Origin of the sequence: Lacinutrix algicola, assembly GCF_001418085.1 — a bacterium.
Taxonomy (GTDB): domain Bacteria; phylum Bacteroidota; class Bacteroidia; order Flavobacteriales; family Flavobacteriaceae; genus Lacinutrix; species Lacinutrix algicola.
Genome location: NZ_LIQH01000040.1, coordinates 1 through 115,343, shown reverse-complemented (window position 1 = coordinate 115,343; position 115,343 = coordinate 1). Strand labels below are relative to the sequence as shown.

Here is a 115,343-nt window from a genome sequence, read left to right as displayed (position 1 = left end):
AGCCCACCAATTGGCTTTTAATATGATTGTGTTTTACACTGCAGGAGAGAGTAGGCAACTGGTAGATTTTATATGGCATGAGGTGAAAAGGAATACAATTATTCACCTATCTAAAGGCCAAATTAATGCGTTTCAATTTAACGAAGGTTTACAAGGTTACGTAATACTATTTACCGAAGATTATTTAAAAAAGCAAATAAATACATTGCCTAAAAATGAACTAATTAGATTATTTAATGCACATTTATTTTCTCCAATTATTCAAGCTTCTCAAGACTCTAATGTTTTAAATTATATAGAATTATTTTACAAGGAATATTCTAATATAGAAGAAGGCTATAATCAAGAAAATACATATAATGCTTTGTATTCTATTATCTTTTCAAAATTAGAACGCCTAAAACAATACCAAACCTTTCATTTAAAACGATCGGATAAATTAAACAGTTTCTTAGATTTTAAATCTCATTTAGAAACTCATTTTAATAGGAGCAGAAATGCCGATTTCTATGCCGAAAAGTTAAATATTACCTACAAACACTTGAATAGTATTTGTAAAGACATGGTTAGCGTTACAGCAAAGCAATTTATTGATGCTTTTGTAATTTTGGAAGCTAAACGTTTGCTTATAAATTCGGAAATAAAAAGTACAGAATTAGCGTATTCTTTGGGTTTTGAAGAGCCAACCAATTTTGTGAAATATTTCAAGAAACATACAGGATTTACCCCAAACACCTTTAAAAAAGACTACATATAATTTTTTAAGGTTCGATATTAACCATTTTTACAACCATTTTCACCTTTAGTAATCTGTATTGCTATAGTAATTTTGTACTCAGAATTTAACTATAAAAAACAAATAGCAATACATGAAACAAACACTTTTAGCAGTAACTCTAGTTTTAACATTAGGAGCATGTAAATCGGAAAAAGGAATAGAAAAGGAATCACAAGTAAGAAAAGAAGTAAAAATGGAATCATCGATTAAAGATAAAACAATAGCCGTACTAAAAAGTATAGAAACAGGAGACAAAGAAGCTGTAAGTTATATTAATCCAACAAACTATAAGCAACACAACCTTTCAGTAGGAGACGGACTAGCAGGTTTTGGAGCTTTGTTGGCTCTTGCTCCAGAAGATGGTTTTAAAGTAAATACAGTAAGAGCGTTTCAAGATGGAGATTATGGGTTTGCACAAACAGAATACGATTTTTTTGGCAAAAAAATAGGGTTCGATGTTTTTAGATTCGAAAATGGTCAAATAGTAGAGCATTGGGATAACTTAATTGAGAAAGCAGTACCAAATTCTAGTGGTCATACACAAACAGATGGTTCAACAATTATTACAGATTTAGATAAAACTGAAGCAAATAAAACATTGGTTTCTAATTTTATAAACGACATTTTAGTGAATGGTAAAATGGATAAAATTGCAAATTATTTTGATGGAGATAATTATATCCAACACAACCCGAATATTGCAGATGGTTTATCTGGATTAGGTAAAGCATTAGAAGCTATGGCAAAACAAGGTGTAAAAATGGAATTTGAAATAGTACATAAAGTGTTAGGACAAGGTAATTTTGTACTAGCTATAAGTGAAGGTAAATTTGCAGGACAACCAACATCTTATTATGATCTATTTAGAGTTGAAAATAATAAAATAGCAGAGCACTGGGATATTATGGAGACTATTGCACCAGAAGCAGATAGAAAAAATTCAAACGGAAAATTTAATTTCCCTAAGTAATTTTTTTAAACCATTTATTTTATTAATTAATAGCAGAAAAGGTTATCAAATCGGTAGCCTTTTTTTATATTATACAAATCATTTTAATTATTTATAAATATGTCAGACGTAAGAACATGCCCAACTTGTGGCGCAAAAGCAAAGTATAAAGTAAAAGAAAACATTGAAACATTTACAGCTGTGCAAGATGAAGATGCCTTTAAAAAAATTGGTCAGCTAAAAAAAGCAATGGACAAGTTTAAAACAAAAGCAGAGGCTTTAGAGAAAGAGTTGTTGGAGTTAAAATTAAAGCAATAAAATCATTTTGGAATCCCGATAAAAAAGAATTAGAATAGATCTATAAATAATAATAATATAATGAAAATAGCAGTCACATCAGTAAGTGGTAATTTAGGATCTGCAATAGCTAAGCAATTAATCCAAGAAGTTGGAAAAGACAATGTAATAGGTGTTGCAAGGACACCAGAAAAGGCTAAACATCTTGGCATAGAAATTAGAAAAGGCGACTATAATAGTAAAGAGCAGTTTAACAATGCTTTATTAGGAATAGAAAAATTAGTGATAATTTCGGGAATGGATGCTCCAGAAAAACGAATTCAACAGCATAGAAATATTATAGAAGCAGCAAAAGCAAATAGTGTAAAAAAGATAGTATATACGAGTATTGTTGGAGATGAAGAAAAAACGGCTTTTAGCCCAATTGTTAAAAGTAATCGTCAAACAGAAAAAGACATTCAAAATTCAGGATTAGATTGGGTAATTGGTAGAAATGGAATTTATATTGAACCAGATTTAGAGTATATTGAGACTTATAAAAAATTAGGAGAGATTAAAAACTGTGCCGGAGATGGTAAATGTACCTATACAAGCCGAAACGAATTAGGGTATGCTTATGCAAAAATGCTAATAGAAGAGAAGCATAGTAAAAAGGTTTATAACTTGGTTGGAGAACCTATTACTCAAGCAAAATTAGCAGATTATATTAATCAAGTATATAATACTAAACTTGTATTTAATTCTGTTTCTGTAGAAGACTATACAACTGAGAGAAAAGCAGAATTGGGAGATTTTATAGGAACAGTTATTGCTGGTATTTACGAAGGTATTTTAAATGGTGTTTATAATGTGAATTCAGATTATGAAAAGGCTGCAGGCCGTTTACATAAACCTACATTAAAGATTATAGAAGAAATAAAACAAGCTTAAAAAAGAATATATTTTGGATTTAGAACAAAACAAAGAAAACGCAATTGCATTTTATAAAACGGCCTATTTAGGGAATCCTAAAAAAGCAATGGAATTGTATGGAGGTGATAATTATAAACAACACAATCCTTTGGTTGCAGATGGAAAACAGGCATTTATAGATTATTTTGATCGTATGCATAAAGAATTTCCAGAAAAGTCTATCGATTTTGTAAGAATTATTGCTGAAAACGACCTAGTTTCTTTGCACACACATCAAATTTGGCCGGATAACGATCAATATGTTACAATGGATTTTTTTAAATTTGATGATAATGGTAAAATCATAGAACATTGGGATAGCATACAGCAAATTCCAGAAACGGCTATGCACAATAACACGATGTATTAAAATTATATGAGTATTATAACACATTTTAAACAGGTAAGAGCGCAAACGGTATCGTTTTGCAGTCATTTAAATGTCGAAGACTATTCAATTCAAGTGGTTGCTTTTGCAAGTCCAGCAAAATGGCATTTAGCACACACGACTTGGTTTTTTGAAGAGTTTATTTTAAAGCCTTTTCTACCCAATTACAAAGTGTTTAACGATACTTATGGCTTCTTATTTAATAGTTATTATAATACTTTAGGAACACGTGTTTTACAATCTAATCGTGGTAATATGTCTAGACCTGTTACTAACGAAATTTTAGATTACAGAAGTTATGTAGATGAAAATGTCTTAAAACTATTAGCTCAAAATTCTAGTAAAGAATTAACAGATTTAATTATTTTAGGATTAAATCACGAGCAGCAACATCAAGAATTATTGGTTACAGACGTTAAATATATGTTTGGTCATAATCCTTTGTTTCCTGTTTATAAAAAGGATGAAAACCTTTTAAAAAGTTATAATCAATCTAAAGAAACCATTCAAATAAAAGAAGGTGTTTACGACATTGGTTATAAAGGAAGCGACTTTTGTTACGATAATGAATTAGGAGTGCATAAGGTGTTTATCAACGATTTTGAAATAAATAATTTTTTAGTCACAAATGGCGATTTCATAGCATTTATGGAAGCTGGAGGATATTCAGATTTTAATCTTTGGTTAGATGAAGGTTGGTCTTGGGTAAACAAAAACAAAATAAACGCACCATTATATTGGTTTAAAATAGATAAAATTTGGCATTATTACACTTTGGCAGGTTTACAACCAGTAGATAAAAATGCTATTTTAGGTCACATTAATTTTTATGAAGCTAATGCTTACGCAGAATGGAAAGGGATGCGATTACCAACAGAATTTGAATGGGAAGTAGCATCCAAAACATTAAATTGGGGAAAACGATGGGAGTGGACAGCAAGTGCCTATTTACCTTATCCAAAGTTTGAAAAAGCTAATGGTGCAGTTGGCGAATACAACGGAAAGTTTATGAGCAACAAAATGGTATTACGTGGTGCATCTGTTGCAACATCTCAAAACCATATTAGAAACACATATAGAAATTTTTTCAGCCCTTTAGAGCGCTGGCAATACACAGGAATTAGATTAGTAAAATAATACATGATAGAACAATTTAAAGACGCTGTAAACAACGGTTTAAGCGCAAAACATAAAAATTTACCATCAAAATATTTTTACGATAAAAAAGGAGATTCCCTTTTTGTCGAAATTATGGGTTTACCAGAATATTATCTCACGAGAGCCGAGCATGATATTTTTAAAAACCAAACGTCTAATATTATTGGATCTTTAAAATTAGAGAAAGACACCTATTTTGAGTTGATAGAATTAGGTGCAGGAGATGGAACCAAAACCAAAGAATTACTTAAATTATTAAGTAAAGAAGGTTATGGTTTTGATTATCTGCCTGTTGATATTTCTCAAAATGCTTTAGATAACCTGGAAAGTAATCTAAAAACTGAATTGCCGTCGGTTTCAGTTAAAACAAAGCAAGGTGATTATTTTGAGGTTTTAGAGTCTTTAAAGCATAGTAAGCATCCTAAAGTAATACTATTTTTAGGTTCTAACATAGGTAACATGAATGATGCTATTGCATCAATATTTATGCAAAACCTAAGCGCTAATCTAAACTTAGGAGATAAACTGTTTTTAGGAGTAGATTTAATAAAACCCGAAGCCATCGTTTTACCAGCATATAATGATAGTAAAGGTGTAACTGCTGCTTTTAATTTAAATTTATTAGACAGAATTAATAAAGAATTGAATGCTGATTTTAATAGAAATAACTTCGCTCATACACCCGAATATAACGAGACAGAAGGTATTGCTAAAAGTTACATAACAAGTACCAAAAATCAGGAAGTGTATATTAAAGCGATAGATAAAACTTTCAGCTTTGCTATAGACGAAAAGATTCATTTAGAAATTTCAAGAAAATATAATAGTGAAATTCTAAATAAGATTATTTCCAACACACAATTCAGTATTAAAAATAAATTAAGTGACAGTAATAACTATTTTGCTAACTACATTTTAGAAATAGAATGAGTAAATTAGGATTATTAGGTCTTGGAAGTTTTTCAACGTTGTTTTATATAAAAGAACTTAATGCTTTGTATAATGCAAAACACGGTGGATTTAGTACTTGTCCTTTTAAAATGTTAAATGTAAATTTTGATACTATAAACAATCTATTGCCAAACACATCTAAAGCTTTAGATGCTATTGTAAAGGACAATTTAAATAAGCTGAAAGCTTTAGAAATAGATACAATTGTAGTACCAAATATAACTTTACATGAAACTATAGATAGGTTAAGTATTGAAGCCAATATAATTCATCCTATAGACGAAACTATTTCTAAAGTTAAAGAAAATAAGCATACTAATGTTACCATTTTTGGCACATTATATACCATGCAATCCAATTATATTACATCTAAATTTACAGCAGAAAATATTAATGTTTTACAAGCTTCAAAAGAAGATAAGCAACAAATAGATGATTTAAGAATAGCTGTATATAACGGTATAGAAACCCAAAAACAGTTAGAAATATTTAATGAGCTAATTAATAAACACACTAAAAATGGAGTAGTGGTTTTGGCTTGTACAGAATTATCGGTAGCTTATAATATTAAAAACAACCGAGTTTACGATATGGCTAGAATTCAAATGAGAAAATTTGTTAATCTATTGTAATTAATTACATTAACTTAGTTTATCTTTAGTATCACTTACATACTAATTAAATAATTTTTACTAAACATTTTATTGTAAATATCCATACTAAACATATAAAGTTGAGCAGGTTTTTTAGATACACCTACTTGTTTTTCGTCTAAAGCAATAATATATTTTTTGTTAATTAACTTGCGTCTAAAATTTCTATTGTCTATTTCTATTCCTAAAATAGATTGATACAAATCTTGCACTTCATTAATTGTAAACTTATCTGGAAGTAGTTTAAATATAATAGGTTCAGACAAACATTTTACTTTTAAATCCTCATAAGCTTCTAATATTATTTTCTCGTGGTCGAAACCGATTTCAGGTAATGCATTAATAGGAAACCATTTGGCATCAAACTTATTATCTTTTAAATCTACATCTTCAGTTTTTAATAAAAAATAGTAAGCTATTGTTACCGTTCTTAGGTTAAATTCTTCATTTTCAATCCAAATTAAGTCTTTAGGGTTCGTTAAACGATCCGGATTTCCGAAAGCCTTAAATTGTTTTTTGTATTGGTTCGTTAATCCTGTTAACTCCTTTAAAACGCGAGTTGCAGAATCGTCTAAAGTTTCATTATTATAAACATGATATCCAGTAAGAACATAATCATCGACTAAAATCTCTTTTTCAGATTCTAAAAAACGTTTTATTAATAAAACATTTAATGATTTGGTATTAGTATCATATCCAAAAACGACACAATCCACAGATAAATTCAATATTTTTTCAGATTTCATAAAGATATTTTCTATTAAATAGGTATTAATATTTTGAGAGGTCTAAATGTATGTAAAATTTATTAAACGTCAATAATACATTACAATTCATTGATTGTTATAAAGTATAATATATTCACATTAAGGGTAATATAGCATACATGAAAGTTAAAATAACATATTTTTTTAATAATTTATTAGGGTTTTATAATTTAAATATGATACATTTGAAAAAACAAACGTAATTATGACGTTTAAAATTATTTTATAATTTATAATTTTAATAATATGAACATGAGCAAACTAACGTTATTAGAAAATTCTTCTAAGTCAAAAAAAAGCACTACTCAAAAAGTATTTCAATTAACTCTTGGGTTTTTAATGCTTTGTTCATTTAATATAATGTCAGCACAAAAAGAAGAAAACAAAGTTGATGCTTACGAACCTTTTAGTATTGGTGCGCATTTAAAAAACATGCATACTTGGCATGGATTTGTTGTGCATCCTGGAGCATTGTTTGCCACTAATATAGAATACAATACAAAAAACAAGAAATTTACCTTCGGTTTTTGGGGAGGAGCAAGTTTTTCTTCTGTTGATGTAGAAAACATTAACACTGGAGAAAAAGAAAGTGCGTATTATAAAGAATTTTCAATTTATACAAAGTATCGTTTTTCTGATAAGTTTTTTATAGAAGCTGTATCGCACAACAATTATACTGGAGTAGAAGAAAGAGGAGATAAACTAAGCTATTGGAGTTACGATAAAACACAAGGTTATAATTTTGTAGATCTAAATTTTGGATACAATCTTACACCTAATACATTACTTTATTTTGCTACTATTATTAATGGAGGTTCTGGTGATTATGATATTAAAGAAAATGGAGATTTAGAAAACTCATGGACTCATTATTTTGAAGTTAGCAGTAAAGTATGGGAAAAGAACAACTCGAGTTTGTCTTTATTTGCAGGTGGCGCTTGGTCCTTTATAACAGATAAAACCTTTTATAATGAAGGTTCAGGGAATATTATAAATGTTGGTGCTACATTTAGTAAAAAACTAGCAATTAGTAATTATAACGTGCCAGTCGATGTTACTGCCATGTGGAATCCAGAACAAGAAAAAACAGTATTGCAATTAGATATTACTTTGTTTTAAATTACACATAAAACAGTAATAACTAACATATAACGATAAAGTATTAACTTACATAATAGAATAAAACCTTTAAGTAATATTTAAAATTATGAGAATAAAAAACTTAAAATTAGCACTAAAATTAATATGTATGCCAATGTTGGCAATCTTATTAAGTCTATCACTAAATAGCTGTGTAGAGCATTTAAATACTAGTAAAACCAATATAAATAGTGATGAAGACGAAGGTGAGCTTTTTACAAGTGCTATTGATCTTACTGGCAAGAAAATTGGGTATTGTACACCATCGTTAAATGCACCGTATTATCAAGCTTTATTGCAAAGTATAAAAGCTACGACCGAGAAAAATGGAATGATATTTTTATCTGCAGATGGTCAAGATGATATTACTAAGCAAATTTCGGCGGTAGAGGATTTAATAACTAAAGGTGTTGATGCTTTATTACTAAACCCAAAAGATCCGGATGCTTTAGTTGGTATAACGAAAGTTGCAAAAGCAGCTGGAATTCCTGTATTTATTATAGATAGTTCTATAAATCCTTCGGCAGATTTTGTTACAACAATACAATCTAATAATCTAGCAAATGGAGAGTTAGCAGGCGAGTGGCTAGTAAAAAAAATGGGTAAAACACCAATGAATATTGCTTTATTGAGTGGTAATGCAGGAAACCCGGTTGGTCGTACACGTAAACAAGGCTTATTACAAGGTATTACAGAAGAGCAATTACGTACCCAAGGAAAAATTGATCTTAATGTAAAAACGCAAGCGTATACAGAATGGTCTTATGCTGGTGGATTAAAAGCTATGGAGGATATTTTAGTAGCGCATCCAGATATTAATGTTGTGATTACAGAGTCTGATGTTTGCGTGTTAGGTGCTATTAAAGCTATTGCACAAGCAGGAAAAACGGATGATATTTTAATAGTTGCAGGAGCAGACGGACAAAAAGAAGCTATTAAATACATTATGGAAACCGAATTTTATGGTTGTACTGCAATGAATAGTCCAGTACAAATTGGAAAAAATGCTGTTAAATATGCAGTCGAATATATGAACGGAAAACGCGATTTTGATAAAAAATCGTATACAGCACCTTTATTAATTACAAAGGAAAATGCTGCTAAGTACTATAATCCTAATGCTTTATTTTAATAGTTAATATCCATTGATATGAAAAATTCAGAAAATGAATATCGTCTTGAAATGTCTGGAATATCCAAAAGTTTTGGTGTTGTTTCAGTACTTAAAGATGTGACTTTAAAAGTAAAGTCTGGAGAAATTCATGCTTTATTAGGTGAAAACGGAGCAGGAAAATCTACACTTATAAAAATATTAAGTGGTGTACACCATAAAGATTCTGGTACAGTACGTTTAAATGGTGAAGAAATTAATCCAAAAAACACGCACGAAGGTCAAGTTTTAGGAATTAGTGTAGTGTATCAAGAACTGTCTTTAGTAAATGATTTGTCTGTTGCCGAAAACATTTATTTACACAAATTAGGTGCAAGTAAATTTTGGATGAATTGGGACAAAATCACCAAAGATGCTCAAGAATTAATTGATTCTTTAGGATTTACAATTGATGCTTCTGCAAAAGTTAGAAATTTAAGTATTGTTCAAAAACAAGTGGTCGAAATTGCAAAAGCATTGTCTGAAGACACTAAAGTTTTAGTTTTAGATGAGCCTACAACTGTTTTTGATCCTACAGATACTAAAAAGTTGTTCGATAATCTTTTTAGATTACGAGATCAAGGAATTTCAATAATATACATTTCTCATCATTTAGACGAGATCATTAAAATAGCAGATTCTATTACAGTGCTTAGAGATGGAGTGGATACTGGAACCATGGCTGTAAAAGATACAGATACCGATGGCATTATACGTTTAATGATTGGTCGCGAATTAAAAGATTTGTTTCCTGCAAGAAATGTAGAAATTGGAGCAGAACCTATTTTTGAAGTTAAGAACCTAACAGCAAAAGATACTATAGTTCATGATGTTTCTTTTTCAGTACGCCCAGGCGAAGTGCTTGGTATTGCTGGATTAGGAGGAAGCGGAAGAACAGAAACTGCGAAACTTATTTTTGGAGCAGACAAAAAGAAATCTGGAACTTTAATTCTAAATGGAAAAGAAATTAAAACAAAATCTCCGGTAGATGCTGCTGCACATCAAATAGGCTTTGTGTCTGAAGATAGAAAGGAAGAAGGTGTGTTTTTACCATTATCTATTAGAAGAAATGTTAGTGTAACTAATTTTAAATCCATTTCAGGAAAACTAGGCTTTATTAATGTGGACAATGAGTATAAAAAAGTGTTGGGTTTAATTGATAAGTTAAACATAAAAACACCAAGTTCTGAGGTTGATGTTAAAAACCTAAGTGGTGGAAATCAGCAAAAAGTAGCCTTAGCCAAATGGTTAAGTATAGATAGTAAGGTCATTTTTATTGATGAGCCAACTAGAGGAGTAGATGTTGGTGCTAAAATAGAAATCTACAACCTAATAAATGAAGTCGCTAAAAAAGGTGTTGGTGTGGTTGTAATATCATCAGATATGCCAGAAATAATGGGTATTTCGGACCGTATTCTTGTAATGCATGAAGGTACTATTTATGGCGAATTACAAAAAGAACAATTTTCAGAAGAAAACATACTGCGTTACTCAATTGGTAAAGCATTAAAACAACACAATTAATATTAAAAATTTCACGTTATGGCTTTAACATTAAAACAACAACTTAGCAGCCCAGGTGGTATTCTTAAGTTTTTAGTAAAGTATAATACTATATTCATTTTTATTATACTAGTTATCTTTTCAGCATTAATATCCGATGTGTTTTTCACTTCAGTAAACCTTTCAAATTTATTAAAACAAGTTTCAGGTATAGGTATTATTAGTATTGGTATGCTGCTTGTAATTTTAACAGGAGGAATCGATCTATCGGTAGGTTCCATGGTAGCTTTGCTAGCGGTTACGTTCGCAATTCTAATAAACTTAGTCATATTACCATTGGCTATTGTGCTTACTATTGCTATTGGTTTTGGTTTAGGTAGTGTTTCTGGTTACCTCGTCGCTTATCAAAAAATGGCACCATTTGTCGCAACATTAGCATTAATGACTATTGCTAGAGGTTTAGGTTTTATATACGCAAAAGGATCTCCGGTAACGTTTAAAACTGCTGGCGGTGTGTTTATGTCAAACTTCGCAAATAATTCCACTTTAGGGATTCCTAATATTGCTATTGTATTTTTTATAATTGTAATCGCAACCATGGTTATGCTACGTTATAATGTGTTTGGAAGATTAATTATAGCTATTGGTAGTAATGAAGAAGCCTCACGCTTATCAGGAATAAAAGTTAATAAATATAAGTTTTTAGTGTACGCTATTTCAGGAGCTTTGGCTGCTACTGCGGCTATAATTGTAGCGTCTAGAACTAATTTAGGATCACCAAACATGGGTATGTCTTGGGAGCTAGATGCCATTGCAGCCGTTGTTATTGGTGGTGCTAGTCTAAATGGAGGTAGAGGAACAGCTATAAACACATTAATGGGCGTGCTTATTTTAGGATTAATAGGAAACATATTAAACTTATTAAATGTACCGTCATATCCACAACAAGTAGTAAAAGGAGCTATTATCATATTTGCCGTATTACTTCAAAGATTTGAAAGCAAATAATTAAATTATTAAGATGAAAAATTACAAATTAAATTCTGAAAATCTTTCTAGTATTTCTGAAAGAATTACAATACCTCAATACGATAGAACTAAAATTAAAACAGGTATTGTACATGTCGGTATTGGTGGTTTTCATAGATCGCACGAAGCTTTTTATACAGATCAATTATTGCACGATCAATCTATTACAGATTGGGGAATTTGTGGTATTGCATTATTAAATTTTGATGCCAGAATTTATAATACATTAAAAGAGCAAAATGGCTTGTATACTTTAATTGTAAAAGAATTAGATGGTACACATACTAATCGTGTTATTGGTTCTATAGTAGAGTATTTGTATGCTCCAGAAAATCCAATTGCTGTTGTTGAAAAAATGGCAAGTCCGGAAGTTAAAATTATATCACTAACCATTACAGAAGGTGGTTATAATTACAATGAGGCTACAAAAGCATTCGATTTTGGTAACTCTTTAATTCAACATGATTTAGAGCATCCTGAAGCGCCAAAAACGATTTTTGGTTATTTAACACAAGCGTTAAAATTAAGAAAAGAACGCGGTTTAAATGGTGTAACTATCCAATCTTGCGATAATATTCAGGGCAATGGACACATGACTAAAACAATGTTACTTAGTTATGTTGGTAAAGCAGAACCTAGTTTGGTAGTATGGATAGAATCTAATGTATCTTTTCCAAATGCAATGGTAGACAGAATTACGCCAGCAACAGCACCTAACGATATATTAAATTTAATTAAAACTACGGGAGTACATGATGCTTGGCCAGTAGTTTGCGAACCATTTAAACAATGGGTTATTGAAGATGATTTTATTGTAGGAAGACCGGCTTGGGAAACTGTTGGAGCTCAATTTGTTGAAAATGTAGAACCTTACGAGAAAATGAAGCTTAGTCTATTAAATGCAGGGCATTCTGTATTAGGTATTCTTGGAGCATTAGTAGGATATTCTACCATAGATGAGGCCGTTAATAATCCAAATATAAGTGCTTTTTTAAATAACTATATGGATACTGAAGTTACACCAACTTTAGGTGATTTAGATGGTATTAACTTAAAGGAGTACAAACATTCTTTATTAGAAAGATTTGGAAACATAAACATTAAAGACCAAATAGATCGTATTTGTTCAGAGAGTTCTGCTAAGTTCCCAATTTTTGTTTTACCAACTGTTAATGCACAATTAAAAGGTAATGGTACTTTAGAATTAGCTGCTTTTATAGTTGCTGCTTGGGCAATTTATAGTTTAGGAAACGATGAAAACGGTAGGCCTTTAATAATTAAAGATGCTATGGAATTGCAATTAAATGAAAAAGCAAAAATGGCAGTAAATAATCCAAAAGTATTTTTAGAAATCGAATCAGTTTTTGGTCAACTTAAAAACGAGAAAACTTTTTTAGAAGCATATACCAATGCATACAAAAATATTGTTGCTAATGGAGTTGAAAAATCTGTAATGGATATTAATAGTAATGTTTTAAACGAAATTTAAATGAAAAAGATAGTTTGCTTTGGCGAAGTACTATGGGATGTTTTTCCAACACATAAAAAAATAGGAGGTGCGCCTCTAAACGTTGCTTTAAGATTACAATCATTAAACAACAATGTCTCTATTATTAGTAGCATAGGAAATGACAAAAAAGGAAAGAAAATAGAAGCATATATTGAAGATCATGGTGTAAATATTGATAATTTACAAGTTGATAAAAAATTTAAAACAGGAAAAGTAAAAGTCATGCTTAATCAAAAAGGATCGGCTTCTTATGATATTAAATTTCCTTGTGCATGGGATAATATTCAAATAAATGAGAATACTAAAAAAGCAACAAATCAAGCAGATGCTTTTATCTACGGAAGTTTAATAGCAAGAGATGATACTTCAAGAGATACTTTATATGAACTTTTAAAACTAGCAAAATATAAAATATTCGATGTTAATTTAAGAGAGCCATATTATACTATAGATGTTTTAAATCACTTAATGAATGAGGCAAATTTCATTAAATTTAATGATGATGAGATTTTCGAAATAGGAGGAATGGTAAATTCTAAAACGCATTCTTTAGAGCAAAACATGAAGTTTATTGCAGAGTATACTAACACCGAAACTATTTGTGTTACAAAAGGAAGGCACGGAGCTATTTTACTGTATAAGGATACTTACTATTATAATAGTGGTTATCAAATTGAGGTTGTAGATACTGTTGGTGCTGGAGATTCGTTTTTAGCAACATTAATTAGTAAATTAATTAATGGAGATGATCCACAAGAAGCCATAAATTTCGCATGTGCTATTGGCGCTTTAGTTGCAGGTAGTGAAGGTGCAAACCCAGAAATTAAAACAGAAGATATTAATAATTTTATTTTTCCCTAGCTAATTTTAGTGCAATCTGTATAAAGATTGATAGCAAGTTTAAAGCTTTATGAAATTTTCATAAAGCTTTTTTCTTTTTAAGTAATTAAAGTGGTTTTCTAAAAGCCTACCAAAGTATTATGTTTGATAGGCTCTATAATATTAATGATCGTGATTAGAATGGTCTTCTACTTTCATTTCACTAGACTGATTCATTACCATATCGTGTTCATACTTACAACAATCAGGTAAACCTTTGTAAGCATCTTCACTAGCTAAAACCATATCTGTATCGTAACCAGAAGCAGCAATAGCATTGTGTATTGATATAGCGTCTGTTTTAGCATCATCAAAAGCGACATCAATTTTCTTTTTTTCAACATCCCAAACGGCATTTGCGACACCTTCTACTTTATTTGCAGCCTTTTCGATTGTGCTTTTACACATACCGCAATTTCCTCTTACACCAAAAGAAACATCTGCATTGGCCATATTTTTAGAGACTTCGGTTGTTGTTTCTGTTTCTTGTTTAGTTTCATTTTTACAACTTACTAAACCTAATGTAGTCATAATAGCTAGACTTAAAATTACTTTTTTCATTGTTTTAAATTTAATTGTTAATATTTATTCATTATTCAATTACTTGTCTTACTTCTCCACAAGTCAGCATTTTACCTCCAAAATAAGGATTAATCACATTTTCCTTTTTACTCAGCCAATACACACCTTTATTGTTGTCTCCCATTGGACAAAACTGGTGATATACTTTTTCGTTTATTCCAAAAACTTCAATTACCTCTGTTAATTTTGAAGACAGATCTTTAAAATGCCCTCTTAAATCTTCAATTTCAGAAGTGTTCGAAAGTAGCGTAGTAACAGATTTTAGTTCTTTTTCAAGTGACATCCATTGTTTATGAGCCTCTTGATTTGTTAGTAATGTCATGTCTACTTTAGGCAAATCATTCAATAGTTGTTTTGATTCTGCTTTAATAATGTTTATATCGTCTTTAAGTAAAGCCTCTTTCAATTGGATATAATCATTAAAGACGACTTTTAATTGATTCTGAAATTGTTTTGAAACGTCTATTCGTTCCGTATTAGCTCCTTTTTGACGCGTTGTATTTGTGGTAGTTTCCATTCCTAAATGGCCTTCATGTCCCGTCATAACTTTGCCTCCTTTTTTATTCATCATAGATTTTTTGCCTTGTAACTGTGCAGCAGCATCTACTGTAAAGGTTCCGTTGGTTACCACTTCATCACCAGCGTTTAAACCTTCTAAAACTTGATACTTATCACCAATTTGAGTACCTAATGTAATTTCTCGCATTTCAAAAACAGGTTCATTAGGTTTCGATTTAATATAGACTACAGAGCGTTTTCCTGTCCATAAAACGGCTGTTGTTGGTATAGATAAAGCATCGGATTTACTTGCGGTGATTCCTTTTATTTTCCCTTCTACAAATAGACCAGGTTTTAATATTTGGCCTTTGTTATTAAGTACTACTCGTAATTTTACAGTTCTAGTTCTAGTATCTAAAATAGGATCTATAAAATCTACAGTGCCTTTAAATACTTTATTCACGTAAGCATTAGTCACAACGTCAATATTTTGTCCTTTTTTGAATTGACTAATTTGATTTTCATACACATCAAAGTTCGCCCAAACTGTTGCTAAATTAGAAACTTTAAAAATGGGTTTTCCATCCATGATATGTGCACCATCACTCACTGCTATTTCTGTTACAACACCAGACACATGAGAATAGATTGTAAAACTTGTTTTTACTTGTCCCGTTTTTAAAACGTCGTCTAATTGAGAACCATGAATTTTCCAGTTTTTAAACTTGTTTTGTACTGCTTTGTATAACTGTGGCTGGGATGCTCTAATACTATACGTCGTTATCAATTCTTGCTGTGCTGCGATTAAAGCTGCCGAATAAATTTTAGCAATAGCTTGTCCTTTATTAACCTTTTCGCCTAAAGACTTGACATATAATTTTTCTATTCTTCCGTCAAAATGTGCAGGTTGTATGGCTGTATTGTCTTCATTTTCTACAATTTTACCTGATAGTGTTATAGCATTATCTTCCGTATTAGCATTACCAACTATTGACGTTTGAATATTGGCTAATGCCATAGCGTTTTCAGATAGTTTAAACTGGTCGGCTAATAACCCTTTAGCGCTACTTTCTGCAGGAATTAAATCCATACCGCAAATAGGGCATGGGCCAGATTCGGGTTGCATTATTTGTGGATGCATAGAACAGGTCCACATTTGGTTAGTTTCTGCTGCATTATCATGCTTATGTTCTGTTTCAGTATTAGAAGTACCTCCAAAAAGAAACCATCCCAGTAGTAATCCAACTGCTAATACTGCTGTGTAAATTATATATTTTTTCATTTGACTATATTTTAATATTTCTTAAACGTAACGCATTGGCTATTACTGATACCGAACTAAAACTCATTGCTAATGCTGCAATCATTGGAGATAATAACAATCCGAAAAATGGATATAATATTCCTGCTGCAATTGGTACACCGATAACATTATAAACAAAAGCAAAAAACAAGTTTTGTTGTATGTTTTTAACCACACCATGACTTAAGTTTTTAGCTTTTACAATGCCTTGTAAATCTCCTTTAACTAAAGTAATTGTAGCACTTTCAATAGCAACATCGGTTCCTGTTCCCATGGCAATACCAACGTCCGACTGTGCTAAAGCTGGTGCATCATTAATACCATCTCCCGCCATAGCAACTACTTTTCCTTGCTGTTGCAATTTTTTTATTTCATTTAGTTTATCTTCTGGCAGACATTCTGCTTTATAGTGTTTTAGTTTTAATTGTTCTGCGACTGCTTTAGCTGTGTTTTTATTGTCACCAGTAAGCATAATAACTTCAATACCATTGTCCTGAAGTTGTTTTATAGCCTCTTGACTTGTCTTTTTAATGGCATCAAAAATAGTAACATATCCTACAGCTTCATTTTCTACGGTGATGTAAGACACTGTTTTTCCTTGTTCTTGCTCTGTAATTACTTGACTAGCTAAACTTTCTGATATAGAAATAGAGTATTGCTCTAATAATTTAGCATTTCCTAAAGCTACTTTTTTATTATCAATAGTACCAATAACGCCTTTTCCTGCTACTGCTTCAAAATCGTTTACTTTGGTAATAGCGACCTGTTTTGATTTACCATAATTGACAATAGCTTCTGCTAAAGGATGCTCACTATATTGATTTAAAGAAGCAATGTAGTGGAGTAGTAGCTCTTGTTCAATATTAGTAACAGCAATCACTTTTTCAACAGATGGTTTTCCTTCTGTAATTGTTCCCGTTTTATCTACAATAAGGACATCTACTTTATTCATTGTCTCTAAAGCTTCTGCATTTTTAATTAATACACCAGATTGTGCACCTCTACCAACACCAACCATAACAGACATTGGTGTTGCTAACCCTAAAGCACAAGGACAGGCAATAATTAATACAGCAATGGCATTTACAAACGCAAATACATACGCTGGTTCTGGACCAAATACTGCCCAAAGAATAAAGGTAATTATAGAAACTAGTAATACGGTAGGTACAAAATACTTAGCAATTTTATCTGCCAGTTTCTGTATTGGTGCTTTAGAGCAACTGGCGTTATTAACCATATGAATGATTTGAGACAGTAATGTTTCCGAACCTACTTTTTCAACTTTCATTACAAACGACTTTGTGCCATTTATCGTTCCTGAGGTTACTTTATCGGCTACCACTTTATCAACAGGAATAGGTTCTCCGGTAATCATAGATTCGTCAATACTACTCTGTCCTTCAACAATACTACCATCTACAGGTATTTTCTCTCCTGGTTTTACACGTAATAAATTGCCATGTTCAATCTTATTAATTGCAATAACTTTGTCTTCACTTTCTGTTACCAATGTTGCGGTTGCGGGTACTAATTTTAGTAATTCCTTTATTGCTCCACTAGTTTGACTATGCGCTTTTGCTTCTAATAGTTGTCCTAATAATACTAAGGTTAGAATCACTGTTGCAGCTTCAAAATACACAAAAACATTGCCATCTTCGGTTTTAAAATCTATAGGAAATACGTCTGGAAATAACATAGCGAATACACTAAATAACCAGGCAATACCAGAACCTATTCCGATAAGCGTAAACATGTTAAAGTTTCTTGTTTTAATTGAAGTCCAAGCACGTGTAAAGAACATCCATGTGGCATAAAACACAACAGGAATAGACAATACAAACTGGATCCAATGCCAGGTTTTTTGCTCTAAAACAGTATACAACGGATTATTGCTGAGCATTTCTGACATGGCTATTAAAAATATGGGCACAGTAAAAGTGACTGCAATCCAAAACTTTTTTAATAGTTTATTATAGGTTTTATCTTCTGCTGAAGCATCTGCTTCCAATGGTACTAAATCCATTCCGCAAATGGGACAAGCTCCAGGTTCATCTTTAATAACTTCAGGATGCATTGGGCACGTCCATTGCGTTGTTGTGGTATTTGATAGGTTTTGTTCTTCCACTAAATCCATTCCGCATACTGGGCAATCGCCAGATTTGTCATAGGTTTTATCGCCTTCGCAATGCATAGGACAGTAAAAAGTACCTGTACCTTGTCCTTTGTTTATGTCTACGGACGTGGTACTATTTTCCTTAGCATGATTATGGTCTCCTAAATTATGTATGCTGTATCGACCACCATCGTTTTTTAAAGCCTCCTGAAAGATTTCTAAGGCGATATGTGAATCCATTTCTATCGTAGCTTCGGCCTGATCTAAATCAACTGAAACTTTTAAAACACCTTTTACTTTTGAAAGGGTGTCTTCCACATGACTGCGACATCCGTTGCAAGTCATTCCGTGTATGTGATATGTATGTTTCATTATTGCTGAGTTAAGTAGTTAATAATTATGGTTTGTAAATAGTAGGCTTTAACGGATTCGATTTGGTTCATTTGAAACTTCAATTGCAATTCTTGAATATCTAAAACATCATTAAAATCAATAGTTCCTGTTTCGTAACTTCTTACTAAAATCGATTCGGCATCCTTAGCTTGTTTTAAGTTTTTAGCTTGTGTATTGTAACTTATTCTAGCTGATTTCCTATCGTTTATTGCTTTGTCTAAAAGTGTTTCTAACGTGTTTAAGCGATCTTGTTTCTGAAATTCAATTTCTTGTTGTTGCAATTTGTTTTGTTTGGTTTGTGATTTGTATTTCTTATTGAATATTGGGATTGAAACCGAAACCATTGGCATAACTATATCCTTTCCGTTATCACTAAAATTCATATTCGGTCTTTCGGAAACAGCGATATAATCTAAACCAAAACCAATCATTGGATTGCTTTCTTTCTGATTTACTAGTTCTGATTTTTCTACGGAAGCAAACAGTTTATCATACTTCAACAATTCTGGATGTAATACTAAATTTTCCAAATTTATTTCAAAATCTTCTGAAGGCATATGCAATGCATTTACAACATTTACAGCAATAGTTTTATCCCGATTTAGTAGCTTATTAAAATTAGTTTGCTCTGCTAAAAATTGTTGACTTAAGATGTCTAATAATTGTTGCATTTCATTCTGACGCATTTGCAATCGTAATACATCTACTGCAGATGCTTTACCAACTTCAACAGAGGTTAAAGCTAATGTTTCGTAGGTGTCTAATAATTTAATATTCTCGTTTAAAACTTCTTGTTTTGCTTTATTAGCGTAAAGAGTATAATACGATTGCGACACCGAAGCAACAAGCTTTCGTTTAGCAATTACAATGTCTTCATATTTTGCATCAGCCAATGCGCTTACATAATTTTCGCGTGAAGTAATAGTCCCAAACCAAGGCAACATTTGCTTTGCCGACACTTTAAAACGTTGTGCTCCTGTGCGTGTTTCTGGTTCACTTACAAAATAGCCAGCACTAAAATCGGTGTTTGGAAGCGTGTTAACTTCATTCACTTTTTCTGTAGCAATGGCGTATTGTAATTCAAATTTCTGAATCTCAGGATTATTTTCCAAAGCAGTAGCAATGTATGTTTCTAGTTCTTGTGAATTACCTTGTATAACAAAGAATAAAGAACAAAGAAGCAAGACTACTTTATGTTTGATATGATTTTTATTGTATTTCATTTTATGTTTTTTAGTCTACGCTATATTTTCTTTTTTCTGAAGCCTTTTCACTTTAATCTCTTCTCTCCAGCTATATAAAACCGGAACAATAAAGTAGGAGGTAATGTCAATAACCATCCCTCCAAATATTGGAATTGCCATCGGAATCATAATATCACTTCCTTTACCTGTGGATGTCAAAACGGGTAACAACGCTAAAATGGTGGTTACTGTAGTCATTAAACACGGACGAATTCGTTTTTCGGCAGCATGTAAAGCAGCAGCTCTAATACTTTTTTTATCAGCAGGTTTTTCGCGATCAAAAGTTTGTGTTAGGTAGGTGGCCATAACCACACCATCATCGGTAGCAATACCAAATAGCGCAATAAAACCAACCCAAACGGCGACACTTAAATTAATGGTTTTCATGTTAAAGAGGTCTCGCATATTCTCGCCAAACAAGCTAAAGTTGAAAAACCAATCTTGACCATATAACCAAATCATGATAAAACCACCAGCAAACGCCACCGTAATTCCGGTAAATACCATTAACGATGTAGTTACGGATTTAAACTGAAAATAAAGTATTAAAAAGATGATAGCCAATGCTAACGGAACAACCACAGACAAAGTTTTTTCTGCACGTAATTGATTCTCATAAGTACCTGTAAATTTATAACTGATTCCTTTTGGAACAATTAGATCTCCAGACTCTATTTTTTGTTGAAACAAGGCTTGTGCATTTTCGACAACATCAACCTCTGCAAAACCATCCAATTTATCAAACAAGACATAACCAACTAAAAAGGTGTCTTCACTTTTTATTACTTGTGGACCTTGTTCGTATTTAATGGTTGCCAATTCACTTAACGGAACAGGACTACCCGTTTCTACAGGAATATAAATGTCTTTTAAATCTTCCGGATTACCACGTAACTCTCTTGGATAACGCACTCTTACAGCATAACGTTCTCGTCCTTCAACGGTTTGTGTTAATGCCATACCACCAATAGCAACTTTTAAAACACTTTGTACATCTGCTATTGAAATACCATAACGTGCTATTTTTTCTCTGTCGATATCAATTAGCAAGTAAGGTTTACCAACAATTCTATCTGCAAAAACAGCTTCTATTTTAACGCCTTCCGCTTGTTTTAGTAGTCGTTCCAATTCCAAGCCAAACGCTTCAATTTGTTTTAAATCTTGACCTTTTACTTTAATTCCCATTGGCGCACGCATACCGGTTTGTAGCATGACCAATCGGGTTTCAATAGGTTGTAATTTTGGTGCAGACGTCACGCCTGGTAATTTGGTGACGCGTACAATTTCGTTCCAAATATCATCAGGACTTTTAATTTCTGGTCGCCAGTTTCTGTAATATTCACCGTTGTTATCTTCGATAAGTTGATCTGCTTTAATAGATGTTCCAGAAGTAATAAAACGTACTTTTTTGTCATTCTGAACAGCGTGAAGAATCTCTTGATGAGATTCCTCGTCACTCGTGTCTCGCTCTGTCTGAATGACATTATCTTTCAACTCAAACAACCCATCAGCATTCACTTTATAACGCTGTCTTTTTCCTTCGGAATTGCGCATGTATTCCGATTTATATTGAATCATGTTTTCATACATGGATAAAGGTGCAGGATCTAAAGGCGAATCTGTTCTACCAGCTTTTCCCACTACAGTTTCAATTTCTGGAATAGTCGCAACCGCCATGTCTAATTGCTGAAGCACACGTTTGTTTTCTTCAACACCAGCATGAGGCAAGGAGGTTGGCATTAATAAAAACGACCCTTCATTTAAGGAAGGCATAAACTCTTTTCCTGTATTTTTCATAATCCAAAATCCAGATACAAGAACAGTCGCAGGAATTATTAAAAACAACACTTTGTTGGCTAAAGCCCAGTTTAAAATCTGACTATAATACCTTCTAAAAACAGAAAACACACCTAAAATTCCGAAGCAAATAATAGCAACAAAAATAAGATTGACAATGATACTTCGGTTAAAACCTAATGGTCTCCAATATTCGGCAAGTAGACATACAATTGCAATCGAGGAAATAATAATATTTATTAGATTTATTTTCTTCTCATCTAATCTCTCTAAAACACCTAGTAAACCAGTGATACCAAAAGCAACTAAGAGTAATCCTAACCAAAAGCCGTAAATAATAATTGCAATTCCCGTAAGTATTAAAACGCCATTTAAAAAATATCTAAAGGAATTTTTTAATGTTGTTTTTCTGAATAAATACGCTGCAAAAGGTGGAATTAAAAACAAGGCGATCACCAAAGAGGCTGATAATGCCATCGTTTTTGTAAAGGCTAAAGGTCTAAACAATTTCCCTTCTGCACCAATCATAGTAAATACGGGTACAAAACTGATAATAGTAGTTAAAACGGCAGTTAAAATAGCACCGGACACTTCCGCAGTAGCGTTGTATATGATTTCGTTTATTGATAATTCAGTATTTTCAACAGCATTGTGATTATTTTGAAGAGATTCCTCGTCGCTCCTGCCTCGCTCTGTCGGAATGACATTTTCATTGTCGTCCAAATGTCGAATCATGTTTTCGGCGAGTATGACGCCAACATCAACCATAGTTCCAATAGCAATAGCAATACCCGAAAGCGCAACAATATTAGCATCTATGTTAAACAGTTTCATGGCAACAAAAACCATTAAAACAGCAACTGGTAATAATCCTGAAATTAAAATGGAAGCTCTTAAATTAAAAACCATTATTATAATCACCAAAATGGTAATTAATATTTCTAATGTCAATGCTTCGTTAAGCGTATCTAAAGTTTCTACAATCAGTTCTGTACGATCGTAAAAAGGAACCACTGTTAATTGAGAGATGCGTCCGTCTGCTAATACTTTAGATGGCAAACCACCTTTAAGCTCGTTAATTTTTGCTTTTACATTGGTAATGACTTCCATCGGATTGGCACCATATCTTGCCACTACAACACCACCAACAACTTCGGCACCTTCTTTGTCTAAAATCCCTCTTCGTGCAGCAGGACCTAACGTAACCTTACCAATATCTTTAATTTTAATGGAAGTAAAGTCGGCGGAAGTCACTACAGCGTTTTCAATATCTTCAACAGATTTTACATAGCCTAAACCACGCACTAAATATTCCGCTTGATTAATTTCTAAGGTCTGTGCACCAATGTCTTGATTACTATTTTTAACTGCTTTTACAACTTGATTTAAACCAATATTGTATTGGCGCATTAATTCAGGGTCAACATCGACTTGATATTCTTGAACATAACCACCAATAGAAGCGACTTCGGCAACACCACTAGCAGAAGATAAGCCGTATTTTACATAGTAATCTTGAATGCTTCTTAGTTCTTGTAAGTCCCAACCGCCAGTCACGTTTCCGTCTGCGTCACGACCTTCTAAAGTATACCAAAATATTTGCCCTAGACCTGTAGCATCCGGTCCTAAAGCAGGATTTATACCTTCTGGCAATAAGTTACTTGGTAAAGAATTTAGCTTTTCTAAAATACGACTACGGCTCCAGTAAAATTCAACATCTTCTTCAAAAATGACGTAGATACTAGAGAATCCAAACATAGACGAACTACGAATAGTTTTTACTCCAGGAATACCCAATAGGGAAGAGGTTAATGGATAGGTGATTTGATTCTCAATATCTTGAGGTGACCGACCATCCCATTTAGTGAATACAATTTGTTGGTTTTCGCCAATATCAGGAATGGCATCTACAGCAACAGGATCGCTTGGTAAAAAGCCAGTGTCCCAATTAAATGGTGCATTTACAGTTCCCCAACCAATAAAAAGGGCGAGTAATAATACGGCTACTAGTTTATTTTCTATTAGAAATTTAATGCTTCTATTTAGCATAAGGTTTGATGTTTAAAACAATTAGAAAGAGATGCCATCCCAAATAGGAAAACACCGAATACAGTAAATTATCCTAATGATATAAATCACTGGATAATACAGTCTATTGTTTTAAAATCAGATTAAATAAGTCTCGTCTAACTTAAAGATTTGCGTTCTGACGAGTGGTGGGTGATACGTTTCAAACGTAGAGGTGTTATTTTCGACACCTTCAAAAAGATTGATATACGTATAAACAAATGAAGCTATAAAAACTTGTTGTTCAAAAGAAATTTGATCTACTTGTAGTTGTAATTCATTTTGACCATCAACTACTAATTGTTCATCATTACAGCAGTTTTTCTTTGTAATAGAACATTTTTTAGTTGCAGGTTTTTCCATTTTCATGCCGCAACCTTCTGCTTTGTTAAACAATGCAGTTTCTACTAAAGTATCGCCACAATAATGCATGTTCATAGTGAATGACAGTGTAGAGAATAACACTACAAAAGCCATTGCAAAAGACATTATTTTATGGAATACTTGCTTCATGATTAAATGCAAAGGTAAAATAACTTTTATATTTTATTCAAAATGTTGTGTTAATTTAGATGCATCCCAAAACATCCCTAATGTTAAAACTATTCTTAAAAAAGGCGGAAATCTAAAAAAGAATAAAGACATAATGTAAATTTGTACTCATTAACTATTAATAAAAAATAAGATGAGTAAACAACCCTTATTAACTCCATATAATAAAAATATAAATTTAAAAAACAGAGTCGTTATGGCACCTATGACGCGTAGTCGTGCAGATAACGAAGGTAAAGTAGCAACAAATGAATTACAAGGCTTGTATTATGAGCAACGTGCTTCGGCTGGTTTAATTATTACAGAAGGTTCTCAAGTCTCTAAACAAGCTGTGGGATATATAAATACACCAGGAATTTATACCGATACACAAGTAGAAGGATGGAAAAAAGTAACGAAGCGTGTACACGATAAAGGAGGAAAAATCTTTATTCAATTATGGCACGTTGGACGTATGTCTCATCCAGATTTTCATAATGGCGAATTACCAGTTTCGGCTTCAGCTTTAAATCCGAATTCAAAATCGTTTACTCCAGGAGGTTTCAAGGATACTGTGACACCAAAGGAAATGACTATTGCAGATATTAAGCAAACGGTTGAAGATTTTAAAAATGCAGCAGCAAATGCAGTAAAAGCAGGTTTTGATGGTGTCGAAATTCATTCTTCAAATGGATATTTATTTCAGCAATTCTTCAATGGAACGTCTAATACAAGAACAGACGACTATGGTGGAAGTATTGAAAACAGAACACGTTTTTTCTTCGAAGTTTTAGACGCTATGAAAGCCGTGATTCCACAGGAAAAAATAGGTGTTCGTTTTAATCCGTCGTTAGATGGTTTATTCGGTATAACAATGGATAAGGATACCATTCCAACATTCGAATACATTATTAAAAAACTAAACGATTACAATTTAGCTTATGTACATTTATCTGAACCGTTTACAGATGTTTCTGAAATTCCTTTTGCTGTAACAGAAATAGCAAAACACTTTAGACCATTATATAACGGTACTTTAATGATTAATACCGCTTTTAATCAAGAGAAAGGAAACAAAGTATTGGAAGCTGGTGATGCCGATTTAATCGCTTACGGAAAGCCATTTATTTCTAATCCAGATTTAGTGGAGCGTTTTGAAAACAATTTAGAATTAGCAGAATGGGATGAAGATACGTTTTACACCACAGGAGTAAAGGGATATACAGATTATCCAAAAGCTTCTAAATAATTAATTTAACTTATAACAGTCCTATTTCAAGAGTATTAAATATAGAAATTGAATTAAAATCAATATTAATAAAATATTATAATGACAACAGTAAAAGCATATCAACACCGGTAACGGTTGACGAGAAATTAGTTTTACGTATTCCTGAGAATTTAGACGACGCAGGAGCAGCACCGTTATTATGTGCAGGTATTACAACATGGTTACCTTAAGTCACCGGAAAGTTAAAAAAGGAGATAAAGTAGGTGTAGTTGGTCTTGGAGGATTAGGACATATGGGTGTTAAGTTTGCACACGCTTTAGGAGCGCATGTTGTTATGATTACAACATCTCCAGAAAAAGGTAAAGATGCTAAAAGATTAGGAGCACATGAATTATTGGTTTCTAAAGATACTGAGGATATGAAAAGGCATCAAGGAAGTTTCGATTTTATCTTAAATACCATTCCTGTAGGTCATGAAATCGCTTAAAAATTAAAGCATTTTTAATTTTTATAATATAGCAGTCTCTAAGTTATTTAGAGGCTGTTTTTGTTTTTAGGCTAAAGCCGAAAAATTCTCATCGATAAATAACAGGCTTTTGTATAGTCAATCGTCTCAAACGTCTATTACTTTATAATAAGATAGTATAAAGTTTAATATTTGAAATGTAAAATTAAAACACTCAAAAAAATGAAACTATATCTAATCCTTGCAAGCTTATTATTTGTGCAACTTTCTTTCGCACAAGAAGCTTCAACTAACGCTTCAGAAAAAATATGGTCTTTAGAAGACTGTATTACTTATGCTTTAGAAAATAATATTACAGTAAAAAATGCTGCTTTAAGTAAAAGTATTGCAGAAGTAGATTATGAAAAAGCAAAATCTTCTAGATTACCAAATTTGTTTGGTAGCGCCTCTCAAAGTTTTTCTAACGGAAGTACTATCGATCCTATTACAAGTAATTTTGTAACAGATCAAATACATAGTACAAATGTTGGTATTAATAGTTCTTTAACCTTGTTTCAAGGTAATCAAATTAACAATCAAATTAAACAAAATAAAATAGTATTAGAGCAAAGTGTTTTTGAAGAAGAAGTAGAAAAAAACAACATCGCTTTAAATATTTTAGAAATCTATTTACAAACACTTTACAGTAAAGAAAGTATCACTATTGCTGAGAATAATGTAGCAGCTTCAGAAAAAGAAGTCTTGAGAGCAAAAGCACGTTTAGATGCAGGAACAATTGCTTTAAGCGATTATACAGAGGCGCAAAGCCAAACGGCAACAAACAAATTTAATGTTATTGCTGCAAAAAACGATTACCAACAATACATCATTCAATTAAAACAATTATTAGAATTATCTCCATTAGAAGATATTGAAATTGAAACTATTGATGAAAATATGGATTTAATAAACCTTGAGCTTAATAAAATTGATGTTTATAATAACGCTTTAGGTTTTATGCCAGAAATAAAGGCTAGCGTACTTAATATAGAGGCTAATGAGAAAGCACTTGATATTGCTAAAGGTGGTTTTTTACCAACATTATCTTTAACAGGAAGTATAGGTTCTGGTTATACGAGTATTAATGATAATACATTTTCAGACCAATTTGATGTTAATTTTAATCAGAAATTAGGCTTGTCTTTAAGCATTCCAATATTTAATAGAAACCAAACAAAAGCAGCAGTACAAACAGCAAATTTAAATATAGAACGCTCACAAATTCAAAAGCAATCTACCGAAAAGGAAATTTATAAAAAAGTAGAAACAGCCTATCAAAATGCAGTATCTGCACAAGAGCAAGTTATTGCTGCAGAAGCATCAAAAACAGCTGCAGAGCAATCGTATAAACTAGCACTAAAAAAGTACGAGTTAGGTTCTTTAAGTACAACCGATTTAGTGATTAGCCAAAACACATTCACCAACACACAACAAAACTATTTACAATCTAAATACTTAAATATTTTATACCACCAATTATTACAATTTTATCAAGGAAACGATATCAAACTTTAATCTATACCATTATGAAAAAGAAAATTATAATCAGCGTCTTAGTATTAGCAGCAATTGCCGCAGCAGCCTTTGTGTTTTTAAAAGGTGACGATGCCATTATCGTAGAAGCAAAAACGATTATTGCTAAAAAAGCAAATGTAACCACTATGGTTACAGCAACAGGTACTATGGAGCCTATTACGCAAGTAGAAGTAGGGACACAAGTATCTGGAGTGGTAGAGAAAATATATGTGGACTATAATAGCGTTGTTACCGAAGGCCAGCTGATTGCCGAATTGGATAAAACCAATCTAAATGCAGCCAAAACACAAGCACAAGCTGTTTATGATAATGCGGTTAGTCAGCGAAATTATACAAAAACGATTTACGACCGACAAAAAACATTGTTCGATAATCAAGTGATTAGTAAATCTGATTTTGATGATGCAGCCTTTAACTATGAAACTGCAAAAGGAACGGTAACACAACGTTATTCCGATTTACAACAAGCCAGAACCAATTTAGGTTATGCCAATATTTATTCGCCAATTGATGGTGTGGTATTGTCTAGAGCGATCGATGAAGGACAAACGGTAGCAGCAAGTTTAAGTACACCAACGCTATTTACAATTGCGCAAGATTTAAAAGAAATGCAAGTAGAAGCAGATGTGGATGAAGCAGATATTGGACAAGTAATAGAAGGACAACGTGTAGAATTTACAGTAGATGCCTACCTAGGAGAGACCTTTGAAGGTGAAGTAACACTCGTACGTTTAGATCCAACGGTTACTTCAAATGTTGTAACATATACCGTTGTGATTAAGGCAGATAATCCAGACTTAAAACTAAAACCAGGTTTAACAGCTACCATTTCTATTTACACTTTAGAATTAAAAGATGTGTTAACAGCTGAAGCCAAAGCCATTAATTTTAAGCCAACACGACTAGAGCTTGCGGCGTATAACGAACAACAAAATATTACAGTTGAAACACCAAAAGAAAGATCGGCTGAAAGAAATACGGGAAGCGTTGTTTGGGTGTATGGAAGTAATGGTGAAGTTACCTCTAAACCAGTAACATTGGGAGCAAGCGATGGCGTAAACGTTCAAATTATTGACGGAATTTCTGAAGGTGACAAATTAGTGTACAGTTTAGAAGGCGTAAGTGCTTCTGAAACAAAAACAGCAGATAAAAGCGAAAGTCCATTTATGCCAACAACAACAAGAGGTGGAGGAAAAAGATAATACGATGAGCAAAGAAATCATAAAAATAGAAGATTTAAAACGCGAATTTACCATGGGAGCCGAAACGGTACGCGCTTTACGAGGTATCTCGTTTGATATAAAAGAAGGGGAATTTGTAACCATTATGGGTTCATCGGGTTCTGGAAAAAGTACGATGTTGAATATATTGGGTTGTTTAGATCAACCAACATCAGGATTATATGAAATTGATGGTGTATCGGTAAAAGATTTATCTCGAAATGAATTAGCAACCATAAGAAACGAGAAAATTGGGTTCATTTTTCAATCGTATAATCTATTAGCAAGAACATCGGCTATTGAAAACGTAGAATTACCATTACTATATAACAGTAAAGTTTCTACTGAAGAACGCAGAAAACGAGCTATTGAAGCCTTAAAAAAAGTAGGTCTAGGTGAACGGTTAGATCATACACCAGCACAGCTCTCAGGAGGGCAGCAACAACGTGTTGCCATTGCCAGATCTCTGGTTAATAATCCTGTTATGTTACTTGCCGATGAAGCAACAGGAAACTTGGACACACGAACTGCCTATGAAATTATGTCCATTTTTCAAGAGTTAAACGAACAAGGTATTACCATCGCTTTTGTAACGCACGAAGAAGATATTGCAACATTTAGTAGTAGAACCATTGTTTTAAAAGATGGAAATATCATTCAAGATAACAAAAATGAAAATGTACAATCAGCAAAAGTAGAGTTAGCAAAATTACCTAAACAAGACGATTAATTATGAGACTATTAAATTTATTTAAAATCGCTTTTAAAGCCATCGTTCTTAATAAAATGAGAACTTTACTAACTATGTTAGGCATCATTATAGGTGTAGCATCGGTAATTGCAATGCTCGCTATTGGTGAAGGCTCTAAAGAAAGCATTCGCGAAAGTATTTCGGCTATGGGTTCTAATATTATTACTATAAGGCCAGCGTCTACTTCAAGTAGTGGAGTTCGGCCAAGTGCAGGTGAGATGCAATCACTTACCCTTAAAGATTATGAAGCCATTAAAGATCAAGCCACCTTTTTAAGTTATGCAACACCATTGGTAAATGGTAGCGGACAAGTTATAAACGGTTCCAATAACTGGCCAAGTACTATTTATGGCGTAAATCCAGATTATCTCAAAATTAAAGTAGTTGATTTACAAAGCGGCAGTATGTTTACAGATTCCGAAGTAAAAACAGCGGCTAAAGTAGCGCTTATTGGTCAGACGGTTGTTGATAATGTGTTTCCTGATGGACAAGATCCCATAGGACAGATGATTCGTTTCAATAATATTCCGTTTAAAGTAATTGGTGTATTAGAAGTAAAAGGCGAAAATACCTTCGGTCAAGACCAAGATGATGTGGTTATTGCACCTTATACAACCGTACAAAAACGTATTTTGGCTATAGATTATATCAATCAAATTATGGCATCGGCAGTAAGTGAAGAAGAAGCGCCAAATGCGGTAACGGAAGTCTCAGAGATTATGAGAGCACAACACAAAATATCTAATCCAAATCTAGACGATTTTAGTGTACAATCTATGGAAGAATTGATTTCTACGTTTAGTTCTACCAGCGAAATGTTAACCGTTTTATTAGTTGCAGTAGCCAGTATATCTCTATTAATTGGTGGTATTGGTATTATGAATATTATGTATGTTTCTGTAAAAGAACGTACTAAAGAAATCGGATTAAGAATGGCTGTAGGAGCAAAAGGAGCAGATATTTTAATGCAGTTTTTAATAGAAGCCATTTTAATAAGTATTACAGGTGGTGTATTAGGTGTACTATTAGGACTAGGATCCACGGTTTTTATAGAAAAATTCTTAAATTGGCCTACAAGTGTTGCGCTGTATTCTATAGTAATTTCGTTTGCAGTTTGTGCGGTAACAGGTATCTTTTTTGGATATTATCCAGCTAGAAAAGCTTCGGCATTAGATCCTATAACTGCGTTACGTTACGAGTAAAATTAATAATAGAAACACAGTAAAAATAGTAGTAATGATTTAAAAAGGGTAGAAGTATTCTTAAAATAAGAATTATAGAACGATAAAAACTTAACAAAATGAAAGATGATGATGGCGCCATTTTTACAGCTTATATTTTTGCAGATAATTACTTCGAAATATAAGTGAGACTGATAAATTAGAATTTCATGTACAAAAATAAAACAATTACAATCTTTTTACATATTCTTGTTTGGCTAACATTATTTTGTTTGCCTTACTTATTGTCTTACGGGCAAGAACAAGAATTAGATAGAGTAAAAGCACACTTCTGGATTCCTTTATTTTTCTCTGCAATAGTCTTTTACATTAATTACTTTGTATTAGTAAATCGCTATTTATTTCCTAAAAAAATGCTGCAATTTATCTTGGTAAATTTAGGATTAATACTCTTCTTCTTATTTTTTAAAGAATATATTGAAGATCATTATTTTCAAGAATTAGTTAAAAAACGACTAGAGAATACAAGAAGAATTGGGCCTCCATTTAAAATAGCGATATACATTCAAATATTAACCTATATGGCTCCGTTGTTTTTAGCAGTGGCTCTTAAAACTACAAAACAATGGGTAAAAACAGAAGCAAAACGTAAGGAAGCTGCTAATTTTAAACTACAATCTGAGTTACAACATTTACATTATCAATTACAACCACATTTCTTTTTTAACTCATTGAATAATATTTATGCAATGGTCGATATTTCGCCAGATCAAGCTAAAACATCTATTCATAGTTTAAGTAAGTTGATGCGTTATATGTTATATGAAACAAATGTAGAATCTATTCTCTTATCAAAAGAAATAGATTTTATGAAAAAGTACATCGACCTCATGAAGCTTCGAGTTTCCGATAAAACAGTGGTTAACTATAGTTTTCCTGTAAAAGAAACAGGTATAAAAATTGCACCTCTATTATTTATATCATTAATTGAAAATGCCTTTAAGCATGGTGTTTCTGCAAGTAAAGAAAGTTTAATTGCTATAGACATGATTTGCAAGGATAAAACGGTAACCTTTACTATTGAGAACGATAATTACCCTAAACTTAGTGAAGATAAAAGTGGTTCTGGTATTGGCTTACAAAATATAGTAAAACGTTTAGAGTTGTTGTATCCTGATCGCCATGAGTTTAAAACAACACTAAAAGCTGATCGTTTTTTAGTACATTTAGAAATTGAAACTACTTAAAAAATGAATAATATAAAAATAACATGTATTGTTGTAGATGATGAGCCTATGGCACTGAATTTAGTAGAAAGTTATGTTGAAAAAACACCTTTTCTAGAACTAAAGAAGAAGTGTAGTAGTGCTATTGAAGCCATGGAATTTATAAAAAAAGAACCTGTAGATTTATTGTTTTTAGATATACAAATGCCAGATTTAACAGGTATTGAATTTTCAAGAATGTTACCTAAAGAAACTCGTGTGATTTTTACAACTGCATTCGATCAATATGCGCTTGAAGGTTTTAAGGTAGAAGCATTAGATTATCTTTTAAAACCTTTTGATTATGCCGAGTTTCTTGCTGCAGCAAACAAAGCCAATATTTGGTTTGAATTGCTAAATGGGAAAGAACAAAAGACACAAAACATGGTTTCGGAGGAAAAAGAATTCCTTTTTGTAAAATCCGAATATAAACAGTTACGTATAAAATTAGCTGATGTTTTGTATTTTGAAGGACTAAAAGATTATATTAAAATATGGCTTAAAGATAACCAGAAACCTATTTTAACTTTAATGAGTTTAAAATCTTTAGAAGCCGAACTTCCAGAACATCAATTTATGCGTGTGCATCGTTCGTTTATAGTTGCGCTAGATAATATAGATGTTATCGAGCGTAGCCAGATTATTATTAATAAACAACGCATCACAGTTTCAGAACAATACAAACCTAAATTCTTGGCTTTTGTGAATAATAATTCGTTATAAATCCTTGTTTTAGTTTCATCTATACATTCTTCTAAATAGTAGATAAATACATCTAGTTTATCTATTCTCTTTTTTTGCGCAAGAATAGCATAGTACTTTTGCATCATAATAAAAAATCAAACTTATATTATGAAAAAAATTCTATTATCATTGGCCTTAACAGCAACTATGTTTAGTTGTGACAGTGTAAAAAATGTAAACACATCTTCTGTAGCAAACGCAGCAACTTTGTTAAGTTCATTAAGCTCAAATTCAACTGTTCAACAAATTTCTAGCCTATTTAGTTTATTAGATTCTAATAAAGATGAAGCAATTAGCTCAACTGAAGCAATAGGTTCTGTAGCAGAAAACTTTAATGTATTAGATACAGATAGCAATTCTAGTTTAAACCTTACCGAATTAACAGGTTTATTGGCTTTATTAAAATAATTTTATTTTTTAGTCTAAAATAAAGGTATGCTTTAACTAGTATACCTTTTTTATGCGATATATTTAATAATTGTATGAGTTAATAGTATTCAATCTATAAAAACATTGTATTGGTCGATACAATTTTGGTATTGGTCTATTTGCTTTTTTATTAGGGTTTTATCTCTGTATCTTTAAACTATAGAAGCAATATAGAGTCTTAGTATTGAAATTTAGTTTAACCTTAATACAATTAATTATGAAATCACTTATTAAAATATACATACTACCAGTAGCATTTTTGTTAGCATTAACCATACAAGTATCAGCACAAACAAAGCGAGATAAAAATGTTAAAATTGTAAAAACAACAAAACGTACTGTTGCAACTAAAAGCAATAAAAAAATATCAAGTAATAAAGTAACTTATAAAACACAAAAACGAAAAGTAGTATCTGTTAGAACAGTACCCAATAGAACAATTGTTAAGCATAAAGGACAAGATTACTATTATGCAAATAATAAATTTTATACACAGTCTAGAGAACGTTATATTGTTATCGCACCAAAGGTTGGGTTTAAAATAAAAGTATTACCTACAAATTATAAGCTTGTCCGTTTTAATAATCATAACTATTATAATGCGAATGGCATATTTTACACACAAATAAATAACGAATATGAAGTTGTAGATCCTGAAGTTGGTACGATAGTATATGAGCTTCCTGAAGATTACGAGAAAGTGGTTATAAATGGTGATACTTTTTACGAGTATTCTAATATTTTATACGAAAAAATACAATATGATGGTACTAGAGCATACGAGGTTGTTGGTATTATTGAAATGAATTAAGAATTGGTTTGGTTGATTAGTGGTAAGGGAGGATAATCTTAGGGTTATCCTCCTTTTTAGTTATAGTAGTTTATTGCTTTTGTAAACGCAATGGTTTAAAACTAATAAATAATAGCGTGTAAATTAAAAGCAGTACTAAATACCACGTATTAGATACTAAATCTAAGTAATTAATTTTACCATTTGTGAAACTTAAAATCATTAAAACTTGTGCTCCATAAGGCAACAGTCCTTGGGTGATACAAGTAAAGATATCTAATATAGAAGCTGTTTTTTGATTATCTAAATCATACTCGTCATTTATTGTTTTTGCAATTGGACCAGCAATAATAAAGGATACGGTGTTATTTGCAATAGCTAAATTAATGGCGCTAACCAATGATGCAATACCAAATTGTGCAGACGTTTTACTTTTAATCAATGTTTTTATTTTGATTAAAATATACTCAATCCCTCCGTTTTTAGAGACTAATGTAGCTAAACCACCTGTTAATAAAGAAAGTAAGAAAATTTCGGTCATACTTGTAAAACCAGAGTAAGCTATTTTGGTAGATTCAATAATTGTACAATCGCGATAAATTAATTCTAATTAATAAACCTGAAGTTATGAGGTGTTTTTTTTATTATGAAACCTCGAAAAGGAAATTGTTTTTGTGTACTTAATAAGTAAACAGTTAGTCTTTTTTTATGATTTGTTTTTTGGACCATAAATAAATTGAACGATTAAAATACTCATAGCTATTAAAAGACCTAAAATAGAAACACCCTGCCAACCAAAATGTTGCCACGCATAAGCGCCTAAAAAAGTACCAAAAGCACCACCAATAAAAAAGCCGACCATATAAACCGTATTCACTCGGTTTCTAGCTTCTGGATTCTTAGAAAAAATAGTAACTTGGTTGGTAATATGTAATACTTGCATGCCTAAATCTACTATAATTACACCTAAGGCTAAACCAATTAAAGAATATCCTGAAAAAAGGAAAATGACCCAAGAAATCATTAATAATATGGTAGAGAAGATAATCATACTCTTTCTAGTATATTTATCATTCATTTTACCTACAACAGTTGCTCCAAGTGCTCCAACAATACCAAAAACACCAAAAGCACCAGCAATATCACTATCGTAATTAAAATGGTCTTCCATTAAAAAAACAAAGGTGGTCCAAAAGACACTTAATCCGGCAAAACCAAGTCCACCTCGTAAAGCAGCCAATCGTAACGAAGGTTCTGTTTTAAAATAATGACCTATCGATTTTAATAAACTTCCGTAACTTCCTTTATAATTAGGTTTAATTTTTGGTAATTTATATTGAAGTAAAACAAACAGTAATACCATTAATACCGTTGCAGCAGAAAACATAAAGCGCCACCCAAACCATTTTCCTATAACACCACTTATTACACGACTTCCAAGAATCCCAATTAGCAACCCACTCATTACGATACCTAAGGCACGTCCTCGACCTTTATCGTCCGATAATTGAGCAACCATTGGTACAAATAGTTGTGGTAAGGCTGACGAAAAACCTATAAAAAAGCTACTTATAATTAAAAGATATAAAGTACTTGATAATGATGCCGCAATTAGTGACACTATCATTAAAGCAAAATCAAACTGTAGTATTTTTTTGTTGGAAATTTTATCTCCTAAAGGAACAATAAATAATAAACCAAAAGCATAACCCAGTTGTGTTGCTAAAGGCACATTACTTACGGCAGATTCACTAACACCAAATTCTACAACCATTTGGTGTAAAAGTGGTTGGTTGTAATAGAGGTTTGCAACAACAAGTCCAGCAGATATACTCATTAAATAGAGTACGGAATTGGATAAACTTTTACTCATATTTTAAAACTTAATAATACTTTTGAATTTAGCTGTCAAAGGTATTAAACTATAAAAAGGTATAAGTGATTAAAGGCTTAATTAATTGATATAATTTTAGTTCTCTTTATTCCGAAATTGAGTTGCGTTCTCTGTTTTATAAATTAAGAATTACAATCGATAAAATCAGAACATTTGTATAGTTAATATATTGAAGCCTTTTGATTACGCTAAGCTTCTTGCTGCTGCAAATAACGTACATGCTTGGTTTGAATTAATAAAATGAAAAAAGGAGAGTAGTAGTAGTTTTAATCCGAAGCCTATTATAACCTTTACGAGCTTAAAGTCTTTGCAAGAAGAGTTACCAAAAACTCAATATTTACGTGTGCGTCGCTCTTTTATTATGCTTTAAAAAAATATTGAAGTTATTGAGCGTAGTCAGATTATTATTAATAACCAATGTATCACGGTTTCTGAGCAGTATAAACCTGCTTTTTTCTGTTATTTGTAAATAACAACTCTTTATAAACAAACACATTATTTATTGTTTCGTCTATAAAATCATGTATTTAATCGATTACTATGTAGCGCACGTCTATTCTTTAGTAGAATATTTAGAAGCGTTGCTACCTTTACAGTAACATGAAAATAAAACAGATAAAAATTATGAAAAAAATAGCATTAACATTAGTAATTACAGTGAGTTTATTTAGTTGTAATGGCGTTAAGAATGTAAATACATCAAACATTGCAAGTGCAGCAACATTATTAAGTTCACTAAGTTCTAACTCTACAGTACAACAAATCTCTAGTCTTTTTAGCTTATTAGATACTAACAAAGATGAAGCTATTAGTTCTACTGAAGCTATTGGTACTGTGTCAGACAACTTTAGTGTTTTAGATACAGATAGTAACTCAAGTTTAAATCTTACTGAATTAACAGGTTTATTGGGTTTATTAAAATAATATTCTTTTTAAATAGGCTATAAATAAGGTGTACATAATTGTATACCTTTTTTTTGGTTACAAAAACTAAGGATTTTTATAAAGTAGGTAAGGAGTTATCGTTAAAACAATCTAGTAGGTAGACGTATAATAGAAATGAATTAAGATTTAGTTGGTTAGTAGTAGAAAGTGAGGATAGTTTTTATAATTATCCTCACTTTCTTTTTTTACAAACTACAATAGTTATTTTAATTATAATAGTCTATAAATAATAATATTAGAATGATTACACTTTTATGTATTTGAAAAAAGCTTTGTTATGAAAGTAAAATGCAATTTAATTTTATAACTTTTTAAGTAGAATAATATTCAATTTTATAAGCCGTTATTTATTAGTTACTTACATTTTATAGTGCAATTTAGGTTTCCCAAAATAAAAAAGAAAAAACTGTTAAAATATATGAAGTGCTGATTATGTCCGATAACCTGCAATATTAATGCATTAATTTCGCAAGAAATTAAAACAAAAATTGCTATTAATGAAAATATTAACCATTCTATTATTTTTTTGTACACTTAATTCTTTTGCTCAAGTAGGAATTAATACGGTTACACCAAACTCATCTGCAATGTTGGATGTTTCAAGTACAAATAAGGGTGTACTAATACCAAGAATAGAATTGTCTTCATCTACAGACACTAGTACAATAGTATCTCCTGAAATAAGTTTATTAATCTATAATATAGTTACTGTTGGAGATTTAACTCCTGGTTATTTTTATTGGAGTGGAACAGAGTGGTTAAAAATAGCAACTTCAAAAGCTATGGATAATAATTGGAATCTTTTGGGTAATCTAGGAACAGATGATACAGTAAACTTTATTGGTACTACAGACGATGAAAATGTTGTTTTTAAACGTAATAATAGCTTAGCTGGTATTTTAGAAAGCAATAATGTTGGCTTTGGTGTAAATGCTTTTTCTAGTAATACAACAGGTTCTAACAATGTAAGTGTTGGAGTTAATGCATTGAGATATAATACCACAGGAAGTAATAATGTGGCTTTAGGTCATGATGCATTATTATCAAATTCAACTGGTAGTAGTAACACTGCAAATGGTAATGGTGCTTTGGTAGGTAATACCACAGGAGGTAGTAATACTGCTATTGGTACATTTTCCTTAGCAAATAATACAATAGGAAGTAATAATACAGCTGTTGGAGGTTTATCACTTAATAAAAATAGTACAGGAACTAACAATACAGCATTAGGTACACAGTCTTTAACAGAAAACACAACAGGAACTAATAATACGGCCAGTGGTATGTTTTCACTTTTTGCTAATAAAACAGGAACGCATAATACAGCAAATGGTTCAGAGTCTCTAACTTATAATGTTTCTGGAGATTACAATACCGCTGTAGGTACAAATGCTCTATATTCTAATACTTCAGCAAATAACAATACTGCTGTAGGAGCAAACGCATTATATGCAAATACTACAGGTGCTCATAATACAGCAATGGGAGCAAACGCACTTAACGCAAATGTAAGTGCTAGTAATAACACGGCATTTGGAGAAAATGCCTTACTTGTTAATACTGGTGGAAAAAGTAATACGGCTGTTGGTACTTTATCGCTTTCAGCTAATAATGGACATTATAATACTGCAACTGGAGCAAATGCCTTAGCTACTAATACGGCTAATTATAATACAGCTAATGGTTATAATGCGCTTAAATCTAATACAACAGGTTATAATGTTACTGCTGTAGGATCTAATGCTCTTTATAGTAATATTGGAGGAGGAGGAAATACCGGTGTAGGTACGCATTCTCTTTATAGTAATATTTCAGGAAATAATAATACAGCAATAGGTACCCAAGCACTTCAATCTAATTCAGACGGATCTGATAATACTGCTATAGGAGTAAATGTATTACAAAATAACAATTCTGGATCTAGTAATACTTCGACTGGATATAGGTCTCTACAACATAATACCATAGGACTAAGTAATACTGCAAATGGTCGAAACGCATTGTTAAATAATATTTCAGGTAATTATAATACTGCTATGGGCCAAAGTTCTTTAAGTAGTAATATAGATGGAATTAGTAATGTAGCTATTGGTCATAACGCAGCTTTTGCTAATACACATGGTCGTTATAATGTAAGCTTAGGTAGTTCTTCATTAAATAAGAATACAGAAGGAACTGGTAATACAGCGTCCGGGTCTAGTGCTTTATCCGAAAACGCTTCTGGAAACTATAATACAGCAATGGGTTATCAATCTTCTAAATCCCTATTAACGGGTAACAACAATACAAGTGTTGGATATAGAGCCTTGGATAATGTAACCACAGGTAGTAATAATACAGCTATAGGTTATTTATCTTCAGTGCCAGATCCCACAGCAAATAACCAAGTAAGAATTGGTGGTACAGCAATAACATATGCAGGAGTGCAAGTAGCATGGACAATTACTTCCGACAAAAGGTGGAAAAACACTATTGAAGATTCAGATTTAGGATTAAATTTTATTAAAAAACTACGTCCTGTTTCCTATTTAAGAAATAACGATAAAAGCAATAAGCTTGAATATGGTTTTATAGCTCAAGAATTAAAAGAAACTCTAAAAAACAGCAGCTCAAAAGCAAATGGAATTATTACTGAGGATACCGAAGGTATGTTAAGCGTAAGATATAACGATTTAATGGCTCCAATGGTAAAAGCTATTCAAGAACAAGATGAAGAAATTCAATTGTTAAAGTCAGAAAATGAAGCTTTAAAATTAAAGCAGCAAGCAATAGAAAACGAGATAAAAGAAATTAAAAACTTATTATTAAATAAAAAATAATAAACGTTATTTCTTCACCTTTTGCCTGATGATATTTCAATCTTCAAAATTGTTTATCGTATCTATCTGTTTTATAAAAAATCATCAAAAAAAATAAAAGATTTATAGTAATTTTGTGTTTTAATATTTTGCATAAATCCTGAAATTTGTTAGATAAAAGAGAACAATTACCACAAAAACAATTAATAGATACAGATTATTTTATATTCTGTTTAGAAGCGGTAGAAGATATAGAAATAGATACTGTTACTGAAGCACAGAATAAATTAGAACAATTAATCACGCAATATAGTGTAGCTAGCATTTATAAAACATGTGATACTATTGAAGGATTAGAAGATAGCCTAAATGCATTGGTTTTAGACGATCATAATTTTAAAGATTACGAACTCATTTACTTAGTTATTACTGGAGAAGCTAATAGTATTTGTTTAAATGATTATTACTATAGTTTACAAGAAATTGCAGAAATTTTTGAAGGACGATTAGAAGGTAAAATTTTACATTTTTCAAATGCTAAAGTTCTAGATTTAGATGCAGAAGAAGCACAGTATTTTTTGGATGTTACTGGAGCAAAAGGTATTTCTGGATACGGAAATGCGTTTAACGGATTAACCAGCTCAAATCTTGATATGGCATTTTTTAACTTATTTAATGAAGATGATAATATGTTGGATGTTGTGGAAGAGTTACATCAAAAACATTATAAAATGTGTAAGCTACTTGATTTCAGATTGTATTATTAAACGAAGTTTTCTTTTCATATATTTGAATATAAAATTTAAAGCATTTTTTAAACAATTTAAAGCTTCAGGTTTTTCTATATTGAAAACAGTTTCTTTTTAAGAAGTAGTTTTTCTATTTATATTGGCTCACAAACCCAATTGCCCTGGGTACATTTTCTTAACGCTAAATAGTCTAAAATATAGCGTAACGAGCCGTAATTGTTTCCAAAATTATATGAAATAATGACCCAAGTTCAAAGTATTATAATGAAACTATAAACACTGTGAGATATTTTACAGAATAGAGAATTATAGTTACAGAACTAAAAGTATTCTAACGAAGCCACAATTAGCTTGTATACATTATTCATTAATTAAGATTAGTGCATCTCATTGTATTGTATATAATCATCCACAGGATCATTATATACAATAGTATGTAAAATATCGCTGAAATGCGCTATTTCGCTAATTGTTATAAAATGTACTATAATGTTCTGCGTTATGTAACTTTGCTTTGGCAAAAGCGAAGTTAAATTACTATATTTTCTTATTTTTTTCTTCTCAAAATGTTTCTCTACAATGTTAATGGAACACTCTTTTTACGAAACGACGATAGGAGAGTAGTGGAATGTGTGTGGAATGGTTTTTAAATGGAAATATTTCCATATATTGTTTAAATTTGACATAAACTTTGATTGCCTTTCAAACCAAATGACCGCAGAAGCTAAAATCCCAATTACAGACCACTTATTATTAGAAGAATACGCTTCGTATCTATTTAAAATATCAGATAAATCTGAAAATAAAAAAATAGAATATTTCAAGATTCAAGCAAAATCTGTTAATGCAGATTATATTTATTGCTTAAAAAGTCAGTTAGAAAATGAGTTAATCCCATATATCTATATTTTTGATGAAAGAGGTGTTAGTCAGGAGCATCATCGAGAATTAACTAAAATTAACAAACAGATATGGACACTAGGAGAAATTTCTTTAGCAATAATTGTCTCTGATCTTGAAATAAAAATTATAGATACAAGAAAACCAATAACCAAAAAATATAAACCAAATATAATTGACGTTCTTACTAATATTGACTTAGAATTAAGAAAGCAGATATTTGAAGGTCGAATAATTGAAAATCAAACTGAAAACTATGTAAGTGTATCTCCTTACCAAAAACTTTTAGACCATATTGAAAAGGAAATATTAGATAAAAAAACTCAAATAGGATGTAATGATAGATTATTAAAAAGATTATTAGTAAAATTCATTTTGATAAAATATCTAGAAGAACAGACTGATGATAATGGAGGAAGTGTTTTTAAAGAAAAATATTTTAACTCTTTTATCAATAATAATGATAATAAAGAATCATATAGCTTTTGCGATGTTCTTAGAGACGGAAGTGTTATAGATTTACTGAATGAGTTAAATAGAAAATTTCAAGGAGGGATTTTTAATATTTCTAACGATGAAGATTTGAAAGAAATTTCAAATGCAGATTTCAATTTAGTTGCATTAGCACTTGATGGAGATAAAGATATAGGAGGTCAAATTGCAATTTGGAAATACTATGATTTTAATTTACTCCCAATAGAATTTATAAGCCGTTTATACGAAAGGTTTGTCGTTTCTGTAGATAGCACACAAAAAGATACAGGTTCTTTTTATACTCCACCACATCTGGCTAGATTATTAATTGACGAATTATTACCAATAGATAAAGAAATAGATTTTAACGATTTTAAAATTTTAGACCCTTCATGTGGTTCTGGTATTTTCTTGGTTTTAGCATATAAAAGGTTAATTACACTTTGGCTTTTTTCAAATAAGAAAAGAAGAATTAAAGGTATAGAAGATATTAATTCAATCAAATCCATTTTAAAAAATTGCATCTATGGTGTAGATATTAATTCCGATGCGCTATCTATAACAGCAACCTCTTTGCAAATAGAATTAACTAGTCATATAAAACCAAAAGAAATTTGGGATTCCTTAACTTTTTTAGATTTAGAAAAAGAAGGTAATCTAGAACAAATAGGTTTTTTTAAATGGAAAAGGCAACATAGAAATAAATTTAATATAGTCGTTGGAAATCCGCCTTTTAACATTGGAGATGATATAAATAAAGAAAACATCTCAAGTGGTTTGGAACATGATTATAAAAAAGAAAAATATTTAGATATTAATAACAAAAACGTTTCTTTTCCATACAAAAATCCAGCTTTGGCATTTTTATATGAATCGTTAGATAAATTATTAAAGCCAGATTCTGGTAATTTATTTATGATAATGCCATCTTCAACATTGTTGTATATGCCAACTTCTTCAATATTTAGAAGCACTTTATTTAAAAATTGGAATGTGAAAAAAATCTACGATTTTACTCCTTTAAAAAACCATCTATGGGGAAAAACTAAGATAGCAACCGTTGCAATAAGAATTGATAATTCTACTTCTACAAATCATTCAATTGAACATATTATAATTAGAAACACTATTGCTAATGAAAAAGGAGCAATAAGATTTACAATTAATAAATATGATAGATATATTGTAGATAAATCAGTAGCACTCAAAAATGATACTGTTTGGAAAGGAAACCTTTTAGGTGGAAGTAAAATTCAACTTTATAATAAAAAGTATTCTGAATATTTAAACATAAGAGAATTTCTAAAAGAAAACAAATGGAATCCATCTACTGGCTTAAGGAGTGATAAAAACTCAGAAAGGCAAATTAACCTTAATGGAAAGTATATTTTAGATAGTACAGAATTTGTTAGTGATTTTATTAATTCAGATATGATAGATTTAATTTCTGAAGACACTTATAAACGTGAAAACAAAAAGAAAGTATCAAACAATCCGCCTAATATACTTATTAGGCTAAACATAGGACATAAACTTCCAATAGTATATAATACTGAAATTTTTCACTTTTATCCAGGAGTATTAGGTCTAAAAGGTAATGATGAAATAATGATGAAGTCATTCGTGAAAACTTTTAAGGCTAATAGAGATTTATATATGACTTTGATGAAGATAAAATCTCCAAAAGTATATGTTCAACAAGCTGGAGGATTTACTATAGACGCAAATGATATATTAGAGTTACCAATTGATGTTGATTCAAAAGGTTATCCAAAACCGTTTAAAAAGCAAAGTGATATTGAACGTGCTGTCTTCGAAGATATAAACCTTATTGGAGAAAACATCTTTAAAAGTACTGGGTCAATAAATAATACTCTTAATATTTCAGAAATAGAGATGTATGAGTTTGCTTTTTGTGAGATTTTAAATTATGTATATGAAGAAAAGGAATATAAATTTAGACCTATTAGAAGGATTCTAAGTGATGATTTTGTTTGGTTAACATTCGAGCATGGTAATGATAAATTGTCAGTACAAACATCGTTTAACAATAAATGTAAATTAATATATGAGAAAATTATTAAGGATGACTTATCTAAACAGGGACTTCTAATAAATAGAGTAATTACATTTTATGGAGAGAAAAATAAAATAAGTTTTATTAAGCCAAATAAGCTGAAATTTTGGACTAGAAGTATCGGTTTTAGAGATGCAGAAAATGTTAAAGCGGATTTATTAACAAACGGTTATTAATTATGGAGTTTGATTTTATAACCTCGAAAAAAGAATATTATATAAATATTGTTTTAGGAATAATTGCAGAAGGAGTTTTAAACAAGAGGAAAAAGATTAATATAATTCAAAATGAGAATTATAAAAATCAAAAGTTAGCAGAAGAGTTTAATATCTTGGGCACTACGAACGAAAAATTTTGGATTGGTTCTTCTACTGAACATATAAAAAAAAATAAAAATACTAAAGAAGATATTTATTTCTATCTAAATGATGAAGAGAACACTAGAGTTTTTTTTGTGGAAGGTAAAAGGTTACCAAAATATGGTAAAATAGAAGATGAAGAATATGTTTCCGGATTAAGTACTTCTGGTAAAGAATCTGGAGGAATTGAGAGATATAAAATAGGTAATCATGGAATTCCTCATCCAAACGCTCAGTTCGGATTAATAGGATATATAGAAAAAAAATCTATTGATTTTTGGCATAAAAAAATATGTAATAAAATAAAAGAAAAATGGAATAACGATACAGTTTTAGAATTAAATGATAACCATACAAATACATTTCGTTCTAAACATAAATTTGAATGTGAAGTAGAAGGATTTTTCACGATGCATCATTTTTGGATTGATTTAACAACCAACATTGACTCTTAAATTTAATTTTTGAAATTATAAAAAACTAATATTTTAAAAACATTTATAATATGAATTGGAAAGAATATTTAAATCATAATAGATTAAGAACTTCAACAAGAAATACTGAAATGGATCCTAGGAATGAATTTGAAAGCGATTTCGGAAGAGTTATTTTTAGCCCAGCAACTAGAAGAATGCACGATAAAACTCAGGTTTTTCCACTTACAATGGATGATAATATCCATTCTAGACTTACCCATTCTATGGAAGTTATGGCTATAGGACACTCACTTGGTTTAAGAATATGTGAAGAAAAAGAATTTTTAGAAAAAACAGGACTTGATAAAGAACAAATACATAGAACTATACCAGTAATTCTAAAAAACTCTTGTTTAGTTCATGATATTGGAAATCCACCATTCGGTCATTTTGGTGAAACAGTAATTGCTAATTATTTTCAAACTCTTTTTAAGGATAAAAAACACACTTTCGATTTATCTCCAGAACAAAAGGAGGATTTTGAATTATTTGATGGGAACGCTCAAGGTTTTCGTGTCTTAACTAAATTGCAGATTTTAAATGATGAAGCGGGTTTAAATTTGACATATGCCACATTGGGAGCATTTTTAAAATATCCGAATTTTGGCAAAATAGATGAAAGCACTATTAGTACAAGTAAAAGAGGTGTTTTTCAATCTGAAATCGATTATCTTCAGAAAATTGGAGAGAATTGTGGATTGAAAAAAGGAGATTCCTATATGAGACATCCATTATCATTTTTAATGGAAGCAGCAGATTCTATTTGTTATTTGGTAATGGATATAGAAGATGGGTTTAATAAAGGATGGTATTCATTTGAATTTGTTAAAAGCAAATTAAAGGGTATTGATATATTAAAAGAAAAATTAGAAGAACTATCTAAAATAGATGAAGATGGAAAAGGAATAACTAGAATGGTAAAGCTAAGAATCTTTTTAATCTCTGAATTAGTTAAGTTAGCAATTAGCAATTATGTTAAAAATTTAAATAAAATTTGTAAAGGAGAATATGATAAAGAACTCATTAATGATGATGAAAGTGGTTTAGCAGATACTCTTTCTGATTTTTGTTATAATAATATTTTTTTGAAAAGAGAAATTCAACAATTAGAACTTACTGGTCACTCTGTTCTTTCAGGTCTATTAGACTACTATATTGATTGTATATTTATTAGAAACAAACATTATAAGAGAAGAGCATTAGGTATGATATCCTCTAGCTTAATAAAAGCATCATTATTAGAGAATAATGTTACCAAATTTGATGACTTAAATGACTATTTTAAACTTAGAATAATTGTAGATTTCGTTTCAGGAATGACAGATCAATTTGCATTAAATCATTTTCAAAAATTAAGTGGCCAGAAAATTATCTAAAATAAAGGAATTAATAGAATCTAAAGAAAAACCCTTTTATCATTTTTTAGAAGAGGTCATAGATACTGATGTGTTTAATTTTATTGAATTATTATCACAAACAACAAACGTATTCTTGTTTAGTGGAATAATTAGGAATTATTTTCTTAAAAATTCTACAATAAGAGATGTGGATATTGTTATTGAATCGGATGAAGGAATCCAATCATTATTAGAAAAATATGAATATAGGATTAATAGTTTTGGTGGTTATAAAGTAATGATTAATAGGATGGAAGTCGATATATGGAGAATGGATAAGACTTGGGCTATTAATCATCATCAAACAATATTAAATTTTGATTTAGATAAGTATCTACCAAATACTGCTTTTTTTAATTTTTCTGCGATAATTTATTCGATAAACAAGAAAGAATTTATTTACACGAAACATTTTCTCCGATTTTTAAGAGACAAAAAAATGGACGTTGTATATATCCCTAATGCAAATTACCACTTATGCGTAGTAAATTCATTTTATTATTCTGACAAATACAATTTGAAATTCTCAAAAAAATTAAGTGAGACCATAAAAAAAATTCATTCTAGAATTGATAAGGATTATTCTTCTGTTCAAAAAAAACATTTTGGAGAAATATTGTATAAAAACGTTGAAATTGATGATAGATTACAAAACTTGAATGAGGATTTTAATTCGACCTCATAAAATTTTGGTAAAACAATAGGTGAGTGAAGCGTACATATTTTAGGGGTTTAGTAATAAAGCTTCTTAACAGTTATAAATAAACAACGAATTTCAAAGCAATCTTAATAAGTTACAATGTTTCCTAAAATATAGCGTAACGAGCCGTAATTGTTTCCAAAATTATATGCAGTCATGATTTTTTTGTTTCTTTTTTTATCAAGAAAAAAAGATAATAAAACATTAAAAATTTGATTGAAAAAATTATTCTAAATAAAAGTATTAATATAATTGTATTCTGACTAAATTAAGGTAAAAAAACAAGCATGAAGTTCTCAATTGTTAATGGTAATAGGGTTGAAGCGTTTCCAAAAGGTAAAGGAATTTGTATATGTTGTAATCAAGAAACTGTTGCTAAATGTGGTTCAAAAATAATCCACCATTGGGCGCATAAAACTCTTGAACATTGCGATAATTGGTGGGAAAATGAAACTGAGTGGCATCGAAAGTGGAAATCTTACTTTCCAATTGAATGGCAAGAAGTCATTCAATATGACAAAATATCTGGTGAGAAACATATTGCAGACATAAAAACAGATAAAGATTTTGTAATAGAAATTCAAAATTCTCCAATGTCAACTGAAGAACTTAAATCTAGAGAAAAATTTTATAAAAGAATGTTGTGGATTGTTAATGGTGAAAAATTTGTAAATAACTTCCATATTCTTGGTGAACTTCCAAACCCTAGGGATAAGACTTTTATAGATATTGCATTTAAATCTACAAAGAAAGACCACTTAGGTCGAGGCTTCTATAAATATTCAGAAAACCCAGATTGGAAAAGTAGCACTGATGAAATAATACTACTTAGATTTCATGATTATAGTGAGATAAAGAATGAAGTTGAAGAATCTTATATTGGTCATCATTTATTTGATTGGGTAAAAAGACGAGATGTTTGGTTTAGTTCCAAAACTGATGTATTTATTGATTTTGGAGGTGAAGTCTTATGGAAGTTAATGAAATATGACAGTGAAGGACTCTACTGTGTAAGAAGAATTGATAAGGCTTATTTCATTGGAAAAGCAATTGGTGAAAATAATATGCAGTCATGATTTTTTTGTTTCTTTTTTTATCAAGAAAAAAGAAAATAAAGTATAAAAATGTATCTTGTTATCTATGAATACTGTAAATGAAACCGTATTAAAATTTATGAAATCAGAGCTTTTAAAAGCTCAAATTAAAGTTTCAGACAATGAAAGTGGGAGAGAAGCAGTAGGCTTTAAAATAGAGTCTAAAAATGGCAGACAGTATCAACTATTCTATAAATCTATAGACTTTGGTACAGAAAGAAGTATAAAGGTTCCAAAACAAGATTTAGGCGAACTAAAAGAAAATCTATTAATTGGTTTAGTTCTTTTAATTGAGAGCGAAGCGAAAGTTTTATATCTAATTCCATCAACAGTATTTTTAAATCCAAATGCTATATTTATTAGTAATGACGTAATGTTAACGCATTTATCTAATTGGGAAATTAGTGTGTTTACAAATGCAATTCCAGAATTAAGTAAATATGCTTTAGAGAATATGATTGACAATCTTTAATTGTTAGTTCTAAACATTATGTAAAATAGAATCTAAGAAAAGTTAAATTGGAATTATAAATAGAACAAGTGCTTAGAATTTTTATTTTCTAAAATTTAAGCTCTTGTGGAAAGCTTACGAGAATCACGTAGAAAAAAATATTACCTATAAACATCCAGCTACGAGAATTATGATAACATCTAAAAACTAGCTTTTTTTTTGGCGCTGGCAATGCGGTTGGAAATTGTGTTTTAAAAAATTAATGCGAAAGCATAATTATTTTAAAAAAGCAATCGAGCGCAATTGCAGTGGCAATTTTACATAACGACTAATTATAATACAACTTAGTAGTTCTGAACATTCTCGTAAATCGTTTATTTAAAAAATGCTGAGCAATTGTACAGAATATGAAAGTTATGACAAAGCTTCAATAGACTTGTAACGAATGTTTAAAGACCCGACTACAAACGTTTCTTATGAAAACAAGACAATCTGGGATATTTTACATAATATTGAATTATAACTACCAAATTCTATAACATGTGATTTGTATTATAATTAATATTATGTAAAATAGAATATTTTAAACCTTACTCTATTTTTATATAATTGTTTAATAACTATTAATGTCTGTAACATTGCCGTGAGGTTTTAAACTGGAATGTTTGTGTAAGTCCCAAAATTGGTTTATCCATTGCTATTAAATTAATTATAGCATTTTAGCTTAAAAACACAAAAGATAATAACAAGTGAATCATTCTCAATGGCTTAGATTAAATTCACAATTTTTGGTTAAAAAGTCAATCTATATTTAAGTTTTTCGTATATTTAAGTACAACTTAAAACATTAACATATGACAGTGAACTATGAATACGATGGCGTGACTGCTAGCCCAGAATTGGAAACTTACGTAAAAGGAAAACTAGAAAAACTATTTAATAAATATGAATTTATAGTACGAGCAGATATTTTTTTTAAAACAGAGAACACTTCAACTAGAAACTCTAAGATGAAGACCTCTATTAGACTTAGTGCTCCCGGACCAAGATTGTTTGCTGAAACAACAAGCGATTCTTTCCATAAAAGTGCATCAGAAGCTATTACAGCGGTTGAGAGGCAATTAGAAAAACGAAAAGGTGCAATGCAAACGCACTAATACAGAATGTTATAAAAATTGATTTAAGCCACTTTAACGAGTGGCTTTTTTTATGCTTAAGAGTTTAAAGATAAAAAAAGTACTAATCACTGCTCTTTCTTCTGATTTCTTTAGAGAAACCAGAATTCATTTTCCTCTTAAAATAAGACAAGAGCCGAAACAAAGCAATAGTAAAAACTTAAATTTCTATGTTTAAAAGTACCAACTAACCTTCAAATCTATAATAACCACACTTTAAATACGCTCCTTCTGGAAAACCAATAGGATGATCGCTATCATGATGTGTTTTTAATATACATTCAGAAGTTCTACTACTTTCATTTAAAACCTGAGTATTAATATCGAAAAAAGAATCTGCTAACACTCGCGAAGAACACGAAGCTAAAACCAATAAGCCTTTTTTAGCAGTAAGCTTTACTCCTAATTGTGCTAATTGCGCATATTTCTTTTTGGCTAATTCAATTTCACTTTGTTGTTTTGCAAAACTTGGAGGATCTATAACAACAACATCAAAGGTTTGTTTGTTTTTAATCATTTGCTTCATAGCAGCAAAAGCATCGTCTGCAATAGTTTTATGCGTTCCAGAATATGGATTTAACTTACCATTTAAAACAGCAATTTCTAAGGCCTGCTTACTAATATCTAAACTAGTAACCTCTTTTGCTCCGTTTGCCAAAGCATGAACCGAAAAACCACCAGCATAGCTAAAAACATCTAATACTGTTTTTCCTTTACTCCACTCACCTACTTGTTTTCTATTGGCTCTATGATCTAAAAAGTAACCTGTTTTATGACCTTTAATAACATTTGCCGAGAAGTTAACATCATGCTCTACAAACTCAACAACTTCGTTTTCTAAAACACCATAAACAACTTCTCCATTTTGGAGTTTGTGTAATTTAGATTGTTCCATGCTTCGGCTAAGCCTAATTACTATTGTTTTAGCCTTAGAAACAGCCTGTAAGCTTTCTAAAATAGATTCTAAATATGGAAGCCATATTTCAGAATATATCTTAACCACTAATACATGTGCATAAACATCTGCAATTAGTCCAGGGAACCCATCGTTTTCACCAAATAATAATCGGTAACTGTTGGTGTTTGTTTGTAATAAAGATTGGCGTTTAGCAAAAGCTTCTTCAATTTTAGTATTGAAAAACTCAGCATTTATAGTTGCAGCAGTATTTCCACTGTGTAACATTTTTATACGAATAGGCGAATTACCATCATATAAACCAAGACCAATAACTTTGTTTTTATTTTTTCCGAAGATGATAGCTAAGTCACCACTTTTAGCATCGTCGTTAATTTTAGTAATATTATCACTAAACAGCCAAGGATGACCTTGTAAAACAAATCGTTCTCCATTAGCGTTTAGCTTGGTTGCTAGTCGTTTAGGCGTGTAACTTGAAGTGATACTTTTAGTAAACTGCGACATAGTAATTATAGCGTAAGTTCCTTAATTTTAATGCCTAAAGTCTTTTCTACGTCTGCAATTTTGTTAAGTTCGCTTGGTAGAATTAACGCAATAGATTGTCCTTTTTTTCCTGCTCTGGCAGTACGTCCACTTCTATGTGTGTAATATTCTATATGTTCTGGCAACTGGTGGTGGATAATAAAAGCCAAGTTGTTAACGTCTATTCCACGAGCAGAAACATCTGTAGATATTAATATTTGTAAATTAGTATTCTTAAACGCACGCATTACTTTGTCACGCTCTTTCTGCGTCATATCACCTTCTAGCGCATCTACATTAAAACCTTCCTTTTGTAATTGTTGTTTTAAAGATTGTGTACCTGCTTTTGTTCTACAAAAAATAATACCACGCTCCTCTTCTCTATCTTCTAATAAACGCATAACTGTATGCGCTTTGTCTACAATAGACGATTTCACATAATGATGAGAAATATTAGCATTTACAATACTTTCGCGATCAATTTCTACACGAGCAGCATCTTTAGCAATGTAGCGCGATACGATGTTTTTTAACTCAGCAGGCATTGTTGCAGAAAACAACCATGTATTACGAGCACTTTTAGTAGTCGCATCTAAAATGGTGTTTAAATCCTTTTTAAAGCCCATACTTAGCATCTCGTCTGCTTCGTCTAAAATAAGTGTGTTTATATGCGTTAAATTTATAATATTTCTATCTAATAAATCTACCAAACGACCAGGAGTAGCAACAATAATGTGCGTTGGACGTTGTAAGTTGCTAATCTGAATGTCTATTTTTTCGCCTCCATAAACGCCTTCAACAAAAATCTTTTTGCTGTTGTATTTAGTGAATTTAAACAATTGCTTTTTTATTTGCTGAACCAATTCGCGTGTTGGCGCAATAATTAGTGCTTGTACAGCTCTTTTACTTGGATCTACTTTATGTAATGCTGGTAAACCATAGGCAGCAGTTTTACCTGTTCCTGTTTGTGCTAAACCAATAAAATCTACTTTAGATTTAATTAATACTGGTATTGCTTGCTCTTGAATGGCTGTAGGCGTTTTAATTCCTAATTCTTTAAGCGATTTTATATAGTCGTTATGTAATCCTAAATCTTTAAAAGTACTCATTGGTGTTTGTTGTTATTTTGTTTGTTATTGCGTTGCAAAAACTTAGGTTTTAATTATAAAAGTAATTACAAACGAGAAGTACTGCCAACTTAAGACTTGTTTACGGTCTATTTTAAAATATTATTCCTCAGGTGGAAATCCATGAATTTCTTCGTAAACTTCATCAAAATTAGAACGTAAATAGGCATTTAATTTTTTCTTATAATCATCTTTTAACCATTCTACAAAGTTAAAAGTACTTTTACTAATACACTTTGTATAGCGTTGTATACGGTAATCTATATCGTCTTTTAGCATTTTTGCTAAACCTAAAGCATCCCAAACATCTTCACTATTTTCAATACAAATTTTTGCATGATGCGCAATAGAACGTTCTAAAATTACTTTAGACGAATCTCCTTCTCTAACAGATTGGATATACATGGCTTTAATGTTGAAATAAACATCCTCAGACTTCGCAAATTCTGCACGAAGCTCGTCTGGCATTTCATATCTAAAGTTTTCTTCTAAATCTTCATCACTTACAATACCATCAAGGTAAAAGTTAGGAGATCTAAATATTTTATGCCAATCTAAGTCACTTCCCCAAGGCCCAAAACGGTGCAGGTTGTTTCCTAAATCTATAACTGTAAACTTATTTTTATTCTTTAAAATACGAGAACCACGACCAATCATTTGGTAGTATAAAGTTAACGATTTTGTTGCTCTGTTTAATATAATACAATCTACTGTTGGTTCATCGAAACCTGTAGTTAAGATACTTACAGAAGTTAATATTGCATCTGGCGTTTCTTTAAACCATTTTAAAATGGCTTTACGCTCTTTTTTAGTATTGTTATTATCTAAGTGTGCTACATTGTATCCTGCTCTTCTAAAGGTGTCGTAAACATGTAAAGAGGTATTAATACCATTATTAAATATTAATGTTTTCCTGTTTTTACAACGCTCTTCGTAAGATTGTACAAGCTTGGTAAGCATGTCTGTATTTGTATATAAATCTTCAGAAGATTTTACAGTATAATCACCATTAGCACCTACAATTAAAGAGGTTAAACCTACATTGTAAGAATAGACTTCGGCACGTGCTAAAAACTCATTTTCAATTAAAGAATGGATCGTTTCACCAACAATTAATTCGTTATAATTATCCTTCATTGGAAGGTTAATATTACTACTTAAAGGCGTTGCTGTTACTCCTAATATAAAAGATTTCTCAAAAAACTTAAATAGTTTTGTAAACGAGTTATAGTGCGCTTCATCAATAATAACTAACCCAATATCACTAATATCTAGTTTGTTATCTGTTAAACGATTATTAAGCGTTTCTACCATGGCAACAAAGCAATTAAAGTCACCTTGATCACTTAAATCGGCCTTAGAGTCTACAATTTTATTACTTACACCAAATTCAGACAGCATATTAGACGTTTGCTTACAAAGCTCAATTCTATGCGTCATTACTAATACTTGCTTTTTATGATGCTTTAAATACTGGCGAACAATCTCAGAGAAAATAACCGTTTTACCACCACCTGTTGGAAGTTGGTAAAGTAAATGGTAATCTTCTGGAGCATCTTCAAAACATGCGAAAATTTTATCAATTGCACCTTTTTGGTAACTATATAAACTCTTGCCTTCTTGTCTTTCTTCTAATTCTAAAGCTGTAACCTTCATTAATCTTTTTTGAAATTTTGAGATGCGCAAAAATACAACGATTTAAAGGCTTTCAACGAATAATATTTAAAAATTTTTTAAATGATTACTTTCGTTACTATATATGAAAAACATCTCAGACAATTTACAAGCGCAGTTTAGCGGATTTTATAACACACCACACCTGTTTTTAGAACCCATTTTAGGTATGCAGCCTTTGTTAACAGAAAAGCAAAACACACCAATTTTTGAAGGTTTAGGTTTAGAAAAAATAAGACTTGGACAGCGTGTAGAACGTTTTGTTACTACAGAGTTACGATTAAATAAAGGTTTGAGGATTTTATCTGAAAATCCACAAATACAAACCAAAACCAATATAACTATTGGTGAATTAGACTGTTTGTATCTTGATGGTAAGCAAGCTGTACACTTAGAAATACAGTTTAAGTTTTATTTATATGATGAAACGCTTGGAGAAACAGAAATTGATCATTGTATTGGTCCCATGCGAAGAGATAGTTTAATAGAAAAACTAAACAAGCTAAAAAAGAAACAATTACCACTACTCTATGCTAGTGAAACGAAGCCATTGTTGCATAGTGTGAATTTTTTAGCTGAAGATTTTATACAGAAAATATACTTTAAAGCTCAAATTTTTGTGCCTTACGGAAGAACGATTCAGCTTAAAACGTTAAATCCGGAGTGTATTTATGGTTTCTATTTTAAGTATACTGAATTACCACAATTTAAAGACTATAAGTTTTATAAACCAAAGAAAACGGATTGGTTGCTTGATGTAACACCAAATGTAGATTGGAAAACCTATGATGCTATTTTACCAGAATTAAATACTTATAAAATGGAAGGTTATTCTCCACTATTATGGCTAAAACATGAGAATGGTGAGATTGAGAAGTGTTTTGTGGTTGTATAATTTATTATCATTGTGAAAACGAAGGACGGATTAATCTCATTTCTAAAATAATTATGAAACAAAAATTAAACTCATCTTTTTAATTCCTTTTTTTATTACGGTAATCTATAAAATTTAATAATTAAAGTAATTTACTTTATAGAAGCAACCATTTTCGCTAAGTTTTTACGCTTGACTTTGTCAAAAAAATAGCCGAACTTCGCTTAGTGTTTGATATAAAACATTTCACACCATTTAAATAGAACTTCAACCATTTAATATAAAACAATAAAATATGAGTCTGCTATCAGAAAATGTAATACCAGGAAATCACGGAAAAATATTTGGAACGAATGCTAAAGAAAATAAGGATTTAGAAAAAATTAAAAATATAGTCTTATCTATTGAAGGAATAAAAGATGTTATTATTAATTCAGATGTATTTCCTAAAGAATTTACAATTCATACAACGGAATTAGTTAAAGTTAAGGAGATTGAAGATGTAGTTATATCAATTGGTTTTCACGCAATACCTAAAGGTCTTTTTGAACTATAATAAATAATAGTTTATGACCCAACATCGAAAAAGAAATAAGAGTTTAGGTTTAGCAGAATTAATTGCAATTGCTCTTGGAGGTATGGTTGGTGGCGGAATTTTCACAATACTCGGAATTTCAGTTTCATTAATTGGAAACCTAACACCAATTGCTATAATTATTGGAGGACTAATTGCTTCTTTAGCTGCTTACTCTTATGTAAAACTGGGGCTTTATTACAAAGATGAAGGAGCTACATATTCTTTTTTCAAGAAAACGTATTCAAAATCAAATTTCTCTGCTTCAGCAATAGGTTGGTTTATTATTTTCGGTTATATAAGTACTTTGGCTTTATATGCTTATACATTTTCATCCTATGCAATTAGTAGTACCCACTTTGCAGACAATATTTGGATAAGGAAAGGTGTTGCAATTGGAGTTATTGGAATTTTCACTTTAATAAACATTTGGAGCGTAAATGGAATGGGAAAAATTGAAGATTTAATGGTTTATACCAAACTTGTAGTTTTAACAATTATCTCAATCGTATTAATGACTCACGGAACAACTGATTTTAATACGTTCATTGAAAATATGACTTTAGATTTAGAGCAATCAAGTATTTTTTCAATTTTAATAGTTTCTTCATTAACTTTTGTTGCATTTGAAGGATTTCAATTAGTAATCAACGCAGTCAATGAAATGACTAATCCAGAGAAAAATATACCAAGAGCAATTTATAGTGCAATTTCTTTAGCTGTTATAATTTACGTAGTTATTGCAATGGGTGCTTTATTTGCGATACCAACAGAAGAAATTATTAAAAATAAAGAGTTTGCACTTGCATCAGGTGCAGGAAATGTATTGGGTTCATTAGGTACAAACCTTGTTATTTTTGGTGCAATTTTAGCTACAAGCAGTGCGATTAGTGGAACACTTTTTGGCTCTTCACGCCAAATGTCTGTGATAGCTAAAGATGGTTTTTTTCCTAAAATTTTATCTGTCCGAAAAAATAATAGTCCTCAAAATGCAATTATTGCTATGGCAGTAATTTCTTGTCTTTTAATTTCAATTGGTGGATTAGAATTAATTCTTGAGTTTGGAAGTGTTACCTTTCTTTTAGTTTCATTACTAATGGCAATTGCTAATTTTAAAATTAGAAAAAAAACTAATTCATCAACTATATTGACAATAGTATCTATAATCGGATTGAGTATTGGTGGTGTTTTAATACTATATTACGAATTGACAAATAATTGGCAACAAATGGTCGCAATAATTGTAATTTATATTTTTCTCGCTTTTGGAGCTTATAAATTTTCATCGAATAAAAAAAATAGTTACAACAACGTATAAAATTAATTGCAGGTTTTAGTTTATTTACGAAAGTTCTCACAGACTTTAAATCTTTCTTTTACCACTTAAAACATGTAAATAATTTTACAAAAAAGGGATAAACAGAACACAAAAACAACTTAAGTATATTGTCGAATAAAGGCATTTTTTACACTTTACTCTATTACATTGTTTTACTAATAATCTATTTATTAGTAACAACATTCAATTTTGAACCAAGTATTAATGTTATTAAACTAAAACTAGCATTTTGGTTTATAGTACTAAGTATCGCTTCAATAACTATCTTTATAAACAGCATATTTATTATTTTAATTAAATATAGAAAATGGCACGAAGGTTCATTATTGGTTCATTTTGTAGTGTTGCTTTTTTACCTCCTTCTTTTTAATCACTAATAGTTAATAACTCTAAGTAACTTCAATCTAATTTCATCTTTGAATTTCCTATTTTGCGAACCATAATTTAAAGAATAAAATGAAAGTTTGTATCGCCGAAAAGCCATCTGTAGCAAGAGAAATTGCTTCTGTTCTTGGAGCCACCACAAAACGTGATGGTTACTACGAAGGCAACGGCTATGCTGTAACCTATACTTTTGGACATCTTTGTACACTTAAAGAGCCAAACGATTATAAGCCGTATTGGAAAAGCTGGGATTTAAACAATTTACCAATGCTTCCTGAGCGTTTTGAAACCAAAGTTTCTAAAGATGCTGGTATAAAAAAGCAGTTTAAAATTGTAAAAAGTTTATTTGATAGAGCAGATGTTGTAATAAACTGTGGCGATGCAGGACAAGAAGGAGAATTAATACAGCGTTGGGTATTAAACCAAGCTGGTTATAAAGGAAAAGTAGAAAGACTTTGGATTTCGTCGCTTACAACTGAGGCTATAAAAGAAGGTTTTAATAACTTGAAACCTTCTGAAGATTACGACAATTTATATTATGCAGGCTTTTCGCGTGCTATTGGAGATTGGCTTCTGGGTATGAATGCTACACGTTTATACACTGTAAAACATGGTGGTTACAAACAGGTATTATCTGTTGGGCGTGTGCAAACTCCTACTCTTGCCATGCTAGTAAATAGGTTTAAAGAAATTGAAAACTTTAAACCACAACCCTATTGGGAGCTGCAAACTATGTATCGCGATACATTATTTAGTTACGAAGAAGGTCGTTTTCTTAAAGTTGAAGATGGAGAAAAACTTGCAGCTATTGTAAAAGCGCATGATTTCGAAATTGTATCGACAACCAAAAAAGCAGGAAATGAATATGCTCCAAAACTCTTTGATTTAACAGGTTTACAAGTATATTGTAACACTAAATTTGGATTTAGTGCAGACGAAACTTTAAAGATTGTCCAGAAACTATACGAACAAAAAGTAGTCACCTACCCAAGAGTAGATACTACATTTTTACCAAACGATGTGTATCCAAAAGTACCTGGAATACTTAAAAACTTAACTAATTATGCTACTTTAACAGCGCCACTTCATGGTAAGAAGTTAAAGAAAACAAAAAAAGTTTTTGATGATAGTAAGGTAACAGATCACCACGCTATTATTCCAACCGGACAGCAAATGAACTTGCAATACAACCAGCAGCAGGTTTACAATATTATTGTGCGTCGTTTTATTGCTGTGTTCTATCCAGATTGTAAAGTATCGAACACCACAGTTATTGGTAAAGCAGAAAAAGTAAAGTTTAAAACTACAGGTAAAGAGATTTTAGAAAAAGGATGGCGTATTGTATTCGAAAACCCCAATAGTACTTCTAAAGAAGCTGGTATGTTACCAACATTCGAGAAAGGCGAAAAAGGGCCGCATGAACCGTCGTTTTTAGAAAAACAAACCAAACCGCCAAACCAATATACGGAAGCCTCACTCCTACGTGCTATGGAAACGGCCGGAAAACAGGTGGATGACGATGAGCTTCGTGAGATTATGAAAGAAAACGGTATTGGTCGTCCTTCTACACGTGCCAATATTATTGAAACGTTATTCCGAAGAAAATATATAAAACGAAATAAAAAACAAGTTATTCCTACGGTTACAGGAATTCAGTTAATAGATACTATTACTAACGAATTGCTGAAATCTGCCGAACTTACCGGAAAATGGGAAAAGCAGTTAAAAGATATTGAAAAAGGGACTTTTAGCGCAGGAAGTTTTATCAAACAGATGAAACAAATGGTAGATCGTTTGGTTTACGAAGTGCGAAGTGAAACTAAGAAAGCTAATATATCTTCGGTTAACAATAAAACAGCAACAACGACTAAGAAAAAAACGGTTAAAAAAACGTCTAGAATTGCCTCAGAAAAATGTCCGAAATGTAAAAACGGATCTGTATTAAAAGGTAAATCGGCTTATGGTTGCTCAGAATATAAAAAGACTTGCGACTTTGTTATTCCTTTTAAATTTGAAGGTAAAACTATCTCAGAAAAGCAATTTGTTAGGTTGTTTCAAAAAGGCTCAACCGTTAATTTAAAAGGCTTTAAAGTTGATAATGTTTTAACTGAAGGCTTAGTGAGATTTGATGAAAATTTTAAGTTGAAATTAGAACCTAAAAAAGTTAAAACTGAAACGAAGAGTACTTCCGAAGAAAATATTTGTCCGAAATGCAACAAAGGCACTATTATAAAAGGAAAAACAGCTTATGGTTGTAGTGCCTATAAAGAAGGTTGCGATTTTAGATTTACTTACGACTCTATTAGAGAAAAAGCGAACGGACAACAATTAACCAAAGACTTGGTTTTTAAAATATTAAGAGGAAACTAAAACTATTTTTGTCAGTCGTAAGAAAGCTGGAGTCCACATTATAACTATAGAATACTCATTTGGAACTTAATACACACAAACACTTTAAAATATTTAAACCCTACGGCATGCTCTCTCAGTTTGCTAGCAACTCTAGTAAGCAACAACGTAAAAGGTTTCTAGGAGAATTAGCAGAGTTTCCAATGGGAATAATGCCAATTGGTAGACTCGACGAAAAAAGTGAAGGTTTACTATTGTTAACTACAGACGGAAAATTAAGTAACTTTATAAATTCTAGTGGTATTGAAAAAGAATACTACGCTTTAGTAGATGGAGATATTACTAAAGAAAAGATTGAAGAACTCCAAAAAGGTGTAGAAATTGGTTTCGATGGTAAAAAATATCAAACCAAACCGTGTAAAGTCTATAAATTAGAATCTGATCCTGATTTCCCAGAACGGTCAAAAAAAATTCGTGATGCTAGACATGGTCCAGTTTCTTGGGTATCTTTAACAATTACAGAAGGTAAATTTAGACAAGTTCGAAAAATGACAAGTGCAGTAGGCTTTCCAACCTTAAGATTAGTACGTGTTCGTGTTGGAAATATAACACTTAATGGCATGAAAAATGAGGAAGTTATGCCTATAGATATACCTGGTACGCTTTAACTATTATTTATCGTTTTTAATAGTTTATACTGAGTAAATCTGACTAATTTTGTTTAAAATTCAAACTAAAAATGAAGGAGCAAATCGCCTATTTCTTTTATAATTACTACGAAGCTTTTGGATTATCTCCAAAGTTGGCTAAATACGCCAATATGCTTACATTGCTACTAATAGCACTTATTGTAACGTATGTTATAGATAGAGTTGTTAGAGCAATTTTACGAGCAATATCTGTTCGTGTTGCAAAGCATACCAAATCTCCTTTTGATGATTTATTATTGGCTAACAAAGTACCAAGAAATGTAGCGCATATTGTTCCGTTATTAACAGCGTTAAAAATATTGCATATTGTTTTTATAGATTTTAATTATATAGAAACGCCTATTCGCAAACTACTTCAGGTTCTTTTTATAGTTTTAACATTATGGATTGTTAGAAGTATTTTGTTTACACTCGAAGATTATTTTAAAACTTTACCGCGTTTAAGAGATAAACCAATAGATAGTTATATACAAGTATTCATGATTTTTGCTTGGGTTGCTGGAATTTTTGCAGCAATTGCAGTGTTTAGCGATGTGTCAATTTTAAAGTTTATCACTGGTTTTGGTGCAGCTTCTGCTATTATCTTACTTATATTTAAAGATACCATTCTTGGTTTTGTGGCTAGTATACAAGTGTCTATTAACGATATGGTTAGGATTGGAGATTGGATAACTTTCGAAAAATACGGAGCAGATGGTGATGTAACAGAAATAAACCTTGCTACTGTAAAGGTTCAGAATTTTGATAATACTATTACTACCATTCCTACTTATGCCATGATTTCAGATTCGTTTAAGAACTGGCGTGGTATGACGAATTCTGATGGCCGTAGAATTAAAAGGCATTTAATGATTAAGCAAGAGTCTATTAAATTTCTAACTCCTGAAGATATAGAGCGCTTAAAAGGTATTGAGCTAATTAGCGTCTATTTAGAACAAATGGGAGAGAAAGTAGATAAATATAATGAAGATAATAATATCAATAAAACACTTAGGCTTAATGGTAGAAACCTTACCAATATTGGTGTGTTTAGAAAATATATTCAAACGTATTTAGAAAATCATTCTGCTATTAATAAAGATATGTTATTAATGGCAAGACAGTTGCAGCCTACTACACAAGGTGTTCCTTTAGAGATCTATGCATTTAGTAAAGATAAGCGCTGGGAAAATTACGAATATGTAATGTCTGACCTGTTTGATCATTTTTTAGCTGCAATTCCATTCTTCGAATTAGAAATATTTGAACTTCCAAGCTCTACTACTTTTAAAGCTAAAATATAAGCGCATAAAAAAAGCCTTGATTATTTCTAATCAAGGCTAACTGTGCTTTATCACACGTTAATAGCAAGTGTTATATTTTCTTTACACGTACAGCGTTTAAGCCTTTCATGCCTTTTTCTAGTTCAAATTGTACTTTGTCATTTTCTGTGATTTCATCAATTAAACCACTTACATGACAGAAATATTTTTCTGAGTCTTCTGCATCGATAATAAAACCGAAACCTTTAGAAGAATCGTAAAAAGAAACCTTACCTTTTCTAATAGGATCTACTTCTGGTAAATCTTCTTTTTTAGGTACGCCTAATACAATATTATCTGCTTTAATTTTTACTTTGTCTTCTGGATCTGGTGGAGTGTCTACCAAATTTCCATTGAAATCTACGTAAGCAAACTGAATGCCTTGTGTACCATTCTCTGCTGCTTCAGCCTTTCTGGCCTCCATTTTCTTTCTCTTGTCTTCACGCTTTTTAAGGCGCTTTTTCTCTTTTTCTAATTTGTTAAATGTCTGTTGCGACTTTGCCATTCTTCTTCTGTGTAATGTTAATTATTAGCTGAAATGCTAATTTTGGTTGTAAAAATACGATTTTCAATTGATTTATTAAAGAAAATAATGAAGTTTACTATTCTTAGTCCTTAGCTTGCACCACGGTTATGGTTGCTTTAACTCCTGTTGCTAAATTCCATTGATTAGTTATAAAAGGAACACCTACGTCGTCTAACACTTGGAATTCAGCGGTGTTTGGACCACTTGTTCCTTGATTTAAAGCTTCAAATTCTATAATATTATCTCCCGGAGATAGTGTTAAAAAGAAACCTTTACTATGGTTTTGTAATAATACACGAGATTGTGCAACATTACCATTTACATAAACACGAATTAAATCACCATCTTCTGCTTGATGGTCTCTATATATAATGTTTACGCGTTTCGCTTTGGTGCTATATTCTCCCAAAAACTGTGTAACTTCACTCCCATTATGTTTACGTTCGTCGTCGTTTCTTAGTTTTAAAGCGTTTTTTAATTGCTTTTGGTACAACTCTGCAGGATTTCTAAATTTATTCTCCTTAATCATCGAGAACTCTTTACGTTCTGCAACTGGAAGCGCTTCAGTTTTAGGTAAAACTATTTCGTTTTCCTCCTCTATGTCTGGCTCTGCACTGTTACTTTCTTCAGGCATTATTATAAGTTCATTATCTTGTTTAGGATCTTCAACTTCTTGCGCAGGAATTATTATGGACTTATTTTCACTATCAATTTGAGCACTTGTAGAGAGTACTGTAAATAAGGTTAAAAGGAAAAATAAGTTAAACTTCATGGTCATAATAAATCTATTTGTCTAAAATAAAACAAAAACTGTACCTAAGTATTAAAGTTTTATTAATCTCTTTAAAAAATATTTAAAATTTTCATAAAACAGACCTTTTTGCTTCTTTTACTGCGTTAGTGGCTATTCTAATATGTTAAAATACTACTTTGTTATACATAGTACTGTAACAAAACTGTTTTTGTGTCGTCTTTCTAATATAACCAACAAATTATCAATCAAATTAAAACCATAATACTATGAGAACTTTAAACAACAATCAATTAACAGGAACATTAGAAGGTACTAAAAGTAACACTTGGAATTTAAGAAGACGTTACAGATAGATTTATACTATTCATCAATCAATCAATCAATCAATCAAAATACTAATCAATAAAACCACAGATCATGAAATCAATTATTAACACCTTAAGAAAAACAAATTGTATTACCGAAGAACGTTTACATGTTAGTAGAGAGATTTACAAATTCAGTAACACAACAAACGGCTTATGGAATGGCGTAAATCGTTATGCTTATTAATAATTAGATAGATTAATCTAAAAATAGAAAGCCAGTGAATTAGGGTTCACTGGCTTTTTTATTTTAAAATATTGAAAGCTTAATAAGCCATTAAAGTTAATAGCTCATCTTCAAACTTATCACGTGATAAATATTGATCTTCTAATTGATTAATAAAAGGAATTGGTGTTTCTAAACTTGCTACACGCTTAACAGGAGCGTCTAAATGTTCGAAACAGTTTTCCATAATTAATGCCGAAACATCACTAGCAATACCTCCAAATAAAGAATCTTCTTGTAAAATAATTACTTTACCTGTTTTTTTAGCCGAAGCATAAATGGTTTCAGTATCTAAAGGTTGAAGCGAACGTAAATCTATTAAATCTGCATCAATTTCAGGATGTTTATCTAAAGTGTTCATTGCCCAATGTACTGCTTGACCATAAGCGATAACAGTAATTTGTTCTCCAGTTCTTAAAGTCGCCGCTTTTCCTAAAGGAATCGTATAATACTCTGTTGGTACTTCTTGACGAATACTTCTATATAATGCTTTGTGTTCAAAAAATAACACAGGATTAGGGTCGTTAATTGCAGTTGCTAATAAACCTTTAGCATCTTTTGGAAATGCTGGATATACTACTTTTAAACCTGGTGTTTTTGTAAACCAAGCTTCGTTTGTTTGACTGTGAAAAGGTCCTGCAGCAACTCCTGCTCCACAAGGCATACGTAATACAACGTCTGCATTCTGGTTCCAACGGTAATGCGATTTTGCAAGATAATTAACTACTGGATTAAAACCAGAAGTCACAAAATCACTAAACTGTAGCTCTACAACACTTTTAATACCAGCAATACTTAAACCCATTCCGGCTTCTATAATTGCAGATTCACATATAGGTGTATTTCTAACACGGTCTTTACCAAAAGCTTCTACAAAACCATCTGTAATTTTAAAAACACCACCATATTCGGCAACATCTTGTCCCATAATTACTAAGTCTTCATGTTTTTCCATAGACTGTTTTAAGCCTTCGGAAATAGCGTCAATTAAACGTAGTTCTTCCGTTTTTAAACTTTCTTTAACTTCTTGATATTCAAAATTTTGAAAAACATCATTTAACTCATTACTTACAGATGATGTTATTTTTTCTTCAGCATCAGCTTGATCTAAATGTGTATTTAATTCGGCCTTAATTTCAGCTTTAAAAATAGCATCTTGCTCTTCTGTAAGAATCTTTTCAGAAATTAGATAAGAACGATAATTATCTATAGGATCTTTCTTTTCCCATATATCTAATAAATCTTGAGGTACATATTTTGTACCACTCGCCTCTTCATGACCACGCATTCTAAAGGTTTTAAATTCAATTAAAACGGGACGTGGATTTTTTCTTATGCTTTCGGTAATTTCAGAAATCTTAGTGTAAACTTCTAAAATGTTGTTGCCGTCTATAATATGAGATTCCATTCCGTAACCTAAGGCACGATCTGCTAAATCTTTACAATTATATTGTTCTGTAGTTGGTGTTGACAGTCCGTAACCATTATTTTCAATACAAAATAATACAGGCAATTGCCAAACCGAAGCGACGTTTAAAGCTTCGTGTATATCGCCTTCACTTGTGCCACCTTCTCCTGTAAACACAGCAGTTACTTGGTTTTTGTTTTTAAGTTTACTTGCTAAAGCAATACCATCTGCGACACCAAACTGTGGTCCTAAATGGGATATCATTCCAACAATATTGTACTCCTGAGTACCAAAGTGAAACGAACGGTCACGACCTTTTGTAAAGCCATTTGCCTTCCCTTGCCATTGGCTAAAAAGACGATGTAAAGGAATTTCTCTAGTTGTAAAAACACCTAAGTTTCTGTGCATTGGTAAAATATACTCTTCACGCAACATAGACATAGTCACACCTACAGATATGGCTTCTTGTCCAATGCCAGAAAACCATTTACTAATTCTACCTTGACGCAGTAAAATAAGCATCTTCTCCTCTATTAAACGTGGTTTTAACATTGCTTTATAAAGAGAAATCTTAGTTTCTGCAGTAAGCTTTGTTTTTTTGTACTTTATATTAGATTTCATGTGTATTCGCTTTAGTGTTTCAATCTTTAGTTATTACATTTTATTTTAAAATTATTAACTTCAGATTGAGCGTTGCTTGCTTATTTGGGCAACACAAATAACGTTTGTCAAATATAACATTATTGCATAATAATTAATTATTGAGGCTAAAAATTATTGATTATTAATTCTGCTATCTTTTCTTTACATTTGTATATAGATGATTAATAAATTATAGTAGAAATGACGAGTATACCAAGTGTTAATTTACAAGATTTTCTTTCTGATGATCCGAAGAGAAAACAAAAATTTATAGATGAAATAGGAAAAGCCTATCAAGAGATTGGGTTTGTTGCCTTAAAAGGACATTTTTTAAATGATAAGCTAGTTGATGGTTTATATTCTGAAATTAAAAACTTTTTCGATTTACCAGTAGAAACTAAACAAGGTTATGAAATACCAGGTATTGGTGGTCAACGTGGTTATATTTCTTTTGGTAAAGAAAGTGCTAAAGGTAAAAAAGAAGGCGATTTAAAAGAGTTTTGGCATTTTGGACAGTATGTAGAAGACGATGCAGAACGAGCTAAAGAATATCCTGAAAATGTAGATGTAAAAGAATTACCTGCATTTAACAAAGCCGGAAAGGAAACATACCAAATGCTTGAAAAAACAGCAAAATATGTATTAAGAGCATTAGCGTTGCATTTAGATTTAGATGAAACGTATTTTGATAATTACATACATAATGGTAATTCTATATTAAGACCTATTCATTATCCACCAATAGCCGAAGAGCCTAAAGCAGCAGAACGTGCAGCGGCACATGGAGACATTAATTTAATCACCTTATTAATGGGTGCTCAAGGTCGTGGTTTGCAAGTACAAAATCATGAAGGCGAATGGATAGATGCTATTGCAGAACCAGACGAGTTAATGATTAATGTTGGTGACATGTTATCAAGACATACCAATAACAAGTTAAAATCGACAATACACCGTGTAATCAATCCTCCAAAAGAACTTTGGGGAACTAGCCGCTACTCTATTCCGTTTTTTATGCATCCAATAAGCGAAATGAAATTAGATGTTTTAGAGAGTTGTATAGACGAAGAAAACCCAAAACAATTTGATGATATTACTGCTGGAGAATTTTTAAATCAGCGTTTAATAGAATTAGGATTAAAAAAATAAGTAGGTAGTATTTAGTCTTCAGTTTACATTCGTTATTTATGCGAACTGACTGAAGACTGATTACTTAACACTTTATACTGAAAACATGGATTTAAAAGATCAGTTAAAAAACCTTTTTCCAGAACACGAAGAAAAGGAAGTAGAAACAACTAAGGAGGATAAAGGACTTTGGTTACAAGACGATCCTATTATTTGTAAATACGAAAAACGAAAAGGTAAGCCTATTACTATTTTAGAAGGTTATACCGGAGCTACCGAAGATTTTAAAGCTTTAGCTAAAGAATTGAAGCAAAAACTAAGTGTTGGTGGAAGTTTTAAAGATGATAAGATTATTATTCAAGGAGACTATCGCGATAAAATTATGGCGATGTTAAAAGAGAAAGGGTTTAATGTAAAACGTGTTGGAGGTTAATTTTATGTCTAAAAAAACAATACATGTTACTAACGGTGGTAGTTTAACAGATTTTCTTAAAAAGGAAAACTACGAAGGAGAACTGGTTACATGGCACGAAATGCTATGCGAAGGTCCTACCGAAAAAGAGATTAATACAGAATCCTTTTTTAAAGTAAGAAAAGCTTTTTTGGAATCTGTTTATAAAATAGAATACGACACTGTTAAAATAAAGACAGAAATAGATAAACTAGATGCTGTTAACGATTATAAAGAAGTAGTACTTTGGTTCGAATATGATTTATTTTGTCATATTAACCTAATCGCAGTCATTAGTTTATTAAAGCAAAAACAAGTAAGAATACCAATATACTTAGTTTGTAGCGGTCGTGTTGAAAACGAAAAAGGTCTTAAAGGCTTAGCCGAATTAACAGCTAAACAGTTAAAAGAACACTATCAAAATAAAGTAGAACTTACTATCGACGATATTGCTTTGGCTCAAAAAGCTTGGCGTATTTATTGCGAAAACGATCATAACTTATTAAAACCTTTAATAACCAGACCGTCTAATTTTAAATACCTAAGTAATTGTTTAAAAGCACACTTAAAACGTTTCCCAGATACAAGAAGTGGCTTGAGTACTTTAGAATATCATATTCTAACACTAATAAAAGAACATAATATAAAATCGCGTCATCATTTAGAAGGTTACGTGTTGCATTATCAAGGCTTTTATGGCTTTGGAGACATGCAAATTGTTAGGATAATAGATGGCTTAGCACTATTTTATAATGAAGAAGAAGTAGATGTTTTATCATTGAATAGAGATGGACATCTTGCGTTAGAACACCAAAAGAATTTCAGAAAAGCACTCAATTGTGATTTTGTGTTTGGTGGTGTTAATAAACGAGAATTTCAGTTTGATAAAAAAGCAAATAAATTGATTTAAAATACAGTGAATGCCAATTAAAGATTCAGAATTAATATTAAATCCAGATGGAAGTGTTTATCACTTAAATCTAAGGCCAGAACATTTAGCGAATACTATTATTACTGTTGGTGATCCCGACCGTGTAGCTAATGTTACTAAACATTTTGATACTATAGAATTCGAAACACGAAAACGAGAATTTCATACACAAACAGGAACTTACAAAGGAAAGCGTATCACGGTAATTTCTACTGGTATTGGTACAGATAATATAGATATTGTTTTTAATGAGTTAGATGCCTTAGTAAACATCGATTTAGAAACAAGAGAAATTAAAAAAGAATTGACAGCCCTTACTATTGTTCGTGTTGGAACTTCAGGATCTATACAAAAAGAGATTCCTGTAGATTCTATTGTAATTAGCGAAATGGCTGCTGGTTTCGATAGTTTACTTCATTTTTATGATAGCGAAGCGTTTCAGAATAAAGACATTTCTAATGCTTTAATGGAACATACAAATTGGTATAAAGCAAAGTCTGATCCTTATGTTGTTACCTGCGATGAAGGTTTATTAAAACAATTAAGCTCAAGTAAAACTGTTACAGGATTTACCGCTACTAACGTTGGTTTTTACGGCCCTCAAGGTAGAGTTTTACGTTTAGCACTTCAGGATAACGATTTAAACGATAAATTAGCCAACTTTAATTTTAACGGTAAAACCATTACTAATCTAGAAATGGAAACAGCTGGAATTTACGGTATTTCTAAACTTTTAGGACATAAAGCATTATCTATGAATGCAATTATAGCTAATCGTGACACAGGAAAATTTAGTGAAAATCCAAATAAAATAGTTGAAGAACTAATTACTTACACCTTAAATAAATTAGTTGAGTAGTATATTAAATTACTAACCTTTATATTTAAGTAAAACTATAACGTTGCGACTAAGCATTTTTATATTTGCAAAATCATAACAAATAAATAAGATTACCGCTAAAGTTTATTTTAGCGCAGTCGGAAGACGGAATTTACTATGAAAACAATAAACATTGGTGGTGTACCTGAGCATTTTAATTTAGCTTGGTATTTAGGACTTAAAAATGCCGAGTATAAAAATGCAGATATAAACTTACGTTGGAAAGATTACTTTGGCGGAACAGGTGCTATGTGTAAAGGGCTTCGTGATGGAGATATTGACATGGCCGTTATTTTAACCGAAGGAATTGTTAAAGATATTATTGCTGGAAACAAATCTAAAATTGTTCAGGTTTTTGTCGAAACACCTCTTATTTGGGGAATTCATGTCGCAGAAAATTCAGATTACAAAACAATTGAAGATGTAAAAGGAACTAAAGCTGCGATTAGTCGTTATGGATCTGGATCTCATTTAATGGCCTATATAAATGCTCAAAACAACGGATGGGATATTGAAAAAGATTTAGATTTTGAAGTTATAAAGAACTTAGATGGTGCTGTTGAAGGTTTAACCGAAGGTAAAGCCGATTACTTTATGTGGGAAAAATTCACCACTAAGCCATTAGTAGATAATGGAACGTTTAGACGTATCGATAATTGCCCAAGTCCTTGGCCATGTTTCGTTATCGCTGTTAGAGAAGACTTTTTAAAGACGAACAAAGAAGATGTTAAAACCATTTTAGATATTGTAAACAATACCACTTCAGAGTTTAAAAATATTCCAAGTATCGATAGAATGATTGCAAATCGGTACGAGCAAGAAATTGAAGATGTGCAAGAATGGTTAAGTCTTACTGAATGGTCACAAGAGAATATCTCTAAAGAAACTATTAATAAAGTTCAAAACGAATTATTAGCTTTAAATATTATTCCTGAGAAATGGGATTATAAAGATTTAGTTGAGACTTTATAATTATTATTAACTCCTCTAAAAATAAGAAGAGAGCTAGTACAGTTTAGCTTCAATACAAAGAAAGAAAACTATAACTTTTGTATTAATAAGAAATCATAAATATTAAAGAAATATAATCTAGTACAGTTCCTCTCTTTAGTGAAATAGAGGTGGCTTTTCAAAGAAAAGACGGAGAGTTTGGAGAAAATGCGAAGCGATTTAAGTTATCTACAAAATCACTAACTTACAAGGGGGTACAGAAAAAAACTACATTCTAAAGAAGAATTAAAAGAACTCAGATCTATTTTAAGAAAATCTCTAACGCCTGCCGAAGCTTACTTATGGTCTAAACTAAAAGCAAGACAGTTTAAAGGAATTAGATTTACAAAACAGCACAGTATAGGTTATTACATAGTCGATTTTTATTGTGCTGAATATAAGCTCATCATAGAATTAGATGGAGAAATCCATAATACACCTAATCAATTTGAGAAAGACGAAATTAGAACTCAATATTTAGAAGGTCTAGGATACAAAGTTATTAGGTTTGAAAACAAAATGGCATTCGAGAATCTACCATCTATTTATATGGAGATTGAAGATCAGATTAATAGCTGATAGAAAATATAATAATTGTTAACTCCTCTTTCTTCTGATTTTAAAGAAATTCAGAATTCATTCTCCTCTTAAAATAAGAGGAGAGCTAGTACAACTCAACTTCAATACAAAGTATAGAAAACCAGAACTTTTGTATTAACAAAAGTCATAAATAAAAAAGAAGAATAATCTAGCACAGTTCCTCTCTTTAGTTAAAGAGAGGTGGTTTTTCAAAGAAAAGACGGAGAGTTTGAAGAAAAATGTGAAGCTATTTTAAGCTATCTAAGTATTAAAGCACAGAGTTAAATTATAACGACTATTAACTCCTCTTTCTTTCCATTTCTAAGGAAATCAAAATTCATTCTATTCTTAAAATAAGAGGAGAGCCAGTACAATTCAACTTTAGTGTAAAATATAGAAAACCAGAACTTTTGTATCAACAAACAATCCTAAATATTAAAGAAATATAATCTAGTACAGTTCCTCTCTTTAGTCAAAGAGAGGTGTTTTTTCAAAGAAAAGACGGAGAGTTTGGAGAAAATGCGAAGCGATTTTCAATCTACCACTCCACTTTGACCAAATCAAGTTTTTCTAACAAAACATTAGTCTTACTAAAATGTTTGTTTCCAAACCAGTAACCTCGATTAGCACTCAAAGGAGAAGGGTGACCAGATTCTAAAATATGATGCTTCTTTTTATCAATCAGCTTTGCTTTTTTCTTAGCAAAACCTCCCCAAAGTAAGAACACAACATTCTCTTTTTTATCACTTATAGTTTTAATAACCGCATCGGTAAAGGTTTCCCAACCTTGTTTTTGGTGACTTCCGGCTTCATGTGCACGAACAGTTAAAGTCGCATTCAGTAAAAACACACCTTGTTCTGCCCAGCGTTCTAGATTTCCACTTTCTGGATAAGCAATACCTAAATCGGTTTCAATTTCCTTAAAAATATTGATTAACGAAGGCGGATGTTTCACGCCATCATTCACACTAAAACACAAACCATTGGCTTGATTGAAATTATGATAAGGATCTTGACCAATAATAACAACCTTTAAATCGTTGAAATGGCATTTTTCAAAAGCATTAAAAATAAGATCTTCTGGAGGAAAACACTGTGTATTATTGTATTCTGTTTTTACAAACTCAATTAACGATATAAAATAAGGCTTATTAAATTCTGTTTGTAACTCTTGTCTCCAACTGTTGTGAATGTCTGTTGTCATTAGTATTTTTGTATTTCGGAATAAAAATAATACTATCTTTAGTGCTATAAAAACGATTACTTGTTTTTATCATGCATTGCTTGATATTATATTTGCGATTTAAGAAAACAAACACCAAAAAATAGAGTTCTGCTTTTGTAAGAACAACACATATGAAAAACATTAAATTTCCAACAGCACAAACCATTTTACTAATTATAGCTGCACTTGTAACGTTATTAACTTGGCTTATTCCTGCAGGAAAATACGATACTTTAGTTTACAATACAGATACTAATAATTTTACACAAGCAAGTTCTGAAAAATCTATAAATCTGCCAGCAACACAAGAAACTTTAAACGCATTATCTATAAAAATACCTTTAGAGAAATTTACAGGAGGTGATATTTATAAAGCGATTAATATTCCAAATACTTACAAAAAACTAGAAGCTAGACCACAAGGCATTTTTGAGTTTATTAAATCACCGGTAAAAGGAATTATAGAATCTGCCGAAATCATTTTTCTAGTCTTAATTATTGGCGGTCTAATTGGTATTATAAACAGCACAGGTGCTTTTGATGCTGGTATTTCATGGCTAACCGATAAATTAAAAGGTTACGAGTTTATACTAATTATTTTAGTAACGCTTTTAATATCCATTGGAGGCACAACGTTTGGTTTAGCTGAAGAAACCATGGCCTTCTTCCCTATTTTAATACCCGTCTTTTTAGCCGCAAAGTATGATGCTTTGGTTGGTGTTGCTTGTATTTTTATTGGCTCTTCCATTGGTACCATGTGCTCAACCGTTAATCCGTTTAGCACAATGATAGCAAGTGATGCGGCTGGAATAAGTTGGACTACAGGATTAATTGGTAGAATAATAATGCTTTCGGCGTGTTTACTAATTTCTATAGGATACATTTTAAGGTATGCAAAACGTGTAAAAAATGATCCTACAAAATCTATAATTTACGATCAAAGAGACGAAATAATGGCACTTTTTGGCAAAGCAGAAACAGAAAGCGTTCAATTTACAACACGCCTTCGTATTTCATTATTTGTTTTTGCGGCATGTTTTATAATCATGATTGCAGGAGTATCAATGTACGGATGGTATTTGCAAGAAATGTCTGCAACCTTTTTAGTAGGTGCTATTTTAATAGGTATTGTTTCAAAAATTAAAGAATCTACTTTTGTCGATACTTTTGTAAAAGGTGCAGGAGATTTACTAGGTGTTGCATTAATTATTGGTATCGCCAGAGGAATAACGGTTATTATGGATGATGGAATGATTAGCGATACCATGTTATATTACGCGAGCGATGTTACCAACGGCATGAATAAAGGTGTATTTGCAAGTGCCATGACAGGTATTTATGCTGTACTCTCGTTCTTTATTCCAAGTTCGTCTGGAATGGCAGTTTTAACCATGCCAATTATGTCGCCTTTAGCTGATGGCGTTGGTGTAGGAAGAGAAATTGTAGTCAATGCATATCAATACGGAATGGGCTTATTTTATTTAATAAACCCAACTGGATTAATATTAGCGTCTTTAGCAATAGTAAAAGTAGGATACGATAAATGGCTTAAATTTATCATGCCTTTATTTATTACTTTGGTTGTATTTACTTTATTAGTTATGACTGTTTCCGTATATTTATAGGAAGAAAAACAGTTGTCAGTTCGAGTGAAATCAATAATTAAATGCAATGAAATTATTGATTTTGTATCGGGAACTTTAGATAAGATTCTCGATACAATTTTCTGTAAAGATCAAACGAACCAACAACACACTAAATAACTTTAATGTACACAATTATAGGTGCCGGAATTGGCGGTTTAACCACTGCTGTAGTCTTCGAGAAATTAAACATAGACTATCAAATATTTGAAAAAGCTAAAGGACCAAACGCATTAGGTGCAGGAATTTGGTTGGCACCAAACGCATTGCAAGTCTTAGAATTCGCAGGTGTTATTGATAGTATTTTTAAAGTGAGTAATGTTGTCGATCGTATTACATTATCTACCGAAAAATTAAAACCATTAGCTGATAGTAGCCAATTACCTGCCAAAGAAAAATACGGGTTCTCTACAGTAGCCATTCATCGTGCAAAATTACAATTGGTTTTAATAGAAGCTATCCCAAAAGAGAAAATACACTGGAACAAAGCTTTTGCATCTTATAAGCAAGAAAATAATTCTGTAACTGTAACGTTTCAAGATGGTGCAACAACACAAAGCCAATACCTTATTGGTGCAGATGGTATAGACTCTAAAGTGCGTGCACAATTATTTCCAAAATCTCAAATTCGGTATTCTGGACAAACCTGTTGGCGTGGCGTCATGAAAAGTGCTTTACCACCAGAATATAAAGACAGAGGTATCGAAATGTGGGGAAAAGGCATCAGGTTTGGTTTATCTCAACTCTCAGAAAATGAAACTTCGTGGTTTGCAGTAAAAAACAGTGAAGCGTTTCAAAAAGATGATAGAGCAGTTTTAAAAAACAAGCTACTCTCCTACTTTAAAGATTTCCATCCTTTGGTAAACGAACTTATAAATAACACCGAAATCAACGCTATATTAAGAAACGATATCACCGATTTAAAACCCATAAAACACTGGCAAAAAGATAATGTTTGCCTTATTGGTGATGCAGCACATGCTACAACGCCTAATATGGGACAAGGTGGTGCTCAAGCCATCGAAGATGCCTATTATTTAGGAAAATTGATTGCTGAAAACCCAACCCAAAACAATTTCAAAGCTTTCGAAAACAAACGTTTTAAACGTGTAAATAGTATCGTGAAGCAATCTTGGTTTACAGGAAAAATAGCCAACTTAAATACTGGTTATTCTGTAAGAAATGCTCTTTTTAGTGCGATTCCTAAAAAGCTAATAGACAAAAACATGTACTCTGTTTACGATTTAAAAGAATAAACTATTTATTATGAAACACACCATATTTCTACTTCTAGTATTATCAATATTTAGCTGTAATAACGCACCAGAACCAATTGTAAAAGTAGATACTATAGCCATTCAAGAAGCAAACAAAAAGGCCTTTCATTCTGTTTTAAACAAACATTTAGAAGCTGTGCCTAAAAAGGATTTAGAAGCTATGAAAAACACCTTAACTCCTAATGGTAATATGCAACTTATTTTACCAAGTACTGAGCCAACATACACAAATGCAGACTTTATGCAATACCATAAAGATTGGTTTGCAGCAGATTTAGAGTGGTCTTTTACAACCAAAGTATTGAATACAAGTATTGGTGAAACATTAGGGATGGCCATTGTAGAAGTTGTCTATAGTGAACCGCTTCGTAACGGTAAACCTTATTTTAATAAAATGATAGTAAGTTACGATTTGCAAAACATAAATGGCCATTGGTATTTTATTAAAGATCATGCCAGTTCTGTTAAAAAATCTACAGATTAAAAAACAAATCAGGTGTTTTGAAACCAAATTCAATTTAACGTTTAAGAAATAAAATTAATGAAAAAACTTTTCCTATCCTCTTCATTTGTTGATGTTGCAGAATTTTTAGAACCTTTTGTAGGTGAAAAACTAAAGCATAAAACAATTACGTTTATTCCAATAGCAAGTGTTCCCGAAGACTATAAAGGCTATGTAGACGACGACAAAAAAGCATTAGAAAAATTAGGCCTTATTGTACAAGACTTAGATATAGCCAATACCTCTCAAGAAAAAGTTAAAGAAACCATTGAAAAAAACGACTTTATTTACGTTTCTGGAGGCAATACATTTTATTTACTTCAAGAACTTATAAAATCTGGAGCAGATAAAGTTATAAGTTCCGAAATAGAAAATGGTAAAGTATATGTTGGCGCTTCGGCAGGTTCTGTAATACTATCTAAAAGCATTACATATGTTGAAGAAATGGATGATAAAACTAAAGCCGAAAACCTAAAAGACTACAGTGCTTTAAATAGTATAGATTTTTATCCGTTACCACATTACACAAACGAACCTTTTAAAGCAGCAGCAGATAGTGTTTTTAAAGCGTACGACTCTAAAATTAAACTCGTTCCAATAAGTAACACAGAAGTTATTCTAGTAGAAGATAACAAAATGTCTATTGCTGGAAAAAGATAAAAGAAAACAACAAGCGTTTTACATTAACAGTTAAAATATATAATAACTATCTGTTATCTTAAGCCATATTAGCTTTACTTATTTCTAATTTACAGATGCGATATTTTATACCTTTATATTTTAATGGCAGCAATTACAGAGGTTGGCAACGCCACAGCAGTACAACAAAGACTATTGAAGATATTAGCGAAAAAACTCTATTATAATATTTTAAACAACCATTTAGAAGTTATACCTAAAAAGGTTTTAGAAGCTATTAATATTACATTAACACGATTTAGAGAAAATAAATGGCAATAGAAAACATACCCGAACTTTATATTGAGAATAAAAAAGAAAGCCCAGATTTATTTGTTTACGACTTTAAAATGACCACAGACGTTGTTAAAAGCAAAGTGAATTTAGGTATGAATATGTTTAGTTTTTTGCAAGTTGGTAAAAAGCAAGTCCATTTTGCAAATACCTCTAAAGCGGTAAATAGCGAGCAATCGTTATTACTAAAAAAAGGAAACTGGCTTTGGACCGAGTTACTTGACACAGAAGCCATTTATTATTGTAAACTGTTCTTCTTTTCAGAAAAAAAACTTACCGATTTTTTAAGTAAATACACCAAAAACGTAAAGCCTTACCAAGAAAAGGTGCCATATTTTGTAATAGAAAATGATGATTATATTGCGTCCTTTATAAGTTCGTTATCTTCCATCACTTTTGAAGATTCTCCATATTGCGATGCAATATTAGCGCTTAAATTTGACGAAATACTATTGTACTTACTAGACAAATATGGTAGTGAGTTTGAACATTACTTACACGCATTAATATCTAAAGAAGTGTCGCCTTTTAAAAATATAGTTGAAGACCACATACACTCTAACCTAAAATTAGAAGAAATTGCATTTTTATGCAATATGAGTTTATCCACTTTTAAAAGACATTTTACTGCAGAATATAAAGAAGCTCCAGGAAAATGGTTAAAAGATAAGCGTTTACAAAAGGCTAAAGAGTTGCTACAAGGAGGCGATTTAAAAGCGTCTGACATCTATTTAGACGTCGGTTATAACAACCTTTCTAACTTTAGTGCCGCGTTTAAAAACAAATTCGGAATTAGTCCAACCGAAATTTAAATATTCCTATTTTATTTTAAACTACTAATAATCAGTATTTTAATAATTAATTAAGATTTAATTAACACTAGTTTTTACTATCTGGACTGTTTTCATAAGTTATTGAACTGTATCAATAAATACGAATCCTCTCCTCCATTCTATCTTTGTACCATAATTAAAATGCTTGTCACAAAGTATTTATTCACATTAAAAAAACTTATAATTATGGCAAATGTAACTAAACCCGAATTTAAAGAAAAGTATGGAAACTTTATTGGAGGAAAATTTGTAGACCCAGTTAAAGGTCAATATTTCGATAACGTTTCTCCTGTAGATGGTAAAGTATTTACACAAGCAGCACGTTCAACACAAGAAGATATCGATCTTGCGTTAGACGCAGCACACGAAGCATTTCCTGCTTGGAGTACATCATCAGCAACAGAGCGTAGTAATATGTTATTAAAAATTGCTCAAGTTATGGAAGATAACTTTGAGTACTTAGCAACTTTAGAAACGATTGATAACGGTAAACCAATTCGCGAATCTCGTGCAGCAGATATCCCTTATTGTATCGATCACTTTCGTTATTTCGCAGGTGTAATTCGTGCAGACGAAGGTAGTATTTCAGAACATGATAAAGATACAGTAAGTATCGTATTACATGAACCCGTTGGTGTTGTTGGAGAAATTATTCCATGGAACTTTCCAATGTTAATGTTAGCTTGGAAAATTGCTCCAGCTTTAGCAGCCGGTTGTACAGCTGTTGTAAAACCAGCAGAACAAACACCTACAAGTGTTATTATGTTAATGGAACTTATTGGTGATATTTTACCAGCAGGTGTATTAAACATTGTAACTGGTTTTGGTGCTGAGGCTGGCGCGGCTTTAGCAACATCTAAGCGTATTGCAAAGCTATCTTTTACAGGTTCTACGGAAACTGGGCGTAAAGTTTTACACAATGCTGCCGAAAACATTATCCCTGTAACTATGGAATTAGGTGGTAAATCTCCAAACGTATTTTTTCCATCTGTAGCAGATCATGACGACGATTTCTTTAGTAAAGCTATTGAAGGTGCATTAATGTTTTCTTTAAATCAAGGTGAAATTTGCACTGCTCCATCACGTATTTTAGTGCATGAGGATATTGCAGATCTTTTTATCGAAAAAATGAAAGTGCGTTTAAAAGCAATTAAAACAGGAAACCCATTAGATCCAGAAACAATGATTGGTTCTCAAGTTTCTAAGCCACAATACGACAAAATTCTTGACTATATTAAAATAGGAAAAGATGAAGGTGCAGAAGTTGTTGCTGGTGGTGATGCTGGTAATTATGAAGGTGAACTTTCTGAAGGATACTACATCCAACCTACAGTATTAAAAGGAAATAATAAGATGCGTATTTTCCAAGAAGAAATTTTTGGTCCAGTTGTAGCTTTAACAACATTCAGTTCTACAGAAGAAGCAATTGCCATTGCAAACGATACGCCTTACGGTTTAGGTGCCGGTGTTTGGTCTCGTGATGCACACGAATTATACCAAGTACCTCGTGCTATACAAGCAGGTAGAGTTTGGGTAAACCAATACCATACTTATCCTGCTCACGCACCATTTGGTGGCGTTAAAGAATCTGGTTTTGGTCGTGAAAACCACAAAATGGCTTTAGATCATTACCGTGTTGTAAAAAACATGTTAATCTCTTACGACAAGAAACCAATGGGCTTCTTTTAATTAAAACAATTTAAATTACCATTATAATAAAGCCTTGGATATATCCAGGGCTTTATTTTGTTTAATAACCCACAAATTAAACAAAGTATAAAACAAGTAACTGCACTACTCCAATATAAAAAACAAACCGTTATTTTTGCGCAAAATTAAAATCTCTAAATGCAGAATTTAAAAACACACTATCATCCAGAGGTTATAGACCTTGAAAACAAATCTGTCTTTACAAGGTTAGCGACCAGAAGCATTGTTATTAATGGCGATTCTATTTTACTACTTTACACTAAAAGATATGAAGACTACAGTCTTCCTGGAGGTGGTTTAGATCTAGACGAAGATAAAATAGAAGGCATGAAAAGAGAGCTTAACGAAGAAACTGGTGCCCAAAACATTAGAAACATTAAACCTTTTGGTATTTACGAAGAATACAGACCTTGGTACAAACCAGATTTCGATGTGCAACACATGATTTCCTATTGCTACACTTGCGAAATTAATACAGAGCTCGGCAATACAAGTTTAGAAGCCTACGAAACAACTAACGGTATGCAAGCCGTTTGGGTTAATATACACACCGCTATAGCGCATAATATTAAAATAATGGCTACAAGCGATAAAAAAGGCATGTCTATAGAACGAGAAACTTTTTTATTACAGCTAATAGCAGAAAAGAAAACGCTTAGTATTATTTAAAACACAAAAGCATAAATTAAAAAGTTTATGCTTTTTTTATGCAATACAATCTGTACCGTTTAAAACATATAATAACTATCCTATTTATTTAGGTTGTAACCATTTTACAATACTTAGTTTTACTTTTTCTAATACAACACATGCGATATTTTATACATTTAGGCTTTAATGGTAGCGATTATAGCGGTTGGCAAAAGCAAAAAGCCACCACAAATACGGTACAAGAAGTTATAGAAAATACACTTTCTCAAATATTTAAAAAGAATATTAGCGTTTATGGTTGTGGCAGAACAGATGCAGGCGTGCATGCAAGTCAATATGTAATTCAGATTAATTTAGACGAAGCACCAACATTCGATTTAAAATTCCGAATGAATAAAAACTTACCCAACAGCATCGCCGTTTTCGAAATTATAGAAGTTACCGTAGAGCAACATTGCCGTTACCATGCCGTAGCACGCTCTTACGACTATTTTATACATTGGCACAAAAACCCAATACTGCATAATAAAAGCTCCTTTTATCAAGATTATAAGTTGGATTTCGATGTAATGAAACAAGCCACAGTGCTTATTCGCGAAACCAAAAACTTTAAAGCCTTTTGCAAGCAACCCGATGTATACGATAATACGTATTGTAATATTACCGACTGCCAACTCTTTATTAACGAAGCACAAGGCAGAATGCGTTTTACAATAACCAGCAACCGTTTTCTTCGCGGTATGATTAGAATTTGTGTGTATTATTTACTAGAAGTTGGTCGTGGTAAAATAAGTTTAAACACATTTAAGCAAATTTTAAGACAAGAAAAAGAGTTAAAAATAACCTATGCTGCACACCCAAATGGTCTTTTTTTAAGTAAGATTGAATATCCCTTTTTAGAGTTAGACAATTCTCAGAATTTGGTAAAAATGCTTAGTTTTGGTTTAGAGTGATTTTAATTTAGTTGAAATTGTAATCACTAGCTATTGATGCATAATTCTATAAAAACACATATTCAAAAACTCTGTATTTGGATTATGAAAATAATACTTTTTAGTATTGTTGTTCATCTTTTAATGCTAGCTATGCTTTTAATTGGAAAAATAAACGGTTCTCATTATAATGATGCTATAAGCTTAAAAAAAAGACTTTTTATGCTATTAACACAAGTTGTTGTTTTCTTTAGTGTAAGGTTGATTGTTCGTAAAATGAAGAAATAATTTAACTACTCACCTACTTTAAATTGAGAACGAAATCTACCTTTTTATTTAATATTTCAGTTTTTACGGGTTTCCGTAATAATTATTTAATGCGCTGTTTTAATTTTGGATTTGAAGTGAATTTCGAAAACAAGCTAGTTAACTTATGTTAATAACATCTTTTTAAAAGTTTTAAAATCATTAAAAAAAAGAGCATAAAAACATAACTTCGCTCTACGCTTATTATATAAACTTTTCAAATAAAACTTAACCAAAACAAAAAATGATCAAAAACATTACTATTATTATTGCACTTTTATTTTTTAGTCCTAAATTATCAAGTCAAGAAGAAATTAAATTAGGAAATAAAGATGGAATAAAAATAACTTATCAACTTCTTTTAGAGGATGCTGGAAAAAGAAAAGACAAATATATTTTAATTGTTAATGCTGCAAATGAAGGCAATACGGATTTATACTATGATGTCAAATTAACAGAATCTAATGAAGGAAATTGGGAGCTTCCAGTTATGCCAAGTGCTAAAGGGTTTTCTAAAGTCTTAGTAAGAAATTCTACAGGTCTTTTTGGAGATGGACAATCGTTAATAGGAGATTTAACAAAGTTAGTAACTACAGATAATTCAATACTGTTTGAATTAAAAAAAGGTGACATATATACACAAGAGACTACCTTTAAAGTAAAAAAAGACGTTAAACCACTAATTACTAATACATTTTCTAAAACTATAAAAGAATTAGAAAATTACGATCTTAAAATAAGTGCAGAGATGTTAAAAGGTGATTATGTCTCAAGTTGTGGAAATATTAAAATTAATATTAATGTCAGAAATAGTGAAGAAAAAGGAGATTTTATTATTCAAACAACTAATGGAAAACAATTTGTTTGGCTTCGCAATTCAGAAACAACTTTTGTTAGAGAGAATAATGATGACTACACTTTAACTTTTAACAAAGACAATAATACTTATACTTACTCTACCTCTGATGGCATTACTTGCGATTGGATTAAAGCCTAAAATAGAACTTGGCTTAACTTATAATGTAAAAAAATGAAACGATTCTATATCAACGAAACATTGTGCACAATGTAAAAAAAACAGAACTATAATGACAAAAGATAAATGGAACGAAGTATATAACATTTTTGAAAAAGCATATAATGATTTTCAAATGGAATATCCAACCTCTCAAAATGGAAAGAATCTAAAAATCAGAGAAGCTTCAGAAAGAAGGGTCGATAACAGCATTCAAATCGTAAGTACTTGGATGGGAATTCATCCAGAATTAATGGAAGTATTTGCAGGAAAGGATGCGAGAATAAATGACAAAGCATTCGCCTACGATGAATTTCTAAAACCAAGATATTTCCAAAAAGATATGCCTGAATATTTAAATCGAATTAAAACACATATTAATTCATTATAACAATAAAACTTGGAAGACAAGAATTACAAAATATTAGAAGAAATCAACAAGTCTCTAAAAGAAATGAATATTCGACAACAGTCGGATGAAATGATGGCGGATACAAATGAAATTATGGACAGAGTGGAACGAAGAGTTGAACATTCGACAAATCAAATCCAAAATAGTTTTGACCGTATACACGATAAGGTTTTTAATTTTAATAATATTCTTATTGCAACTTTTATGGTTCTTGGAACTTTTCCAAGTGACTCACCAATTTTAAAGTTATGGACAGTAGTTTTTCCCATCATCAATTTAATATTTCTAATTTGGCTTGAAATACGTCAAATGGAGATTCATAGATTTGCAGCTAATGAAAAGGAATGGACCTCTGTCGAAAGAAAAAAATATGGAAAACGAATTAGTAGTCAAACTCTTCTTTCTTTACTTTCATTTGGATTTTCATTGGCTTGCCTAATTTATTTAGTAATTAAAATAATGTAAATAAAAACACTGTACACAACACAGTATATTATCTATGGATTGGTCCGTGCCAATACACGCCACAGTTCATACACGCCACAGTTCATACACAAACACGTTAAGCGAACCAATACAAAATTTCTATCCACACTTACTATTCTCTTACTTTTTGAAAAAACAAAAGATAAAACCGATAAGAAAGAAAAGAAAATATATTGGAATTTATTAAGTAATATCTCGGGTGTTTACTACGCTTTAGGTAATTATGATAAAGCTATAGACTATGCAAAATTACGCGAAACAGTAGATTATAATAAAAAATGGTGTTTTAATTTAGAAATAGCCGAAAAAAGAAAAGAAGTAGTAGCGAAAAACAAAAGCTAAGCAATTAGTTTTATTACATAAGGAAAACACTTTAAAGTCATTTTAAAGTGTTTTTATGTTTATATCCGTTTTTCAAATGCGCGTTCTTAGATAAAACAGTATAAAATCTTCAATCTATTCCGTAACTTTGTTGAGCTAAGAAAAAGAATAAATTTAAGAGGTTTCCGTCTTCACGGAAAAACATATGATAAACATTCACAAAAAAACATTACAAGATTTAGAATTCGCAACAGTTTTAGAGCAAGTTAGCGAGTACTGTGTTACCAATTTAGGTAATAAAAAAGTCTTAACAATAGAGCCATTTCACGACAAGGAAACATTACTTAATGCGTTACAATTAACCAATGAGTATGTCTCTTCTTTTTATAACGATAATCGTGTGCCAAATCATGGTTTCGATGCTATTACAAAAGAACTACAGTTATTACGAATAGAAAATACCTATTTAGAAACACACAGTTTAAAAAAGATAATTTCTATTTCTATTACCGCAAACGAGGTTGTTAAGTTTTTAAACAAGTTTGAAGAATACTATCCAAACCTGCAACACTTTGCGCAACGCATACAAGTAACAACGGCGTTAATAGAAAAAATTGACAGTATTGTTGATCGTTTTGGAGATGTAAAAGACAATGCTTCGGCACTACTTTACGAGATTCGCCAGAGCATGAACAAGCTAAAAGGTAAAATTAATTCTAGTTTTACGTCGGCATTAAACCAATACCATAACCTTGAGTATTTAGACGATATTAGAGAATCGGTTGTAGAAAATAAACGTGTACTTGCTGTAAAAGCCATGTACAGACGTAAGGTTAAAGGCGCAATAATGGGCGGTAGTAAAACCGGTAGTATTGTTTACATAGAGCCAGAAACCACTTTACAACACACAAGAGAACTTAATAATTTAGAATACGAAGAAGGTGAAGAAGTTGTTCGTATTTTAAAAGAAGTGACAAACTTTTTACGCGACTTTTTACCGTTAATAGAAGGTTATCAGAGCTTTTTAATAGAAATAGATGTAATTGCTGCTAAAGCAAAGTACGCAAAATCTATGGATGCTATATTGCCAGAACTTAGCGAGAATCGTGAGTTATATTTACGAGATGCCTATCACCCACTGCTCTATTTAAACAATGTCGCGAAGAAAGAAAAAACGTTTCCGCAAACCATAGGACTGAATAATGATAAACGCATTATTGTTATTTCGGGCCCAAATGCAGGTGGAAAAAGTATTACTTTAAAAACCGTTGGTTTATTACAGTTAATGCTGCAAAGTGGTATGCTTATTCCGGTACATGAGCGTAGTACGGTTACTATTTTCGATCGTATTTTAACAGATATTGGAGATAACCAATCTATAGAAAATCATTTAAGTACCTACAGTTACCGTTTAAAACAGATGAATTACTTTTTAAAGAAAGTAAACAAAAACACACTGTTTTTAATTGATGAATTTGGAACAGGTTCCGATCCAGAACTTGGTGGAGCTTTAGCCGAAACTTTTTTAGAGGAGTTTTATGCCAGAAATGCTTTTGGGATTATTACGACACATTACGCTAATTTAAAAATGTTAGCGAATGAAAAAGAGGAAATGATAAACGCCAACATGATGTTCGATGAGCGTACTTTAGAGCCCATGTATAAATTGGCTTTAGGTCAGGCTGGTTCTTCGTTTACATTTGAAGTCGCACAGAAAAACGGAATTCCATACAGTTTAATAAACAGGTCTAAGAAGAAGATAGAACGCTCTAAAGTCCGTTTTGATGCTACGATAGCAAAGCTTCAAAAACAAAGAGCTAAGCTTGAGAAAACAAGCGAATCGTTAAAAGTAAACGAAAAGAAAAAGCAAACTGAAGCCGATAAGTTAGAGGAAGTAAATATTAAGATTCAGAAAAAACTGGAAAGCTATCAAGAGCTTTACGATAGTAACCAGCGCCTTATTTACTTAGGGCAAAAGGTGAACGATATTTCGGAGAAGTTTTTTAACGATAAAAAGAAAGGCGCTTTAATGTCTGAGTTGTTCCGTTTGGTTCAAATTGAGAATTCTAAGCGTAAAAAAGTAACTGCAAAACAAGCAAAAGCCGAAAAAGTAAAAGTGACACAAGTAAAACAAGAAGCCGAGAAAAAGGTTGAAGTGATACGTAAGAAAAAGAAAGAGGCAAAAGCAAAAGCGAAACTAATACCCGAAAAACCAAAGCATATTCTTAAAGTTGGAGATCGTGTGCGCATGGAAGATGGTCGTGCTGTTGGTACTATCGATAAACTTGAGAAAAAGAAAGCGGTTGTTAATTATGGTATGTTTACTACTAATGTAAATGTCGATTTATTGGAGCTTGTTGAGGCTGTTAAAAAGAAGTAGCTTTTTATTTTGGTGTTTTTTTTAAGACTTTCCTTCTTTTAAATATTATCACTTTTAAAAATACTATCATTCCTGCGAATACTGTCATCACTATGAAAACTGTCATTCCTGCGCAGGAAGGAATCCATAAGATAATGTAACAAACAAAGTAGATTCCTGCCTCCGCAGGAATGACAAACCGAAGAATTAAGTTTTATATTTAGTTTTCAAAAGGTAATTTATATAGTAAGGTTACAAAATAGCAATCTTTTTAATAAGCATGTAAAACAGACCAATAAAAGTATTGAATACTGTCCTTCCTGCGGAGACAGGAATCCATAAAGAGAATGTAACAAACAAAGTGGGTTCCTGCCTCTGCAGTAATGACAAACCGAAGAACAAAGTTTAATCTTCAGTTTTCAAAATGGTAATTTATTTAACAAGGTTATAAAATAGTAACTTGTGTAATACCGTAATAAAACAGACTAATCAAAGTATTGAATGCTGTCATTCCTGCGCAGGCAGGAATCCATAAAGAATACCACTACAAACAAAGTTGATTCCTGTCTCCACAGGAATGACAAAATAAATCCTTACTCATAAACATCCCAATCTCCTGCTAAATCACTCCAATTTGGATTATCTTCTTGGATCAATTTAATCTTCCAAGCACGTTTCCATTTCTTCATATTCTTCTCTCTTTTTATAGCATCATTTATGTACTGAAAAGTTTCAAAGTGAACTAAATTTGTAAGATCGTATCTTTTGGAGAATCCTTCAATTATTTTTTTCTTATGCTCAAACATTCTACGTTCTAGATTATTCGTTACACCAATGTATAGCGTTCCATTATATTTATTAGAAAGAATGTATAAATAATATTGATGTTGTGTTTTGAACATAAGCGTATTACTAAGATACATAATTTATAGTACTCAAGTGGATTCCTGCCTCCGCAGGAATGACAAACCGAAGAATTAAGTTTTATATTTAGTTTTCAAAAGGTAATTTATATAATAAGGTTACAAAAATAGCAACCTTTTTAATAAGCATGTAAAACAGATAAATAAAAGCACTAAATACTGTCATTCCTGCGCAGGCAGCAATCCACAAAGAATATTATAAAAAACAAAGTGGATTCCTGTCTTTGCAAGAATGACAAACCGTAAATACGAAAAACACACAATACAATTTAATAAACATTTAACGGCAATAACCTTTTAAAAGAGACAACTTAAATAGTAAAATTGTATTTTTGTAATGTGATTAAAGCACTTCCAAAAAACAGAAAACTAATCCTATTCGATGGTGTTTGCAACCTTTGTAGCTCATCTGTACAGTATGCGATTACACATGATAAAAACAATGTTTTTATGTTTGCTGCATTACAAAGCGATGTTGGTGATCAAATCATTAAGCATTTTAAAATTGATGCTTCTAAAACGGACTCCATCCTACTTTATTCTCCAGAAAAAGATTCGTTAAAGATTAAATCTTCGGCTGCTTTACATGTTGCTAGAGATTTAAGTTTTCCTAGAAATTTACTATCAGTATTTTTAATAGTGCCTCCTTTTATTCGTAATTGGGTTTACGATTTTATTGCCAAGAACCGTTACAAATGGTACGGTAAGAAAGAAAGCTGTTGGATCCCTACTCTAGAATTAAAGGCTAAGTTTATTGGAGAAGTAAATACATGATCAGATACCTATTACCTTTTGTTTACTTCTTTATTAGTAAAGAATACTCAAAATTAGGCATAAAAAAAGCCTGAAAACAATTTCAGGCTTTTATACTTTTATTTAGATTGGATAATTAAATAATATTAGCACATTTTAGGTTTTTGCTTTTTTGAAGCAATTAACTTTAAATAAGCTGCTTTGTTATAATTTTCAATGTCGATCTCTTCCATTGTCTTAATACCTTTTATATTTATAACAACAGTTTTTTCAACATCTAATGTATTAATTGTTTCAGTTTTTACTTCTTTAATTTCGAGGGACTGATTGTCTTGAGCTGATGCAAAAGAGACAAAAAGAAGTAAAAGTAATGTTGTTAATAATTTCATTGTTTAGGTAATTAAGAGTGTTTAACACTTCAAATATATAGTAGATGCTTCTCTATCAGTTATATAATCGGCAAACTACCAAAGTATTTGATTTGCGTATGTTTATTACAAATTTGTCCGACCAACTACACAATTAAGTTTGCTAAACGAAAAGTGGTGTTTACTCATTCAAAGTTATGTTTCACTCGTTTAAGGTTTAAAAAAAGCTTTAAAGCTATTAGTTTTATATCTATATAAATACGTTTTAAGGGTTTTTTATAGAATTTCAAAGCACAATACAATTAGTTTACCTTAATTCCTGTGAATTAAGAATGAGTACGCTCTTTTAAGGTTTTTAGTCTAGGCTTTAAAAGCTTCGGTGTAATACTAAATAAGTTATTTAGAATTGTAAATATCGAAAGGAATGTATTGGCTTTGAGATTTTTATTTATGCTTTAAAGCATAAATAATATTAACTAGTAACCAATTAATAAAGTTACAGTAACTACAAAATTGTTGACTATATGAAAAACAATACCTGTTGCTAAACCTCGTGATCTCTTAACAAAATAGCCTGTTACTAAGCCAAAAACAAAGTAAAAGAGAAATAAGCTTAGGTTAAAATGTGCAAGGGCAAACAATGAAGCTTGTATAACGTTAGCAACCTTGTATCCTAAATGTTTTTCGGTTGATGTGAATATTATCCCTCTAAAGATAATTTCTTCATAAAAAGGTACTATAATAGCAACTACTAAAATTGTAATGTAAAAACCGTATTCGTTTAATAGCGATTGTATATCTTCTTTCGCACTTAATGATGAAATTAATTCTGCTGTATCTGAAAGGTCTACAAATGTGCCGATAATTCTAATAATGAAGCCATTAAATATTAAAAAGATAATACTTAAACCTATCATTTGCCTTATAGAATTATTGGTTCTAAAAACAACTTGCAATCGCTTTTTATTAAGTAGTAATACAGTGAATAATAGCAATAGAGCAGAAAACAGGAGTTGCGCATTAGCTGATACACTATCTGTTTCTTCAGTAAATTCATCAAAATAACCTACAATATCGAAATAATAATTTAGCTCTTCTTGATAATTGAATACTAAAATTAAGAGAAACAATGTAAGCATGTAGAAGAAACTGATAAGCCAAAAATGTTTTAATGTCCAATCTCCAGGAAGTCTTACGGCTTCTTTCACCTTTTTTAAGTTAAAGTAATTACTAAGACTATAAATTGGTAATATCCACAAATAAGGAATGGCCATTAGAATTAAAATAGATAGTAGTAAAACAAGTATATGGGATATTTCGCCAAAAGACCAATAGTAACTAGGTGCTTTAAAGGCTAAGCGTAGTCGTTTTATTCCGAAAAAATCATCATAATAACTTTCTCTATACATACGTCTTAACGAACGTATAGCTATTTCTGCATCTGAATATTTTAAATCATGATTAGCTAGTTTTTGTATGCTGCTTGATTTGTTCCAAGCTACAATAGTATCGTTAACTAAATAAGTTCTTGCTTGGATATAATCTTTCTTTAATTCAAAAATTTTATAAAGGCTTTCATTTATAGAATAAGTAGAATCGTTGGCTTTAATACGGTCATACAATTTTAAAGCTTCATCATCTTCATCTAAAGAAATTAGCAACTGTCCTTTTGAATCTAATACCCAATCTGGTTGCACTGCATCTAAGTTTTTTAGAATACTCTCTCTGGCTTTGTCTTTATTTTCTAAGCGTAAATATGCATTGGTTTTTAAAACAGAAAGGTCTAAAGTGTCATTAAACTGTTCAGCTAAGTCAGCGTAGTTAATCGCTTTGTAATCATCATCTTCGGTGTAATAATTTGAGCTAATCTCGAACAAGGCAGAAGTATCCTCATCATCCCAATCAATACTATTGCTTTTGTATAAATCTAAAGTTTTCAAAAGCAAAGGCTCAACTTCTTCTCCGTAGGTGTAATCTAATTTATAGAGTAATATTTTAGGATTGTCGGGATATATAGAAGCTAAATTTTCTACACATTCTAAGGTTTCATCGTACTTTAAATTGTAATCTTCATAGTCATCATAATACGCACTACCTATAAATTTACATTTATAAATTTGTACATTTATATCGTCTGGGTGAGATTTAATATAAGCATCGTATTTGCTTAAAATAGCATTGTAACGATCCTCTTTAGAGTTAGTAAGTGTCTTGACAAAATTTTTATGACTGTCTTTTGTATTTACTTTTATGTTTTGTGCGGTAGTACACAAGAAAGAGAATAAGCAAAAAAGTATTACAATAAATCTAGTCATATATTATTCTCAAACACTTTAAATATAAAGTATTAGTGTTACAAGTTAATCTTCTTTAAGAATTTTTCTTAAAAAAAGTAGCGTAGACTCTTCCATTCTATCTGCTTCACCATCGGCATAAAGTAATAGTTTTATATCTGCAAAAAGTTCAGCATAATCATCTCGGAAGTAATCGTGTGACTTTACACCTTCAATTATGTTTTGTATACATTGGTAGTCGTTATCTCTATCGAATTGCTTGTGAATAGCAGCATAGGTTTCTTTATCTACTTTAGTAAGAATAAAATCTTTCTCTTCTGTAGTTTCGTGTAAATCGGCATTAGCAACATATAAAAGAATGTATGCTACAAGCTCGTTTTTTGACCAATTTTTAATGTTGTCCATAATTTATGCTATTGTTAAAGTTCCATATTCTGTCCACGAACCATCGTAAACACTATTATTATAACCTGCAACAGTTGCAGCCAACGCTAAAACTGAAGCTGTAATTCCAGAACCACAAGTAAATACCAAATGTTGGTTTTCTTTAGCTAGATTCTTGAAAATGGTTTGTAATTCTGCCTTTTGTTTTAACTTATTACCATCTAAAACCATATTAAAAGGTAAGCTAGATGATGTTGGTATTGTACCACTTCTTAATCCTGCTCTAGGTTCGGCAACAATACAATTAAAACGATCACTTGATCTTGCATCAATAATTTTATAATTATCGTCTTTAGAAATGGTATCTAAAGAATCGAACAACACAACGTTATTAGACTTGTATGTTGCTTTTACGTTTCCTTTTTTGCGAGTGTTGTTAGTTGTTTTGTCTTCTAAAGAAAAACCTTTCGCTTTCCATTCTGGTAGTCCGCCATCCAAAATAGCCACGTTATTAAAGCCAAAGGTTTTAAATAACCACCAAGCTCTAGCACCAGAGTAAATACCGTTATCGTCGTAAATAACAACTGTAGAATCGTTGTTTACACCTAATGCTTGTATGTTTTCTTCAAATTGTTTTGCTGAAGGAATTGTATTTGGAAAAGGTGCATTTACAATACTGAATTTATTTTTTATATCTAAAAACTGAGTACCAGTAATTTGTGAATTTGATAATGCTGAAACATCACCAAGTACTTTAGAAATTGTCGCATCGAATACAAGCACATTTTCATCTTGTAAATGATTATTCAACCAATCGACTGAAACTATATTTTCTGACATAATATTTAAATAGTTTGATACTATTGTTTTATTTTACTGCTTCGTAGTTGTCGTCCCAATCTTTTACTTTTGGATCACCAAGTTTATCGACAGACTTTGCAACTACCATAGAAACTGCAGCATCTCCTGTAACATTAATTACTGTTCTACACATGTCTAAAGGTCTATCTACAGCAAATATTAAAGCCAATCCGGCTTCTGGTATTCCAGCATAACCTAAAACACCCACAAGCATAACCATTCCTGCTCCAGGTACAGCAGCACTACCAATAGAGGCTAATGTTGCCGTAGCAATAATACCTAATTGTGTACTTAAATCTAATTCCATACCAAAGGCTTGTGCAATAAATACAGCAGCAACGGCTTGATATAAACTTGTTCCATCCATATTTATAGTTGCACCAATTGGCAATACAAAACTAGATACTTCTTCTTCAACGCCTAAATGCTCTGTAACACGCTCCATTGTAACTGGTAAAGTTGCAGCACTACTACTAGTAGAAAACGCTAAAAGTTGTGCTGGAGAAATACCGTTTAAAAAGAATTTAGGAGATTTTTTTGTGTATAAACTTACTATTACTACATAAATAACAATCATTAATGATAATCCTAAAACAACAGTAAAAGCATACCAACCAAGTGCTTTAAATAAATCTACACTAGGAGATTCGACGACAATTGCAGCCAATAAAGCAAACACACCGTAAGGTGCGGCAAGCATAATAATGTCTACCATTTTTAGGATCACTTCATTAAAACCATCAAAAAACTTTTTTACTGTTTCTCCTTTTTCCTCAGGGATAAGAATTAAACTAATACCAAAAAACATAGCAAAAAAGATAATTTGAAGCATGTTTCTATTACTAGTTGCAGCAGCAAAAATATTATCAGGTACAAGATCTTCTAAAGCCTGTAACGGTCCAGATTCTTTTTGGTTTTTTGCTTCTTCTTTATATTTGGTAGTATTACCACTGTAATTTTCTACCATTTCTGTTCTGGTTTCTTTAGAAATAGATTTACCAGGATTTACTACATTTACTAGTAGAAGACCTATAGATACAGCAATAACAGTAGTCATTATGTAGATACCAATAGTTCTTCCTCCCATTTTTGAAAGTTTAGAAATATCTCTTAAATCTGAAACACCTTTAATTAGTGCGGCAAGAATTAAGGGAATAGCAATCATTTTTAAACATTTGATAAATATTTTACCAAAAGGCTTTATCCAATCTTGTACTAATTCTTGGCCACCATCAAAATTGGTCATTATTAGTCCTAATACGACTCCAAAGACCATTCCTAATAGTATTTTCCAATGTAGTGCTAGTTTTTTCATATGCATTCCTCGAGAAAGCGAGGATCTTATTTATGGTTTAGTTAGTTTATTAATTTGTTTTGGCACCTATTGTTTTGTGCCTCCATATCTCGTAAAGATAGCAATTTACATGAGGTTCGTCTGGATTATTTATTGGTAATGCTTCACGTATTTGTTTAGCTTTATCATAATCAGAAACCAAACCGTAACTATTTAAATCGTTTGGTAAAAATGTTTCATCAAATCCACCACAGTTTGTTAGAGCGCTTGTATTTCCTCCTATTTCTATTAAATCGTAACCTATAAAATTATAATCTTTATTTAAATCGGCTTTTTCTTTACCAGGTTCTTTTATTATTGCTAATAAATTAAAGTATTCTAAATGGCTTGTTTTACTAAGTACGTAGTCTAAACTGCTAAAATAGAACATAACCATATCGTGGTCTGTTATAAAGTAATTCCATTCTTCAGCAGCATCTAAATCTATAGAAAAAGCTAAACTATTTAAATTACCATCTAAAGAAACCAATTCCTTTAGATGCTTTAATTCCGACCAATTAACATAATCATTCCAGCTAAAACCTTCTTTATTCTCTGAATCGTAAGTTTTTAAAGCAGTATAGTATATGTTTGGTTTCATTTAAAAAAATTAAAGATATGATAATAATTGAAATCATTAAAACTGTCTATATTTTCAATATCTCAAGCGCTACGCTTTTTAAAAATAAATTTTATACTTTATTTAATGAGATTCCAGCTTTCGCAGAAATTAGTTAATACATTTTATTCAGCAAATAGAAATCTGCTAAAACCAATGCAGCCATTGCTTCAACAATAGGTACGGCTCTAGGTACAACACAAGGATCGTGACGCCCTTTACCTTGCATTTCTACAATGTTTCCATCTTTATCAATAGTATCTTGCTTTTGCATAATGGTTGCAACAGGCTTAAAAGCAACACGGAAATAAATATCCATTCCATTACTTATACCACCTTGAATTCCACCAGAAAGATTAGATTTAGTAGTACCATCGCTGTTATACAAATCGTTATGTTCGCTACCTTTCATTTTTGCACCACAGAATCCACTTCCGTATTCGAAACCTTTTACAGCATTAATAGAAAGCATTGCTTTGCCTAAATCTGCATGTAATTTATCGAAAACAGGTTCTCCTAAACCAACAGGTACGTTTTTAATTACACATGTAATTGTACCACCAATAGTATCACCTTCTTTTCTAATTTCTTTAACGCGAGCAATCATTTTCTCGGCAGTAGCTTCGTCTGGGCAACGAATAATATTAGATTCAATTTTAGAAAAATCTAAATCTTGATACGGTTTATCTATAAAAATATCTCCAACCGAAGAAGTGAATGCATTAATTTTAATATCCTTTAAAACCTGCTTCGCTATTGCGCCAGCTACTACTCTACTTGCTGTTTCTCTTGCAGAGCTTCGTCCGCCACCACGATAATCACGATGACCATATTTTTTGTCATACACATAATCTGCATGACTTGGTCTGTAAGAATCTTTAATATGCGAGTAATCGTTAGACTTCTGGTTTGCGTTTTCAATAACAAAACCAATAGGTGTTCCTGTAGTTTTACCTTCAAAAATACCAGATAAGAATTTTACTTCGTCCGGTTCTTTACGTTGCGTTACTATTGACGACTGACCTGGTTTACGTCTATTCATTTCGTTTTGAATTGCATCAAAATCTAATGTAATATTTGGAGGGCAACCATCTATAACTCCACCAATAGCGACGCCGTGAGACTCACCAAAAGTTGTAAGATTAAACAATTTTCCAAAGGAATTTCCTGCCATAAAAATTTTATTTATGCTAATGTAAAAGTTATATTACAGAAACAAAAATTGTATATTACTTTATTAAGTATTCTGTATTAAAATTATACATTTGAAAAAATCATCTTATTATGAAAATCATTAAATATTTAACATTATCAATAGTTGCTTTTACTTTTTTGTTCTCTTGTTCTTCAGATGATGTTACTGGTAGTGAAACGCAACAACAGCTAATGTTTAGTGGTAATTTCTTTCCTTTAACTATTGCAGATAGTTGGAGTTACGATGTTATAAACACAGATAATACTACAAACGAAGTCACAACTAGTGAAGATGTATTAGTTGTTGAAAGCGAGTCTTCTACAGGTTTTACGCTATCTGCTAATGCCAATCAAGGCGGTATTGCGAATGGAACAATGAGCGGTATATTAACCACAGGAGAATTAACACGTACAAATACAACGCTTGCAACTAACTTAAACATTAGTCTTCCTTTAGATGGTTTCGATTTTGATATTGAACTGGAAAATGCATTATTATATAATACACAAGCCAGTAATGGCGATCAATTATCTTTAAATACAGGAATTTTTACTCAAGATTTTGAAGGTTATCCAATTACTATAAATTATGCTTTAAAAAGTAAGCAATTAGGAAACTTAACAAGTCTAGAGGTTGAAGGCACAACCTACAATACTGTGACTTCTGCGAATATTAGTTTAGAACTTTCCGTAAGTACAACGGTTACCGCTTTTGGTTTTACTCAAACAGTATCTATTTTAGATGCGCAAGATGTATTATCGATCGATAGTTTTTATGCAGAAAATGTAGGACTTATTAAAGCTGAAGCAGATACTAGTTATACTTTAAATCCTACAACATTAGGCTTATTACAACAAGCTGGCGTAGATTTAAGTCTACTACCAACATCTATGTCTGTGCAGAATACGCAGTCTTTAACAAGTTATAATATTACTGAATAATTAGAGTAACGCTTCTTTTAAAATAGTAATAGGATGTAAAGCAGTACGCTGTGTACCGTCTTTTATTTGATGTCTACAACTTGTACCATTAGCAGCAATAGTAGTTTCTAGCGATGCATTTCTAACAGCAGGAAACAATGTTTGTTCTCCAATTTGCATGCTTACTTTATAGTGTTCTTTTTCGTAACCAAAACTGCCAGCCATACCGCAACAACCACTAGGTATAATGGTGACTTTGTAGTTTTTAGGTAGGTTTAAAACATTAAAACTATGAATTTGATTACTTTCCGCTTTTTGGTGACAATGTCCATGGAATTTAATTGTTTTTTCTTCGGAAGTAAATTGTGAGGGTTTAATATTACCAATTGCAATTTCATTACTTAGGAATTCCTCAATTAAAAAAGTGTTTTTTGCTATAGCTTTAGCAGAAACTTTATCGTCTACCAGTTTTAAATATTCACCTCTAAAAGACAAAATAGCTGAAGGCTCGATACCCACAAGAGGTGTTTCTTCAGAAATAACATTTTTATAAATTTCTATATTTCTATTGGCAACTTTTTTTGCTTCATCAAGCAATCCTTTAGACATAAAGGAACGTCCAGATTCACTGTTGTTTATCAGTTTTACTTCGTAATTTAATGCTTGCAAAAGTGTAACTGCATCTACTCCAATAGAAGTATCTAAATAGTTGGTAAATTCGTCATTAAATAAATAAATTGTTTTAATATATTTATTTTTAATTATTTCATTTTTAATTATTTGGTATTCTTTATATAAACTTTTACTTGAAATCAAAGGAAGGCTTCTTTCAGTAGCAACACCTATAGTTTTTTTAAGTATGGAGGATGTAAATCCGTTAGAAAACATAAAGTTTGTAAGGCTAGGCAGTTTACTACCGATCGCATTTAATTTGTTGTTATATGCAAACAATTTTGTTCTTAAATTTGTGCCATTTACTTTTTGATATTGGTACTGAAACTCCGCTTTTAAAGTCGCCACATCCACACTACTTGGGCACTCGCTAGAACATGCTTTACAACTTAAACAAAGATCGAAAACTTGTTTTAATTCCTCGTGATCGAACTTATTTGCTTTATCAGAATTAGTTAAATATTCTCGTAATGCGTTTGCTCTTGCTCTGGTAGTATCTTTCTCGTCTCTTGTGGCGCGATAACTAGGACACATAGTACCACCAAATTCTGGTAGTTTTCTACAATCTCCTGAACCGTTACATTTTTCTGCTTCGCGAAGAATACCTTGGGATGCAGAAAAATCTAATAACGTTTCTATTTTAGGTTCTACTCTATCAACTTGATAGCGTAAGTTTTTATCCATTGGGAAAGCTTCAACAATTTTTCCAGGATTAAAAATATTTTCAGGATCGAAAACAGATTTTATACGTTTTAATAATTGGTAGTTTTTATCACCAATCATAAACTTTATAAACTCTGCGCGTACAATACCATCACCATGTTCTCCGCTAAAAGAACCATTGTATTTTTTAACTAAAGTAGCAACATCTGTTGTTATTTTTCTAAATAAAATAACATCCTCGTCCTTTTTTAAGTTTAGTATTGGTCTTAAATGAATTTCTCCAGCGCCAGCATGTGCATAATAAACAGCACCCTGTTTATGACCTTTCATTAAAGCGGTAAATTCTGAAATATAATTTGCTAAATCTGGAAGCGCAACAGCTGTGTCTTCTATACAAGCAACCGCTTTTTTATCTCCAATAATATTACCAAGTAAACCTAAACCTGCTTTTCGTAACTCGTTTGCCTTATCAATCTCTTTGTTTACTAAACTAATATTAGCATAACTTAATCCTGTGTTTTCAAGCGTCTCAATAAGGTTATTTGCTTGTATTTGTACATTTTCAAGCGTTTCACCTTTTACCTCACACATCAAAATAGCTTGAGGATCTCCTTGAATAAACTGCCTGTTTTCTGTTTGTGTTTTATTGTTTTTTGTGCAATCCAATATGGTTTTATCCATCATTTCGCAGGTAAACAAATTATGTTGCATTACTGGCTCTACAGCTTCTAAACAAGCGTTAATTGTATTAAAATGAGCCGCAATCATTATACTTTGGCTTGCAGGAAGTTTATCTAATTTTAAAGTGATTTCTGTAGTAAAAGCTAATGTACCTTCACTTCCAGATAATAACTTACAAAGGTTGAAAGCTTCAGTAGTATTAATAAGTTCGTCTATTGCGTAACCGGTGTTTCTTCTATGTATTTCTGGTTTTGGAAAGTTATTTATTATTTCGTTTCTGGTTTCTTCCGAAGATAATTCTGAAACAACTGTACTATATATTTTTCCTTCTAAAGTATTTGATTTTGTCTTGTTTTGAAGTGCCTCTTGCGTTAATTCAGAAAAAACAGCTTCACTTCCATCGCTTAAAATAGTTTTAAGCTCTAAAACTTTATCTCGAGTTACACCGTATCTAATAGATGTTGTTCCAGAAGAATTATTTCCAACCATACCACCTATCATACAACGGTTAGATGTAGAAGTATTTGGTCCGAAAAATAAACCAAAAGGTTTTAAATGGTTATTAAGTTCGTCTCTAACAACACCTGGCTGTACAGTTACAGTTTGGTTGGTTTCATTAATATTTAGAATCTTTGTAAAATATTTTGAAACATCTACTACAATACCTGTTCCAACGCATTGTCCTGCTAAAGAAGTTCCAGCTGTTCTTGGTATTATAGAGGTTTTATTTTTAGTAGCAAATACAACTAATTTTTTTATGTCGCTATTAGACTTAGGAAAAGCAACCGCAAGAGGCAACATTCTATATACAGAAGCATCTGTAGCGTAAAGACGTTTCATTAAATCGCTATAATGCAATTCGCCTTCAAGGCTTTTCTCTAACGTTACTAATACTGAATTATTAATTTTTATGCTCATTATACTTTCAAATTTAATATATCTGAACAATTATTAACTAAATATTAGCGTTATATTTTTTATAAAATCGATAGTAAACTGTAAATTGGATTAATCTTAAAAATAAAATAACAAAATGAAAAAAATACTTTTATTAGCAATAGCTATTCTTGGATTTAGCTATGCAGCAACAGCTCAGGAAATTTCAGAAAACGCTATTGGATTACGAATTGGAGATAATGATGGATTTGGTGGAGAAATCTCCTACCAACGTGCTTTAGGCTCCAACAACCGTTTAGAAGTTGATCTTGGTATTAGATCTGGAAATGATTATGATGGCTTTAAATTAGCAGGTTTATACCAATGGGTTTGGCAATTAGAAGGGGATTTTAATTGGTATGCTGGTGTTGGTGGTGGTTTAGGTAATTATAGTTATGATTTACCTGCTCCTCTTAAAGATGAAAGTGAAACGTTTATTTTCGCTGCTGGAAATATAGGAATTGAGTATAATTTCGATATCCCATTAGTACTTTCTTTAGACGCAAGACCAGAGCTTGGTTTTGGAGATTTTAGAGACGATTTAGACTTCGATATTGCCTTGGGTATTAGATATCAGTTTTAAATCAATAAAATATATTATTTTCGTAAACCATTTCATTTATTTGAAATGGTTTTTTTATGACAAGATTATTGTCTTTATCTTTTTAAATTAACTTATATACTATGAAACAAAAAACAATACTTTCGATTATTCTATTAAATCTATTTGTGTTTACTGCTTTTGGACAACAAAATGTTAAAGTTGGTTATGCTGACATTGAATACATTTTAGATAATATGCCAGAAACAGTAAAAGCTAAAGCAGATTTAGATGTAATAATGAATAAATTAACAAAAACTAGAGATTCTATTATTAAGGATTATAATGTTAAGGTAGAGGATTATAAAAAGAATGGAGCAACTCTTGTTGAACCTGACAAAAAGAAAAAAGAAACAGAATTAATGCGTATACAACAAGGTATGCAAGGCTTTGATACAGATATTCAAACTGCAATTAATTATAAAAAGAATGCATTTTACCAACCTATTTATACTAAAATTGGAGAATTAGTCTCTGTAGTCGCAAAAGAAAACGGTTATACTCATATATTAAATTCTCAAATAAACGGAAACAGTGTATTAGTATATGCCGAAGAAAGCACAGATATTAGTGATCTTGTTATTGCAAAAGCAAAGAAGTAATATAAATTTATTATGATATAAAAAAAGGCACCCAAATGAGGTGCCTTTTTTATTTTATAATACTAGCTGATAATTATAATTTTTGAGTAAACAAACAGTTCTTTAACGTGTTCTCATAAATAGCTTCGTATTGTGGCACTATGTTATGGATATCAAATTTTTCAGCTTGAACTTTTGCATTCTCTTTAAGTTTTGTCAAGAGTTTTTCATCTTTTAAAACCATAATTGCATTTTTGCTCATTGCTTCAACATCTCCAACATCACTTAAATAACCAGAAAAACCTTCTTCATTTACTTCAGGAATACCACCAGTATTACTAGAGATTACTGGAACTCCAGATGCCATTGCTTCTAAAGCAGATAGTCCAAAACTTTCGGTTTCACTTGGAAGTAAAAACAAATCGCTAAAACACAAAATTCTATCTATTTCATTACTATTCCCAAAGAACACTACTTTATCACTAATACCTAATTCTCGGCATAATTGTTCTGCTGGTTCTCGTTCCGGACCTTCTCCAACCATCATTAACTTTGCTGGAACTTCCTTTTGTACGTTATTAAAAATATTTATAATATCTGGAATACGTTTAACTTCTCTAAAATTACTAATGTGGGTTATTATTTTTTCATCATCTGAAGCCATCATAGCACGTTGACAATCGGTATAACTGTGTTTAAACTTCTTTAAATCTATAAAATTTGTAACGACACTAATATTCTGCTTAATATCAAACAGACGAAGTGTGTCGTCTTTTAAACTCTGTGAAACTGCCGTTACTGCATCCGATTTGTTAATACTAAATGTAACTGCAGGTTTATAAAATGGATGGTTACCAACCAAGGTAATATCTGTACCATGTAAAGTGGTTACAATAGGCACATAAATGTCTTCTTCTCTAAGCATTTTTTGCGCCATATATGCAGCATAAGCATGTGGTATCGCATAGTGTACATGAAGAATCTCAATTTTATGAAGCTTCACCATGTCTACCAACTTACTCGATAAAGCTAACTCGTAAGGCTGATAATGAAACAAAGGATATTCTGGCACATTTACTTCGTGATAATGAATATTATTACCTAAAAGTTCTAAACGAACGGGCTGATTATAAGTTATAAAATGAATAGTATGACCACGCTTAGAAAGCTCTAAACCTAATTCTGTAGCTACTACTCCACTTCCTCCAAATGTTGGATAACAAACAATTCCTATTTTCATTTAATTAGTTTTAAACGTCTAATGTATTTTAAGTATTTAGAGTTTATTGCTCGAACCTAAAATAGATAAGATTTAATTTTGGTTTATTGATTAGTAGTTAAAATAGTAAAAACTTACATCATTTTAACTTTTTGTAACTCAAAACTCTATGTGCTTTATATGCCTATCTTATAATAGCCTCATAAATAGCTTCTTGAATATTGGTTCTAATATCTGCACGTAATAACATGTTTTTACCTTTTGATGATGGATATGTTCTATTTGCCATAAAAACATAAACTAATTCTTCGTCTGGATCCGCCCAAGTATAAGTTCCTGTAAATCCAGAATGTCCAAAACTTGTCATAGAAACACAACCACAAGTTGGCCCAGATTCTCCTAGTTGTGGTTTATCGAAACCGATACCTCTTCTTACTTTATTTTCACAAAAATAACAAGTATTAAATTTATCTATTGTTTCTGGCTTTAAATACCTTACACCTCCATAATATCCTTTTTGCAAATACATTTGCATTATTTTGGTGATGTCGTTAGCATTACTAAAAACACCAGCGTGTCCACCGACACCATCTTGCATTGCTGCACCCATATCATGAACATAACCTTGCACTTTTTGAAAACGATAATAATCATCTTCTTCGGTTGGTGTAATACGCGTGTTACTAATCGTTTTGTAGGGATTATAAACAGTATTATTTGCACCTAAAGACTTATAAAAATGATCTTGAACTAATTCGTTTAAAGGCTTATTGTAATGTTCCTCTATGTACTGCTTAAGAATGTAATATGGTAAATCGCTATAACGGTAACGCAAACGTGAAAGTAGATCTGTTTCTTTAATTATTTTTGGAATAGAATCTTGATAATCCTCTCGCATGTATAGGTTATTTGCGACTTTAATATTAAACTTTCCTGTTGGAGATTTACGATAATATTTAGTTGAAGGTTTTTTTGTAACGGTATCTAAAGTGGCAAAATAAAAAGGAATCCAAGGTTTTAATTGAGCATAATGCGAAAGCATTTTCTTAAATGTAATATTCTTTTTATTAGTGTTTTTGTAATACGGAATTGCTTCTGATAATTTTGTATCTAAGGATACAATACCTTGCTCTTCCATTTCCATAAACAATGGTAAAGTTGCTACTATTTTTGTTAATGAAGCAACATCGTAAAGATCATCTCCTCTCACCTTTTGAGAACCTTTATTATAAGTGTGATTTCCAAAGTTTTTATTATAAACAACTTTTCCTTTTCTAGCTACAATTAGTTGTATTCCTGGTGTCATACCTGCATTTACAGCATGGTTTGCAATAGAATCTATCTTTTTTAGACGATAAGAACTTAAACCAACACGTTCTGGAACACTGTAACCTAAACGCTCTAAAGAGTTTGTTTGCACACCATATCCGACTTTAAAATATGGTCCTGCAGAAACCGGTAAAGTTCCTTTTGCTGGTAAGGCTCCAAATATAATTTCGGCAGAGGTTTCTTGAGCAATCTTACTGTTTTGATAACTTACAACAACACTTTCAATATTCGTAACTGTTTGTAAATCTAACAATGCATAAGGTTTAGCAAATACATCTAAAATTACAGTGTTTGTTCTAGCTATTTCGTATAACCAGGTTAACTCTTTATCTGAAAATTTATACGATTTCCAAGGATTTGCATTAGATTTATGAAAACCAACAATAACAGTATTATAGTTTTGAAGCTTCGCTATTAAATTACTTAAATTATTAGCTTTTACTTCATGAACCTGAGCATATTTTTTAAGCGCATTTAAAAACGGTTTACCACTATCATTACCTAATTCTACATATGCGATTTTTTTAGTTTCTAAGTGACGTAGTGGTAACAAACCCGAAGAGTCACGTGCAATGGTAACTGCCTCTTCCATTAGCTCTTCGTATAAAATATCGTCTCTTAAACGGTTTAAATCATTACTTAAATTATGTGTATAAATAGGTTTATAATTATTTAAACCAACTTTATATTTTGCTTGCAATAATTTTTTAACAGAATGCGCTAAACGTTCTTCTGTAATTAATCCTTTATTAACTGCTTTTTCAAGTTTTGCAATACCAGCTTCTGGATTTTCAGACATTAGCATTATATCATTTCCAGCAAGAAAAGCTGCTAAATCTATATTTCCAACAGTACTTGTCGAACCTTCATTAACGCCATCTAAACCTTCAAATTTATAGTTTGCTGCACCTTTCATAGTTAAGGCGTCAGTAAAAATCAGTCCTTTAAAACCTAGTCTTTCTTTTAAAATGTTGGTTACAATGTTTTTTGAAATAGAAGACGGATAATCTTGTCTAGGCTCTAAACTAGGAATATTTAAATGCGCAACCATTACACTCGATAAGCCTTCTTTTATTAATGTTTTATAAGGGTACAATTCTACAGAATCTATACGCTTTGCATCGAATGCTACAGTTGGTAATGTTAAGTGAGAATCTGCTTCAGTATCACCATGTCCAGGAAAATGTTTAGCATTTGCTAGTACACCTACACTTTGCATACCTTTCATAAAAGCTGCTGCTTTTTCGGTAACGTTATCTCTATCTTCTCCAAAAGAGCGGTTTCCAATAATGGGATTCTTTGGGTTTGTATTAATATCCACCACAGGAGCAAAATTAAAATGAACACCTAATCGTTTGCAATGCTCTCCTAATTGTCTTCCTGTTTGTTCTATTAAAAAATTATCTTTAATAGCACCAAGCGTCATATTCCAAGGAAAGGAGTATGTAGAATCTAAACGCATGCTTAATCCCCACTCAGCATCCATACCTATAAGTAATGGTATTTTAGAAGCTGCTTGTAATTCGTTATTAAGTTTTGCTTGTCTGTAAGGACCACCTTTTGAGTAGATGACACCTCCAATTTTATTTTTATTAATTAAATTGAGAACCTTAGCTTTTTCAGCTTCAGTTTGGCTACTAAAAACCTGCACCATATATAATTGTGCTATTTTCTCGTTTAATGTTAATGAATTATAGACACTATCTACCCATTTTTTTTGTCCTTCAACATCTTTTACTAGCAAAGGATTGCTAGTTTCTTGAGCGTGGATAGTAAACGATATAAGGGATAAGGTAAGTAATAGAATTAATTTGCGCATAAAAATTTTCAATTTGAGTTGCTATACAATTATAGAACTAAAAACTATGCCAAGTTATTATTTTTCGTACTCTTATTAAAGATTTTAATAGAGATTTATGAAGAAATAATGAACAGTGAAATGTTTATATTTTTTAAGCTATATTATTTTGAATAAATAGTCTAAAATAAGTCTTACTCAAGTAAATCTATATGCTTATCGTGATAACCTAATAAATATAAAACACCATCTAAACCAATACTCGAAATCGAGCTTTGTGCATTGTCTTTAACCTTTGGTTTAGCATGAAAAGCAATACCTAAACCTGCAAGATTTAACATGGCTAAATCGTTAGCACCATCACCAACAGCAATGGTTTGGCTAATATTCAAGCCTTCTTTATTTGCTATTTCTTGAAGGTATTCGGCTTTTTTATTGCCATCTACAATTTCGCCAAGATAATTACCAGTTAATTCTCCATCTATAATTTCTAACTGGTTAGCATATACATAATCGATGCCTAATTCTTTTTGAAGATAATGTCCGAAATAAGTAAAACCACCAGATAAAATAGCAGTTTTAAAACCGTAACTCTTTAATGTATCTATTAAGCGTCTTGCACCTTTTGTAATTGGTAAATTAACAGCTACGTCTTGAAGCACTTCTTCTTTTAATCCTTTTAAGAGTTTCATTCGTTTTTTAAAACTCTCATTAAATTCAATTTCACCTTGCATTGCAGATTCTGTAATAGCTCTTACTTCTGCTCCTACTCCTGCTAGTTCAGCTAACTCATCAATAACTTCTGTTTGAATTAAAGTAGAGTCCATATCGAAACAAACCAAACGCCTGTTACGTCTGTAAATATTATCTTCTTGAAAAGCGATATCGACATTTAACTGTCTAGAAATTTGCATAAATTTCTCTGTTAATTCCGATTTATTTTCAATTTTACCACGAATTGATAACTCAATAGATGCTCTTGGGTATTCGTCTTTTTTAACTAATGATGTTCTACCAGTTAAACGTTTAATAGCATCTATATTTAAGTTTTTTTCTGAAATAACCTGAGTAACCATAGAAATTTGCTCTGCAGATAATCTTTCTCCTAAAATAGTAATTATATAACGATCTTTACCTTGAAGCGATACCCAGTTTTCGTAGTTTTCTAATGTAATTGGTGTGAATTTTGCTTGAATATTAAGCTCGTAAGCTTTAAACAATAAATCTTTTAAAACTGGTGAAGAATTGACTCCAGACTCTATTTCAAATAATATACCTAATGATAAAGTATCGTGTATATTGGCTTGACCAATATCTAATATCTTTGCTCCAGAAGAAGCTAAAACAGCCGTTAAACTAGCTGTTAATCCTGGTTTATCTTGACCTGAAATGTTTAGTAAAAAGATTTCGTTTTTCATAAATATCAAAAAAAATTACAAAAGGAATCGTTTAGTTTAGGAATCTATTATGCCAACTATCGCTTGCTGGTACTTCCCAGTTTTCGTTTAACTCTGCAATATTTGTGACAAGGTTATTAAAAACGATTGTATTTTTAGATACGGCTTTTTGTTTTGCCATTGTTCTAAAATCGGTTAAGGTTTTATGAGCAACAAACTCACCTTGTTTGTAGGATACATTCATTTTATCCATTAAATCTACGCCATATTCTTTTTCTAATTCTTGAATAAAACGAACTGAAGCGTCAATACTACAACCTGTTGCAGCTTGAGAATCTTGATCTACAGCAAGAATAATAAAACGCTTGTATCTAATATCGTACCCTGCATTTAAGTCGCTTCCATGCGCTGTCCAATTTGTAATAAAGATGTTAAGCTTTTCTTTTATAGCTTCTAGTTCAGTTTCTGAAAAAGAACGATTTGCTTGATATATCCAGATTTTTGAGTGTTCTGGTAGTGTGTTAAATTCTACTAACATATTTTTTATTCATTTAAAAGGTAAAAATAATACTTTACATCCAATCTTTGCGTTGAGATTCAATTTGATATAATAAGAAATTAACAATTTCATTTGCTCTATTTTCTTTTATATATAAAATCTTTGTAGCTTTTGATGCCGTGTACACTTCTACCGTTATTATATTTCTTAATTTTTGAAACACTGTTTGCTTTGTCGCCACCGCTTGTACTTTGTGTATTTCTACCAATTGCGTTATTGTTGAAATTGAGCCATCACCAACTATTAACATATTATCGTTTAAGATATAATATGCTTTTTTGTATTTTAAATAGATCATTAAAAGAAGAACCGGCACTATAAACAAGTTGATAACCCAAAACAGATTTTCGAACACAAAAAAAGCAACGACATTAAAAAGCAAAAGTGGTACGAGCATTGTTAATAATAAAAAACGTAGATAATAAGTCTCTGGTTTTTCTTTTTTAGAAGTTATAGATAACTTTTGCATCAGTTTTTCTACTAAATAATCAACTTGTAATTGATCTAAAGCTATAATAGAGAAATGTTTTTGCAATTTCTTATCCACCATTGCTTGCTTTATACGCAAAGTGTTTAATCCAAAATAACGCTTTAACCTATTATTTACAATTTCTATATTTTGAATTCTTGACGGCGATAAAATTATTGCAACTTTATTAAACAACCCTTTTTTAATTTCTATTGTGTTTTTATGCTCAATAACTTGTAAATCGAAATTAAGCAAGAATGTTTTTATTACAGAAAAGAGTATTGAAATGATTAGTGTGATTAATAAAAAACCAAAAGTTATGAATATTAACGCACTTACTGAATTACTGTTTTGCGTAAGCAATGCTTCAAATTTATCTCCTAATTTTAATTCTTGCATAAAGTCTTCGTAAGTAGAATACAATCCACCTATAAATCCTGCTATAACTAAGAAGCTTTTAATATGATTCTGACTGAAACCTTCTAGCAATAGTTTTTTAATAGAAGCTTTATAATATACTTTTCGCTCGTCTTTAATTTCATTAGTTGTTTCTTCTTGACTAACAACGTTTACATTCGAGAGTAATTCCTCTTTAAGAGCTTTTGCTTTATTTCTACTTAATGCAGTAATTTTGACCTCTGCTTTAGCATCTCCAGCAGTTTCAATATCTAATTGTACAACATTTATTATTTGCTGAAGTACATTTTGTTTAATATAGATATTCTGAATTTTGGACTTAGAAACTGTTATTTCCTCTTTGTTTAATATACCTTTTGAAAGTTTAAAGTCGTCTCCAGATATGTGAAATTTAAAATTGAGGTATTGTAATATTGAGCGTACTAAAATGAATAAAAATACAATTATAACTGCTAGAATAATTTGATTTAAAGACAAACCAAACACTCTTTCTCCTTTTATTAGGTAGTAAGAAAAAGTTGCAATAGCAATAAAAAGGCTTTTTAGTATTTTATAACTATTAAACCCGAAAAGTACTGCGATACCTTTAATTGACTGTCTTGATGGATTTTTAAAATCGTACACCTAGTTAATCTTGGTCGTTAACAGTTGGTTTATACGTGTGGCTTCATCTAAAGTTAATCCGCTTATAGATAAATCGCCTCCAGATTCGCCTGCTGTATAAACGTGAAGTGATGCTAAATTAAATTTCTTAGCAATAAAACTTTGTTTCGTTTCTAGATGTTGTATTCTAATAAAAGGAACAGTTGTTCTTTTTTCTATTAATAAACCTTTAGCATAAATAATATCGTGTGATCTTAATGCATAACCACGCTTTTTTAAACTTAGAATACTAATTATGAATTGTAGTATTAATAAAAAAAACAAAAAGATAATTACATACCAAAAGACAATAGAAACCCAATCCTCTTTAATGAAATTTATAGCCAATATTACAACTCCAAATAGAATAGAATATTGAATAAAAATATTTATGAAAAGTATTTTTAAATAGCTTTTAGAAATAGGCTTTAGTTTAACGGTTTCCGCTTTTGGAATGGAATCTATATCTATTTCTATATTAGTAAACATAACTATTTATCTAATTTTTAATTAAGCCACAAATCAAATTGCTTTACAGGTTTTGAGAACTAGCAATAAGCTCTGCAACATCCATAACTTTAATTTCGTTTTCTTTTTCTTTAACTTTTACGCCGTCAGACATCATGGTCATGCAATATGGACAACCAGTTGCAATAATATCTGGATTGGTTTTTAAAGCGTCTTCTGTACGAAGTTCGTTAATGTCTTTATCTCCTTTTTCTGGTTCTTTAAACATTTGTGCTCCTCCTGCTCCACAACATAACGCTGTAGATTTACTACGCTTCATTTCTAATAAAGTAGCATTTAAAGTATTTAAAACATCTCTTGGGGCTTCGTATTCTGAGTTTGCTCTTCCTAAGTAACAAGGATCGTGAAAAGTAATACGTTTACCTTTATAGTCACTGTCTTTAATTTCGAGTTGCTTTGTATTAATTAACTCTTTTATAAACTGTGTATGGTGTAATACTTCGTATTTACCACCTAAACCTGGGTATTCGTTTTTTAAACAATTAAAAGAATGCGGATCGCAGGTTACAATTTTTTTAACTTCGTAACCGTTTAACACTTCGATGTTCATTATCGCTTGCATTTGAAACAAGAATTCGTTTCCAGATCTTTTTGCTAAATCTCCAGTTGCGCTTTCTTCTGTGCCCAAAACAGCAAAGTTTACGTTTGCTTTGTTTAAGATTTTAACAAATGCTTTTGTTATCTTTTTTGCTCTATCATCGTAACTTCCAGCAGAACCAACCCAAAATAAAATATCGGGTGTTTTACCTTCTGCCATCATTTCTGCCATTGTTGGCACTATTAGTTGTTCGCTCATGTTACTTAATTTTGTTACTCTACTTCTTTTATTGCTGCAAAATCTGTTTTTGCTATTCTAATATAGACTGCTAATTTCTTTTTGCCGTCTACTAACTTATTTTTTGAATCGTATTTTTCACCATCTGCTCTCCTAATGGCATCTTCGCCTAACAATACTAATTGCTTTTTTGAACAGTAATCGCAAAACACTTTTTTTAATGTAATGTTTATTGGTTCTCCTGCCTTATATTCAATTTCTGTATAGGCTTTTATTTGTAACGAATCTTTTTTAAAACTTTGAGCAGATACTACTTTACAACATAAAAATAGCACAAAAATTAGTGTGTATTTATATTTGCTGCTCATAGTATTCTTGTTTTTATTATTTTTTGTGATCTACATTTTTTAATACTTACAGACCATTAATTTAGTAAATAACATTAGTAAGTATTGCGATAGGGATTGATGCCATTCACCTATCCATCGATAGTCTTAACCTTTTTTATTTTTCTTAAAAAAGATATAGCGGAAAGCCTGACCTTTAGGTAACTCCCAAATTATACTATTCGTCTTTCCAGTTTAATCTATCCATTTGGTTGTATGGCCAAGGTGCTCCGTTGTTTTCAATATTAGTCATCATATTGTTAAGCTCCATTGGTGCTGCGCTTTCTTCCATTACTAGGTAGCTACGCATTTCCATAATAATATTTAATGGGTCGATACTTATTGGACAAGCTTCTACACATGCATTACAGCTGGTACAAGCCCATAATTCTTCAGGTGTTATGTAATCGTTTAATAATTGCTTACCATCGTCTACAAATACGCCTTTGTTAGCGTCAATATTTTTACCTACTTCCTCTAGACGGTCTCTGGTATCCATCATTATTTTACGAGGCGATAATTTTTTACCTGTTAAATTTGCCGGGCATTCGCTTGTACAACGTCCACATTCTGTACAAGAATAGGCATTTAATAAGTTTAACCAACTTAAATCCTGCACGTCACTTGCTCCAAATTTTGCAGGAACTTCTTCTGTGTCTGTTTCTGCAGGTGCTGCATACGGATCCGCGTCTGGATCCATCATTAGCATTACTTCTTTGGTGACAACATCGTTATTTGGAAACTGTCCTTTTGGTGTTAGTTTTCCAAAATAAGTATTTGGAAACGCTAACAATATGTGTAAATGTTTAGAATAGTATAGATAATTTAAAAATACTAATATTCCTGTTATGTGAAGCCACCATGCAGCTCTTTCTATTATATGCAGTGTTTCTAGGTTATCTCCAAATAAAGGAGAAATAAACTGACTTATTATGTTTCCTGAATTTGCGGCTTGAAAAGATGAATCTGTTGCATTCATTACCAAGAACAAAGTCATTAAAACCATTTCGAAATACAGAATAAAGTTTCCATCGTTTTTTGGCCATCCTTTCATTTCGGCACTCATAAAACGCTTTAGTTTTATAACATTTCTACGAATCCAGAAAATTACTACTGCTATAAAAACTAGTGTTGCAAGAATTTCGAAAGTTCCAATTAAGAATCCATAAACTGATTCTGGTAGTATTTGATGTCCTATACGGTGTGTTCCAAATAAACCATCTATAATGATTTCTAATACTTCTATGTTTATAATTACAAAACCTACATAAACTATAATATGAAAAAATCCTGAGACAGGACGTTTTACCATTTTGCTTTGACCTAAAGCAATCATAGCCATGTTTTTCCAACGTTGCGGTTTGTTATCGTTAATCTCTTTATCTTTTCCTAACTTAATGTTACGAAACAGTTTTTGTATGTTTTTTGCAAAGAAACCAATGCCTGCAATAAGGATAATGGCAAATAGTATGTTTGGTAAGTAATTCATTTTCTAGGGTTAGTTAGTTTATTTTTTGTCTTCTATCTCGTTACCTTCGGCATCATAACGTTTTGGCTTTTTTCCGAATAAAGAAAAATGCACATAACGTTTAGGATTAAGTTTCATATCCTCAAGTAGCTCTTCCATTTGCTTTGAAGCACCCGCAAGATTCTCGTATAGTTGTTCGTCTTTTAATAATTTTCCAATAGAACCTTCTCCTTTTTCTACACTTGCCATTAAGTTATCGAATTTTTTAATGGTAGCTTGTAATTCCTCTACTGTTTTGGCTATATCTACTTGAGCTAATTTATTAGTCATTGTAGTAAGGTTGCCAGAAGTCGCTTCAAAATTAGTAAGTGTATTGTTTAACTTGTCCTTATTAGTACCTATTAATCCATTTAAAGATTTTGCTGTAGCATTAAAACTAGCTACTGTAGCGTTTAAACCAGCAATACTGTTTTTTAAATCGGCTTGAGCCTTAGCATCGAAAATATTGTTAAAACCTACTAAAAGTGTATCGGTTTCGCTCATTACCTTTTCTATTTTTTCTTGTAATGGTGTTAAACGCTCGTTAACTAATTCCATCATACCTTCTTTTGTGGCACTTTGAAGGTAGTCATCGGTTTTAGCATTTTCAGCATTATCATAAGCAGGAAGAATTTGTATTTCTTTTCCACCAATAAAACCATTTTGGAATAATTCGGCTTTACTATTCTTAGAGAATTTAAACTTAGTATCTACACTCATTTTAACGATTAGCGTACCAGATTTTTCATCTTCGAAATAAATATCTAAAACTTTACCAATGGCATAACCGTTGATAGTTACAGGTGCCGAAGGCTTTAAACCTTCTACATTATCGTATTTTGCGTATACTATTATATCGCTTTCTAAAAGGTTGTTACCTTTTAAATAACTAAAACCGAATATAAATAAAGCTATTCCTGCAATAGCTAGTATACCTGTTTTGACTTCTCTGGAAATTTTCAAAATGAAAGTGTTTGATTTGGAACAAAAATAAAATAAATAAACTTAAGAATGGCTCTATTTAGTGCCACTATTTAAGGCTTCTTGCAAACTTATACGTTTGCCGTCTCTGTAGGCTACTATAAATGCGCTAGTGAACCCTTTTTGCTTAGCAACCTTTTGCATATTTTGTATTTTATTAATATCTGAAGTATAGCCATAAAAGTATTTGTATAATTTACCTTCTTTATCTCTTGATATGTCTTTTAATCCCTTGAAATTATATGGTTTAGGCTCCAGTTTTTTTGAAGCTGCAGCAATTTGCACTTTAAAAATAGTGTTAGGTATTATTTTTTCTTTTATAGGAATACTAGTTTCTTTTTCAATAATATACTCTGTATCTACAAAATTTTGCTCTACGCTTCTTTTGTATGAAACAATAGCATTTGCCATTGCACTAGACAATTCTGTTTGTCCTTTCTTAGAATTAAGGTATCTGCCTTCAGAAGTATTTGTAATAAAACCTGTTTCTACCAATACGCTTGGCATAACCGTTTGATGTAAAACAATAAAACCAGCTTGCTTAACACCTCTGTTTTTACGTTTTAAATTATTGGTGAAATTTTTCTGTATTAAACTTGCTAACTGTATGCTTTGGTCTAAGTACTGTTCCTGCATTAATGTAAGGCCAATAAACGATTCTGGAGAATTTGGGTCGAAACCTTTATAATTATGTTTGTAATCTTCTTCAAGAAATATGACCTCGTTCTCTGCTTTTGCTACATCAAAATTTGTTTTGTTTCTATGCACTCCTAAAACATACGTCTCAGACCCATGAGCTTGAGAGGTATGTGCATTACAATGCACAGAAACAAATAAATCGGCATTGGCTTTATTTGCAATTTCACCTCTTTTAAATAAATTTATAAAAACATCCGTTTTTCTCGTGTAAACTACTTTAACGTCTTTATTTTTTTCAAGTTCTTTACCTACTGCAAGCACTACTTTTAAGGCAATATCTTTTTCTTTATATCCAGCTTTAGATGGTTTGCCAGGATCTTTACCTCCATGTCCAGCGTCTAAAACAACAATAAATTTACTAGTATCGTTTTGTGCATTTACAGATAGCGATATTGTTAATGTTATTATAATTAATAAGAAAAGCGTTTTTAGTTTCGTTTGCATAGTGATATAACAAATTTTATAAGCGTTTAGTATGGTTTTGTAAATTATATAGATATGATAAATTAATCATAAAAAATATATGTAATTTTGTGAATTCAAATATCGAGCCATACTTTAGCAAAAATACATACAATAGCATTGCATACAAATAGAATTCATATACTTTTTGCCTTAAGTTTTACAGTGTTTATCAACACTTTTAGCTTTGCCCAAGTTGATGGTGAAGATAAAAGCATTGAAATTCCTAAAGAAAAAGAAGTTGAAAGCATTACGCCTCCTACTAAGGTTAACGACTCCATTGTTATTCCTGTTGAAGAATTAATTACCGTAAAAGAAACAGATTCTACTGTAACTGACTCTATAAAACCAAAACCTGCTCTTTTACAAGCAACAGTAAGTTCTAGCGCTACAGATTATCATGCTTTTAACAGAAAAGAGCAAAAAATGTATTTGTATAATGAAGCGAAAGTAAATTACACGGACATGGAAATTACTGCTGGGACTATAGTTATAGATTACAGTAAAAATTTAATTTATGCTGGAAGAATAAAGGATACAGCTGGTGTTTATACTCAAAGGCCTGTTTTTAAACAAGGTGATAACCTCATAGAGCCAGATTCTATGATTTTTAATTTTAAAAACAAGAAAGCAATAATTTTTAATTCTAATACTGAACAGGAAGGAATGAAAATTAGGTCTGAACGTTCTAAAAAAGAAAACGATTCTGTTTATTTTTTGAAGAATATGCGTATTACTACTGCCGAAAGTGAAGAAGATCCAGAGTACTATTTCCTGATTGATAAAGCTAAATTAGTTCCAAATAAAAAAATTGTTGCAAGTTCTGCGCAAATGTTTATTTATAATGTCCCTACTCCTATTATTGTTCCTTTTGCCTTTTTTCCGCTAAGTAAAAAACAAACATCTGGTGTTATATTCCCAAGTTTTGGAGAACAAAATGATAGAGGTTATTTTATTCAAAATGGTGGTTATTATTTTGCAATTAGTGATTATGTGGATTTAGCTGTTTTAGGAGATTATTACACCAATGGTAGTTATGGTTTACGTTTTGAAAGTAATTATAAAACACGATATAAATATAATGGACGTTTCGGTTTTAGATATGAGAATTTAATTACTAGCGAACGTGGTTTTTCAGATTATTCAAAAAATACAATTTATAATCTACGTTGGTCTCATTCTCAAGATACTAAGTCTAATCCTAATTCGCGATTTTCAGCTTCTGTAAACCTTGGTAGTAGTAATTATTATCAGCAATCTCAAAACCAAATTAATACTGCTAGTTTTCTAAATAACACTTTAGCTTCGTCTGTATCATATTCTAAAACATTTCAAGGAGAGCCACAAGTTAATATTAGTTTAACTGCTACGCATTCTCAAAACACACAAACAGAAGAAATAAACTTAACACTACCAACCTTGCAAGCCAGTGTTGGTCGAGTATATCCATTTGCGCCTAAAACGGGTTCAAAAAAAGGGATTATTCAAAATATAAACCTACAATATAGTGTTAGAGGTGAAAATCAAATACAAACTACAGACTCTCTCTTCTTTAAAAGTGAAATGTTCGATGATGCCAAAATTGGTATGAAACACACTATTCCGGTTACCACTAACTTTAAGGTTTTTAATTATTTTAGCGTGAGTGCTAATGCTAATTTTGAAGAAGCATGGACACTTAATACTATTGACAAATACTATGACAGTGAAAATAATGTAACGGTTACAGAAGACATTACTGGATTTGATGCTTATAGAACTTATAATTTTGGTGCAAGTATTGGTACTACTGTTTACGGGCAGTTTAATTTTGAAAAAGAAGGTGAGGACAAAAAAATAAAAGCAATAAGACATGTTATTCGACCAAGCGTAAGTTATAACGTAAATCCTGCTTTCGATAAGTACTATGATACTTATGAGGTTACAGATATTAATGGAAATTCTATAAGTGAAAATGATTTTTCTCGTTTTGAGAATAGTTTGTTTGGTGTTCCAAATAAAAATTATTCTAGCTCTATTGGTTTGGCTCTTAGTAATAATCTTGAAGCTAAAGTTAGAGATAAAGACAGTACGAAAACAGAACCTAAAAAAATTATATTATTAAATAATTTAAACTTTTCTACATCATATAACCTTGCAGGAGATTCTTTGCGTTTTAGTCCTGTAAAAATGAGCGGTGGTACGCAATTGTTTGATAATAAAATGAATGTCAATTTTGGCGCTACTTTAGATCCTTATGCATTAGATAATAACAATACAAAAATAGATGAGTTTAATATAAGTAATGGCGGAAGTTTATTTAGGTTAACTAGTGCTAATCTTACTCTAGGCTATAGTTTAAATAGTAAAGGCAACGATAAAAAGTCTAATACTAGTGATAGAAGTAGAACCGAAACTCTTGACAGTGGTGGACGTGATGATGATTTATTTGGGCGTTCTCAGGATTTTGCCGATCAGCGTTACGAAGAAGAAGAGGATGATAAAGAGGACGAAGAACCAAGTGATCTTTACAACTATTCAATACCATGGAATTTACGTTTAGCTTACGCTGTCAACTATTCTAATTCACAACGTCAAAATGAAATCTCTTCACATTCTTTAATGTTTTCTGGTGATATAGAATTGTCGCCTAAATGGAGTATTGGAGCTTCTTCTGGTTACGATTTTAAAAATCAAGGATTCTCATATACTCAATTACGTTTTGGTCGAGATTTAATGAGTTGGCGTATGGACTTTAGTTGGATCCCATTTAGTACTCAAAGTTCTTGGAATTTCTTTATAGGAATAAAATCTAGTATATTAAAAGATTTAAAATACGAAAAACGTCTTCAACCAGATCAACAATTATAGAATACTTAAAACAAGAAATATAATCTTGTTATGAGTGTATATTAATAATTTATGTAAATAACACTTTCTGTTTTATGAAAAAAATAATAACAACAACCAAAGCTCCTGCTCCTATTGGGCCATACAATCAAGCTGTTTTAAGCGGAAACACTTTATATACATCTGGACAAATTGCCTTACATCCAGAAACTGGTGATTTAGTTTTAGATGATATTACAACTGAAACAAAACAAGTTATGGAAAATATGAAAGCCGTTTTAGATGCAGCAGACATGACTTTTGAAAACGTTATTAAATCTTCTATATTTATTAGTGATATGAATAATTTTGGAGCAATAAACGCTGTATATGGTGAGTATTTTGACGAAGATACTGCTCCTGCTCGAGAAACTGTTGAAGTTGCAAACTTACCAAAGTTTGTTAATGTAGAGATTAGTATGATTGCTGTAAAGTAATCACGTACATAAAAAAG

General features: G+C 31.3%; 102 protein-coding genes and 2 pseudogenes (1 of these 104 running past the window's edge). 68 read left to right on the top strand and 36 right to left on the bottom strand.

Annotation, left to right across the window (positions count from 1 at the left end; translation table 11 throughout):
* The 8 genes from ASC41_RS13510 to ASC41_RS13475 form a co-directional block, all read left to right on the top strand.
* On the top strand, positions 1–757 hold the 3' portion of the coding sequence (locus ASC41_RS13510; RefSeq protein ID WP_055437182.1) for a helix-turn-helix domain-containing protein. It extends 122 nt beyond the left edge of the window; 757 of the gene's 879 nt are visible here — the last part of the coding sequence; its start codon lies off the left edge, out of view; its stop codon occupies positions 755–757.
* A gap of 112 nt (positions 758–869) precedes the next feature.
* Entirely contained in the window at positions 870–1,748 is an 879-nt protein-coding gene (locus tag ASC41_RS13505; protein ID WP_083477216.1) for a nuclear transport factor 2 family protein, read from the top strand.
* A gap of 99 nt (positions 1,749–1,847) precedes the next feature.
* Complete coding sequence (locus ASC41_RS13500) at positions 1,848–2,045, top strand: hypothetical protein (RefSeq protein WP_055437181.1); 198 nt, start codon at positions 1,848–1,850, stop codon at positions 2,043–2,045.
* 60 nt (positions 2,046–2,105) lie between these two features.
* A complete protein-coding gene (locus tag ASC41_RS13495) occupies positions 2,106–2,954 on the top strand; it encodes an SDR family oxidoreductase (RefSeq protein WP_055437180.1) in 849 nt (282 codons plus the stop codon).
* A 13-nt stretch (positions 2,955–2,967) separates the two neighbouring features.
* Positions 2,968–3,345, top strand: a complete 378-nt coding sequence (locus ASC41_RS13490) for a nuclear transport factor 2 family protein (RefSeq protein ID WP_055437179.1) — start codon at positions 2,968–2,970, stop codon at positions 3,343–3,345.
* Between the two features lie 6 nt (positions 3,346–3,351).
* On the top strand, positions 3,352–4,500 hold the full coding sequence (gene egtB, locus ASC41_RS13485) for an ergothioneine biosynthesis protein EgtB (RefSeq protein ID WP_055437178.1): 1,149 nt from the start codon (positions 3,352–3,354) through the stop codon (positions 4,498–4,500).
* Positions 4,501–4,503: 3 nt separating this feature from the next.
* Positions 4,504–5,451, top strand: a complete 948-nt coding sequence (locus tag ASC41_RS13480; protein ID WP_055437177.1) for an L-histidine N(alpha)-methyltransferase — start codon at positions 4,504–4,506, stop codon at positions 5,449–5,451.
* Complete coding sequence (locus tag ASC41_RS13475; RefSeq protein ID WP_055437176.1) at positions 5,448–6,104, top strand: aspartate/glutamate racemase family protein; 657 nt, start codon at positions 5,448–5,450, stop codon at positions 6,102–6,104. Before ASC41_RS13480 ends, ASC41_RS13475 begins: the two co-directional genes overlap by 4 nt.
* Positions 6,105–6,139: 35 nt before the next feature.
* Here ASC41_RS13475 and ASC41_RS13470 read toward each other — a convergent pair whose 3' ends face one another.
* A complete protein-coding gene (locus ASC41_RS13470) occupies positions 6,140–6,871 on the bottom strand; it encodes an NUDIX hydrolase (RefSeq protein ID WP_055437175.1) in 732 nt (243 codons plus the stop codon).
* A gap of 273 nt (positions 6,872–7,144) precedes the next feature.
* Between ASC41_RS13470 and ASC41_RS13465 the strand changes: the two genes are divergently transcribed.
* The 6 genes from ASC41_RS13465 (at position 7,145) to ASC41_RS13440 (ending at position 14,085) form a co-directional block, all read left to right on the top strand.
* The gene (locus ASC41_RS13465; RefSeq protein WP_055437174.1) at positions 7,145–8,011 is read left to right on the top strand and encodes a hypothetical protein; all 867 of its coding nucleotides are present in this window, start codon (positions 7,145–7,147) and stop codon (positions 8,009–8,011) included.
* 88 nt (positions 8,012–8,099) lie between these two features.
* A complete protein-coding gene (locus ASC41_RS13460) occupies positions 8,100–9,164 on the top strand; it encodes a substrate-binding domain-containing protein (protein ID WP_055437173.1) in 1,065 nt (354 codons plus the stop codon).
* A gap of 18 nt (positions 9,165–9,182) precedes the next feature.
* Complete coding sequence (locus ASC41_RS13455) at positions 9,183–10,706, top strand: sugar ABC transporter ATP-binding protein (RefSeq protein WP_055437172.1); 1,524 nt, start codon at positions 9,183–9,185, stop codon at positions 10,704–10,706.
* A gap of 18 nt (positions 10,707–10,724) precedes the next feature.
* Entirely contained in the window at positions 10,725–11,693 is a 969-nt protein-coding gene (locus ASC41_RS13450; RefSeq protein ID WP_055437171.1) for an ABC transporter permease, read from the top strand.
* Positions 11,694–11,706: 13 nt separating this feature from the next.
* Entirely contained in the window at positions 11,707–13,203 is a 1,497-nt protein-coding gene (locus ASC41_RS13445) for a mannitol dehydrogenase family protein (protein WP_055437170.1), read from the top strand.
* Positions 13,204–14,085, top strand: a complete 882-nt coding sequence (locus tag ASC41_RS13440; RefSeq protein WP_055437169.1) for a carbohydrate kinase family protein — start codon at positions 13,204–13,206, stop codon at positions 14,083–14,085.
* A 141-nt stretch (positions 14,086–14,226) separates the two neighbouring features.
* Here ASC41_RS13440 and ASC41_RS13435 read toward each other — a convergent pair whose 3' ends face one another.
* The 6 genes from ASC41_RS13435 to ASC41_RS13410 all read right to left on the bottom strand — a co-directional run bounded on the left by ASC41_RS13435 (position 14,227) and on the right by ASC41_RS13410 (position 24,616).
* The gene (locus ASC41_RS13435) at positions 14,227–14,664 is read right to left on the bottom strand and encodes a heavy-metal-associated domain-containing protein (RefSeq protein ID WP_055437168.1); all 438 of its coding nucleotides are present in this window, start codon (positions 14,662–14,664) and stop codon (positions 14,227–14,229) included.
* A 31-nt stretch (positions 14,665–14,695) separates the two neighbouring features.
* Complete coding sequence (locus ASC41_RS13430; RefSeq protein ID WP_055437167.1) at positions 14,696–16,465, bottom strand: efflux RND transporter periplasmic adaptor subunit; 1,770 nt, start codon at positions 16,463–16,465, stop codon at positions 14,696–14,698.
* Positions 16,466–16,469: 4 nt separating this feature from the next.
* Positions 16,470–18,974 carry a heavy metal translocating P-type ATPase gene (locus tag ASC41_RS13425; RefSeq protein ID WP_055437166.1) on the bottom strand — a complete coding sequence of 835 codons (2,505 nt, stop codon included), beginning with the start codon at positions 18,972–18,974 and terminating at the stop codon, positions 16,470–16,472.
* Positions 18,974–20,218, bottom strand: coding sequence for a TolC family protein (locus ASC41_RS13420; RefSeq protein ID WP_055437165.1), 1,245 nt, complete (start codon positions 20,216–20,218; stop codon positions 18,974–18,976). The genes ASC41_RS13425 and ASC41_RS13420 overlap by 1 nt, the downstream gene beginning before the upstream one ends.
* A 15-nt stretch (positions 20,219–20,233) precedes the next feature.
* Positions 20,234–24,085 (bottom strand): efflux RND transporter permease subunit, encoded by a 3,852-nt coding sequence (locus ASC41_RS13415; protein WP_055437164.1) that lies wholly within the window; start codon positions 24,083–24,085, stop codon positions 20,234–20,236.
* Between the two features lie 117 nt (positions 24,086–24,202).
* Complete coding sequence (locus ASC41_RS13410) at positions 24,203–24,616, bottom strand: HYC_CC_PP family protein (protein WP_074939606.1); 414 nt, start codon at positions 24,614–24,616, stop codon at positions 24,203–24,205.
* 172 nt (positions 24,617–24,788) lie between these two features.
* Here ASC41_RS13410 and ASC41_RS13405 point away from each other — a divergent pair, with 172 nt between their 5' ends.
* The 10 genes and pseudogenes from ASC41_RS13405 (at position 24,789) to ASC41_RS13360 (ending at position 34,307) form a co-directional block, all read left to right on the top strand.
* Positions 24,789–25,883 (top strand): alkene reductase, encoded by a 1,095-nt coding sequence (locus tag ASC41_RS13405; protein WP_055437163.1) that lies wholly within the window; start codon positions 24,789–24,791, stop codon positions 25,881–25,883.
* A gap of 101 nt (positions 25,884–25,984) precedes the next feature.
* Positions 25,985–26,346 (top strand): annotated as a pseudogene (locus tag ASC41_RS13400) (zinc-binding dehydrogenase); the annotation flags it as partial.
* 207 nt (positions 26,347–26,553) lie between these two features.
* A complete protein-coding gene (locus ASC41_RS13395; RefSeq protein ID WP_055437162.1) occupies positions 26,554–27,885 on the top strand; it encodes a TolC family protein in 1,332 nt (443 codons plus the stop codon).
* Positions 27,886–27,896: 11 nt separating this feature from the next.
* A complete protein-coding gene (locus ASC41_RS13390) occupies positions 27,897–29,108 on the top strand; it encodes an efflux RND transporter periplasmic adaptor subunit (RefSeq protein WP_055437161.1) in 1,212 nt (403 codons plus the stop codon).
* Positions 29,109–29,112: 4 nt separating this feature from the next.
* The gene (locus ASC41_RS13385; RefSeq protein ID WP_055437409.1) at positions 29,113–29,856 is read left to right on the top strand and encodes an ABC transporter ATP-binding protein; all 744 of its coding nucleotides are present in this window, start codon (positions 29,113–29,115) and stop codon (positions 29,854–29,856) included.
* Between the two features lie 2 nt (positions 29,857–29,858).
* Positions 29,859–31,079: an ABC transporter permease gene (locus ASC41_RS13380; protein ID WP_055437160.1), complete on the top strand. Its 1,221-nt coding sequence runs from the start codon at positions 29,859–29,861 to the stop codon at positions 31,077–31,079.
* Between the two features lie 188 nt (positions 31,080–31,267).
* Complete coding sequence (locus tag ASC41_RS13375) at positions 31,268–32,305, top strand: sensor histidine kinase (protein ID WP_055437159.1); 1,038 nt, start codon at positions 31,268–31,270, stop codon at positions 32,303–32,305.
* A 3-nt stretch (positions 32,306–32,308) separates the two neighbouring features.
* Positions 32,309–33,046, top strand: a complete 738-nt coding sequence (locus tag ASC41_RS13370; protein ID WP_206542929.1) for a LytR/AlgR family response regulator transcription factor — start codon at positions 32,309–32,311, stop codon at positions 33,044–33,046.
* A 129-nt stretch (positions 33,047–33,175) separates the two neighbouring features.
* Positions 33,176–33,475, top strand: coding sequence for a hypothetical protein (locus ASC41_RS13365; protein ID WP_055437158.1), 300 nt, complete (start codon positions 33,176–33,178; stop codon positions 33,473–33,475).
* A 238-nt stretch (positions 33,476–33,713) separates the two neighbouring features.
* On the top strand, positions 33,714–34,307 hold the full coding sequence (locus ASC41_RS13360) for a DUF6515 family protein (protein ID WP_055437157.1): 594 nt from the start codon (positions 33,714–33,716) through the stop codon (positions 34,305–34,307).
* 70 nt (positions 34,308–34,377) lie between these two features.
* Here ASC41_RS13360 and ASC41_RS13355 read toward each other — a convergent pair.
* A pseudogene (locus ASC41_RS13355) lies at positions 34,378–34,890 on the bottom strand (Na+/H+ antiporter NhaC family protein); the annotation flags it as partial.
* A 102-nt stretch (positions 34,891–34,992) separates the two neighbouring features.
* Positions 34,993–36,159 (bottom strand): MFS transporter, encoded by a 1,167-nt coding sequence (locus ASC41_RS13350; RefSeq protein ID WP_055437156.1) that lies wholly within the window; start codon positions 36,157–36,159, stop codon positions 34,993–34,995.
* Positions 36,160–36,804: 645 nt separating this feature from the next.
* On the opposite strand from ASC41_RS13350, the gene ASC41_RS13345 reads away from it, so the two are divergent.
* The 10 genes from ASC41_RS13345 to hpf all read left to right on the top strand — a co-directional run bounded on the left by ASC41_RS13345 (position 36,805) and on the right by hpf (position 49,757).
* Entirely contained in the window at positions 36,805–37,104 is a 300-nt protein-coding gene (locus ASC41_RS13345) for a hypothetical protein (RefSeq protein WP_055437155.1), read from the top strand.
* A gap of 518 nt (positions 37,105–37,622) precedes the next feature.
* Positions 37,623–39,944, top strand: coding sequence for a tail fiber domain-containing protein (locus ASC41_RS13340; RefSeq protein ID WP_055437154.1), 2,322 nt, complete (start codon positions 37,623–37,625; stop codon positions 39,942–39,944).
* 146 nt (positions 39,945–40,090) lie between these two features.
* Positions 40,091–40,690 carry a DUF6642 family protein gene (locus tag ASC41_RS13335; RefSeq protein WP_055437153.1) on the top strand — a complete coding sequence of 200 codons (600 nt, stop codon included), beginning with the start codon at positions 40,091–40,093 and terminating at the stop codon, positions 40,688–40,690.
* A gap of 693 nt (positions 40,691–41,383) precedes the next feature.
* Positions 41,384–44,299 (top strand): HsdM family class I SAM-dependent methyltransferase, encoded by a 2,916-nt coding sequence (locus tag ASC41_RS13330; protein WP_055437152.1) that lies wholly within the window; start codon positions 41,384–41,386, stop codon positions 44,297–44,299.
* 2 nt (positions 44,300–44,301) lie between these two features.
* Positions 44,302–44,937 carry a hypothetical protein gene (locus tag ASC41_RS13325; protein ID WP_055437151.1) on the top strand — a complete coding sequence of 212 codons (636 nt, stop codon included), beginning with the start codon at positions 44,302–44,304 and terminating at the stop codon, positions 44,935–44,937.
* Between the two features lie 110 nt (positions 44,938–45,047).
* Positions 45,048–46,334 carry a dGTP triphosphohydrolase gene (gene dgt, locus ASC41_RS13320; RefSeq protein ID WP_206542928.1) on the top strand — a complete coding sequence of 429 codons (1,287 nt, stop codon included), beginning with the start codon at positions 45,048–45,050 and terminating at the stop codon, positions 46,332–46,334.
* Positions 46,315–47,040: a hypothetical protein gene (locus ASC41_RS13315; protein ID WP_055437149.1), complete on the top strand. Its 726-nt coding sequence runs from the start codon at positions 46,315–46,317 to the stop codon at positions 47,038–47,040. The genes dgt and ASC41_RS13315 overlap by 20 nt, the downstream gene beginning before the upstream one ends.
* A 302-nt stretch (positions 47,041–47,342) precedes the next feature.
* The gene (locus tag ASC41_RS13310) at positions 47,343–48,131 is read left to right on the top strand and encodes a competence protein CoiA (RefSeq protein ID WP_055437148.1); all 789 of its coding nucleotides are present in this window, start codon (positions 47,343–47,345) and stop codon (positions 48,129–48,131) included.
* A gap of 97 nt (positions 48,132–48,228) precedes the next feature.
* Entirely contained in the window at positions 48,229–48,621 is a 393-nt protein-coding gene (locus ASC41_RS13305) for a hypothetical protein (protein WP_152971477.1), read from the top strand.
* Positions 48,622–49,454: 833 nt separating this feature from the next.
* Complete coding sequence (gene hpf / locus ASC41_RS13300; protein WP_055437146.1) at positions 49,455–49,757, top strand: ribosome hibernation-promoting factor, HPF/YfiA family; 303 nt, start codon at positions 49,455–49,457, stop codon at positions 49,755–49,757.
* A gap of 205 nt (positions 49,758–49,962) precedes the next feature.
* On the opposite strand, the gene ASC41_RS13295 is transcribed toward hpf, so the two are convergent.
* From ASC41_RS13295 to ASC41_RS13285, 3 genes are all read right to left on the bottom strand, one after another.
* A complete protein-coding gene (locus ASC41_RS13295) occupies positions 49,963–51,195 on the bottom strand; it encodes a class I SAM-dependent rRNA methyltransferase (protein WP_055437145.1) in 1,233 nt (410 codons plus the stop codon).
* A gap of 5 nt (positions 51,196–51,200) precedes the next feature.
* Positions 51,201–52,322, bottom strand: a complete 1,122-nt coding sequence (locus tag ASC41_RS13290; RefSeq protein WP_055437144.1) for a DEAD/DEAH box helicase — start codon at positions 52,320–52,322, stop codon at positions 51,201–51,203.
* A 120-nt stretch (positions 52,323–52,442) separates the two neighbouring features.
* Positions 52,443–53,996, bottom strand: coding sequence for a DEAD/DEAH box helicase (locus tag ASC41_RS13285; protein WP_055437143.1), 1,554 nt, complete (start codon positions 53,994–53,996; stop codon positions 52,443–52,445).
* Between the two features lie 103 nt (positions 53,997–54,099).
* Between ASC41_RS13285 and ASC41_RS13280 the strand changes: the two genes are divergently transcribed.
* The 6 genes from ASC41_RS13280 to ASC41_RS13255 all read left to right on the top strand — a co-directional run bounded on the left by ASC41_RS13280 (position 54,100) and on the right by ASC41_RS13255 (position 61,527).
* Entirely contained in the window at positions 54,100–54,909 is an 810-nt protein-coding gene (locus tag ASC41_RS13280; RefSeq protein WP_055437142.1) for a DUF1853 family protein, read from the top strand.
* A 274-nt stretch (positions 54,910–55,183) separates the two neighbouring features.
* Positions 55,184–55,444: a hypothetical protein gene (locus ASC41_RS13275; protein ID WP_055437141.1), complete on the top strand. Its 261-nt coding sequence runs from the start codon at positions 55,184–55,186 to the stop codon at positions 55,442–55,444.
* 13 nt (positions 55,445–55,457) lie between these two features.
* Positions 55,458–56,780 (top strand): APC family permease, encoded by a 1,323-nt coding sequence (locus tag ASC41_RS13270; RefSeq protein WP_055437140.1) that lies wholly within the window; start codon positions 55,458–55,460, stop codon positions 56,778–56,780.
* A 477-nt stretch (positions 56,781–57,257) separates the two neighbouring features.
* Positions 57,258–59,555, top strand: a complete 2,298-nt coding sequence (locus ASC41_RS13265) for a type IA DNA topoisomerase (RefSeq protein ID WP_055437139.1) — start codon at positions 57,258–57,260, stop codon at positions 59,553–59,555.
* A gap of 59 nt (positions 59,556–59,614) precedes the next feature.
* Positions 59,615–60,202 (top strand): pseudouridine synthase, encoded by a 588-nt coding sequence (locus ASC41_RS13260; protein WP_262494973.1) that lies wholly within the window; start codon positions 59,615–59,617, stop codon positions 60,200–60,202.
* A 71-nt stretch (positions 60,203–60,273) separates the two neighbouring features.
* Positions 60,274–61,527, top strand: coding sequence for a mechanosensitive ion channel family protein (locus ASC41_RS13255; RefSeq protein WP_055437137.1), 1,254 nt, complete (start codon positions 60,274–60,276; stop codon positions 61,525–61,527).
* A gap of 70 nt (positions 61,528–61,597) precedes the next feature.
* Here the strand turns inward: ASC41_RS13255 and ASC41_RS13250 are convergent, their stop codons facing one another.
* Both ASC41_RS13250 and ASC41_RS13245 read right to left on the bottom strand, forming a co-directional pair.
* Positions 61,598–62,050 carry a cold-shock protein gene (locus ASC41_RS13250; RefSeq protein WP_055437136.1) on the bottom strand — a complete coding sequence of 151 codons (453 nt, stop codon included), beginning with the start codon at positions 62,048–62,050 and terminating at the stop codon, positions 61,598–61,600.
* Positions 62,051–62,153: 103 nt separating this feature from the next.
* Positions 62,154–62,843 (bottom strand): hypothetical protein, encoded by a 690-nt coding sequence (locus ASC41_RS13245; RefSeq protein WP_055437135.1) that lies wholly within the window; start codon positions 62,841–62,843, stop codon positions 62,154–62,156.
* Positions 62,844–63,242: 399 nt separating this feature from the next.
* Between ASC41_RS13245 and ASC41_RS17255 the strand changes: the two genes are divergently transcribed.
* Positions 63,243–63,377 (top strand): hypothetical protein, encoded by a 135-nt coding sequence (locus ASC41_RS17255; RefSeq protein ID WP_262494972.1) that lies wholly within the window; start codon positions 63,243–63,245, stop codon positions 63,375–63,377.
* Between the two features lie 79 nt (positions 63,378–63,456).
* Here the strand turns inward: ASC41_RS17255 and ASC41_RS13240 are convergent, their stop codons facing one another.
* Positions 63,457–65,445, bottom strand: a complete 1,989-nt coding sequence (locus ASC41_RS13240; RefSeq protein WP_055437134.1) for an alpha-ketoacid dehydrogenase subunit alpha/beta — start codon at positions 65,443–65,445, stop codon at positions 63,457–63,459.
* 222 nt (positions 65,446–65,667) lie between these two features.
* On the opposite strand from ASC41_RS13240, the gene ASC41_RS13235 reads away from it, so the two are divergent.
* The 6 genes from ASC41_RS13235 (at position 65,668) to ASC41_RS16660 (ending at position 70,425) form a co-directional block, all read left to right on the top strand.
* Positions 65,668–66,615 carry an isopenicillin N synthase family dioxygenase gene (locus tag ASC41_RS13235; protein ID WP_055437133.1) on the top strand — a complete coding sequence of 316 codons (948 nt, stop codon included), beginning with the start codon at positions 65,668–65,670 and terminating at the stop codon, positions 66,613–66,615.
* Positions 66,616–66,700: 85 nt separating this feature from the next.
* Entirely contained in the window at positions 66,701–67,027 is a 327-nt protein-coding gene (locus ASC41_RS13230) for a translation initiation factor (protein ID WP_055437132.1), read from the top strand.
* 4 nt (positions 67,028–67,031) lie between these two features.
* Positions 67,032–67,955 carry a DUF1835 domain-containing protein gene (locus tag ASC41_RS13225; RefSeq protein WP_055437131.1) on the top strand — a complete coding sequence of 308 codons (924 nt, stop codon included), beginning with the start codon at positions 67,032–67,034 and terminating at the stop codon, positions 67,953–67,955.
* 10 nt (positions 67,956–67,965) lie between these two features.
* On the top strand, positions 67,966–68,835 hold the full coding sequence (locus ASC41_RS13220) for a nucleoside phosphorylase (RefSeq protein WP_055437130.1): 870 nt from the start codon (positions 67,966–67,968) through the stop codon (positions 68,833–68,835).
* A 138-nt stretch (positions 68,836–68,973) separates the two neighbouring features.
* Positions 68,974–69,828, top strand: a complete 855-nt coding sequence (locus ASC41_RS13215; RefSeq protein ID WP_055437129.1) for a substrate-binding domain-containing protein — start codon at positions 68,974–68,976, stop codon at positions 69,826–69,828.
* Positions 69,829–70,110: 282 nt separating this feature from the next.
* The gene (locus tag ASC41_RS16660) at positions 70,111–70,425 is read left to right on the top strand and encodes an endonuclease domain-containing protein (protein WP_083477226.1); all 315 of its coding nucleotides are present in this window, start codon (positions 70,111–70,113) and stop codon (positions 70,423–70,425) included.
* Positions 70,426–70,963: 538 nt separating this feature from the next.
* Here ASC41_RS16660 and ASC41_RS13210 read toward each other — a convergent pair.
* Positions 70,964–71,629: a uracil-DNA glycosylase gene (locus ASC41_RS13210; protein ID WP_055437128.1), complete on the bottom strand. Its 666-nt coding sequence runs from the start codon at positions 71,627–71,629 to the stop codon at positions 70,964–70,966.
* 152 nt (positions 71,630–71,781) lie between these two features.
* On the opposite strand from ASC41_RS13210, the gene ASC41_RS13205 reads away from it, so the two are divergent.
* The 15 genes from ASC41_RS13205 to ASC41_RS13140 all read left to right on the top strand — a co-directional run bounded on the left by ASC41_RS13205 (position 71,782) and on the right by ASC41_RS13140 (position 85,090).
* The gene (locus tag ASC41_RS13205; RefSeq protein WP_055437127.1) at positions 71,782–73,275 is read left to right on the top strand and encodes a YfcC family protein; all 1,494 of its coding nucleotides are present in this window, start codon (positions 71,782–71,784) and stop codon (positions 73,273–73,275) included.
* Positions 73,276–73,418: 143 nt separating this feature from the next.
* Complete coding sequence (locus ASC41_RS13200) at positions 73,419–74,549, top strand: FAD-dependent monooxygenase (RefSeq protein ID WP_055437126.1); 1,131 nt, start codon at positions 73,419–73,421, stop codon at positions 74,547–74,549.
* Positions 74,550–74,559: 10 nt separating this feature from the next.
* Positions 74,560–75,054, top strand: a complete 495-nt coding sequence (locus ASC41_RS13195) for a YybH family protein (protein ID WP_055437125.1) — start codon at positions 74,560–74,562, stop codon at positions 75,052–75,054.
* A 57-nt stretch (positions 75,055–75,111) separates the two neighbouring features.
* Positions 75,112–75,732 carry a Type 1 glutamine amidotransferase-like domain-containing protein gene (locus ASC41_RS13190; RefSeq protein WP_055437124.1) on the top strand — a complete coding sequence of 207 codons (621 nt, stop codon included), beginning with the start codon at positions 75,112–75,114 and terminating at the stop codon, positions 75,730–75,732.
* Positions 75,733–75,855: 123 nt separating this feature from the next.
* Positions 75,856–76,032, top strand: coding sequence for a hypothetical protein (locus ASC41_RS16940; RefSeq protein ID WP_160318809.1), 177 nt, complete (start codon positions 75,856–75,858; stop codon positions 76,030–76,032).
* Positions 76,023–76,856, top strand: coding sequence for a helix-turn-helix domain-containing protein (locus ASC41_RS13185; RefSeq protein ID WP_055437123.1), 834 nt, complete (start codon positions 76,023–76,025; stop codon positions 76,854–76,856). Before ASC41_RS16940 ends, ASC41_RS13185 begins: the two co-directional genes overlap by 10 nt.
* 207 nt (positions 76,857–77,063) lie before the next feature.
* Complete coding sequence (locus ASC41_RS13180) at positions 77,064–78,566, top strand: aldehyde dehydrogenase family protein (RefSeq protein ID WP_055437407.1); 1,503 nt, start codon at positions 77,064–77,066, stop codon at positions 78,564–78,566.
* A gap of 159 nt (positions 78,567–78,725) precedes the next feature.
* Positions 78,726–79,256 carry an NUDIX hydrolase gene (locus ASC41_RS13175; protein ID WP_055437122.1) on the top strand — a complete coding sequence of 177 codons (531 nt, stop codon included), beginning with the start codon at positions 78,726–78,728 and terminating at the stop codon, positions 79,254–79,256.
* Between the two features lie 140 nt (positions 79,257–79,396).
* Positions 79,397–80,191 carry a tRNA pseudouridine(38-40) synthase TruA gene (truA, locus tag ASC41_RS13170; RefSeq protein WP_055437121.1) on the top strand — a complete coding sequence of 265 codons (795 nt, stop codon included), beginning with the start codon at positions 79,397–79,399 and terminating at the stop codon, positions 80,189–80,191.
* An 84-nt stretch (positions 80,192–80,275) separates the two neighbouring features.
* Positions 80,276–80,458 (top strand): hypothetical protein, encoded by a 183-nt coding sequence (locus ASC41_RS13165; RefSeq protein WP_152971476.1) that lies wholly within the window; start codon positions 80,276–80,278, stop codon positions 80,456–80,458.
* A gap of 262 nt (positions 80,459–80,720) precedes the next feature.
* Positions 80,721–81,473, top strand: a complete 753-nt coding sequence (locus tag ASC41_RS13160; RefSeq protein ID WP_055437119.1) for a hypothetical protein — start codon at positions 80,721–80,723, stop codon at positions 81,471–81,473.
* A 91-nt stretch (positions 81,474–81,564) separates the two neighbouring features.
* The gene (locus ASC41_RS13155) at positions 81,565–81,882 is read left to right on the top strand and encodes a hypothetical protein (protein ID WP_055437118.1); all 318 of its coding nucleotides are present in this window, start codon (positions 81,565–81,567) and stop codon (positions 81,880–81,882) included.
* Between the two features lie 9 nt (positions 81,883–81,891).
* The gene (locus ASC41_RS13150; RefSeq protein WP_055437117.1) at positions 81,892–82,368 is read left to right on the top strand and encodes a hypothetical protein; all 477 of its coding nucleotides are present in this window, start codon (positions 81,892–81,894) and stop codon (positions 82,366–82,368) included.
* Positions 82,369–82,407: 39 nt separating this feature from the next.
* Positions 82,408–82,731 carry a hypothetical protein gene (locus ASC41_RS13145; protein WP_055437116.1) on the top strand — a complete coding sequence of 108 codons (324 nt, stop codon included), beginning with the start codon at positions 82,408–82,410 and terminating at the stop codon, positions 82,729–82,731.
* A gap of 184 nt (positions 82,732–82,915) precedes the next feature.
* A complete protein-coding gene (locus ASC41_RS13140; RefSeq protein WP_055437115.1) occupies positions 82,916–85,090 on the top strand; it encodes an endonuclease MutS2 in 2,175 nt (724 codons plus the stop codon).
* 572 nt (positions 85,091–85,662) lie between these two features.
* Here the strand turns inward: ASC41_RS13140 and ASC41_RS13135 are convergent.
* Positions 85,663–85,971 (bottom strand): GIY-YIG nuclease family protein, encoded by a 309-nt coding sequence (locus ASC41_RS13135; protein WP_055437114.1) that lies wholly within the window; start codon positions 85,969–85,971, stop codon positions 85,663–85,665.
* A gap of 360 nt (positions 85,972–86,331) precedes the next feature.
* Between ASC41_RS13135 and ASC41_RS13130 the strand changes: the two genes are divergently transcribed.
* Positions 86,332–86,766, top strand: a complete 435-nt coding sequence (locus ASC41_RS13130; protein ID WP_055437113.1) for a thiol-disulfide oxidoreductase DCC family protein — start codon at positions 86,332–86,334, stop codon at positions 86,764–86,766.
* 125 nt (positions 86,767–86,891) lie between these two features.
* Here the strand turns inward: ASC41_RS13130 and ASC41_RS13125 are convergent, their stop codons facing one another.
* The 7 genes from ASC41_RS13125 to aroC all read right to left on the bottom strand — a co-directional run bounded on the left by ASC41_RS13125 (position 86,892) and on the right by aroC (position 93,778).
* Positions 86,892–87,134 (bottom strand): hypothetical protein, encoded by a 243-nt coding sequence (locus ASC41_RS13125; RefSeq protein WP_055437112.1) that lies wholly within the window; start codon positions 87,132–87,134, stop codon positions 86,892–86,894.
* A 455-nt stretch (positions 87,135–87,589) separates the two neighbouring features.
* Positions 87,590–89,428 carry a CPBP family intramembrane glutamic endopeptidase gene (locus ASC41_RS13120; protein ID WP_083477214.1) on the bottom strand — a complete coding sequence of 613 codons (1,839 nt, stop codon included), beginning with the start codon at positions 89,426–89,428 and terminating at the stop codon, positions 87,590–87,592.
* Between the two features lie 45 nt (positions 89,429–89,473).
* Positions 89,474–89,812 (bottom strand): hypothetical protein, encoded by a 339-nt coding sequence (locus tag ASC41_RS13115; RefSeq protein ID WP_055437110.1) that lies wholly within the window; start codon positions 89,810–89,812, stop codon positions 89,474–89,476.
* 3 nt (positions 89,813–89,815) lie between these two features.
* A complete protein-coding gene (locus ASC41_RS13110; protein WP_055437109.1) occupies positions 89,816–90,631 on the bottom strand; it encodes a sulfurtransferase in 816 nt (271 codons plus the stop codon).
* A 28-nt stretch (positions 90,632–90,659) separates the two neighbouring features.
* On the bottom strand, positions 90,660–91,967 hold the full coding sequence (locus tag ASC41_RS13105) for a dicarboxylate/amino acid:cation symporter (RefSeq protein WP_055437108.1): 1,308 nt from the start codon (positions 91,965–91,967) through the stop codon (positions 90,660–90,662).
* Between the two features lie 49 nt (positions 91,968–92,016).
* Positions 92,017–92,586 (bottom strand): hypothetical protein, encoded by a 570-nt coding sequence (locus ASC41_RS13100; RefSeq protein WP_055437107.1) that lies wholly within the window; start codon positions 92,584–92,586, stop codon positions 92,017–92,019.
* A gap of 133 nt (positions 92,587–92,719) precedes the next feature.
* Positions 92,720–93,778, bottom strand: a complete 1,059-nt coding sequence (aroC, locus tag ASC41_RS13095; protein ID WP_055437106.1) for a chorismate synthase — start codon at positions 93,776–93,778, stop codon at positions 92,720–92,722.
* Positions 93,779–93,888: 110 nt separating this feature from the next.
* Between aroC and ASC41_RS13090 the strand changes: the two genes are divergently transcribed.
* Entirely contained in the window at positions 93,889–94,740 is an 852-nt protein-coding gene (locus tag ASC41_RS13090; protein ID WP_055437105.1) for a hypothetical protein, read from the top strand.
* Here the strand turns inward: ASC41_RS13090 and ASC41_RS13085 are convergent, their stop codons facing one another.
* Positions 94,741–97,653, bottom strand: coding sequence for an FAD-binding and (Fe-S)-binding domain-containing protein (locus tag ASC41_RS13085; RefSeq protein ID WP_055437104.1), 2,913 nt, complete (start codon positions 97,651–97,653; stop codon positions 94,741–94,743). It abuts the gene before it with no gap.
* A 115-nt stretch (positions 97,654–97,768) separates the two neighbouring features.
* Here ASC41_RS13085 and ASC41_RS13080 point away from each other — a divergent pair, with 115 nt between their 5' ends.
* Entirely contained in the window at positions 97,769–98,254 is a 486-nt protein-coding gene (locus tag ASC41_RS13080; RefSeq protein ID WP_055437103.1) for a hypothetical protein, read from the top strand.
* A 101-nt stretch (positions 98,255–98,355) separates the two neighbouring features.
* A complete protein-coding gene (locus ASC41_RS13075) occupies positions 98,356–98,874 on the top strand; it encodes an OmpH/Skp family outer membrane protein (protein ID WP_055437102.1) in 519 nt (172 codons plus the stop codon).
* 73 nt (positions 98,875–98,947) lie between these two features.
* Here ASC41_RS13075 and bshA read toward each other — a convergent pair whose 3' ends face one another.
* The 11 genes from bshA to ASC41_RS13020 form a co-directional block, all read right to left on the bottom strand.
* Positions 98,948–100,093 carry an N-acetyl-alpha-D-glucosaminyl L-malate synthase BshA gene (gene bshA / locus ASC41_RS13070; RefSeq protein ID WP_055437101.1) on the bottom strand — a complete coding sequence of 382 codons (1,146 nt, stop codon included), beginning with the start codon at positions 100,091–100,093 and terminating at the stop codon, positions 98,948–98,950.
* A gap of 163 nt (positions 100,094–100,256) precedes the next feature.
* Complete coding sequence (locus tag ASC41_RS13065; RefSeq protein ID WP_055437406.1) at positions 100,257–103,220, bottom strand: serine hydrolase domain-containing protein; 2,964 nt, start codon at positions 103,218–103,220, stop codon at positions 100,257–100,259.
* A gap of 173 nt (positions 103,221–103,393) precedes the next feature.
* Positions 103,394–104,617 carry a phosphoserine phosphatase SerB gene (serB, locus tag ASC41_RS13060; RefSeq protein WP_055437100.1) on the bottom strand — a complete coding sequence of 408 codons (1,224 nt, stop codon included), beginning with the start codon at positions 104,615–104,617 and terminating at the stop codon, positions 103,394–103,396.
* A 31-nt stretch (positions 104,618–104,648) separates the two neighbouring features.
* Positions 104,649–105,134 (bottom strand): hypothetical protein, encoded by a 486-nt coding sequence (locus tag ASC41_RS13055; protein WP_055437099.1) that lies wholly within the window; start codon positions 105,132–105,134, stop codon positions 104,649–104,651.
* 34 nt (positions 105,135–105,168) lie between these two features.
* The gene (locus ASC41_RS13050) at positions 105,169–106,665 is read right to left on the bottom strand and encodes a PH domain-containing protein (RefSeq protein ID WP_055437098.1); all 1,497 of its coding nucleotides are present in this window, start codon (positions 106,663–106,665) and stop codon (positions 105,169–105,171) included.
* Complete coding sequence (locus tag ASC41_RS13045; RefSeq protein ID WP_055437097.1) at positions 106,666–107,172, bottom strand: PH domain-containing protein; 507 nt, start codon at positions 107,170–107,172, stop codon at positions 106,666–106,668.
* 43 nt (positions 107,173–107,215) lie between these two features.
* Entirely contained in the window at positions 107,216–108,007 is a 792-nt protein-coding gene (locus ASC41_RS13040; protein WP_055437096.1) for a (Fe-S)-binding protein, read from the bottom strand.
* A 14-nt stretch (positions 108,008–108,021) separates the two neighbouring features.
* Positions 108,022–108,354, bottom strand: coding sequence for a hypothetical protein (locus ASC41_RS13035; RefSeq protein WP_055437095.1), 333 nt, complete (start codon positions 108,352–108,354; stop codon positions 108,022–108,024).
* A gap of 196 nt (positions 108,355–108,550) precedes the next feature.
* Complete coding sequence (locus tag ASC41_RS13030) at positions 108,551–109,861, bottom strand: 4Fe-4S dicluster domain-containing protein (protein ID WP_055437094.1); 1,311 nt, start codon at positions 109,859–109,861, stop codon at positions 108,551–108,553.
* Positions 109,862–109,879: 18 nt separating this feature from the next.
* Complete coding sequence (locus ASC41_RS13025) at positions 109,880–110,842, bottom strand: MlaD family protein (protein WP_055437093.1); 963 nt, start codon at positions 110,840–110,842, stop codon at positions 109,880–109,882.
* A gap of 54 nt (positions 110,843–110,896) precedes the next feature.
* A complete protein-coding gene (locus tag ASC41_RS13020) occupies positions 110,897–112,003 on the bottom strand; it encodes an N-acetylmuramoyl-L-alanine amidase family protein (RefSeq protein ID WP_055437092.1) in 1,107 nt (368 codons plus the stop codon).
* Positions 112,004–112,141: 138 nt separating this feature from the next.
* Here ASC41_RS13020 and ASC41_RS13015 point away from each other — a divergent pair, with 138 nt between their 5' ends.
* Together ASC41_RS13015 and ASC41_RS13010 are read left to right on the top strand one after the other, a co-directional pair.
* Entirely contained in the window at positions 112,142–114,871 is a 2,730-nt protein-coding gene (locus tag ASC41_RS13015) for a putative LPS assembly protein LptD (RefSeq protein WP_055437091.1), read from the top strand.
* 74 nt (positions 114,872–114,945) lie between these two features.
* The gene (locus ASC41_RS13010) at positions 114,946–115,326 is read left to right on the top strand and encodes a Rid family detoxifying hydrolase (RefSeq protein WP_055437090.1); all 381 of its coding nucleotides are present in this window, start codon (positions 114,946–114,948) and stop codon (positions 115,324–115,326) included.
* The last annotated feature ends 17 nt before the right edge of the window (positions 115,327–115,343 follow it).

Coding starts and splice junctions, on each gene's coding strand:
- ASC41_RS13505 (WP_083477216.1), top strand. CDS start 870: ATGAAACAAACACTTTTAGCAGTAACTCTAGTTTTAACATTAGGAGCA.
- ASC41_RS13500 (WP_055437181.1), top strand. CDS start 1,848: ATGTCAGACGTAAGAACATGCCCAACTTGTGGCGCAAAAGCAAAGTAT.
- ASC41_RS13495 (WP_055437180.1), top strand. CDS start 2,106: ATGAAAATAGCAGTCACATCAGTAAGTGGTAATTTAGGATCTGCAATA.
- egtB (WP_055437178.1), top strand. CDS start 3,352: ATGAGTATTATAACACATTTTAAACAGGTAAGAGCGCAAACGGTATCG.
- ASC41_RS13480 (WP_055437177.1), top strand. CDS start 4,504: ATGATAGAACAATTTAAAGACGCTGTAAACAACGGTTTAAGCGCAAAA.
- ASC41_RS13475 (WP_055437176.1), top strand. CDS start 5,448: ATGAGTAAATTAGGATTATTAGGTCTTGGAAGTTTTTCAACGTTGTTT.
- ASC41_RS13470 (WP_055437175.1), bottom strand. CDS start 6,871: ATGAAATCTGAAAAAATATTGAATTTATCTGTGGATTGTGTCGTTTTT.
- ASC41_RS13465 (WP_055437174.1), top strand. CDS start 7,145: ATGAGCAAACTAACGTTATTAGAAAATTCTTCTAAGTCAAAAAAAAGC.
- ASC41_RS13460 (WP_055437173.1), top strand. CDS start 8,100: ATGAGAATAAAAAACTTAAAATTAGCACTAAAATTAATATGTATGCCA.
- ASC41_RS13455 (WP_055437172.1), top strand. CDS start 9,183: ATGAAAAATTCAGAAAATGAATATCGTCTTGAAATGTCTGGAATATCC.
- ASC41_RS13450 (WP_055437171.1), top strand. CDS start 10,725: ATGGCTTTAACATTAAAACAACAACTTAGCAGCCCAGGTGGTATTCTT.
- ASC41_RS13445 (WP_055437170.1), top strand. CDS start 11,707: ATGAAAAATTACAAATTAAATTCTGAAAATCTTTCTAGTATTTCTGAA.
- ASC41_RS13440 (WP_055437169.1), top strand. CDS start 13,204: ATGAAAAAGATAGTTTGCTTTGGCGAAGTACTATGGGATGTTTTTCCA.
- ASC41_RS13435 (WP_055437168.1), bottom strand. CDS start 14,664: ATGAAAAAAGTAATTTTAAGTCTAGCTATTATGACTACATTAGGTTTA.
- ASC41_RS13430 (WP_055437167.1), bottom strand. CDS start 16,465: ATGAAAAAATATATAATTTACACAGCAGTATTAGCAGTTGGATTACTA.
- ASC41_RS13425 (WP_055437166.1), bottom strand. CDS start 18,974: ATGAAACATACATATCACATACACGGAATGACTTGCAACGGATGTCGC.
- ASC41_RS13420 (WP_055437165.1), bottom strand. CDS start 20,218: ATGAAATACAATAAAAATCATATCAAACATAAAGTAGTCTTGCTTCTT.
- ASC41_RS13415 (WP_055437164.1), bottom strand. CDS start 24,085: ATGCTAAATAGAAGCATTAAATTTCTAATAGAAAATAAACTAGTAGCC.
- ASC41_RS13410 (WP_074939606.1), bottom strand. CDS start 24,616: ATGAAGCAAGTATTCCATAAAATAATGTCTTTTGCAATGGCTTTTGTA.
- ASC41_RS13405 (WP_055437163.1), top strand. CDS start 24,789: ATGAGTAAACAACCCTTATTAACTCCATATAATAAAAATATAAATTTA.
- ASC41_RS13395 (WP_055437162.1), top strand. CDS start 26,554: ATGAAACTATATCTAATCCTTGCAAGCTTATTATTTGTGCAACTTTCT.
- ASC41_RS13390 (WP_055437161.1), top strand. CDS start 27,897: ATGAAAAAGAAAATTATAATCAGCGTCTTAGTATTAGCAGCAATTGCC.
- ASC41_RS13385 (WP_055437409.1), top strand. CDS start 29,113: ATGAGCAAAGAAATCATAAAAATAGAAGATTTAAAACGCGAATTTACC.
- ASC41_RS13380 (WP_055437160.1), top strand. CDS start 29,859: ATGAGACTATTAAATTTATTTAAAATCGCTTTTAAAGCCATCGTTCTT.
- ASC41_RS13375 (WP_055437159.1), top strand. CDS start 31,268: ATGTACAAAAATAAAACAATTACAATCTTTTTACATATTCTTGTTTGG.
- ASC41_RS13370 (WP_206542929.1), top strand. CDS start 32,309: ATGAATAATATAAAAATAACATGTATTGTTGTAGATGATGAGCCTATG.
- ASC41_RS13365 (WP_055437158.1), top strand. CDS start 33,176: ATGAAAAAAATTCTATTATCATTGGCCTTAACAGCAACTATGTTTAGT.
- ASC41_RS13360 (WP_055437157.1), top strand. CDS start 33,714: ATGAAATCACTTATTAAAATATACATACTACCAGTAGCATTTTTGTTA.
- ASC41_RS13350 (WP_055437156.1), bottom strand. CDS start 36,159: ATGAGTAAAAGTTTATCCAATTCCGTACTCTATTTAATGAGTATATCT.
- ASC41_RS13345 (WP_055437155.1), top strand. CDS start 36,805: ATGAAAAAAATAGCATTAACATTAGTAATTACAGTGAGTTTATTTAGT.
- ASC41_RS13340 (WP_055437154.1), top strand. CDS start 37,623: ATGAAAATATTAACCATTCTATTATTTTTTTGTACACTTAATTCTTTT.
- ASC41_RS13330 (WP_055437152.1), top strand. CDS start 41,384: ATGACCGCAGAAGCTAAAATCCCAATTACAGACCACTTATTATTAGAA.
- ASC41_RS13325 (WP_055437151.1), top strand. CDS start 44,302: ATGGAGTTTGATTTTATAACCTCGAAAAAAGAATATTATATAAATATT.
- dgt (WP_206542928.1), top strand. CDS start 45,048: ATGGATCCTAGGAATGAATTTGAAAGCGATTTCGGAAGAGTTATTTTT.
- ASC41_RS13310 (WP_055437148.1), top strand. CDS start 47,343: ATGAAGTTCTCAATTGTTAATGGTAATAGGGTTGAAGCGTTTCCAAAA.
- ASC41_RS13305 (WP_152971477.1), top strand. CDS start 48,229: ATGAAATCAGAGCTTTTAAAAGCTCAAATTAAAGTTTCAGACAATGAA.
- hpf (WP_055437146.1), top strand. CDS start 49,455: ATGACAGTGAACTATGAATACGATGGCGTGACTGCTAGCCCAGAATTG.
- ASC41_RS13295 (WP_055437145.1), bottom strand. CDS start 51,195: ATGTCGCAGTTTACTAAAAGTATCACTTCAAGTTACACGCCTAAACGA.
- ASC41_RS13290 (WP_055437144.1), bottom strand. CDS start 52,322: ATGAGTACTTTTAAAGATTTAGGATTACATAACGACTATATAAAATCG.
- ASC41_RS13285 (WP_055437143.1), bottom strand. CDS start 53,996: ATGAAGGTTACAGCTTTAGAATTAGAAGAAAGACAAGAAGGCAAGAGT.
- ASC41_RS13280 (WP_055437142.1), top strand. CDS start 54,100: ATGAAAAACATCTCAGACAATTTACAAGCGCAGTTTAGCGGATTTTAT.
- ASC41_RS13275 (WP_055437141.1), top strand. CDS start 55,184: ATGAGTCTGCTATCAGAAAATGTAATACCAGGAAATCACGGAAAAATA.
- ASC41_RS13270 (WP_055437140.1), top strand. CDS start 55,458: ATGACCCAACATCGAAAAAGAAATAAGAGTTTAGGTTTAGCAGAATTA.
- ASC41_RS13265 (WP_055437139.1), top strand. CDS start 57,258: ATGAAAGTTTGTATCGCCGAAAAGCCATCTGTAGCAAGAGAAATTGCT.
- ASC41_RS13255 (WP_055437137.1), top strand. CDS start 60,274: ATGAAGGAGCAAATCGCCTATTTCTTTTATAATTACTACGAAGCTTTT.
- ASC41_RS13250 (WP_055437136.1), bottom strand. CDS start 62,050: ATGGCAAAGTCGCAACAGACATTTAACAAATTAGAAAAAGAGAAAAAG.
- ASC41_RS13245 (WP_055437135.1), bottom strand. CDS start 62,843: ATGAAGTTTAACTTATTTTTCCTTTTAACCTTATTTACAGTACTCTCT.
- ASC41_RS17255 (WP_262494972.1), top strand. CDS start 63,243: ATGAAATCAATTATTAACACCTTAAGAAAAACAAATTGTATTACCGAA.
- ASC41_RS13240 (WP_055437134.1), bottom strand. CDS start 65,445: ATGAAATCTAATATAAAGTACAAAAAAACAAAGCTTACTGCAGAAACT.
- ASC41_RS13235 (WP_055437133.1), top strand. CDS start 65,668: ATGACGAGTATACCAAGTGTTAATTTACAAGATTTTCTTTCTGATGAT.
- ASC41_RS13230 (WP_055437132.1), top strand. CDS start 66,701: ATGGATTTAAAAGATCAGTTAAAAAACCTTTTTCCAGAACACGAAGAA.
- ASC41_RS13225 (WP_055437131.1), top strand. CDS start 67,032: ATGTCTAAAAAAACAATACATGTTACTAACGGTGGTAGTTTAACAGAT.
- ASC41_RS13220 (WP_055437130.1), top strand. CDS start 67,966: ATGCCAATTAAAGATTCAGAATTAATATTAAATCCAGATGGAAGTGTT.
- ASC41_RS13215 (WP_055437129.1), top strand. CDS start 68,974: ATGAAAACAATAAACATTGGTGGTGTACCTGAGCATTTTAATTTAGCT.
- ASC41_RS13210 (WP_055437128.1), bottom strand. CDS start 71,629: ATGACAACAGACATTCACAACAGTTGGAGACAAGAGTTACAAACAGAA.
- ASC41_RS13205 (WP_055437127.1), top strand. CDS start 71,782: ATGAAAAACATTAAATTTCCAACAGCACAAACCATTTTACTAATTATA.
- ASC41_RS13200 (WP_055437126.1), top strand. CDS start 73,419: ATGTACACAATTATAGGTGCCGGAATTGGCGGTTTAACCACTGCTGTA.
- ASC41_RS13195 (WP_055437125.1), top strand. CDS start 74,560: ATGAAACACACCATATTTCTACTTCTAGTATTATCAATATTTAGCTGT.
- ASC41_RS13190 (WP_055437124.1), top strand. CDS start 75,112: ATGAAAAAACTTTTCCTATCCTCTTCATTTGTTGATGTTGCAGAATTT.
- ASC41_RS16940 (WP_160318809.1), top strand. CDS start 75,856: ATGGCAGCAATTACAGAGGTTGGCAACGCCACAGCAGTACAACAAAGA.
- ASC41_RS13185 (WP_055437123.1), top strand. CDS start 76,023: ATGGCAATAGAAAACATACCCGAACTTTATATTGAGAATAAAAAAGAA.
- ASC41_RS13180 (WP_055437407.1), top strand. CDS start 77,064: ATGGCAAATGTAACTAAACCCGAATTTAAAGAAAAGTATGGAAACTTT.
- ASC41_RS13175 (WP_055437122.1), top strand. CDS start 78,726: ATGCAGAATTTAAAAACACACTATCATCCAGAGGTTATAGACCTTGAA.
- truA (WP_055437121.1), top strand. CDS start 79,397: ATGCGATATTTTATACATTTAGGCTTTAATGGTAGCGATTATAGCGGT.
- ASC41_RS13165 (WP_152971476.1), top strand. CDS start 80,276: ATGAAAATAATACTTTTTAGTATTGTTGTTCATCTTTTAATGCTAGCT.
- ASC41_RS13160 (WP_055437119.1), top strand. CDS start 80,721: ATGATCAAAAACATTACTATTATTATTGCACTTTTATTTTTTAGTCCT.
- ASC41_RS13155 (WP_055437118.1), top strand. CDS start 81,565: ATGACAAAAGATAAATGGAACGAAGTATATAACATTTTTGAAAAAGCA.
- ASC41_RS13140 (WP_055437115.1), top strand. CDS start 82,916: ATGATAAACATTCACAAAAAAACATTACAAGATTTAGAATTCGCAACA.
- ASC41_RS13135 (WP_055437114.1), bottom strand. CDS start 85,971: ATGTTCAAAACACAACATCAATATTATTTATACATTCTTTCTAATAAA.
- ASC41_RS13125 (WP_055437112.1), bottom strand. CDS start 87,134: ATGAAATTATTAACAACATTACTTTTACTTCTTTTTGTCTCTTTTGCA.
- ASC41_RS13120 (WP_083477214.1), bottom strand. CDS start 89,428: ATGACTAGATTTATTGTAATACTTTTTTGCTTATTCTCTTTCTTGTGT.
- ASC41_RS13115 (WP_055437110.1), bottom strand. CDS start 89,812: ATGGACAACATTAAAAATTGGTCAAAAAACGAGCTTGTAGCATACATT.
- ASC41_RS13110 (WP_055437109.1), bottom strand. CDS start 90,631: ATGTCAGAAAATATAGTTTCAGTCGATTGGTTGAATAATCATTTACAA.
- ASC41_RS13105 (WP_055437108.1), bottom strand. CDS start 91,967: ATGAAAAAACTAGCACTACATTGGAAAATACTATTAGGAATGGTCTTT.
- ASC41_RS13100 (WP_055437107.1), bottom strand. CDS start 92,586: ATGAAACCAAACATATACTATACTGCTTTAAAAACTTACGATTCAGAG.
- aroC (WP_055437106.1), bottom strand. CDS start 93,778: ATGGCAGGAAATTCCTTTGGAAAATTGTTTAATCTTACAACTTTTGGT.
- ASC41_RS13090 (WP_055437105.1), top strand. CDS start 93,889: ATGAAAATCATTAAATATTTAACATTATCAATAGTTGCTTTTACTTTT.
- ASC41_RS13085 (WP_055437104.1), bottom strand. CDS start 97,653: ATGAGCATAAAAATTAATAATTCAGTATTAGTAACGTTAGAGAAAAGC.
- ASC41_RS13080 (WP_055437103.1), top strand. CDS start 97,769: ATGAAAAAAATACTTTTATTAGCAATAGCTATTCTTGGATTTAGCTAT.
- ASC41_RS13075 (WP_055437102.1), top strand. CDS start 98,356: ATGAAACAAAAAACAATACTTTCGATTATTCTATTAAATCTATTTGTG.
- bshA (WP_055437101.1), bottom strand. CDS start 100,093: ATGAAAATAGGAATTGTTTGTTATCCAACATTTGGAGGAAGTGGAGTA.
- ASC41_RS13065 (WP_055437406.1), bottom strand. CDS start 103,220: ATGCGCAAATTAATTCTATTACTTACCTTATCCCTTATATCGTTTACT.
- serB (WP_055437100.1), bottom strand. CDS start 104,617: ATGAAAAACGAAATCTTTTTACTAAACATTTCAGGTCAAGATAAACCA.
- ASC41_RS13055 (WP_055437099.1), bottom strand. CDS start 105,134: ATGTTAGTAGAATTTAACACACTACCAGAACACTCAAAAATCTGGATA.
- ASC41_RS13045 (WP_055437097.1), bottom strand. CDS start 107,172: ATGTTTACTAATATAGAAATAGATATAGATTCCATTCCAAAAGCGGAA.
- ASC41_RS13040 (WP_055437096.1), bottom strand. CDS start 108,007: ATGAGCGAACAACTAATAGTGCCAACAATGGCAGAAATGATGGCAGAA.
- ASC41_RS13035 (WP_055437095.1), bottom strand. CDS start 108,354: ATGAGCAGCAAATATAAATACACACTAATTTTTGTGCTATTTTTATGT.
- ASC41_RS13030 (WP_055437094.1), bottom strand. CDS start 109,861: ATGAATTACTTACCAAACATACTATTTGCCATTATCCTTATTGCAGGC.
- ASC41_RS13020 (WP_055437092.1), bottom strand. CDS start 112,003: ATGCAAACGAAACTAAAAACGCTTTTCTTATTAATTATAATAACATTA.
- ASC41_RS13010 (WP_055437090.1), top strand. CDS start 114,946: ATGAAAAAAATAATAACAACAACCAAAGCTCCTGCTCCTATTGGGCCA.